Source organism: Mesorhizobium sp. LNJC391B00 (genome assembly GCF_000502535.1).
In the GTDB taxonomy this organism is placed as follows: Bacteria; Pseudomonadota; Alphaproteobacteria; order Rhizobiales; family Rhizobiaceae; genus Mesorhizobium.
This window is the reverse complement of record NZ_AYWI01000005.1, coordinates 110,943-226,285: the sequence shown is the minus strand read 5'-3', so window position 1 is coordinate 226,285 and position 115,343 is coordinate 110,943. Positions and strand designations below refer to the sequence as shown.

94 protein-coding genes, 1 tRNA gene and 1 pseudogene (2 of these 96 cut by a window edge) are annotated in these 115,343 nt (G+C 62.0%); 51 read left to right on the top strand and 45 right to left on the bottom strand.

What is annotated here, in order from left to right:
- Window positions 1-869: the 5' portion of an acyltransferase gene (locus X750_RS150325; protein ID WP_023705507.1), read on the bottom strand. Its footprint begins 280 nt before the window's first position; the window shows 869 of its 1,149 coding nt (coding positions 1-869); it begins with the start codon at window positions 867-869; its stop codon lies beyond the left edge, outside the window.
- Window positions 870-1,457: 588 nt separating this feature from the next.
- Between X750_RS150325 and rfbA the strand changes: the two genes are divergently transcribed.
- Genes rfbA through X750_RS0132735 form a run of 5 tightly spaced genes read left to right on the top strand, consistent with a single transcriptional unit; the run spans window position 1,458 to window position 10,202 of the window.
- Window positions 1,458-2,339: a glucose-1-phosphate thymidylyltransferase RfbA gene (gene rfbA, locus X750_RS150330; protein ID WP_023747529.1), complete on the top strand. Its 882-nt coding sequence runs from the start codon at window positions 1,458-1,460 to the stop codon at window positions 2,337-2,339.
- Window position 2,340: 1 nt separating this feature from the next.
- The gene (gene rfbC, locus X750_RS150335) at window positions 2,341-2,892 is read left to right on the top strand and encodes a dTDP-4-dehydrorhamnose 3,5-epimerase (protein ID WP_023705505.1); all 552 of its coding nucleotides are present in this window, start codon (window positions 2,341-2,343) and stop codon (window positions 2,890-2,892) included.
- Between the two features lie 25 nt (window positions 2,893-2,917).
- Window positions 2,918-3,994: a dTDP-glucose 4,6-dehydratase gene (gene rfbB / locus X750_RS150340; RefSeq protein ID WP_023705504.1), complete on the top strand. Its 1,077-nt coding sequence runs from the start codon at window positions 2,918-2,920 to the stop codon at window positions 3,992-3,994.
- Window positions 3,991-4,968 carry a dTDP-4-dehydrorhamnose reductase gene (gene rfbD / locus X750_RS150345; protein WP_023705503.1) on the top strand — a complete coding sequence of 326 codons (978 nt, stop codon included), beginning with the start codon at window positions 3,991-3,993 and terminating at the stop codon, window positions 4,966-4,968. The genes rfbB and rfbD overlap by 4 nt, the downstream gene beginning before the upstream one ends.
- Window positions 4,965-10,202 (top strand): glycoside hydrolase family 99-like domain-containing protein, encoded by a 5,238-nt coding sequence (locus X750_RS0132735; protein WP_023708417.1) that lies wholly within the window; start codon window positions 4,965-4,967, stop codon window positions 10,200-10,202. Before rfbD ends, X750_RS0132735 begins: the two co-directional genes overlap by 4 nt.
- 86 nt (window positions 10,203-10,288) lie before the next feature.
- Here the strand turns inward: X750_RS0132735 and X750_RS0132730 are convergent, their stop codons facing one another.
- From X750_RS0132730 to X750_RS150395, 10 genes are all read right to left on the bottom strand, one after another.
- On the bottom strand, window positions 10,289-11,023 hold the full coding sequence (locus tag X750_RS0132730) for a methyltransferase domain-containing protein (protein WP_050588767.1): 735 nt from the start codon (window positions 11,021-11,023) through the stop codon (window positions 10,289-10,291).
- A gap of 263 nt (window positions 11,024-11,286) precedes the next feature.
- The gene (locus X750_RS150350; RefSeq protein ID WP_156932393.1) at window positions 11,287-12,075 is read right to left on the bottom strand and encodes a sulfotransferase; all 789 of its coding nucleotides are present in this window, start codon (window positions 12,073-12,075) and stop codon (window positions 11,287-11,289) included.
- Between the two features lie 68 nt (window positions 12,076-12,143).
- Window positions 12,144-13,001 (bottom strand): class I SAM-dependent methyltransferase, encoded by an 858-nt coding sequence (locus X750_RS150355; protein ID WP_084567142.1) that lies wholly within the window; start codon window positions 12,999-13,001, stop codon window positions 12,144-12,146.
- A gap of 249 nt (window positions 13,002-13,250) precedes the next feature.
- The gene (locus tag X750_RS150360; protein ID WP_084013504.1) at window positions 13,251-14,780 is read right to left on the bottom strand and encodes a glucosyltransferase domain-containing protein; all 1,530 of its coding nucleotides are present in this window, start codon (window positions 14,778-14,780) and stop codon (window positions 13,251-13,253) included.
- A gap of 345 nt (window positions 14,781-15,125) precedes the next feature.
- Window positions 15,126-16,076 (bottom strand): WxcM-like domain-containing protein, encoded by a 951-nt coding sequence (locus X750_RS1000000167375; RefSeq protein WP_023705494.1) that lies wholly within the window; start codon window positions 16,074-16,076, stop codon window positions 15,126-15,128.
- Window positions 16,073-17,011, bottom strand: a complete 939-nt coding sequence (locus X750_RS150375; protein ID WP_198020342.1) for a glycosyltransferase family 2 protein — start codon at window positions 17,009-17,011, stop codon at window positions 16,073-16,075. The genes X750_RS1000000167375 and X750_RS150375 overlap by 4 nt, the downstream gene beginning before the upstream one ends.
- Entirely contained in the window at window positions 17,008-18,114 is a 1,107-nt protein-coding gene (locus tag X750_RS150380) for a DegT/DnrJ/EryC1/StrS family aminotransferase (protein ID WP_023705492.1), read from the bottom strand. Before X750_RS150380 ends, X750_RS150375 begins: the two co-directional genes overlap by 4 nt.
- A 296-nt stretch (window positions 18,115-18,410) precedes the next feature.
- A complete protein-coding gene (locus tag X750_RS150385; RefSeq protein WP_023705491.1) occupies window positions 18,411-19,151 on the bottom strand; it encodes an ABC transporter ATP-binding protein in 741 nt (246 codons plus the stop codon).
- A gap of 7 nt (window positions 19,152-19,158) precedes the next feature.
- Window positions 19,159-19,950, bottom strand: coding sequence for an ABC transporter permease (locus X750_RS150390; RefSeq protein ID WP_023705490.1), 792 nt, complete (start codon window positions 19,948-19,950; stop codon window positions 19,159-19,161).
- An 838-nt stretch (window positions 19,951-20,788) separates the two neighbouring features.
- Window positions 20,789-21,712 (bottom strand): class I SAM-dependent methyltransferase, encoded by a 924-nt coding sequence (locus X750_RS150395; protein WP_023747527.1) that lies wholly within the window; start codon window positions 21,710-21,712, stop codon window positions 20,789-20,791.
- 150 nt (window positions 21,713-21,862) lie between these two features.
- Here X750_RS150395 and X750_RS150400 point away from each other — a divergent pair, with 150 nt between their 5' ends.
- Window positions 21,863-22,621 carry a TylF/MycF/NovP-related O-methyltransferase gene (locus X750_RS150400; RefSeq protein WP_023708419.1) on the top strand — a complete coding sequence of 253 codons (759 nt, stop codon included), beginning with the start codon at window positions 21,863-21,865 and terminating at the stop codon, window positions 22,619-22,621.
- A gap of 14 nt (window positions 22,622-22,635) precedes the next feature.
- The gene (locus tag X750_RS1000000164460; RefSeq protein WP_084013503.1) at window positions 22,636-25,314 is read left to right on the top strand and encodes a class I SAM-dependent methyltransferase; all 2,679 of its coding nucleotides are present in this window, start codon (window positions 22,636-22,638) and stop codon (window positions 25,312-25,314) included.
- Window positions 25,315-25,576: 262 nt separating this feature from the next.
- Here X750_RS1000000164460 and X750_RS1000000166885 read toward each other — a convergent pair whose 3' ends face one another.
- On the bottom strand, window positions 25,577-25,825 hold the full coding sequence (locus X750_RS1000000166885) for a hypothetical protein (RefSeq protein ID WP_245271840.1): 249 nt from the start codon (window positions 25,823-25,825) through the stop codon (window positions 25,577-25,579).
- A 40-nt stretch (window positions 25,826-25,865) separates the two neighbouring features.
- Complete coding sequence (locus tag X750_RS1000000166880) at window positions 25,866-26,366, bottom strand: hypothetical protein (protein ID WP_245271839.1); 501 nt, start codon at window positions 26,364-26,366, stop codon at window positions 25,866-25,868.
- Window positions 26,367-26,627: 261 nt separating this feature from the next.
- Between X750_RS1000000166880 and X750_RS1000000166875 the strand changes: the two genes are divergently transcribed.
- The 5 genes from X750_RS1000000166875 (at window position 26,628) to X750_RS150415 (ending at window position 31,530) form a co-directional block, all read left to right on the top strand.
- Window positions 26,628-26,792: a hypothetical protein gene (locus X750_RS1000000166875; RefSeq protein WP_023705484.1), complete on the top strand. Its 165-nt coding sequence runs from the start codon at window positions 26,628-26,630 to the stop codon at window positions 26,790-26,792.
- 170 nt (window positions 26,793-26,962) lie between these two features.
- Entirely contained in the window at window positions 26,963-27,718 is a 756-nt protein-coding gene (locus X750_RS0132710; protein WP_023709659.1) for a hypothetical protein, read from the top strand.
- Window positions 27,719-27,911: 193 nt separating this feature from the next.
- A complete protein-coding gene (locus X750_RS150405; RefSeq protein WP_031196486.1) occupies window positions 27,912-29,900 on the top strand; it encodes a nucleoside-diphosphate sugar epimerase/dehydratase in 1,989 nt (662 codons plus the stop codon).
- 140 nt (window positions 29,901-30,040) lie between these two features.
- The gene (locus X750_RS150410; RefSeq protein ID WP_023705481.1) at window positions 30,041-30,973 is read left to right on the top strand and encodes a glycosyltransferase family 2 protein; all 933 of its coding nucleotides are present in this window, start codon (window positions 30,041-30,043) and stop codon (window positions 30,971-30,973) included.
- 17 nt (window positions 30,974-30,990) lie between these two features.
- Window positions 30,991-31,530, top strand: coding sequence for a sugar transferase (locus X750_RS150415; protein ID WP_023705480.1), 540 nt, complete (start codon window positions 30,991-30,993; stop codon window positions 31,528-31,530).
- On the opposite strand, the gene X750_RS150420 is transcribed toward X750_RS150415, so the two are convergent.
- On the bottom strand, window positions 31,521-32,471 hold the full coding sequence (locus tag X750_RS150420) for an NAD-dependent epimerase/dehydratase family protein (protein WP_023705479.1): 951 nt from the start codon (window positions 32,469-32,471) through the stop codon (window positions 31,521-31,523). The genes X750_RS150415 and X750_RS150420 overlap by 10 nt on opposite strands.
- Window positions 32,468-33,559, bottom strand: a complete 1,092-nt coding sequence (locus tag X750_RS150425; RefSeq protein ID WP_245271838.1) for an O-antigen ligase family protein — start codon at window positions 33,557-33,559, stop codon at window positions 32,468-32,470. The genes X750_RS150420 and X750_RS150425 overlap by 4 nt, the downstream gene beginning before the upstream one ends.
- Between X750_RS150425 and X750_RS150430 the strand changes: the two genes are divergently transcribed.
- From X750_RS150430 to cysQ, 4 genes are all read left to right on the top strand, one after another.
- A complete protein-coding gene (locus tag X750_RS150430; protein ID WP_245261131.1) occupies window positions 33,546-34,094 on the top strand; it encodes a hypothetical protein in 549 nt (182 codons plus the stop codon). The two genes, X750_RS150425 and X750_RS150430, sit on opposite strands and share 14 nt — an antisense overlap.
- A gap of 73 nt (window positions 34,095-34,167) precedes the next feature.
- Complete coding sequence (gene cysD, locus X750_RS150435; RefSeq protein WP_023670717.1) at window positions 34,168-35,073, top strand: sulfate adenylyltransferase subunit CysD; 906 nt, start codon at window positions 34,168-34,170, stop codon at window positions 35,071-35,073.
- 2 nt (window positions 35,074-35,075) lie between these two features.
- Entirely contained in the window at window positions 35,076-37,013 is a 1,938-nt protein-coding gene (cysN, locus tag X750_RS150440) for a sulfate adenylyltransferase subunit CysN (protein WP_023747524.1), read from the top strand.
- Window positions 36,964-37,812 (top strand): 3'(2'),5'-bisphosphate nucleotidase CysQ, encoded by an 849-nt coding sequence (cysQ, locus tag X750_RS150445; RefSeq protein WP_198020976.1) that lies wholly within the window; start codon window positions 36,964-36,966, stop codon window positions 37,810-37,812. Before cysN ends, cysQ begins: the two co-directional genes overlap by 50 nt.
- Before the next feature lies 1 nt (window position 37,813).
- Here cysQ and X750_RS150450 read toward each other — a convergent pair whose 3' ends face one another.
- From X750_RS150450 to X750_RS150465, 4 genes are all read right to left on the bottom strand, one after another.
- Window positions 37,814-38,956: a DegT/DnrJ/EryC1/StrS aminotransferase family protein gene (locus X750_RS150450; protein ID WP_023742689.1), complete on the bottom strand. Its 1,143-nt coding sequence runs from the start codon at window positions 38,954-38,956 to the stop codon at window positions 37,814-37,816.
- Between the two features lie 298 nt (window positions 38,957-39,254).
- Window positions 39,255-40,178, bottom strand: a complete 924-nt coding sequence (locus X750_RS150455) for a carbohydrate kinase (protein WP_023684582.1) — start codon at window positions 40,176-40,178, stop codon at window positions 39,255-39,257.
- Window positions 40,175-40,621 (bottom strand): RbsD/FucU domain-containing protein, encoded by a 447-nt coding sequence (locus X750_RS150460; protein WP_023684581.1) that lies wholly within the window; start codon window positions 40,619-40,621, stop codon window positions 40,175-40,177. Before X750_RS150460 ends, X750_RS150455 begins: the two co-directional genes overlap by 4 nt.
- Window positions 40,622-41,848, bottom strand: a complete 1,227-nt coding sequence (locus X750_RS150465; RefSeq protein WP_023742688.1) for an ROK family transcriptional regulator — start codon at window positions 41,846-41,848, stop codon at window positions 40,622-40,624. It abuts the gene before it with no gap.
- A 225-nt stretch (window positions 41,849-42,073) separates the two neighbouring features.
- On the opposite strand from X750_RS150465, the gene X750_RS150470 reads away from it, so the two are divergent.
- The 14 genes from X750_RS150470 (at window position 42,074) to X750_RS150535 (ending at window position 64,151) form a co-directional block, all read left to right on the top strand.
- Window positions 42,074-43,090 (top strand): sugar ABC transporter substrate-binding protein, encoded by a 1,017-nt coding sequence (locus X750_RS150470; RefSeq protein WP_023670724.1) that lies wholly within the window; start codon window positions 42,074-42,076, stop codon window positions 43,088-43,090.
- Between the two features lie 150 nt (window positions 43,091-43,240).
- On the top strand, window positions 43,241-44,302 hold the full coding sequence (locus X750_RS150475) for an ABC transporter permease (RefSeq protein WP_023670725.1): 1,062 nt from the start codon (window positions 43,241-43,243) through the stop codon (window positions 44,300-44,302).
- Window positions 44,299-45,081 (top strand): ATP-binding cassette domain-containing protein, encoded by a 783-nt coding sequence (locus X750_RS150480; protein WP_023670726.1) that lies wholly within the window; start codon window positions 44,299-44,301, stop codon window positions 45,079-45,081. The genes X750_RS150475 and X750_RS150480 overlap by 4 nt, the downstream gene beginning before the upstream one ends.
- Before the next feature lie 140 nt (window positions 45,082-45,221).
- Window positions 45,222-47,684, top strand: a complete 2,463-nt coding sequence (locus tag X750_RS150485) for a glycogen/starch/alpha-glucan phosphorylase (RefSeq protein ID WP_023742687.1) — start codon at window positions 45,222-45,224, stop codon at window positions 47,682-47,684.
- A 71-nt stretch (window positions 47,685-47,755) separates the two neighbouring features.
- The gene (gene glgB, locus X750_RS150490) at window positions 47,756-49,969 is read left to right on the top strand and encodes a 1,4-alpha-glucan branching protein GlgB (RefSeq protein ID WP_023738523.1); all 2,214 of its coding nucleotides are present in this window, start codon (window positions 47,756-47,758) and stop codon (window positions 49,967-49,969) included.
- 83 nt (window positions 49,970-50,052) lie between these two features.
- Complete coding sequence (gene glgC, locus X750_RS150495; protein ID WP_023747523.1) at window positions 50,053-51,318, top strand: glucose-1-phosphate adenylyltransferase; 1,266 nt, start codon at window positions 50,053-50,055, stop codon at window positions 51,316-51,318.
- Between the two features lie 19 nt (window positions 51,319-51,337).
- Entirely contained in the window at window positions 51,338-52,783 is a 1,446-nt protein-coding gene (glgA, locus tag X750_RS150500) for a glycogen synthase GlgA (protein ID WP_023747522.1), read from the top strand.
- 3 nt (window positions 52,784-52,786) lie between these two features.
- Window positions 52,787-54,415 (top strand): alpha-D-glucose phosphate-specific phosphoglucomutase, encoded by a 1,629-nt coding sequence (locus tag X750_RS150505; protein ID WP_023747521.1) that lies wholly within the window; start codon window positions 52,787-52,789, stop codon window positions 54,413-54,415.
- 157 nt (window positions 54,416-54,572) lie between these two features.
- The gene (gene glgX, locus X750_RS150510; protein WP_023747520.1) at window positions 54,573-56,573 is read left to right on the top strand and encodes a glycogen debranching protein GlgX; all 2,001 of its coding nucleotides are present in this window, start codon (window positions 54,573-54,575) and stop codon (window positions 56,571-56,573) included.
- Entirely contained in the window at window positions 56,573-58,222 is a 1,650-nt protein-coding gene (locus X750_RS150515) for an alpha-glucosidase family protein (RefSeq protein WP_023747519.1), read from the top strand. The genes glgX and X750_RS150515 overlap by 1 nt, the downstream gene beginning before the upstream one ends.
- Before the next feature lie 449 nt (window positions 58,223-58,671).
- Window positions 58,672-60,264 carry a peptide ABC transporter substrate-binding protein gene (locus tag X750_RS150520; RefSeq protein ID WP_023747518.1) on the top strand — a complete coding sequence of 531 codons (1,593 nt, stop codon included), beginning with the start codon at window positions 58,672-58,674 and terminating at the stop codon, window positions 60,262-60,264.
- Between the two features lie 174 nt (window positions 60,265-60,438).
- Window positions 60,439-61,362, top strand: coding sequence for an ABC transporter permease subunit (locus X750_RS150525; RefSeq protein WP_023684574.1), 924 nt, complete (start codon window positions 60,439-60,441; stop codon window positions 61,360-61,362).
- A 9-nt stretch (window positions 61,363-61,371) separates the two neighbouring features.
- On the top strand, window positions 61,372-62,499 hold the full coding sequence (locus tag X750_RS150530; RefSeq protein WP_023670736.1) for an ABC transporter permease subunit: 1,128 nt from the start codon (window positions 61,372-61,374) through the stop codon (window positions 62,497-62,499).
- A 32-nt stretch (window positions 62,500-62,531) separates the two neighbouring features.
- Window positions 62,532-64,151, top strand: a complete 1,620-nt coding sequence (locus tag X750_RS150535; RefSeq protein WP_023747517.1) for an ABC transporter ATP-binding protein — start codon at window positions 62,532-62,534, stop codon at window positions 64,149-64,151.
- Between the two features lie 10 nt (window positions 64,152-64,161).
- Here the strand turns inward: X750_RS150535 and X750_RS150540 are convergent, their stop codons facing one another.
- Both X750_RS150540 and X750_RS150545 read right to left on the bottom strand, forming a co-directional pair.
- Window positions 64,162-64,524, bottom strand: coding sequence for a hypothetical protein (locus X750_RS150540; RefSeq protein WP_023747516.1), 363 nt, complete (start codon window positions 64,522-64,524; stop codon window positions 64,162-64,164).
- 173 nt (window positions 64,525-64,697) lie between these two features.
- Window positions 64,698-64,774, bottom strand: a tRNA-Pro gene (locus X750_RS150545).
- A 200-nt stretch (window positions 64,775-64,974) separates the two neighbouring features.
- On the opposite strand from X750_RS150545, the gene X750_RS150550 reads away from it, so the two are divergent.
- Together X750_RS150550 and X750_RS150555 are read left to right on the top strand one after the other, a co-directional pair.
- The gene (locus tag X750_RS150550) at window positions 64,975-66,495 is read left to right on the top strand and encodes a phosphomannomutase/phosphoglucomutase (RefSeq protein WP_023747515.1); all 1,521 of its coding nucleotides are present in this window, start codon (window positions 64,975-64,977) and stop codon (window positions 66,493-66,495) included.
- A gap of 11 nt (window positions 66,496-66,506) precedes the next feature.
- Window positions 66,507-68,744: a mannose-1-phosphate guanylyltransferase/mannose-6-phosphate isomerase gene (locus tag X750_RS150555; protein WP_023747514.1), complete on the top strand. Its 2,238-nt coding sequence runs from the start codon at window positions 66,507-66,509 to the stop codon at window positions 68,742-68,744.
- A 128-nt stretch (window positions 68,745-68,872) separates the two neighbouring features.
- On the opposite strand, the gene betB is transcribed toward X750_RS150555, so the two are convergent.
- The 5 genes from betB to betI are packed head-to-tail and all read right to left on the bottom strand — an operon-like array spanning window position 68,873 to window position 75,156.
- Window positions 68,873-70,336, bottom strand: a complete 1,464-nt coding sequence (betB, locus tag X750_RS150560) for a betaine-aldehyde dehydrogenase (RefSeq protein WP_023747513.1) — start codon at window positions 70,334-70,336, stop codon at window positions 68,873-68,875.
- 34 nt (window positions 70,337-70,370) lie between these two features.
- Entirely contained in the window at window positions 70,371-72,023 is a 1,653-nt protein-coding gene (gene betA / locus X750_RS150565; RefSeq protein ID WP_023747512.1) for a choline dehydrogenase, read from the bottom strand.
- Window positions 72,024-72,026: 3 nt separating this feature from the next.
- A complete protein-coding gene (locus X750_RS150570; protein ID WP_023747511.1) occupies window positions 72,027-73,031 on the bottom strand; it encodes a threonine/serine dehydratase in 1,005 nt (334 codons plus the stop codon).
- Entirely contained in the window at window positions 73,028-74,557 is a 1,530-nt protein-coding gene (betC, locus tag X750_RS150575; protein WP_023747510.1) for a choline-sulfatase, read from the bottom strand. Before betC ends, X750_RS150570 begins: the two co-directional genes overlap by 4 nt.
- An 8-nt stretch (window positions 74,558-74,565) precedes the next feature.
- Window positions 74,566-75,156: a transcriptional regulator BetI gene (gene betI / locus X750_RS150580; protein ID WP_023670745.1), complete on the bottom strand. Its 591-nt coding sequence runs from the start codon at window positions 75,154-75,156 to the stop codon at window positions 74,566-74,568.
- Between the two features lie 189 nt (window positions 75,157-75,345).
- On the opposite strand from betI, the gene X750_RS150585 reads away from it, so the two are divergent.
- Both X750_RS150585 and X750_RS150590 read left to right on the top strand, forming a co-directional pair.
- A complete protein-coding gene (locus tag X750_RS150585) occupies window positions 75,346-76,512 on the top strand; it encodes an acetyl-CoA acetyltransferase (protein WP_023684567.1) in 1,167 nt (388 codons plus the stop codon).
- A 28-nt stretch (window positions 76,513-76,540) separates the two neighbouring features.
- Window positions 76,541-77,545: an asparaginase gene (locus X750_RS150590; RefSeq protein ID WP_023747509.1), complete on the top strand. Its 1,005-nt coding sequence runs from the start codon at window positions 76,541-76,543 to the stop codon at window positions 77,543-77,545.
- On the opposite strand, the pseudogene X750_RS01000000162910 reads toward X750_RS150590, so the two are convergent.
- Window positions 77,538-78,810, bottom strand: a pseudogene (locus X750_RS01000000162910) (TIGR03808 family TAT-translocated repetitive protein). The gene X750_RS150590 and the pseudogene X750_RS01000000162910 sit on opposite strands and share 8 nt — an antisense overlap.
- 139 nt (window positions 78,811-78,949) lie before the next feature.
- Here X750_RS01000000162910 and greA point away from each other — a divergent pair.
- Window positions 78,950-79,423 carry a transcription elongation factor GreA gene (greA, locus tag X750_RS150595; protein ID WP_023670749.1) on the top strand — a complete coding sequence of 158 codons (474 nt, stop codon included), beginning with the start codon at window positions 78,950-78,952 and terminating at the stop codon, window positions 79,421-79,423.
- 7 nt (window positions 79,424-79,430) lie between these two features.
- Here greA and X750_RS150600 read toward each other — a convergent pair whose 3' ends face one another.
- From X750_RS150600 to X750_RS150610, 3 genes are all read right to left on the bottom strand, one after another.
- Window positions 79,431-79,667, bottom strand: a complete 237-nt coding sequence (locus X750_RS150600; RefSeq protein ID WP_023670750.1) for an AbrB/MazE/SpoVT family DNA-binding domain-containing protein — start codon at window positions 79,665-79,667, stop codon at window positions 79,431-79,433.
- A 64-nt stretch (window positions 79,668-79,731) separates the two neighbouring features.
- On the bottom strand, window positions 79,732-81,852 hold the full coding sequence (gene scpA / locus X750_RS150605; protein WP_023747508.1) for a methylmalonyl-CoA mutase: 2,121 nt from the start codon (window positions 81,850-81,852) through the stop codon (window positions 79,732-79,734).
- Window positions 81,849-83,291, bottom strand: a complete 1,443-nt coding sequence (locus X750_RS150610; RefSeq protein ID WP_023747507.1) for a methylmalonyl-CoA mutase subunit beta — start codon at window positions 83,289-83,291, stop codon at window positions 81,849-81,851. Before X750_RS150610 ends, scpA begins: the two co-directional genes overlap by 4 nt.
- 349 nt (window positions 83,292-83,640) lie before the next feature.
- Here X750_RS150610 and X750_RS150615 point away from each other — a divergent pair, with 349 nt between their 5' ends.
- The gene (locus X750_RS150615) at window positions 83,641-85,185 is read left to right on the top strand and encodes a helicase HerA-like C-terminal domain-containing protein (RefSeq protein ID WP_023702217.1); all 1,545 of its coding nucleotides are present in this window, start codon (window positions 83,641-83,643) and stop codon (window positions 85,183-85,185) included.
- Between the two features lie 37 nt (window positions 85,186-85,222).
- Here X750_RS150615 and X750_RS150620 read toward each other — a convergent pair whose 3' ends face one another.
- Window positions 85,223-86,122: an SMP-30/gluconolactonase/LRE family protein gene (locus X750_RS150620; RefSeq protein WP_023702216.1), complete on the bottom strand. Its 900-nt coding sequence runs from the start codon at window positions 86,120-86,122 to the stop codon at window positions 85,223-85,225.
- 104 nt (window positions 86,123-86,226) lie between these two features.
- Between X750_RS150620 and X750_RS150625 the strand changes: the two genes are divergently transcribed.
- The 7 genes from X750_RS150625 (at window position 86,227) to X750_RS150655 (ending at window position 92,592) form a co-directional block, all read left to right on the top strand.
- On the top strand, window positions 86,227-86,946 hold the full coding sequence (locus X750_RS150625) for a FadR/GntR family transcriptional regulator (RefSeq protein WP_023747506.1): 720 nt from the start codon (window positions 86,227-86,229) through the stop codon (window positions 86,944-86,946).
- A 1-nt stretch (window position 86,947) separates the two neighbouring features.
- A complete protein-coding gene (locus X750_RS150630; RefSeq protein WP_023747505.1) occupies window positions 86,948-88,150 on the top strand; it encodes a mandelate racemase/muconate lactonizing enzyme family protein in 1,203 nt (400 codons plus the stop codon).
- 23 nt (window positions 88,151-88,173) lie between these two features.
- Complete coding sequence (locus X750_RS150635; RefSeq protein WP_023692778.1) at window positions 88,174-89,151, top strand: sugar ABC transporter substrate-binding protein; 978 nt, start codon at window positions 88,174-88,176, stop codon at window positions 89,149-89,151.
- Between the two features lie 87 nt (window positions 89,152-89,238).
- Window positions 89,239-90,216 carry an ABC transporter permease gene (locus tag X750_RS150640; RefSeq protein WP_023702213.1) on the top strand — a complete coding sequence of 326 codons (978 nt, stop codon included), beginning with the start codon at window positions 89,239-89,241 and terminating at the stop codon, window positions 90,214-90,216.
- 3 nt (window positions 90,217-90,219) lie between these two features.
- On the top strand, window positions 90,220-90,951 hold the full coding sequence (locus tag X750_RS150645; RefSeq protein WP_023702212.1) for an ATP-binding cassette domain-containing protein: 732 nt from the start codon (window positions 90,220-90,222) through the stop codon (window positions 90,949-90,951).
- A gap of 12 nt (window positions 90,952-90,963) precedes the next feature.
- Window positions 90,964-91,719 carry an SDR family oxidoreductase gene (locus X750_RS150650; protein WP_023747504.1) on the top strand — a complete coding sequence of 252 codons (756 nt, stop codon included), beginning with the start codon at window positions 90,964-90,966 and terminating at the stop codon, window positions 91,717-91,719.
- Window positions 91,720-91,722: 3 nt separating this feature from the next.
- Window positions 91,723-92,592 (top strand): aldose 1-epimerase, encoded by an 870-nt coding sequence (locus X750_RS150655; protein ID WP_023742672.1) that lies wholly within the window; start codon window positions 91,723-91,725, stop codon window positions 92,590-92,592.
- Between the two features lie 4 nt (window positions 92,593-92,596).
- Here X750_RS150655 and X750_RS150660 read toward each other — a convergent pair whose 3' ends face one another.
- From X750_RS150660 to X750_RS150695, 9 genes are all read right to left on the bottom strand, one after another.
- Window positions 92,597-93,073, bottom strand: a complete 477-nt coding sequence (locus X750_RS150660) for a DUF4189 domain-containing protein (RefSeq protein WP_023687219.1) — start codon at window positions 93,071-93,073, stop codon at window positions 92,597-92,599.
- A complete protein-coding gene (locus X750_RS150665) occupies window positions 93,070-93,765 on the bottom strand; it encodes a hypothetical protein (protein WP_023727661.1) in 696 nt (231 codons plus the stop codon). The genes X750_RS150660 and X750_RS150665 overlap by 4 nt, the downstream gene beginning before the upstream one ends.
- Window positions 93,766-93,778: 13 nt before the next feature.
- Window positions 93,779-94,354 (bottom strand): invasion associated locus B family protein, encoded by a 576-nt coding sequence (locus X750_RS150670; RefSeq protein WP_023684559.1) that lies wholly within the window; start codon window positions 94,352-94,354, stop codon window positions 93,779-93,781.
- A gap of 9 nt (window positions 94,355-94,363) precedes the next feature.
- A complete protein-coding gene (locus tag X750_RS150675; RefSeq protein WP_023747503.1) occupies window positions 94,364-99,226 on the bottom strand; it encodes a YadA-like family protein in 4,863 nt (1,620 codons plus the stop codon).
- 1 nt (window position 99,227) lies between these two features.
- Window positions 99,228-99,647: a hypothetical protein gene (locus tag X750_RS150680; protein WP_023747502.1), complete on the bottom strand. Its 420-nt coding sequence runs from the start codon at window positions 99,645-99,647 to the stop codon at window positions 99,228-99,230.
- A 233-nt stretch (window positions 99,648-99,880) separates the two neighbouring features.
- Window positions 99,881-100,816, bottom strand: coding sequence for an AraC family transcriptional regulator (locus X750_RS01000000162905; RefSeq protein ID WP_306413643.1), 936 nt, complete (start codon window positions 100,814-100,816; stop codon window positions 99,881-99,883).
- A gap of 807 nt (window positions 100,817-101,623) precedes the next feature.
- Complete coding sequence (locus tag X750_RS150685) at window positions 101,624-101,824, bottom strand: hypothetical protein (protein ID WP_023684556.1); 201 nt, start codon at window positions 101,822-101,824, stop codon at window positions 101,624-101,626.
- A 289-nt stretch (window positions 101,825-102,113) separates the two neighbouring features.
- Window positions 102,114-102,923: a L,D-transpeptidase gene (locus tag X750_RS150690; protein WP_023692792.1), complete on the bottom strand. Its 810-nt coding sequence runs from the start codon at window positions 102,921-102,923 to the stop codon at window positions 102,114-102,116.
- Window positions 102,924-103,097: 174 nt separating this feature from the next.
- Window positions 103,098-103,760: a haloacid dehalogenase type II gene (locus X750_RS150695; protein WP_023702205.1), complete on the bottom strand. Its 663-nt coding sequence runs from the start codon at window positions 103,758-103,760 to the stop codon at window positions 103,098-103,100.
- A gap of 167 nt (window positions 103,761-103,927) precedes the next feature.
- Between X750_RS150695 and X750_RS150700 the strand changes: the two genes are divergently transcribed.
- The 4 genes from X750_RS150700 (at window position 103,928) to X750_RS150715 (ending at window position 107,071) form a co-directional block, all read left to right on the top strand.
- Window positions 103,928-104,806 (top strand): branched-chain amino acid aminotransferase, encoded by an 879-nt coding sequence (locus tag X750_RS150700; RefSeq protein ID WP_023747501.1) that lies wholly within the window; start codon window positions 103,928-103,930, stop codon window positions 104,804-104,806.
- A gap of 105 nt (window positions 104,807-104,911) precedes the next feature.
- Complete coding sequence (locus X750_RS150705) at window positions 104,912-105,514, top strand: superoxide dismutase (protein WP_023673687.1); 603 nt, start codon at window positions 104,912-104,914, stop codon at window positions 105,512-105,514.
- 159 nt (window positions 105,515-105,673) lie between these two features.
- Complete coding sequence (locus X750_RS150710; protein ID WP_023684552.1) at window positions 105,674-106,111, top strand: cytochrome c; 438 nt, start codon at window positions 105,674-105,676, stop codon at window positions 106,109-106,111.
- Window positions 106,112-106,120: 9 nt separating this feature from the next.
- Window positions 106,121-107,071, top strand: a complete 951-nt coding sequence (locus X750_RS150715) for a cytochrome c (protein WP_023747500.1) — start codon at window positions 106,121-106,123, stop codon at window positions 107,069-107,071.
- Between the two features lie 20 nt (window positions 107,072-107,091).
- On the opposite strand, the gene X750_RS150720 is transcribed toward X750_RS150715, so the two are convergent.
- From X750_RS150720 to X750_RS150730, 3 genes are all read right to left on the bottom strand, one after another.
- A complete protein-coding gene (locus X750_RS150720) occupies window positions 107,092-107,481 on the bottom strand; it encodes an SET domain-containing protein-lysine N-methyltransferase (protein ID WP_023673684.1) in 390 nt (129 codons plus the stop codon).
- A 146-nt stretch (window positions 107,482-107,627) separates the two neighbouring features.
- Complete coding sequence (locus X750_RS150725; protein ID WP_023692796.1) at window positions 107,628-108,254, bottom strand: LysE family translocator; 627 nt, start codon at window positions 108,252-108,254, stop codon at window positions 107,628-107,630.
- Window positions 108,251-110,398, bottom strand: a complete 2,148-nt coding sequence (locus X750_RS150730; protein ID WP_023747499.1) for a S9 family peptidase — start codon at window positions 110,396-110,398, stop codon at window positions 108,251-108,253. The genes X750_RS150725 and X750_RS150730 overlap by 4 nt, the downstream gene beginning before the upstream one ends.
- A 114-nt stretch (window positions 110,399-110,512) precedes the next feature.
- On the opposite strand from X750_RS150730, the gene X750_RS150735 reads away from it, so the two are divergent.
- Together X750_RS150735 and X750_RS150740 are read left to right on the top strand one after the other, a co-directional pair.
- Window positions 110,513-110,887 carry a hypothetical protein gene (locus X750_RS150735; RefSeq protein WP_023747498.1) on the top strand — a complete coding sequence of 125 codons (375 nt, stop codon included), beginning with the start codon at window positions 110,513-110,515 and terminating at the stop codon, window positions 110,885-110,887.
- A gap of 412 nt (window positions 110,888-111,299) precedes the next feature.
- Complete coding sequence (locus X750_RS150740) at window positions 111,300-111,725, top strand: MucR family transcriptional regulator (RefSeq protein WP_023673680.1); 426 nt, start codon at window positions 111,300-111,302, stop codon at window positions 111,723-111,725.
- 127 nt (window positions 111,726-111,852) lie between these two features.
- On the opposite strand, the gene X750_RS150745 is transcribed toward X750_RS150740, so the two are convergent.
- Both X750_RS150745 and X750_RS150750 read right to left on the bottom strand, forming a co-directional pair.
- Window positions 111,853-112,281, bottom strand: a complete 429-nt coding sequence (locus tag X750_RS150745) for a SufE family protein (RefSeq protein ID WP_023673679.1) — start codon at window positions 112,279-112,281, stop codon at window positions 111,853-111,855.
- Between the two features lie 116 nt (window positions 112,282-112,397).
- Complete coding sequence (locus tag X750_RS150750) at window positions 112,398-112,766, bottom strand: DUF5330 domain-containing protein (RefSeq protein WP_023747497.1); 369 nt, start codon at window positions 112,764-112,766, stop codon at window positions 112,398-112,400.
- Window positions 112,767-113,298: 532 nt separating this feature from the next.
- On the opposite strand from X750_RS150750, the gene X750_RS150755 reads away from it, so the two are divergent.
- Both X750_RS150755 and X750_RS150760 read left to right on the top strand, forming a co-directional pair.
- Window positions 113,299-115,044 carry a HAMP domain-containing sensor histidine kinase gene (locus X750_RS150755; RefSeq protein ID WP_023747496.1) on the top strand — a complete coding sequence of 582 codons (1,746 nt, stop codon included), beginning with the start codon at window positions 113,299-113,301 and terminating at the stop codon, window positions 115,042-115,044.
- Window positions 115,019-115,343: the 5' portion of a peptidoglycan-binding protein gene (locus X750_RS150760; protein WP_023705444.1), read on the top strand. The gene runs 464 nt beyond the window's last position; 325 of the gene's 789 nt are visible here — the first part of the coding sequence; the start codon lies at window positions 115,019-115,021; its stop codon lies beyond the right edge, outside the window. Before X750_RS150755 ends, X750_RS150760 begins: the two co-directional genes overlap by 26 nt.

Below are 115,343 nucleotides of genomic sequence, written 5' to 3'. Positions count from 1 at the left end.
ACGACAAGATGCGCAAGGTAGATCGCGTAGCTAGCTGCACCCAGCATCTGAAATGGTCGCCCTCGCATGAAGACCCGACCTTCGACCTCTGCGGCGGCAAGCCCAAACACGAGGAAGAAGGCCCCGGCTCCCCACATGGAAAAAATGACGTTTCGCGACTCACCGACGAAGGCTGTCGTCGAAAGGATTAGTATCGCCAGGGCAAAAACGAGATACGCCAGCCATAGCCTCGTCACGGCGCAGTTCTGGATGGTCGATGCGATGATTAAGCCGCCACAGAACTCCAAGATAACCGGAGATCCGGAAAAGCCAAGGACCGCCGCATCGGTCGATAAGTTCACGTAAACCATCAGCACGAAGACAGAGATCAGAATGGCCGCGCCCCTTACCCTGGTGCCAACTATGCCGGAAACCACCACGACCGCGAATGCTATGTAAAAGAACATTTCGTATTCAAGAGTCCAGCCGACCCCCAGCGCAGGTAGCTGGCCTGTGATAGGCCTCTCGAGGAACAGTAGTGAGCGGCCCAATTGCGGCCATGTCCACACTTGGGAGGCCCAACAAACATAGGCGAGGGTCATCACCCAATAGAGCGGGAGGATTCGGGATACCCGTTTGGCCATGAAATCATAGACACCGGCAGCGCCAATCTCGAACCGCTGTAAGCCTATGACAAAGCCGGAAACCACAAAGAATATGGGCACGCCAACGGCGCCAAAGACTCCCACATTTCCGTAGGAGAAAAGCCAGGGGAGATCGCCGCCGACCAGTTTGTGGATTGAACCATAGACGCCGTAGTAGTGATGCACGACGACGAGCAGTGCCGCGATCCCGCGCAGCCCTTGAATAGATAGAAATACTTTCGGCACAACTCCTCCCGAGAGCTTCCGTCTTTTCAGAAGTTTTTCGCATCCTTTGTGGGCAACAGCAATCGAGAGACAACTCCTATGCACTGTTTCGTGCAAGCGCGTCCGCCAGCACGCGCGGCGCGCTTCACTCGCAACTCGCGCTGTTTAGAGGTCCGGTCATCTTTAAACCCCACGTCGGACATTCACGCACGAACATCGTCAGCAGAAACGAGACAGACCAATCCCTTCGACCATTCATGGCAAGGCAAGCGCCCTCGTCAGTTCGACAACACTTGAGCAGAACAGTGCTGTGCTCGCCGCGACCTTCTCTACCGCGCGCTGTGACAGTCGCCAACAAGATGACTACGAGTTCTGGTTCCGGGTTTTCGAGGGTCACGTACTGCGACCGGAATGTGATTGAACGGAAGGCACCTAGCCCGCTATCTTTTGATGAGGGCGTAGCAAATCTGTTTCGCGATTGACCGATTCGGACGAACGGGGATGATCCTAGACGCTGCCCGAGCCGGAAGATTGACAAGCCATTGCTTGAAACCTAAGCACGGGCAACTTGTTGTCAGGGCGGGGGCCTCGGTTTTCAAGGAGAGCTTGTTGAAAGGAATTATCCTTGCAGGAGGCAGCGGCACCCGTCTCTATCCGCTAACATTAGCGGTCTCTAAGCAAATCCTGCCGATATACGACAAGCCTATGATCTATTATCCGCTGAGTGTGCTGATGCTCGGGGGTATCAGACAGATTTTGATCATCTCAACTCCACGTGACTTACCCACTTTCCGGGAATTGCTTGGCGACGGCTCGGAGTTCGGCCTTGAGCTCTCATATGCCGAACAGCCGCGGCCCAACGGGCTTGCCGAGGCCTTCATCATCGGCCGCGACTTCATCGGCAAGGACAATGTGTCGATGATCCTCGGCGACAACATCTATTTCGGCGAGGGCCTGTTGCAGCTCTGCCGCGCTGCCGCGCAGCGCGAAAGCGGCGCGTCGGTGTTCGCCTACCATGTCGAGGATCCGCAGCGCTATGGCGTGGTGTCGTTCGACAAGCTCACCGGCACCGCTTTGACGATCGAGGAAAAGCCGGAGAAGCCGAAGTCCAACTGGGCGGTCACCGGGCTCTATTTCTACGACAACGATGTCGTCGACATCGCTTCGACGATCAAGCCCTCGGCGCGCGGCGAGCTCGAGATCACGGCGGTCAACAACGTCTATCTCGAGCGCGGGAAATTGCACGTGCATCAGCTTGGCCGCGGCTATGCCTGGCTCGACACCGGCACGCATGACAGCCTGCATGAGGCCTCGTCCTTCGTGCGCACCATCGAGCACCGCCAGGGCATCAAGGTTGCCTGTCCTGAAGAAATCGCTTTCGAGCAGGGCTGGCTGACCGCCGACAAGGTGCTTGAGCGCGCCACGCGCCTGGGCAAGAACGAATACGCCGCCTATCTGCGCCGGCGTGTCACCGAGCTGACGGAGAACTAGAGTGGACTTCAGGCAGCTTGGTCTTGATGGCGTGCTCGAGATCGTGCCGAAGCGGCACGGCGATGCGCGCGGCTATTTCATCGAGACCTGGAATGCCGAGCGCTTTTTTGAAGCCGGCATCGACCTGCGTTTCGTCCAGGACAATCACTCCTATTCGGCGGCGGCAGGTGTCGTGCGGGGGCTTCACTATCAACTGCCTCCACGCGCGCAGGACAAGTTGCTGCGTGTGATCCGAGGCAAGATTCTCGACGTGGCGGTCGACATCCGCCGCAGCTCGAAAACCTTCGGAAAATGGGTCGCGCTCGAAATATCGGCCGAGAGAGGCAACCAGATCCTGGTGCCGAAGGGTTTCGCGCACGGTTTCGTCACGCTCGTGCCGGACACCGAGGTTCTGTATAAGGTCACCGACACCTATTCGCCGGCGCATGATCGATCGATCCGTTTCGACGATCCTGATATCGGCATCGATTGGCCGTCGCCGGCCGGCGCCTTCGAGCTCTCGGCCAAGGACCTCAAGGCGTCGGCGCTTGCTGAGGCCGAGGTGTTCGCATGACGCGCGACGATGTGAGGAGAGCGCCATGAATTTTCTGGTGACAGGCGGTGCCGGCTTCATCGGCTCGGCCGTGTGCCGGCATTTGTGCGCCAATCCGGCCTACCATGTGACCAATCTCGACAAGCTCACCTATGCCGGCAATCTGGCCTCGCTGCGCACCATCGAGAATGCGCACAACTACAAATTTGCGCAGGCCGACATCTGTGACGAGCGGGCGGTTCTCGACATCCTCCACCGCGACGAGATCGACGTCGTCATGAACCTCGCCGCCGAAAGCCATGTCGACCGCTCGATCGACGGACCGGGCGCCTTCATCGAGACCAACATCGTCGGCGCCTACCGGGTGCTGAATTCGGCGCTCGAATATTGGCGTGGCCTTGGCGACGACAGGAAAGCCCGCTTCCGCTTCCACCATGTGTCGACCGACGAGGTGTTCGGCGATCTGCCTTTCGACGGCGGCATGTTCGTCGAGGAAACGCCTTACGCGCCGTCCTCGCCCTATTCTGCCTCCAAGGCGGCGTCGGACCATCTGGTGCGGGCCTGGCACGAGACCTACGGCCTGCCAGTCGTGCTCTCCAATTGCTCGAACAATTACGGGCCCTATCACTTCCCCGAAAAGCTGATCCCGCTGGTCATCCTCAACGCGCTCGACGAAAAGCCGCTGCCGGTCTACGGCGCCGGCGCCAATGTGCGCGACTGGCTGTTCGTCGAGGACCATGCGCGCGCGCTGGAGCTTGTCGCGACCAAGGGAATGCCGGGCGAAAGCTACAATGTCGGCGGCAATTCGGAGCGGACGAATTTGAGCGTCGTCGAGACGATCTGCGACCTGCTTGACATCAGGCGGCCTCGAAAAGGCGGCAAAAGCCATCGTGATCTGATCAATTTCGTCACCGACCGCCCCGGCCACGACCGCCGCTACGCGATCGACGCATCTAAAATCAGCCGTGACCTCGGCTGGACGCCTGCCGAGAGTTTCGACAGCGGCCTGGCAAGGACGGTCGACTGGTTCCTCGACAACAAATGGTGGTGGGGCCCGATCCGCGAACAGCGCTATGCCGGCGAGCGGCTGGGCCAGGTCCAAGACAGGAAGGGCGCGGCGTGAGGCTTGTCGTCACCGGACGCGAGGGCCAGGTCGCCACCAGTTTGCTGGAGGCGGGGCAAGGGCTGGCGGGCGTGGAGGTGGTCGCCGTGGGACGGCCGCAGCTCGATCTGGCGCGGCCCGACACGGTGTTCGAGGCGCTTGCGGCGGCGAGGCCCGATGTCATAGTCTCGGCCGCCGCTTACACCGTGGTGGACCAGGCCGAGGACGAGCCCGAACTGGCTTTTGCGGTGAACGCCGCGGGCGCCGGCAAGGTGGCCGAAGCGGCAGCGCGGCTTGGTGTCCCGGTCATTCATCTTTCGACCGACTATGTCTTCGACGGCACCAAGACCGGTGCTTATGATGAGGCGGACGCGACCGCGCCGCTCGGCGTCTACGGCGCGTCCAAGCTTGCGGGCGAACAGGCGGTGGCTGCAGCCAGCCCGCGCCACGTGATACTGCGCACCGGTTGGGTTTACAGCCCGTTCGGCAAGAATTTCGTCAAGACCATGCTCAGGCTGGCTAGCGACCGTGACGAGATCGCGGTGGTGGGCGACCAGTGGGGAAACCCGACTTCCGCGCTCGATATCGCCGACGCTATCCTCCGTGCAGCAGCGATCCTGCGTGGCCACACAGGCTTTGCGTCCTTCGGCATCTACCATCTGGCGGGAACCGGCGAGACTAACTGGAGTGGCTTTGCCCGCCACATCCTGGACACAAGCCGGGCGTTGGGTGGCCCGCGTGCGCAGGTGCGCGACATCGCGACCAGCGACTATCCTACCAAGGCGGGGCGCCCCGCCAATTCGCGGCTTTCGAGCGCGAAATTCGCAGCCACGTTCGGATGGACGGCGCCGGAGTGGCAATTATCCACAAATGCCTTGGTCGGCCGCCTTTTGGCGGGGGAGACAACGAGCGCGATCGAGGGGCATCGCCATGGACCTGTTGCCGGACCGCCTCGAAGCGATTTGGCGCCAATCAAGGACAGCCTCCAACGATGAATGAGCCAGCAACTTCGCGGAAAGGCAGCGATCCGAAAGCGGATACGGAGCCGACGAATATCCGCGGCCGGTCACTTCGCCGACTCTACGACAAACATGACGGCAAGGTGTCTGACAAGTGGTCGATTTACTTGAGTGAGTATGATCGATTTTTTTCGAGATATCGAAACAAACCGGTTCGGATCCTCGAAATTGGAATCCAGAACGGCGGCTCGCTTGAGATATGGGGAAAGTATTTTACAAAAGCGGAAATTATTCTGGGCTGTGATATCAACCAGAACTGCGGACTCCTGCGTTTCGACGACGGGAAAATCGACGTTGTCATAGGTGATGCTAACGCCGAAGACGTTAAGCGCAGTATTGTCGATCGATCCGAGGCTTTCGACATCATCATAGACGACGGTTCGCACAGATCTTCCGACGTCATACGGACATTCACAGGCTATTTTCCTCATCTTTCAGATGGTGGGATATTCGTTGTCGAAGATCTGCATACCAGCTACTGGCAGGACTTCGAAGGTGGCCTCTATGATCCGCTTTCCTCGATGTCGTTCTTCAAGCGATTGCTTGATTTGATCAATCACGAGCACTGGGGACTGGACCATAGTCGAACGGATGCACTCGCGGCATTCGCGAATCGGTACGGGGTCGTATTCGATGATCCTTCGCTTGCGTCGATTCATTCCGTAGAGTTCCTGAACTCTCTTTGTATCGTAACCAAACGGCCGTCCCAGGAGAACGTCCTCGGGCGCCGCTACGTAGCAGGAGAGGTCGCGGCGGTTGAACAGAGCATCCTTCGTCTTGATGGCACGGCGCTGAACGCTGCCAGCCAGGCTGGAAATCCCTGGTCGTTGCGGTCGATGACGATGGAAGAGGAGATCACGAGCAAACGGGAACTGGGCGACCATCGCGAAGCGCAAATGCAGGCGCTCCTCGAGGAGGTCGCCAAGGCGCGCAGAGAGATCGAGAGCCGCTCCGACGAGATCGCAGGCGCAAGAGCCCAGCTCGCTGAAAGGTTAGAAGAGATCAACGCCTTGCAAGCGGAACTGTCGACGGCGCATGCGGCCGCCAGCACGCTCCTTGCCGATCGCGACAATGCTCGCTTCGAGGAAGTCCGGTTGCACGGTGTTCTCGATGCAGTCTACGCCAGCACCTCATGGCGACTGACCAGGCCATTGCGCGGAATTGCGAGCCGCGTCCGCGCGATCGGCAAGGCACCTATGACCGCTCGCCGCGTCTTGGCTCGCGGCGCGTACATTTGCTGGCACAAACTGCCGCTGTCTGTCGACGTTAAACGGAAGTTGAAAAGCGCGGTGTTTTCGACCTTTCCTTCGCTGTTTGGCGTTACGAATGCCTATCGCGCCTGGCGAAGCCTGGAGGCGCCCGACGCACCGATGGGCTACGTCGGGACGGCCTTGTACCGGCCGGCCAGTTCTGGCCCGGCCGTTGCACCCGAACCCGTCTACGTGCCGCGTCTCGAAGCTCCGCCGCTGCACCAAAAGCCGGTGCGCGTCATTGCGTTCTACCTGCCGCAGTTCCACCCGACGCCCGAAAACGATGAATGGTGGGGGCAAGGCTTCACCGAATGGACCAATGTCAGGCCCGCCCAACCGCAATTTTTCGGCCACCACCAGCCGCATGAACCGGATGCCCTCGGCTACTATGATCTGCGCGACACCGCCGTGCAGTACCGCCAGATCAACCTGGCAAAGCTCTATGGCGTGGAAGGCTTCTGCTTCTATTTTTATTGGTTCGGCGGCAAGAGGCTGTTGGAAAAGCCGCTCGAAAACTGGCTCGGGGACAAGAGCCTCGACATGCCGTTCTGCCTTTGCTGGGCCAACGAAAACTGGTCGCGCCGCTGGGACGGGCTGGACCAAGAGATCCTGATCGCCCAGGATCACTCTCCCCAGGATGATCTCGCTTTCATCGCCGAGGTCGCGCCTTATCTTCGCGACCCTCGTTACATCCGGATCGACGGCAAGCCGCTTCTGCTTGTCTATCGCCCAAGCCTGCTTCCGGCGGCAGCCGAGACGGCGCAACGCTGGCGGACATGGTGCCGGGAGAACGGCATAGGCGAGATTTTCCTCGCTTACACCCAGTCCTTCGAAGCCGTGTCTCCTGACCGTTACGGGTTCGATGCCGCTGTGGAATTTCCGCCAAACAATTCGGCGCCGCCAAATGTCACGCACACCGTTGCGCCGCTGCACGACGATTTTGCCACCACTGTCTATGACTGGTCTGTTTTTCCGCAGCGCAGCGAGAACTATCCACCCCGCAAATACAAGCTCTTCCGCTCGGTTTGTCCCGGCTGGGACAACACGGCGCGCCGCAAGCGCGGCGGCACCGTGTTCATCAACAACACCCCCGCGCTCTACCGAGGGTGGCTGGGCAACGCCATCGAGGACACGCTGGCCCATGTCAAGGAGCCATCCGAGCGGCTGGTCTTCGTCAACGCCTGGAACGAATGGGCGGAAGGCGCTCATCTGGAGCCCGATACCGTAAACGGCTACGCCTACCTGCAAGCGACCCGCGACGCTCTGGAGGCGGCGAGCGGGAAATGCAAACCCCGGATCGCAATCGTTTCCCACGACGCCCATCCGCATGGCGCACAATTGCTGGCGCTCAATTTGGCCAAGGGGTTCACACAGCTTGGTTTCGCGCCGGATCTCGTCGTGCTGGGTGATGGGCCGCTGCTCGGCCGTTTCGCCGACACAGCGACAGTGCATAGGATCAATGTGCCAGAGGGAGATGCCGCCGATGTGTTGTGTCGCCTGACCGCCATCAGGAACGCAGGCGCGGAAGTGGCGGTCGTGAACACCACCGTATCCGGCATGCTCGTCCCGCTGCTGAAACAGGCGGGGTTCCGCACGGTGTGCCTCGTCCACGAGCTGCCCGGGATATTAAAGTCCTACGGCCTTGCTGATGCCGCCGAGGCGATTGCCGAGGGCGCCGATACAGTCGTTTTCCCAGCAGAGATCGTGAAAGCCGGATTTGAAGAATTTGTTGGCCGGCCGGTCAGCCAGTCAGTCGTCAGACCGCAAGGCCTCTATTTGCGCATGCCGTACCACGCAGGGGACCGTCAACGGGTCCGCGAGGCGGTCCGCGCCAAATTGCAACTATCGACAAACACCAGCATCATCTTGTGCGCGGGCTACGCCGATCATCGGAAGGGCCTCGATCTTTTCGTTGACGTTTGCCTCACTCTGATGAGGTCCAATCCGGATGTGGTTGCGGTCTGGGTCGGCCACGTCGATCGCGCCTTTCACGCCAAACAGATGCAACGCGTGAGGGAAGCAGGGCTCGAGGATCGCTTCGTCTTTGTGGGCTTGGTAGAGAACCCGCAGGAATATTATTTCGCGGCGGATATTTACGCCCTGACTTCGCGTGAAGATCCGTTCCCGTCGGTGGTACTTGAGGCGCTTGATGCCACGGTCCCGGTCGTTGCCTTCGAAGGCGCAGGCGGCTTCCAGGACTTGCTGAAGCGTGATTGCGGAAGTCTTGTGCCTGCATTCGACACTGACGCCATGGCCAAGGCCATCAACGGTCTACTCGATGATCCGGACAATGCTCGAAATCTGGCAGGCGTGGGCCGTGATATTGTCCGCCAGGAATTCAGCTTCAGCCACTACCTGCACGACTTGCTGATTTACGCAGAAAGGCCATCGCCGCGGGTGTCGGTCATCGTGCCGAACTACAATTACGCCCGATATCTGGGTGCGCGCCTGAGCTCGATCACCGATCAGACGATGCGGCCCTATGAGTTGATCGTGCTTGACGATGCTTCGACGGACGAAAGCGTCGAGGTCATCCAGCAATTTCTGGCCGATTGCGACATTTCGTGCAGGTTGGTCGTGAATGCGCAGAATTCGGGCTCGGTCTTCCGTCAATGGATGCGTGGGGTCGAAATGGCGCGGGGCGATTACGTTTGGATCGCCGAAGCCGACGACCTCGCCGATCCCGGCTTTCTGGCCGAGCTTATGCCAGCCTTCGAGCGCGACGAAGTCGTAATGAGCTACTGCCAGTCGCGCCAGATAGACGGCGCCGGCCGCGTCTTGTCCGAACACTATCTCGACTATGTGGCCGATATTGACCGGTCTCGCTGGACGAAACCCTATGTCGTGGATGGCCGCCAGGAGATCGCCGAGGCACTTTACCTCAAGAACACCATTCCAAACGTCAGCGGCGTTCTGTTTCGAAGGGAGGCGCTGCGCGAGGCTCTCAGCCAGCACCTTGATGAAATCGCTTCCTACAGGAATGCCGGCGACTGGGTCGCGTATCTGCGATTGCTGGAGAAGGGCGATATCGCGTTCCATCCGCACGCGCTCAACGCGCATCGCCGGCATCAATCAAGCGTGACCATCGGGAGTTTCAACGCCAGCCATCTGCAAGAGATCGCGCGCGTGCAATCCGAAACGATTGCCCGCTTCCATCTGGGAGCGGCAGCGCAAGAATCAGCAAGCGCATATGCCCAACGACTCTACGAGCAATTTGGCCTCGCGACAGGCGACAAGCCACGGTTCGAGTGGCATCAGGTTTCTGGGGAAACTCGGGCCAAGGCCGAAGAAACAAACAGCGCCGATATGATCAATTCTGAATCGAAGAGAAAGCTCGGCGAGTCAGTGGCGATCGTCGGCGCCGCTTGGGTCGAAAGCCCATACTATGACGATGCCGAGCCCTGGACCCATCTGTTTTGGGACGAGGACAAGAACTTTCGTCGTCTCTTCAACAAACTGGACCTGACGTCAGTTCTCGAATTGTCGTGCGGACATGGTCGGCACGCCGAACGAGTTGCTCAGATGACGGATCGCCTGACGCTGATGGACATTCACGAGGCCAACCTGGATTTCTGCCGAGACAGGCTGCGGGCGTATCCGTTTGTCCGATATCTCAAGGGGGACGGGGCCACCTTTGAGCCGGTGGAACAAGGAAGTGTGACCGCTATCTATTGTTATGACTCCATGGTGCATTTCAGCCCGGATATCGTTGAGAGCTATCTCAGGGATGCAGCACGAATACTGCGGCCCGGCGGAATGGGGCTTTTTCACCACTCTAACTATCCAGCGCCAATGAACCGGCACTACGGTCGGAATCCACTGGCGCGAAACCACATGACCAGGAAACTGTTCGAGACCTACGCCAAAAGTGCGGGGCTTGTCGTTCGCGAAAGCAATATCATTCACTGGGGCGGCGTGGACGAACTGGATTGCGTTACGCTCGTGGAGCGGCCGGACTAGACACCGTGAATGTCCAAATAGAATTTTTGAAACCTCACTCAGAAGAGCTGAAATTTATCGCCGCTGACGAGGTTCGCACCTCTAGATTAGAACGTGCGTGGCTTTCTCAGTATGTATACCTCCGTCATAGGGCCAAGGACCGCAATGCTATTGGACTGCATTCTCCGCACTTCAACGTCGAATCCGGTGTGTCGCTGGATCAGCAGGGGAAAATCGTAGCCATACCGCCAAGTGACCAATGATCCGCTCGGATCTTGCGGGTTGCCATGGTATTCGGGTTCGCCCACAATCCGGATGCCATCCTTCGATCGGAAGGCTACTTGTTCTGAGGCCGCCCATTCCGGGTATGTCGGTGTTGTGAAAATGCACACGCCACCGAAATCCAGAGTTCGGAAAATCTCCCTGAGGGCGGCAAATGGGTGGAATAGGTGCTCCATTACATCAAGATGGATGACTAGGTCGAAAGTTCGGTCAGGAAAGGTTTGAGCCTCCAGGTCCTCATTCCTGATGTGCTCAACCATCGAACCGAAAGGTTTGCTCGGATAATAGCCTGAAAACACCTTTTGCTTTGAATTGTACCAAAGCCATAGCGAAAGGCCGCGCCCTCCCGGCGCCGATTCGTGCACGCGGAGCGTCTTGAAAGCTTCTCTTGGGAAGAGCGAGAATACGACATCAGCTGCGGCCCGCTCGCGCGTCACGCAATCGTTCAGCGGGCAATTGACGGCGATAAGGGAGTCTCGGCAGCTGTAATAGTCGTCTGGGGATGTGAACGTCTTCCGCTCGGTGCAGATCGGGCAAGTCGCCTGAAACTCTATCGCCATTGATGTCCTCCGCTCAGCCTCAAACTTAGCCGAACTCTGTAGCCGTCACAAACCTACAGCCGCATTTCCTTCACGTGCGTCGGTCGGAAAGGCAAATCCATGCATCGAATTTCGCGCCGGAGCCATAGTGGACCAAGTTTGGAACTGATATGGCCAAACGCGGTCGGTTTACCCACGTATCGACTAGTCTAGATCAATGGGGTAACGCAGCGGGTGCGGTGCAGTCGAGGCCTTGACCGCCGAGGCCGTTGAGAAGGCGTCCCCTAGCTCGAGTGCTTTGTGTCAAAAACGTTCTGCAGGGTGACGCGGTCAAAGTTAACGCCAAGGAAGTCAAATAGTGGCCTAAGGCGATCAGGGTCATAGCGGTAGTCATCATAATGGACGTGAAAAATGTCTCGCGTCGACGATTCTGCTATGTCGCGAAGCAACTGATCGGCTTTAGTCAAATCCTCCTTTGAAACATCATGACCTGCCTTTTTGTTGCTGGCGATAGTGGCCTCCAGACCCCGCGTGTTGATAAGAAAGGCACAGCGAGGAAAGAAGCGCCGCATGAATTCCAGCTCGAACGCCAGTTCACCAGCAGTCAAGTGATAGCGAATTTCCTTGAAGCCTGTGACGCGAATATCTGGCGGCGGCTTCAAGATATTCCGAATGAAACTGGCGGCAAGATCGTGCCCGAATCGATCAAGATCCATGCCGGCGGCGCCAAACCATGGACTGGTGGGCTTTTCGCTATCGGCTGAGAACAGGTCCTGCGCAATCTTCACCGCCTCCCAGGACTTGATAAGACCGTGAAGAGCGCCCGCATTTTCACCTCTGATAAGCACACCCGGGATGGTGTTCACTATCCCCTGAAGCAGAGTTGAGCCTGATCGCCCATAGGTCACGATAAAGAGAAAATCAAAATTCATTAGCACCTCATAAGGAGCCATTAGCGCCGGCACCGGAACCGAGTACCGCTCGCCATTGCCGAAATCGTCCCCACACGGCGAATGGCAGCCGATCAAATCATAGTAGAAGCGATTACCGGAGAATCTCGGTCCGGCAGACAATTAATCCACTATCTCTCTCTCGTGCAGGTGGTTGATAAACCGCGATTTATCGTCACCTTAGCCCGCCGCTAACCGGAAGGCTGCATCAGCACCGACACTTGGAATGGATCGAGTATGGATCGGTCATGTCCTACAAGTGTCCAGCCATTCCCCCTCAAAAAATCGATTTCGCAAGAGATGTCACCATACGTTTCGCCTTCGACACCACCATGAGGAAGATAGGCAAATCCGTTAAGGCGGTGATTCGACTCCATCTCCGCAGCGATGGAGGTCTTTCGAATCCCATCGATGAACGGCCAGAATTCGATGGGCCGAATGGTGGCGACGAGCAGTCCGCCGGGCTTGATGTGGTTTCGAAGCGCCGCAAGGCAGGTTGTGGCGGTTGCCGGCGCGAGATGAGTGAAGACCGAGAAGGCGAAAATCAAATCGAATCGTTGATCATTGACGGGTAGACCAGAAGGCATCCGCTCCGATTGAGCGAACTTGCCATGCATCCTCGCCTCTCGACATAGGTCCAGAGATTTATCCCACGCGTCAACACCCCATATGTGCGACGGGTCGCTATAGTAGTACATCATGCGCAAGATACGCCCGTAGCCACATCCGAAATCGAGGATGTCAGACCCTGCCAGCGGCTTTTTCACATGCCGAGTGTAGTTGTTTTCAAGTTGACGGGCAAAAGATGCTGTCTGCCGATACAGGTCGAGACCAGATGCTCCGGTCCAAGTCTTCTGCACGTCGTCGCTGGCCATTGCTGGCAGGAGACGCGACAAACCAGGATAGTGCTTGTTCGGCAAGGAAATCATAAAGAGGCCGAAGTCGTCCAGGCTCATTCGGCGTAGAAAAACGAGTGCCTCTTCAACCGTGCATCCGTTGGCCGCCGAGCTTTCCGCCGCATTCAAGTGTGGGACGGCAGTGGAAAACATGCGGCCTCGCGCTGTTCGTGAGGTCTCTCCGTTTGCGTGACCGTGTAGCACGCGTCGAATTGCAGTCAGCCAATCAACGACCAAAGGAATCACCGCTGAAAACTGAATCGAAGGGTCCCCGATCCACCGTTTCAAGAGCTGGCGACGTACGGGTCAAACCTGGACTAGTCGGGCGCATGTCAAGTCCGCAGCGATAAGTGCCAAACCACACTACAGGACTTTCGCGAGCAGGACCAATTGCGGCGCCCTTCAACGCTTGGCCATCCTTGTGAGGGCTTGCTGATGTGCGTAGCTAGGCGTCTGGCCGAGCCTTATCAGTGCGATGTCGTCCTTGATTTCTACACTGCCGGGAGCGGGCCACACCGGCATGGTTGAAAGACGGACGATTGTTTGGTCGACTTGATCCAGGGTCGGGCCTGTCAAATTAGAATAGCCCAGAAGTTCCATATAGGAAGCGATACGCCAAGGATTGCCACCGTCCCATTCGAAGAAGGAATAACCGACTGTCGAGCCTGGCGGCCTGGGATAGGTTGTCACAAATGGCTGGGCACCGAACACGCTTAAGGCGTAGCTGCGTTTTGCGTCGAAACCGGGCGTGGCCGACAACCTCTCGTAGAGGGCTCCCGCCAGAAGAGTATCGTGCTTGTCGACCAGATAGCTGGACGCCAGACGATAGTTCTGGATGACCTGGATCTGGAAGAGCGCCACCGCCAGCAAAATAGCCGAGGCGACACGAATCCTGTAATTCCCGCTCGTAACCGCCACATAAGAAAACAGCCACACCGCGATCGGAACCCCAACGAGACTTCTGACAGGCATGCTGCCCGCCGCGAGCAAATGAAGACCGAAGGGAACAAGCAACGAAACGAAGGCGGGTGCCGTCAACATCAGTCTTGTGCGGGGCGATTCCTCGAAAAGTACCCAGCCGCCCAGGATCAGCAAGAGAGGAATTGCCCACAACGCAACGCCATAGGTGCCCCGGTCCAGAGCGTAAGCCCCGCTCATCGCCTCCAATACGCGTCCAATGACCACAATCGGATGTTCAAACAGAAAACCCGGCTGGGAAAGCGAATCGAAATAGGCGTTACTGCCGGAGACGAACAATCTAAAAACGGCGTTGCCGGTGACGTAGAACAATATGGCGCCGGTCAGCAGAACACCGATCCGAAACAGGACTTTAGGCAGCGATTTTCCCGTGCCAGCCCTTGTCTGTAGAATTGAGATCGCGATGCCCAATACCAGAATTGCCGGCGCGAAACTCTGATAGATCGAGATCGCGAAGCCGCCTGCGGCTACTGCACCCAGGAAGGATGGGCTGAGTACAGAAACGTCACTCCTGACGATCAGCCAAAGCGCGAGCGCGGTGGCGAACAGACCAATCCCGACAGCGGCGATGTTCGAATAAAACTCGACGATGAAGAACCAGGTCGGGAAACCGCAGAAGATTGCAAAACATGCATACTCCGCGATGGAAAGCTCGCGCTTGTCGATGGCGTCCATGACGAGGAGATAGGCGGCTACGCAACCGGCACCAAAGACGGCCGGTGTCAGCAGCGGCATCACTGGGTGGGGGATGAGAAATCTCTCGATCAGATACGCGCCCCATCGCCCCTGAATGATCCAGATTGACGCATCAGTTCTGAACGCGGCGAGTTCTTCGTCGACGGAGAGCGAAAAGGAAGCCAGCTCAGAGAAATACATCGCGACAAAAATCGCGAAGAGATTGATTGCCTGCCGGATTGTGTTTGGGCGCGTCAGCATGATCTGCGGAGTATCCATCGAGAAATCAAGAAGTTGAGGATGGTCGTCGTGGCGAGGGTTACGAAGAATGCTACCGCCGTGTTTTGCAAGATTCTTTCGAGGACCTGAAGACTAACCAATCCGACTACGAACACGATTGCGATCGAGGCGCCGATTGCCAGTCTGTCAGCGAAGCCCGTACGGCCTCCGGGAAAGACACGATCTGGATAGAATACCATCGCAAAAACGAGGCCTGCCAGCCAGGCAAGCCCGTAGGAGAAACTTGAAGGGAACACTGTTAGGCCGGCGAAATATATGAGCGTGGTCAGCGCGGTGTTTAGGCCGCCGGCGACAAGAAAGCGGATAGCGTCTGCGCCCACACGATCAGCGGCCATCCTGCCCGACCGCATTGAGGAAATCTGAATAGTCCCGGATGTAATCGTCTGCATCATATTGGTGCGAGGCCATCACCAGCAGGGCCGTTTCTGGCTGAAATTTGTACTGAATCCCCCAAATTCCTGGCGGCAAATAGAGGCCGATCGAAGGTTCGGTCAATGACACCTCTTTCCTGTCACGTCCGTCATCCACGACGACCGAAAGGCGACCATGGGTTGCAATAAGGAACTGATGGCACTCGCGATGCGCATGCTCGCCTCTGACCTTGTCTGACGGCACGCCGTAGACCAGGAATGAGCGGACCGGCTTGAAGGGCAGATTCAAACCGAACTCTAGTGGAGCGAGCTCGCCGCGCAGGTCGCCAAAATGCGGTAGCCGCCAGAGTTCGCACCCGCCAATGCCAAGCGGCATTTTCTCGCCAGCTGTGCCGGGAAAGGTTTGGGTCACGATCGGCTCCACTCGCGGGCCGGTCTGGTAGCCGATGATCGTGGCGGGATTCCCGACGACAACGGCATTGGCAGGGACGTTCTTGGTCACCACGGCGCCGGCGCCGACCATCGCCTGACGACCGATGGTTATGCCTGGGAGAATCGTCGCGTTGGCGCCGATTGATGCGCCATCCTCGACGGTCGTCAGCAGAAACGTTTCGGGATATTCCTTCGAACGAGGGAATCGATCATTGGTGAAAGTCGCATTCGGGCCGACGAATATGCGATTGCCCAGGCGAAGGCCGTCCCACAATTGAACACCGCACTTTATGGTCACCTCATCGCCGATGATCACGTCGTTCTCGATGAAAACATGATCGCAAATGTTGCAATTCGAGCCGATCACGGCGCCGGGAAGGACGTGGGCGAACGCCCAGATCCGTGTTCCATCGCCGACATACGAACTTTCGCAAATGCCGCGCTCATGCACGAAAAATGGCTTGTCGGTCATTTGGCTGTTCCGTCAACGACGCGGCTGATGATTCTGAGAGGGCGTGACTTGGTGTTTTCAACTGCCCGCCAGAGATAGCAGCCAAGAATGCCCTGAACCAGGAGACTGGCCGAACCGAAGCCCGTGATCAGCAACACCAGCGTCGTGTAACCGGCGGGATCGATATTGCCAAGCAAGCGGGCAATCACGGTAACGGTGGCAAATATCAGGCTCAAGACGCAGCCCGCGAAGCCCACCCAGAGTGTGAGCATGATCGGAAAGTCAGAGAACGAAAAGACGCTGTCCATCATGTATCGGAACCGCCGTGCCATGCCCCAGGAGCTTGTTCCGTGCTCTCGTTCGCGCCGGCGATAGGGCACGAATTGCCGCCTGAAGCCCACCCAGAACAGCTGCACGACAAGCGAGCTGTTCGGCTCTTCGATCGACAGGATCGCTTCCAGCACCGGGCGATTGCAAGCGAAGATATCCACCCCGCCGCTCGGCATGCTGGGCAGGACCAGCCTGCGGTAGGCGGCCCAGAAAGCCCTTGAGAGAAATTTAGTCAGAGGCGGATCGCTACGTCCAGCTCGCTGCCCAAACACCACGTCCGCCTCATCCTTCTCCAGTTTCGAAAAGAATTCGAGGATCAGTTCCGGCGGCTCCTGCAGGTCGGCCGCCATGGCCGCAACGTGATTGCCCGATGCGTGTTCGAGGCCGGTGCGGATGGCGGTAAAAGAACCAAAATTCCGGCTATGGAAGATGATCTTGTAATCGTAGCCCGTGCTCTTCATTTCCTTGATCAGCAGAGGGCCGGATTCGTCAGGCGACCCGTCGACAACGAAGACGAACTCGATGTCGCCCTGATATCTGCAATGGAAATCGGCGACCGCCTGCAGAAGGGAAGGGATGTTCGCCTGATTTCGATAGATCGGGAAAACGATCGAGCGCGTTGTCACATTGCCTCCCATTCGCGGAGGGCCAGGCACACCTGCTCTATTTCGTCACTCGTCATGTCGGGATAGCAGGGGACGGAACAGAGGCGGCCGACGCTGTCCCTTGAAATGGCGAGATTTTCCATTCCTTTCATCGGCAGGTCCGCCCAGCCGACCTGGTCGCAATCCAGCACGGGATAGTGAATGTCGGTATCGACGCGGTGTTCTTTCATGTACGCTCTGAATGCATCTCGATCGTCGCAGAGCACGACGGCGAGGTGCGCGACAGCGCCGTCGCCACCCTCCAGGAATTGCAATCGATGCCCGGCGACCGATTTGTATCGGTCGAGAATGGCACGTCGCTGCCTGTTGCGGATATCCACATCGCCCAGCAAAACGTCCAGTATCGCCGCTTGAACCTCATCCATACGAGAGTTGCGGCCGTTGGGCACGCCGACATGATATTTTGAACTCCAGCCATATTGTTGCAGCTGCCGCACGTGTGCGGCGGCTGCCCCGTCGGAGGTGAGAACGGCGCCGCCGTCACCCATGGCCCCGAGATTCTTGGTTGGATAGAAGCTGAAAGTGGAGATATCGCCCAGCGAACCCGCAACGTCGCTTCCGATCCTTGCCCCGTGCGCCTGCGCGCAATCCTCCACGATTGGAATGTGCGAGAGACCAGCCTCGGCAAGTCCCGCCCTGATGGCCCGGACATCGACGACGCCGCCATAAAGGTGGGTAACGACGATTGCAGCAGTGTCTGCGTTGGCTGCTTTCAGCACCGACTGAAGGTGTACGAGCTGGCTGGTCGGTTCGATGTCGACGTAGTGCGGAATGAGGTCGTTGTGCCAGCAGGCACAGCTGGCATAGCCCCCGGCATTGGCCGGAAGGACAACTTCGCGCCCGCGCGCGCCGCCGCGCTTGAGGACCGCGGCCAATGCAAATTCGAGTGCGTCAGTACCGTTGGCCACGAGGACGCATTCCGAAACACCAATAAATCTGGAAAAATTTGCCGCAAATCGTTTGCCGACCGCGCCATCGAGCCACCATCCCGAACGCAACGTGCTCGCTACTTCACGCTCGATTTCGACTTGATAGCGCTGATACAGGCGCTTCAGGTCGTTCATCGGGACGGAGTCTTGTGTTGTCATGGTCAACTCAACTGCTCAAGCATGCTTCATTTAAGAATGTTCGCACGGCGGAACGTTTGGCAAGCTCAGTTGCCGCAGGCATGGTAAATCCAGAAGTCCGCTTGCGAGCGTGAAGGGGCGCCGAAAGAAGAGGCACAACTATTGGGATTCTGACGCCGCTGCAACCGGCTTCGCATCGGTAGCGCAGGATGCGCGCCATGTTCAACAGGGCCCACGAACAGCCCCGTCTTGGCGCAAGAAAGGCAGGCCAGCGTGATGGCCGTCGAGAGTGTCTAACGCTTGGCTGTCGTTGCAGCTCTCTTTACCGGCTCTGTCGTGAGCGATTCTATCCGCCCGCTCCTGAGCGTCAATTTCTTCGTACACACACTTTGGATAAGAGCCTCGCTGTGGCTCGCGAGGACGATGATGCCGGCCTTTTCCGCCAGTTCGTCCATGCGCCTTTTGGCCTTGTCCTGAAAAGCGGCGTCGCCGGCGCCGATCCACTCGTCCATCAACAGAATCTCGGGATCAAGCGCGGTCGCTGCCGAAAAGGCCAGTCGCGCGGCCATGCCCTGGCTGTAGGCCTTGAACGGCAAATCGATGAAGTCCCCCAATTCGCTGAAGGCAATGATGTCCTCCATTTTCTCTTCGATCTCGGCTTCCGTCCATCCGCTGATCAATCCACGCAGGACGATATTTCTGCGCCCGGTTGCCTCGCGGCGAAAGCCTATGTTGATGTTGAAAAGAGCGTCGACTTTGCCTTCTATCGCGACGCTTCCCCCGGATGGCTCGTAGATCCCGTAGAGCACCTTGAGAAGGGTGGTCTTGCCGGCTCCGTTCGGGCCAACCAAGCCTAACCGGTCGCCCGCCTTGAGTTCGAAACTGACGCCGTCGAGCGCCTGCACAAACTGCTTTCTACCCGAGCCTTCGATTCTGCCGCCAGGCCCGTCCACGCGCCGGTCCGGCGCGGAAAGCGTCAGCTTCTCGTGCAGCTTGTAAACAAGGCTAACGTTGTCCAGCTTGATAGAAACCATCGAAAACTCAGATGATGAAGACGACTTGCTTGCGATAACGACCAAGCAGTAGCAATGCAATCATCCATGTAGCCAATGACACGATGATCGTTACCGTGAAAGCATGGGTGGGAAACTCTCCAGTCATGATCGGCAAACGGACGATCTCCAGAAAATAGGTGAACGGATTCCATTCGTAGGCGTATGTTTGGACGGGGTCTTGACCGTTGTACACCCAGAAAACAGGCGTGAAGAACATGCCGACCCGTAGCAAATTACCAACAATGAACTGGCTGTCGGGAAAGAAAGCTCCAAGAAACGCGAAGACGGTGATAAGAGCAGGCGTGGCGAACAAGATCAGGAGCAATCCTGCCAGTGACCACAGCCATGGAGTGCCGATCGGGGAGCCGCTCAAGACGAGAATGAACACGCAACCCGCGATCGCATAGCCTGCTCTGATGACAGACTGCAATGCCAATCGCATCACATACACGAACAAAGGCAGCGTCGTGCCTTCGATGAAGCTCTCTTCGCGTTGAAAGAGCGCCACGCTCGTGGACATTACTTCCATCAGATAGAACCATACCAGAAGGCCTATCGCGACATACGCGGAATAACCGGCGGCATCCTTGCCGACAGGCTGGAACACGAAAACGAACGTGCCCACGAAAGCGACGTAGTTGACCAGAAGCCAAAGCGGGCCGAGCGTCGTGCGCCTGTGCTGATCGCCGATGTCCTCATGGGCAAGGGCGATCCAGACCCTGTGCAACTTCATAGCCTTGCTGATGTCGTCGACGGCGCCGTTAAATACTGCAATCATCGCTGATGGTATCGCATTTTCTGTTTCTGGGCTTCATGGCTTTCCCATGGCTGTAATGGAGCCGCCAAGGATCTCTTCACACTGATTGCGACACACATATGGCAACGCGCTGCGTCGTAGTGAAGCTGCCATCGATTCGCAAAGCGAACATTCGGGATATGCAGTACGATCTCCCGTTCATTGCCAACCAGGCGGAGTTCGCCGCCGATCCAAAGTACATCACGATGTCGGGTCCGCGGTCGCTCATCCGACGAGAGTCGCAGACTGCGGGGGCAAATCGAGGAACTGGTTGATGACACATGCTTGAGGCCCACCGTTGCAGAAAGCCAGGCGCTGGTCAGCGCGCTGCGCGTCCCTATCAGGCATTCGCAATCCGTTTGACCTGCCGGACGGCAGGGGAAAAGTGCCACTCGGTCTGTCCAATGTCGAGGCTGAGGACTGGCAGACCTGCCGGTTTCCGAGGATGACGAAGGGCCCAGGGCCTACACCGAGATCGTTCGCGAATAGGGCTAAGGGTTGTTCGCGTGCAATAATGGATGACAGGCGCGATGCTGTTCGCCTCATGCGGCCGGCGTTTCCTGGTTGCCGCTCCACAAGTGTGCAGGGCTCGACGGCATCCACACCAGCAGCGGCGGTTATACCTGACATGTCGGGCGCACGGGGGGCTGGGGGTACGGGCGGAAAGGTTGCTTGTAACCTGTGCTGACTTTTCCGGCTTGGCGCTCCATCGTACACAGTGGGATGGATCGGAGCGGTACGTGCGGCGTTTCAATAATTTCGTCCATAGACACCCCGGCAAGTTGCTTCATCGTCGGCTCCAACAGCGCTCATCGCGACTTTAACTTGCGAAGCGACGTTTGATGCGATCGACCACCGCTCGTACTGGGGCGGATGCGCGCCAGGTCGTGCTGGACGTCATGGCGGCGACACGGGCTTCCGCGTCGCGGCTCGCCTTTTGCATGCGCTCAATCTCCTTGACCAGCTGCGAATTGTCCGAGCGCAGGCCCTCCAATTCGGCATGGATTTTGGGCGAGTGCACCTTGGCTATGTGAGACCATAGCTGCCGTTGCGATAGGTCCAGGAAAGTCTTGCGGTCCAATGCGTGAGGCTGGAGCCGATCCCGGACTGCAGACGCGAGCCTGCCGAGGCCAAGTACGGCCACGGTGTCAGGAAGGAATACCGTCTCGTGCGTGATGCCGAGATGGTCGAGAAAGCGCTCCGCATTGAGAATCGCGTCCGCGATCAGGTTGGCGTCGTGGAAGGCAACGACACAGTCCTGCTCCATGAGCGGCAAAACGCCGACAAAGTCCGAAAAACAGGCCGTGTCCGTGTGCTCTCCGTCGATCAGAGCGAGCGTAGCCCTGGGATCGACCGCCTCGGGACTTACGTCGGAGACGTCGCTGTCAATCGTGGTAAGTTTGGCCATTGCGGCGGGAGGAATCCAATCCGACAGCACGGCGATCATTCGGGCCGCTGAGTTTTCAGGGTAGTGAAAAACCTGTGAACGTTCGTCAGGCTGCGCCGTGGGCCGCGCATCAACCGATATCGCTGCCTGGCAGGCCGGATCAATCAGGTGCGGGAAGAGGCTTCCGCCGATATGCGAGCCGACCTCAAGGTACACATAGTGGCCGAATACCGATCGAGCGAAGTTCTGGACACGAAGGAAACTCTTGCGGTCACTGAGGGTGCTCTCGGTCTTGACCTGGAAAACGGCAATATCCAGCGTCTCGATCATGCCCATCGCTTGTTCGGCGGTTGGCATTGGGGTGGCTCCTTGGGCAATTGGTTGCGACTTGCTTGCGCGGCACTTTGGAAAGGCCGTCGCGAATTGATGGTCGTTCCGTTGCACTTTGGCCGGATATCCGCAACAGCTTATTTCGATATGGAATCGTGATGTACTGAAAGGTCGATTGTGAACCGCCTCTATACAGATCTCCTGATCAAGATCATTGCCAATACCATCTACGGCTCCGGTTCGCAGGTGATTGATCCGACGAAAGTCGGAGAGGCGACGCCCTTCAATCGCGAGGATCGCCTCCTGGGTCGCGATTGGCCGGCGATTGCTCATTCTATGGCGGGTGTGAAACGTTTGGCGAATGTGCGTGACCTCGTCCAGCGAGCCATTGATGAGAACGTGCCTGGGGATTTCATTGAGACTGGCGTCTGGCGTGGTGGCTGCTGCATCCTCATGAGGGGAGTGCTGGCCGCCAATGAGGTCAAGGACAGGAAGGTTTACGTAGCCGACTCATTCGACGGTTTGCCACCGCCAGACGCCGAGAATTTTCCAGCTGACCGGGGAGGCAGGCTGCACGAATATCGCCAGTTGGCGATTGATCAGGCACAGGTTGAATCCAACTTTGCCGCCTACGACCTTTTGGATGACCAGGTGATCTTCGTCAAAGGCCTGTTCGGTGAGACCTTGCCCAGCCTGAGGGCCGGTCCATTCGCCCTGATCCGGCTGGACGGCGATATGTATGAGTCGACGACGGACAGCCTTGAAGCGCTTTATCCGAGGCTGTCGCCCGGCGGTTTCGCGATCATAGATGACCTTGCGGTTCCGCCATGCCGGCAGGCAGTCGAGGATTACCGCGCTCGTAACCGCATCAAAGCGGAAATCCATGAGATAGACTGGACCGGCGGTTGGTGGCAGAAGCCTATTGCCGGCAACTGACCCACGGAAGCGCTATGAAACAGAACTACGTGTCCGTCGTTGTTGTCGCTTACGACATCGCCCGAGAACTGCCCCGAACCTTGCTTTCGCTCGCATCGCGCTATCAGCAACGCGTGACGACGGACGACTACGAGGTCATTGTCGTCGACAACGGATCATCACCTGCGGTTGGTGGGAGCCTGGTCGCGGAATATGGGCCGAACTTTCGCCTGCTGCGCATCGATGACGCGTCACCCTCGCCTGCGGCTGCCGTCAACCTCGGGATAAAGGAGGCGAGGGGAGACAAGATCGGCGTGATGATCGACGGCGCACGGATGGCGACGCCCGGGTTGGTGCATTTCGCTCGCATCGGGTTGGACATGGCTCCGACAGCAGTCGTGGCCGCGCCTGGCTGGTATCTTGGAAGCGACATCCAGGGGAACGCGTCCGGGAATGGCTATACCCGGGCCATCGAGGATTCGCTTTTGCGATCGATCAGATGGCCAGAAGATGGGTATCGATTGTTCGAGATCGGGACGATGGATGAGTCGTCGGTCGATCCGTGGTTCTCGCCGATAGCCGAAGCGAATGTCCTCTTCATGAGCCGGAAGGGTTGGCAGGCGATCGGCGGCATGGATGAGCGCTTCAGCTGTCCGGGCGGCGGCCTGGTCAACCTCGATACGCTCGAACGTGCGATGACGCTGTCGCAAGCACAGCTCATCCTCACTCTGGGAGAGGCTACATTTCACCAACTGCATGGCGGGGTGTCCACCAACGCAAGCGTCGACCAGCAGCGCAAGAACTGGATCGTCTGGAAGGCTGAAAGGGATGCGTTGAGGGGGGCAGGCGAGTTTACCCTTCACACCCCCTCGGCATTCGTGGGTTCGCTGCCTTCATCGCTTCTGCCGCACCTTGCCCGGGCGACAATTGCAAACCCATTCAGGGTCGCTCCAGCCACCGCCGCAGGCTTCAGGGCGCATTTGAGGCCGCCAGAAGAACGCGTGCCGGCGAACCAGACAGCGGCGACGCTGGTCGAGTTGGCCAAGGGTCAGTTTCAGTCGGGGCACTATCAGACGGCGGCAGACATCCTTCGCATGGCAAGCACGCATGCACCCGCCGAGCTTGCTGCGTCGCGACTTCTTTCTTCTGCCGGCATTCTTGCCCGACACGATCCAGTTCGAAACGCCGCCTATTTTACTGGGATCGGTGATGCGTACTTTGCCATCGGCGACAACGAAAGGGCTGAAGTCCAATACCGCAAAGCATTGGACCTCAACCCGGATACTGTGGGGGCCCATGTCGGCCTGGCCAGCACACGGATGGCCGGGCCTTTCTATTACGACTGGCTGGAGCGTCTTTACTCGGAGCTGGAACCCACTGTCGTGGTAGAGATAGGCGTCTGTGACGGCGTATCGCTCTCCAAGATCAAGCCTCCGGCTCTTGCAATCGGGATCGATCCCAATCCACGCGCCACGATGGCACTCAGCGCAGAAACGCACATTTTTCCAGAGACGAGTGACACCTTTTTTGATCGCGGCGGAGCGGATGCATTGCTAGCCGGCCGCCCGTTGGGTGTAGGGTTCATTGACGGTCTTCACACGTTCGACCAGGCATTGCGCGATTTTGCGAACCTCGAACACTACTGCGACCCTGGCTCGGTTTTGCTCGTGCACGACACTGTTCCCCTGGACGACACGACGCAAAAGGTTCCGCCGACAACGCAATTCCACACCGGCGATGTCTGGAAAATGGTTCCGGCGCTCAAGGCGCTTCGCCCTGATCTCGACGTGTTTACCATTGCAACGCCTTGGACCGGGCTCACCGTGGTATCCGGCTTTGGCAAGCTTAGATACGATCCTTCGTGGATTGTCCAAGCGGGAGAACGCTTTGCAAACATGGAATACACCGAGATCGCGGCAAATCTTGGGGAAGCGCTTTGCCTGGTTGCAAACGAATGGGAGCCGGTGTTTGCGCGGCTCAGGACCAACCTCGTCCATAAAAGGAGGAGACAGCCACAATCAGAGCAACTGGCGGTGGCAAAGTCCGACGCCAAGGAGGCTACGATGGGCGGGTTCTTGCATCAGTACTTTTTGAACAACAGCGGCAAAGAGATCTACAAATGGCTGCACTATTTCGACGTTTACGAACGTCACTTCGAAAGGTTCAGAAATCGAAGGCCGGTCGTCGTTGAAGTCGGCGTCTATAAGGGAGGATCACTCGAGATGTGGCGAGCCTATTTCGGCGAGGGCGCGCGAATTGTTGGAATCGATATCGATCCTGCATGCAAGGCGCACGAGTCCGGAGGCGTGGAGGTCTTCGTTGGAAGCCAGGATGACGCTCAACTCCTCGATCGGATCGTCGAGAAGTATGGTTCCATCGACATCGTCATCGATGACGGCAGTCACATGATGGATCATGTCATCGCGACATTTGAGCATCTCTACCATCATGTGCAGCCGAACGGCGTTTACTTGGTCGAGGACACGCATACGAGCTATTGGGAGGACTATGGTGGCGGGCTCCGCAGGCCCGGGTCGTTCATGGAATTTGCCAAGGGAAAGCTCGACGAAATCAACGCTCATCACGCGCGCGGCGCAATGCCGGCGAACGCCTTCACCCATGCAACAGACTCGATCTGTGTCTATGACAGTATTGTCGTCTTTGAAAAACGGCCGCAGGGCAAACGTCAGTCTCTCATGACAGGACAGGGGTAGGTCGAGTTCCGGCCATGCTGGTGTTCCCTCGGTTCTCACGTCGCCACGCCAATTTATCGATTCTGGCTTCGCGTTTTCGAGGGTCACTTCCCGAGAGCGCAAGGTTAGAACTTCTCATACCACCGCCGAAGCCGCCAGTCCTCTGCTGATCGCCCAGATGAAGCGTTCGCGCGCGACCAAATTCAATCTCTCCTGCGAGCCCAAAGAAGGATTTTTCGGATGAACAGAGGGATCATGCGGTTGTAGAATCGCTTTATCTCGGTCACAAAATTTGCCAGGACTGAAACTTCTTTGCCATTGCGCGCAGCATGGTTTGGCTGGTTTCAGCGATGGCAGCGCGCGAATTGGATTCGCCGAGCATGATCTGGCGACTTTTGGCAATTTCAAGTTCGATCGACCCGACCTGCTCGCCCAGTTTCGTTAAAGAGGCGGCATTACCCTTCAGAATTTCGGTATTTGATTGCAACATCATCAGAAGCGCAGTTGGCTCTGGCGAATCTGGGCCATCCATGCAGCTCCTTTACAATGTGAAACCATCGCCTGCGCTGATGCTAAGATACCAATCTCTTCATCCAAGAGGCGGTCGCGAGGAATCGCGCGTCAAAGTTCGGTGCCTCGTCGGTTTGCATGGCCTGACTATAGATTCGAAGATGTTCCTCTACGAAATGCGCATCTCCCGCCACCCTTCGAAAATACGCAGAAACCGCTGCGGCATGGCCTGCATCGAATCTGGAGATCGCATCCATTAGATTCTCGACTGTCATGGGTTTGGCCAAAACACCGACGCCAAGATTCATTCGGCGCCACGCCTGCATGTTTGCGGTGTTGAGCAACCCCGCAAAGCCGCGTGCGTCGCAGACGACAACGGCACATCCCACTGCCGCCGCCTCGATTGCCATGCGGGCGGTCGCAAACACGATATCATAGCCAAGCAAATCCTGTTCGAGCTGATGCGAAAATCGGCCTGTGGCAGGCCCCAGTCCATCTAGCTCGATGCCATTTTTGGCGCAGGCCTGACGAACCGCCGCTTGGTGATCGAAGTTCTTCGTCAACAACAGCCCTCTTGCGGGCCGCGCAGGCAGTTGCGGGCGTTGTTTGAAGCGATTGAGATCAACCGCATTGTAGACGAGGCTTAGTTGGTCAGCGGGAATCCCCCTCGAAAGGCACTTAAGCCTACACGCTTCGTCTACGGCTATCCAATGGCGTATTTGAGGATGAAGAATAGGTGCTTCGACCTCATAGAAGGTACTTGTGGCATGAAAATACGGCAGGCACGTCCGGAAACCTGTCAGACAGCGTGTCAGGTGTTGGGCATGGACTACATCGGGCTTTTCGACGATTTCGGCAATCCGGTCTACAACATGATGCCCCCGCTGGCGCATTCTAAATGCCATATCGCCAAGAGTTGGGGCCAGCAGCATGGTATGATGCCCGCCACTGCGGAGCCCGTCAGCAAGCAATTCAACAACCGCTTCTGACCCGCTATTGCGGGATAGGGACAGATTGGTGATAAGAACCCGCAACGGCGTTCCTTGCTTGTTTCGCAACGTGCCTGCAAACGAGCGACAGGCACAAGAGCTATTGGAAGCGTCTTAGTTTGAAGCCGTTTTCCAAACAAGCTCTGCAAAATCTCGGAGGGAGCCATTGATTGTCTGAAAAGCTGGAAAATGTCTTGGTTCTCGCCCATCCGGGACATGAACTCAGGGTTTACCATTGGCTCGAGTGCGCACAACCCAGAGTCTACCTTCTGACAGACGGATCGGGCGGTCGCCAAACGGCGCGTACGCAGTACTCGCGCCACCTTGTGAAAGCTGCGGGCGCGACGCCGGGCGCAGTATTCGGCGATATTCCCGATGCCGTCTGGTACGAAGCTCTGCTGGCTGGAGAAACTGACTTCTTTGTTGATGTGCTGACGAAAATCGCCACCGATTTGGCAGGCGCGAAAAACGTTCAATTCGTGTCGGACGCGGTCGATGGCTACAACCCGATACATGACCTAGCCTATGCCTATGGACAGGCTCTCGCCGGAGCGCTGAAAAGGACAGCGAAAGTGGCACAGCACCTTTGCTCCGCAGCGGTTCCAAACGTGGCGGGACCTATTGGACTGGAAATTCAACTCGACCACGCTGCCCGAGCGAGAAAAATGGCCGCCGTCGAGAGCTATTCCCCGCTCGCCGATGAGGCCCATAGAATAGTCGAACGGGACCCCCAATGTTTCGACAGGGAACGTCTCATTTCCCAGCATTTTGATTGGGAGGGCTCATGGGCACCAGAATGGGAAGTGATTGGCAAAGAGCGGGTCGCCGCTGGCATCTACCGCAGATGCATTACTTATAAGGACAATGTACAGCCTATTGCCAAGCGCCTGAAGTTTGAAGGTACTCGCATCTTGCACGCGGGATGATCTAGCCGGAAGCAGCGCCTTAACCACACGCACATCCAAAAAACCGCTGGCGATGCCCTCAACTCCGCGCTATGCGATACAGGGCGGCGGGCGGAGGATTTGGCACATTAAGACACGTGGTCGGTGACGGATGACAGTCAATCTGGCGCCACTTTATGCATAAGTCCTTGCGCCTGGAGTTCAGTACCACCCAATGACATCCTATGTAGAGGTCGTGTCCGGACTTCGGCCGAAGATGCGGCGCGCCATTATAATGATCCAGGACCTGGTCATGGTCCTGGTCGCGGTGGCGCTGAGTCTGGGGCTTTCGCAGTCGAGACTTTCATTCGACGCGCTCTCCACGGCCGGCCTGGCGTGCTGGGCAAGTATTGTTTTTCTCAGCCATATGCTGTTTCGCTATTGCGGCCTCTACAACACCGTGTGGCGTTTCGCCTCCACGCCGGACTTCTTCAACATCCTGAAGAGCTGCGCCATCCTGACCGTCACGCTCTATGTCGTCTCGCTGGCGGTTCGATCGTTTCAGCCGGTGACCGGCCTCAACGAGCGCCAGTTCATCGTCTTTTTCCTCGTCTCCTTCACCATCATATCGGCGCCTCGGCTCTATTACCGGTTCCTGCGCGACGGGGCGAGCTGGCGGATCCTGAGCCGCAACGCAAACAATGTGGCGATCAAGCAGGCGCTGTTCGTCGGCAGGCTCGGCGAAGCAGACGTCATAATCCGGTTCACGCGCACGGCAGAGCCGGCCGAATATTCCATCGCCGGGATCATGGCCATCGAGAACGGCGCGCCTTTGGGCACGCAGATCCACGGCGTTCCGGTGGTGGCCGTGCGCCCCCGCCTGGTCGAGGTCCTCGAAGAATATGCAAGAGGCACCAAAAGCCTCGACATGCTGATTTTCGGCAAAGGCGCCGAGCGCGAGATCGAAGAATTTTCGGAACTGGTTCGCATCGCCCGTCATAGCGGCATCGCCGTCGTCCAGTTCTCCGGCGTCTCGGAGCTCGGGCAGCGCGGAAAGCTGGTTCTCGATGCCGTCGAGATGGAAACCATCCTGCGCCGCTCAACGGTTCCATCCGACATTGAGCGCATTGGCGGCTTCCTCAACGGCAAGCGCGTCCTGGTCACCGGCGGCGCCGGCTCAATCGGTCGCATCCTGGTCAAGCGGTCGCTGGAACTTGGCGCCGAGGCGGTTCTGGTCGCCGATATCTCGGAGTTCGGTATTTTCCAGCTCGACCAGCAGGTTGACGAAAAGGACCATGTCCGGCTCAAGAGCCGCATCGTCGATGTCACAGACCGGCGCCAGATCACCCGCGTCGTCAGCGATTTCAAGCCCGACATCATCTTCCATGCCGCCGCGCTCAAACATGTGCCGCTGCTCGAGGAAAATTGGGAATCGGCGATCCAGACCAACATTTTGGGCACCCTCGTCTGCGCCGAGGTTGCCGCCAAATGCGGGGTGCCGCAGTTCCTGCTGATTTCCAGCGACAAGGCGGTCGATCCGACCTCGGTGCTCGGCATGACGAAACGCGCCGCCGAGCAGATCGTCTCTTCGCTGCACGAAACGCACGCCACCGGGCCTAGCGGCCGTCGCTCCGGCACCAAGTTCATCGCCGTGCGGTTCGGCAATGTCTTCGGCTCCAATGGCTCGGTCGCCACCATCTTCCAGGCGCAGATCGAGGCCGGCGGTCCGGTCACCATCACCGATCGCCGCATGACCCGCTACTTCATGACGGTGGCCGAAGCCGTCGACCTCGTCATCATGTCGGCGGCCGACGCCGAGCGGCGCCAGGGCAAGGACGACTACGCCATCTACATGCTCGACATGGGCAAGCCGGTGCCGATCCTCGAAGTCGCTGAAACCATGATCCGCATGGCCGGCAAAAGCCCCTACACCGACATTCCGATCCGTTTCACCGGGATCAGGCCGGGCGAGAAGCTTCACGAGGTGCTGCATGGCGGCAATGAGGAGATCGTCGCGCTGGATATCCCCAAGATCTTCGGCCTCAGAACCGATGTCGTGGGATGGCCCAAGGTCCAGGCGGCGCTGACATCGCTGCAGGCGGCCATGCGCGATCAGGACAAGGCCTCGGCGCTCGCCGTCATGGCCGCCCTCTATCAGGCGGAAGAGCCTCCAAGTGACGCACGCCGGGAAACCGTTGCGAAAACAGTCGGGCAAGCTGGTTAGAGCAATTCCAGGAAAAAGTGTGGAGCGGTTTTCCCGTCCGGGATTGCGTCAAAACAAAGAGCCTGTCCTGATCGACCGGGATTGGCTATTGAAACCGATCCGATGGCCGTTCCCAGGCGTTTGCAGATGATTTTGAACCAGTGAGCAGACAAGATCAGCGCGTGGCCGTGCTGCTGGGCACGAAAGATGGCGCGGCTTTCCTTGACGAGCAGCTCGCGTCGCTGGCTGCGCAATCGCATCCTGTTGTCGACCTCTGGGTTTCCGACGACGGTTCGACAGACGGCACTTCGGCCATTATCGGCGCCTGGCAGAGCCGCTGGTCCAAGGGCCGGTTGACCCTGTCGAATGGTCCTCGCCAGGGCTTTGCCGCCAATTTCCGCGCGATGATCATCGATCCGCGCATCGAGGCCGACTACTACGCCTTCTGCGACCAGGATGACATCTGGGAGCCGGATAGGTTGGAGAGCGCTATTGCCTGGATGCAAGGGCACGATGCCGCAACGCCGCTGCTGTTTTGCTCCAGGACCGCGACCATGTCCGAAACCGGAGCGGCGCAAGGGTATTCGCCGCTGTTCCAGCATCCACCCGCATTTCGCAATGCGCTTGTGCAAAGCATTGCCGGCGGCAACACGATGATGATCAACCGCGCCGCGCGAAAGTTGCTGGCAAAGGCATCGGCAAGGACCGAGTTCGTCAGCCATGACTGGTGGACCTATCTGATCGTCACGGCTGCCGGCGGCATTGTTCGCTATGACCCGCGACCGCTGGTGCGCTACCGCCAGCATGAGGCAAACCTGGTCGGCGCCAACGTGTCGTGGAAGGCGAGGCTGTCGCGGCTGGGGCGCCTCTTCAGGGGCGAGTTCGCCGTCTGGACCGATCACAATCTGAGTGGCCTGGCGGTCAATCGCGACATCCTCTCGAGGGATGCCGCCGCCTGTCTCGGCCTGTTCATCAGGGCACGAAAGGGCGGTATCTTGCGACGCCTGCGCCTTCTCAGAAAAAGCGGCGTCTACCGGCAGACGCTGGCTGGGACGCTTGGGCTCTATCTGGCCTTCATCTGGCGGCGGATCTAGAGCATGCAGACACGGCCATGAGGGAACCCAAGCGAGCTTTCGACCTGGCGGTGGCGGCGCTGCTGCTGCCACTGGCCTCGCCTTTCATCCTGCTTGCCATGCTGGCAATCAGGACGACGTCGCCTGGACCGGCACTCTTCTCTCAAACCCGTGTCGGCCAGCACGGGGTGCCGTTTGCCTGCCACAAGCTGCGCACGATGGTTGTGGGAACGCCGTCTCTGCCCTCGCATCAGGCGCCGGCAATTTCCGTCACTGCCGTCGGCAAGGTGCTGCGGAAATTCAAGATCGACGAGCTGCCGCAGCTCTGGAACGTGCTCAAGGGCGAGATGAGCCTGGTCGGACCGCGGCCGTGCCTGCCCACGCAGACGGAATTGGTCGAACGCCGCAGGCAATTGGGTGTGCTTGCGGCGCTTCCGGGCATTACCGGGCTCGCGCAGATGAAAGGCATCGACATGTCCGACCCAAAGCTCTGCGCCGAAACCGATGCCGAGTATTTAAAGTCGGCATCGGTGGGCCTCGATGTCCGCATTCTCATAGGCACGATTTTCTACCGCTGAACGGCACCCGATTTGTAGCGGCGTGCGAGCTCGGTCAGCTGTTCGAGCGAATCGGTCTGTGGCGCCCAGCCTTCGGATACCAGCACGGACGGATCGCAAATTTGGGTCGCGGTCATCGCCTCCCATGCCGTGCGTTTGCCGATCAAGGTCAGTGCTGTCCGCACCAGGCCGCCGGGCACTCTGGACAGCTTCAACGAGTAGCCATAACCGTCCCGGAAGGCCATGATGATGGATGAGACCGGGAGGGGCGGGAGGTCGCAGGCGACGTAGGCCCGGCGAACCGACTGCGGACGGCTGAACAGATAAACAGCGGTTCGCGCCGCACTCTCGCATGACATCAATGATCGGAGGCCGCTGAAGGTCGCCGCCGGCAGCGACAAGGCTATAGGCATGCCGCTCAGCCGCATCAGGTACGCCAGGTTTCCCTTCATGCCTTCGCCATAGACCGGCGGCAGGCGCAACGTCGTGGCGTCGGAGGGCCTGGAGGCATAGGCTTCGAGCATCCTGATCTCGCCTTCGCGTTTCGAGCGCCCATAGGCGCATTGCGGGGCTGCTGGCGTCGCTTCACTGATGGTTCCGCTGAAACCGGGACCGGCCACCGCCCGGATCGATGACAGATAGACGAAGCGCCCGCTTGTCCGCCAGGCGGCCGCGCGCGCCAGCTGGGCGGTCAGTGTCGCGTTGGCGGCCATGAAGTCGGCTTCGCTCGCCTTGCGGTCATTGTTGAGCGCCGCACAGTGGACGACATGGGTGACATCTCGCATCAGCGCCTGGAATGCCTGGGCCGGCGCGTCGAAGTCCGGCAACAAAACCGCATCGCTCACGGGATCGAGCCGTTCCGGGTGGCGCGATGCCATGCGCACCCCGAACCCGGCTTCGCGAAGCTGGTTGACCACCTGCCTGCCGATGAAACCCGTCGCGCCTGTGACCAGCACTTTCACGGCCGGCTTGCCTGGGGCGCCGGGGCCGGTTGTTCCGGCAGCATTTGTTGCCGGCCCGATGCAAGATAGGTCCCGGACACCAGAAACACCATCAGTGTGGCATCGAGGATGTCGTGGCCGACCAGGATGCCGGTCAGGCCGCCGATGAGATAGGTGATCGCAGTGACGACAATCATCGTGGCGCCGAACCGCTCGATCGCGTCCGCGCTGGTGCGCAGCACGATGGCCGCGTTTCTCGCGGCAACGACGAACACAGCCGCGAGCGTTACGGCTCCAAGCAGGCCGGCCTCCACCAATGCGGTCAGGAAGCCATTGTGGAAATGGCTGAAGCCCGTCGACGGCATGTTGAACTGATTGTGGAACCCATCCTTTATCAGCTCGCGGCTTGCGGCAATGCCGTGGCCGAAAATCGGCATGTCGTGGAAGGCGCTCAGGCCAATCTGCCAAAGTGCGGCGCGCAAGCCGAGCGCGGTCGTGTGGTCGCCCTTCGTGGCGAGCGCATCCCAGTCGCTGAACAGGAAGGCCGCGCGCTCGGAAATGATGGGGAGACCGATGACAGCGATGACGATGCCGGTCGCCCCCGCAATCAGCAAAAGCCGAATGGCGTTTCTGTTGTTGAGCTTGCGACGGTTGATCAGCAGGACCGCGATGCCGGCCACCAGCATCGCCAGCCAGATTATCCGAGATCCCGAATAGACAATGGCGACCGCGCCGGCCAGTGTCGCGCAGGCCAGCAACGTCCTGTTCTTTTCTACACCCGATAAAGCGCCTGCCAGGCACATCATCATGCTGAGGCAGGCGACGGTCGCGAACACGATCGGATTGCCGGCGCCGCCTTCGGCCCGTATGCCCAGCCCGTGATATTGCACGACCGCCAGCAGCACGGCGCCAAAACAGGCGGCGGCGCTCGCCAGCACGACGATGCGCGTCAGCGTGGTTTTCTCGGTAATGCTCCAGGTCGCGTATGAGACAGGGAAAAACAGGAAGGTGATCAGCCCTGCCAGATGCGGCGCATCCCTGGCGATCGAATTGTTGACGATGGAGGCGAGCACGCTGGCTGCGCAATAGGCATAGATGGCCACCGTCATCACGGTCATCGGCCGGTCAATGTTGAAACGCCGTCTTTTCAACGCAAGCAGAAGCACCGACCACAGGCCGCCGCCATTGAACAAAAAGCTGACCGCCGATCCCAGCACCGGCGGGAAAAAGAAGCACAGAATGGAGAAGGTGATGTTGATCCGTGACGGCGAAACGTGCTGCTTGATGGCGGAGATCGGGGTCAATGCTCTGGTTCACAATGCGCTGGGTCGCGTGGCGACGGACAATGTTTGGCGCGGCATTTGCGGCATGCCGCCCGGCGCAGGTTCAGGAGCCGGTATAGCGGCTGGGTGCGGTTTTCGAAAGTGCGACGAGGTCGGGCCGGCGTTTCTTTCGGTCCAGGCAAGATTTTTCCCGGCCTTTGAAGGCTATCGCTCCGTCGGGCAGGAATTTCCCGATTCTGGGCTTTTCATGGAAAATTCGTTGCCGATCGGTGTGGCCGCCGGCCTTTCCAGCGTTGTTATATCAGGTGGCGATCTGCTAGAACGCCGGCACGAACCGATAGTGTCCAGCAGTGAAGCTTGAACCGGGCGGCTGAAAAGGACGCCCGATCCATCTGATGCAAGGTCTGGATTGCACGAGAGAACGCTCACAGTCCATGAACATCGCGCTTACGCATCTGCAGCGGCTCGAGGCCGAGTCCATCCACATCTTCCGTGAGGTTGCGGCCTCCTTCTCCAAGCCGGTGATGCTCTATTCCGTCGGCAAGGATTCCTCCGTGCTGATGCATCTGGCGATGAAGGCCTTCTATCCGGCCAAGCCGCCTTTCCCCTTCCTGCATGTCGACACCACCTGGAAGTTCCGCGAGATGATCGCCTTTCGCGACCAGATGGCGCAGAAGCTCGGCTTCGACCTGCTGGTCCACGTCAATGAAGACGGCGTGCGCGACGGTATCAACCCCTTTGACCATGGCTCGAACACCCACACCCATGTCATGAAGACGGTGGCGTTGCGCCAGGCGCTCGACAAATACGGCTTTGACGCTGCCTTCGGCGGGGCTCGGCGCGACGAGGAGAAGTCGCGCGCCAAGGAGCGCATCTTTTCCTTCCGCAACGCCCAGCATGTCTGGGACCCGAAGAACCAGCGGCCGGAGATGTGGAAGATCTTCAACACCCGCATCGCGCCGGGCGAATCGATCCGCGTGTTTCCGCTGTCGAACTGGACCGAGCTCGATATCTGGCAGTACATTCTGCAGGAAAACATCCCGATCGTGCCGCTCTATTTCGCCAAGGAGCGGCCGGTGGTCGAACGCGACGGCATGCTGATCATGAAGGATGACGATCGCATGCAATTGCGCCCCGGTGAGACGATGGAGAACCGTCTGGTGCGTTTCCGCACGCTCGGCTGTTATCCGCTGACCGGCGCCATCGAATCCGACGCCGACACGCTCGAAGCCATCGTCGGCGAGATGCTGACGGCGCGCACCTCCGAGCGCCAGGGCCGCCTCATCGACCGCGATGAAGCCGGCTCGATGGAAAAGAAGAAGCGCGAGGGATATTTCTGAGCATGCGCCATATCCTGGCCAAGAGCCTCGCTCCCACCGACGGCGTGCGCGAATACATGGCGGCGCAGGAGAAGAAGTCGCTGCTGCGCTTCCTCACCTGCGGCTCGGTCGACGACGGCAAGTCGACGCTGATCGGCCGTCTTCTGTCCGACACAAAGCAGATCTTCGAGGACCAGCTCGCCGCACTCGAGCGCGATTCCCGCAAGCACGGCACCACTGGCGACGACATCGACTTCGCGCTTCTGGTCGACGGCCTCGAGGCCGAGCGCGAGCAAGGCATCACCATCGACGTCGCCTACCGCTTCTTCGCCACGCCCAAGCGCAAGTTCATCGTCGCCGACACCCCCGGCCATGAACAGTACACCCGCAACATGGCGACCGGCGCATCGACTGCCGATCTCGCCATCGTGCTGATCGATGCGCGCCAGGGTGTGCTGCGCCAGACCCGGCGCCACTCGATCATCGCTTCGCTGCTCGGCATCCGCCATATCGTGCTTGCCGTCAACAAGATCGACCTCGTCGATTTCGACCAGGCGGTGTTCGACCGTATCGTCGAGGATTACCGGCAGTTCTCGCACGAGCTCGGCTTCCAGACGATCGTGCCGATCCCGATGTCGGCCCGCTATGGCGACAATGTCACCAGCCGCTCCGGCAAGACGGCGTGGTATTCCGGCCCGTCGCTGATCGAGCATCTCGAAACCATATCGGTCGACGAGGCCGCGGTCGAACTGCCGTTCCGGTTTCCGGTGCAGTATGTCAACCGGCCCAATCTCGACTTCCGCGGCTTTGCCGGCACCATCGCGTCCGGCTCCGTCGCGCAGGGCGACGAGGTGGTGGTCGCCAAATCCGGCAAGGCCTCGCGGGTCAAGCGCATCGTCGCGCAAGGCCGCGATCTTGCCCAGGCGGTGGCCGGCCAGGCCATCACCCTTGTGCTCGATGACGAGGTCGAGGTCTCCAGAGGCAACATGCTGGTGTCGCCGGCGGCACGGCCGCAGGTCGCCGACCAGTTCGCCGCCAACATCGTCTGGTTCGACGAGGCAGCGCTGCTGCCGGGACGCTCCTATATACTGCGCACCGAGACCGACCAGACCAGCGCCACCGTCACCGACCTGAAATACCGCGTCAACGTCAACGACTTCGCTCGCGAGGCGGCGAAGTCGCTCGAGATGAACGAAGTCGGCATCTGCAACATCTCGACCCGGGCGCCGATCGCCTTCGACACCTTCGCCGACAATCGCGATACCGGCGCCTTCATCCTGATCGACCGCATCACCAATGCCACGGTCGGCGCCGGCATGATCCTGCATACCTTGCGCCGCGCCGAAAACATCCACTGGCAGTCGCTCGATGTCGGCAAGCGCGGTCGTTCCGACTTGAAGAGCCAGCGTCCCGCCGTGTTCTGGTTCACCGGCCTTTCCGGTTCGGGCAAGTCGACCATCGCCAACCTGCTTGAGAAGAAGCTGTTCGCTTCCGGGCGCCACACCTACATTCTCGACGGCGACAATGTCCGCCACGGCCTCAACCGCGATCTCGGCTTCACCGACGCCGATCGGGTCGAAAACATCCGCCGTGTCGCCGAAGTGGCAAAGCTGATGGCCGATGCCGGGCTGATCGTCATCGTCTCCTTCATTTCGCCCTTCAGCGCCGAGCGGCGCATGGCCAGGGAGTTGATGGCCGACGGCGAGTTCGTCGAAGTGTTCGTCGATACGCCGTTCGAGGAATGCGCCCGACGCGACCCGAAAGGCCTTTACGCACGGGCGCTGAATGGCGAGATCAAGAACTTCACCGGCGTCGATTCCCCGTATGAAGCTCCCGAAAATCCCGAAATCCATCTCAAGACACTCGGCAAGACGGCCGAGGAGATGGTAGAGGCTCTGGAACACTGGCTGAATGAGCGCGACATTGCCGAAGACCAATATGACAGCGGCGGCGGCATCTGACGACGAAGTGGTGCTCGACGTGTTCGAGCGCCTGGCGCTCGAAGCCGGACGCGAGGTGATGCGGGTCTTCAAGGCCGGCTGCGCGGTCGACAGCAAGTCGGACTCCTCGCCGGTCACGGAAGCCGACCGCGAGAGCGAGACGATCATCCTCGCCGGCCTGCGTGCGGCCTATCCCGATATTCCCTGCGTGGCCGAGGAAGAGGTCGCCGAAGGCATTGTGCCGCCCGATCTGGATGGCGCCTTCTTCCTGATCGATCCGCTCGATGGAACGAAGGAATTCGTCAACCGCCGGACCGATTTCACCGTCAACATCGCGCTTGTCCGGCACGGCGTGCCGGAGATCGGCGTCGTCTTCGCACCGTGCAGCGGGCGGTTCTTCTCTGGACGGCCGGGCTGGGCCGAAGCAATCGAGGTCGATGGCGACTTCCGTATCGTCGGCCGCCGGCGGATTTCGGTTAGGAGGGCGGTCACGCCGCTGGCGGTCGTTGCCAGCCGCTCGCACAACACCCCGGAGACCGAAGCCTTCATCAAGGATCTCGGCGCCGCCGAGATCGTCTCGGTCGGCTCATCGCTGAAATTCTGCCTGCTCGCCGCAGCCGAAGCCGACATCTATCCGCGCTTCGGCCGCACCATGGAATGGGACACGGCGGCCGGCGACGCCGTACTGCGCGCCGCCGGCGGCATGACGCGCACGCTGGACGGCGAGCCGCTCACCTATGGCAAGCGCAAACAGAGCGACGACGAGGATTTCGCCAACCCGCATTTTATTGCGAGCGGGAAGGCGGCGGACGCGGCGTAACTTACGCCGCCGCTACATGCGCCGAGTTCGAGCCAATGTAGTTGCGGATCGTCTCGATGATGCGGTCCTGGTCGGCTTCGCTGAGATAGGGATGCATCGGCAGGCACAGGATGCGCTTCGGCAGTTCCTCCGAAACCGCAAGCCCGGTCGGCGTGCGCGGATAGTCGCGATAGGCGACCTGCTCGTGCAGCGGCTTCACATAATAGATCACCGAAGGGATGCCCTTTTCGCCGAGATGCGCCCTCAACCCGTCGCGCTTCGGCGTCTCGATGGCGTATTGCGCCCAGGCCGAGCGGCCACCGCCCAGATTGCGTGACGCCTTGACGATGTCGCCGAGACCTTCGGCGTAGCGCTTGGCCACCACCTGGCGGGCGACCATCTCGTCTTCGAGGATGGCGAGTTTCTCGATCAGGATCGCCGCCTGGATCGTGTCGAGGCGTGAATTGATGCCGACGCGGACATTGTCATACTGCGTCTCGCCCTTACCGTGGAACGCAAACGAGCGCAGCTGGTCGGCCAGCGCGTCGTCATTGGTGAACATCGCGCCGCCATCGCCGTAGCAGCCCAGCGGCTTGGCCGGATAAAAGCTGGTCGAGCCGACATGGCCGAAGGCGCCGCACATTGTGCCGTCGGCCGAACCGCCGATCGACTGCGCGGCATCCTCGATCACCAGCAGCCCTTCGCGCTTGGCAATCGCCATGATCGCCTCGTAGGCGGCGGCAAGCCCGAACAGGTCGACGGGAATAATCGCCTTCGGCTTCAGCCGGCCTTCCTTCTTGATCATGGCGATCGCCGCCTCGAGGCTGGCGATGTCGATGTTGTAGGTCTCGGCGTCCACATCGACGAAAACCGGTTCGGCCTTGGCAAGCGCCACCACTTCCGCCGTCGCGGCAAAGGTGAAGCTCGGCACGAACACCGCGTCGCCGGGGCCGATACCGGCGGCAAACAGCGGCAACAGCAGCGCGTCGGTGCCGTTGGCGCAGGCCACGACATGCTTGGTGCCGATATAGGCTGCGAGCTTGTTTTCGAATTCGGTGACTTGCGGTCCGAGGATATAGCGGCCTTCCTCGACGACATTGTCGATCGCGGCCTTCAGCCGGTCGCGGATACGTTCGCGCTGCGCGCCAAGATCGATGAACTGCATGTCGGCCTCAAAAACGGTGTGGTGCGGGCTGCCCCGGGGACAATGACACGCACAGAAACAACAACTTAACCGGGCCGCTGGTACCAGAGTTGGGCCGGTCTAGAAAGCCGGACCGGCCGCGGGACGGGTTGTCTAGGTGTCGCAGCCTGTTACTTCAGGCTTTCCCTGCATTGCCGCAAGATGCCGGAAATCCGGGCTTCGCCGCCTATTAATCCGGCTAATTCAGTGCGTCTTTCCGGCTCGCGGAAACATAAAGTGATCGGCTGCTTGCAGCGGCTGGCGGCGGACTAAGCGTGGATCAGGCGATTTCGTGCCGCCAGGGCGGGTTGGCGCCGGCCCGCGACACGGTCACCGCCGCCGCTTTTGCGCCGAGCGCCAGCGCCTGACGGATGGCGTCCTCCGAAAGGCCGCCGATCCCGGCCTTGGTGAGCAGGCCTTGCTCGTGCAGCGAGGCCAGAATGCCGGCATTGAAAGTGTCGCCGGCGCCGACCGTGTCGACCACCTCCACCTTATGCGGCATCACCGTGACCTTGTGTTCCCTGCTGTAGCCGACGGCACCTTCGCTGCCGTGGGTAACGACGATCAGCTTCGGGCCGCGATCCAGCCAGTTGCGGATGACGTCCTCATGCGAGCCGGCCTCGCCGAACCAGTGCAGATCCTCATCCGATAGCTTCACGATGTCGGCCATCGCCATCATCGAGCGGATGCGCCGGAGGTGCTTGGCTTTGTCGGGGATGAAGTTCGGCCGGATGTTGGGGTCGAGCATCATGACGCGGCGTTCGTGCTCGCGTTTCATGAATTCTTCGTAGGCAGCACCCGCCGGGTCCGAAATCAGGCTGATGGCGCCAAACAGCATGGCTTCGATCTCGGCGCCCAGTTTCGGCAGATCCTCTGTCGTCAGCATGCGCCCGGCGGTGTTTTCGTCGTAGAAAGTGTAGGTCGCCTGGCCGTTGGTGAGCCGCACGAAGGCGAGCGTGGTCGGGCGAGGGGAGGTGTGCGCATAGGTGGAGCTGACCTTGCTTGCGCCGAGCGCCTCGCGGAACTGGCCGCCGAACAGATCCGACGACAGGCCGGAAAAGAAGCCGGCGGGCGCGCCGAGGCGGCCAAGCGCGATCGCCGTGTTGAACACCGCGCCGCCGACATAGGGCGCAAAGGCCGGCTCGCCCTGTGTCGTGGTGCGCGGCAGCATGTCGATCAGGGCTTCGCCGCAGCAGAGGATCATGATTTCTTGTTCTCCGGCGGATAGATCACGCCCTTGCGGATGATGATGTTGGCGTAGAGCCGGGGTTCGCTGGTCCCGACGATCGCATATGCCGACCGGACGCGTGCATAGAAGTCGGCGCCCGCCAGCGCAACCACCTTCCGGCCCGGCGCGCGCCTGGTGCAGATCGTTTCGATTTCATGGTGGACCGGATCGGCGACCGAGGGATCGCCTTTTACCGAGGCACGAAACAGCGCTTCCGGCACGAAGTCGTCCACCGGCAGCACGCTCAAAATGGCGTCAAGCACCGGTATGAGGTGAAGACCGTCGGCGCGGATCAGCCGGTTCGCCTGTTCTTCCGCCGGATAGTTGCCGTCGACAAGCGCGATCTCGTCGCCATGGCCCATGGCGCGCAATGTCGCCAGAAGCTCCGGACCGAGCAGCGACGGAATACCAATCAGCATTCAGGTGCTCCGGGAAATGGTGTTCGAACCGATGAGGAAGCGTTCGGACAACGGCAGGCTGGCGCCGCCCAGCGCCCGGGCATGGATGCCGACGGTGCCTTCGCGTACCACCGGAAGCTTCAGGCCTTCGCCGTCAATCGTGCCGATCGCCTGCCCGACGGCATCGACGAGCCGGCGGCGTACGGCGAGCGGCATCCAGCCATCGATCACCGCGGCCTCGAAGTCGATCACCGAGGACGCCGCGACAATGGCGTAGGCAAGCGCCTGCGAGGCGCTGGCGATCCAGTCGTCCAGATCGGCGCCGATCTCGCCCCATTCCTGCGGCGAGGTCCAGAGATAGGAGCCGTCAATGCCGCGTGCGTTAAGCGCCTTTTCCAGCATGGCGATCGAGGCGACGTCGATGAGCTGCGTCGGCTTGCCGTCTGGTCCCGGCACCGGCATCGAACCCAGCGCCCCGGCATTTCCGGTTGGCCCGCCGAACAGCCGGCCGTTGAGCACGATGCCGCCGCCGGCAAAGGCGCCGATATAGAAATAGACGAAGTCGCGCGCCCCGCCGGTCTGGCCGAACACCAGTTCGGCGCCGCAGGCGGAGGTGGCGTCATTCTGCAGATAGACCGGGAATTCGCACTGCGCCTGGATGTCGGCACGGATGTCGCGATGGCGCCATTCGTCCATGATGTCGCGCGGCGCGCCGGCGGTGTCGGCCCAGTTCCACAGTTCGAACGGCATGGCGATGCCGAGCCCGGCAATGCGCTTGTCCTGCGCCGGTGTCAGTTCGGCGCGCATCGTCTTCATGCCTTCGGTGACGAACTCAACCGTCTCGCGCGGCGCCGGATAGCGGTAGGAGTGCTGCAGCATGGAACGCACAGTTCCGAGGAAATCGATCAGCACCAGTTCGGCGCTGCGGCGGCCGATCTTGAGGCCGATGAAGAAGGCGCCTTCGGGGTTCAGCGCCATCGGGATGGAGGGCTGGCCGATCTTGCCGCGCAACGGCGCCTGGCGCAGCAGCAGGCTGTCTTCCTCCAGTTCGCGCATGATGACCGAGACGGTCTGCGCTGAAAGCCCGGTCATGCGCGCAATGTCTGATTTGGCCAAGCTGCCGTGCTGGCGAACCAACGACAGCACCAGCCGCTCATTGTGGTCGCGCATGCCGCTCTGGTTGGTGCCACGGTGGAGACGGCTGGCGGCCGCCTCGGGCGAACCGTGCCTCGCAATGCCGGTCTCCACCCTTGTTCCTTCCCTTGGTTTATTCTTACTGCTTTTGCGGCAGAATGAGTGAACCGCGCAAAGCTGTCAATAATAAATAAGAGTGATTTAATTATTGACAGGCGGCTCCCGCTGGTGTCATTTGAGGGCGCGTCCACACTGGGAGAACTTCAGTGGATGCGCTCGAGATGCCGGTTGGCGGCATCCGCATGGTTCCATGGGAGGAAGATCGTGACCAAAGCTTTATTGAAGTCCACCGTGTTCGCCGCGGCGGGCCTCGGCCTGATGGCGTTTGCTTCGACAGCATCGGCCGCCGGCGTCGGCGCCTGCCTGATCACCAAGACCGACACCAACCCCTTCTTCGTCAAGATGAAGGAGGGCGCGACCGCCAAGGCCAAGGAACTTGGCGTCGACCTCAAGACCTATGCCGGCAAGATCGACGGCGATAGCGAGAGCCAGGTGGCGGCGATCGAAAGCTGCATCGCCGACGGCGCCAAGGGCATCCTGATCACCGCGTCCGACACCAAGGGCATCGTGCCGACGGTGAAGAAGGCGCGTGACGCCGGCCTGCTGGTGATCGCGCTCGATACCCCGCTGGACCCGATCGATGCCGCCGACGCGACCTTCGCGACGGACAATCTGGAAGCCGGCAAGCTGATCGGCGCCTGGGCAGCCGCGACCCTCGGCGACAAGGCCAAGGACGCCAAGATCGGCTTCCTCGACCTGACCCCCTCACAGCCGACCGTGGATGTGCTGCGCGACCAGGGCTTCATGATGGGCTTCGGCATCGACGTGAAGGATCCCAACAAGATCGGCGATGAGGACGATGCCCGCATCGTCGGCCACGACGTCACCAACGGCAATGAAGAAGGCGGCCGCAAGGCGATGGAAAACCTTCTGCAGAAGGACAACTCCATCACCGTCATCCACACCATCAACGAGCCCGCCGCTGTCGGCGCCTACCAGGCGCTCAAGGCGGTCGGGCTCGAAAGCCAGGTGCTGATCGTCTCGGTCGATGGCGGCTGTCCCGGTGTGAAGTCGGTGACCGAAGGCGTCATTGGCGCCACCTCGCAGCAATACCCGCTGCAGATGGCGGCACTCGGCATCGAGGCGATCGCCGCCTTCGCCAAGGACGGCGCCAAGCCTAAGCCGACCGAAGGCAAGAACTTCTTCGACACCGGCGTCAACCTCGTCACCGACAAGCCGGCCAATGGCGTGAAGTCGATCGACACCAAGGAAGGCCTCGCCAAGTGCTGGGGCTGATGGCTGTCTGACAGCCAGCGACAAGCTGACGGCCGGGGGCTTGATCCCCGGCCGCTTCGGGTGGACGATGCGTCACGCGAATAATCCCGGCAGCAGACCGGACAGGCGCGAGCGGGTATCGGCATGGAGCTGAAGCCCAGGGGAGGAAACATGGCTCAAGCACAGGAATTCGAGAAGGTTCTCTCGAGCAGCGACACAAGCGTTGCCGCCTTTGACGAGCACAAATCGGCCGTCAAGCGCATCCAGCATTTCCTGCACTCCACGCCGGCGGCGGTGCCGCTGATTGTGCTGGTCCTGTCGATCGTAATTTTCGGCATCGCCATTGGCGGGCGTTTCTTCTCATCCTATACGCTGACGCTGATCCTGCAGCAGATCGCCATCGTCGGCATCCTCGGTGCCGCGCAGACACTGGTCATCCTGACCGCCGGCATCGACCTGTCGATCGGCGTGATCATGGTGATTTCGGCCGTGATCATGGGCAATTGCGCGGTCAGCTACGGCATGCCGGCCGTGCTCGCAGTGCCCATCGGGCTTGCCGCCGGCGCAGCCTGCGGCCTGCTCAACGGTTTGCTGGTCGCCTACATGAAGCTGCCGCCGTTCATCGTCACGCTCGGCACCTGGAACATCGTCATGGCGACGAACTTCATCTATTCGGCCAATGAGACGATCCGCGATACCGACGTCGACGCCCAGGCGCCGCTACTGCATCTCTTTGCCCTGAGTTTCAAGATCGGCACAGCGGTGCTGACACTGGGCGTCATCGCCACGGTCGTGCTCGTTTTGATCCTCTGGTACGTGCTCAATCACACCGCCTGGGGCCGCCATGTCTACGCCGTTGGCGATGATCAGGAGGCGGCGAAGCTGTCTGGCATCCAGACCAAGAAGGTGTTGATGACGGTCTACACCCTTGCCGGGTTGATCGCCGCTTTTGCTGCCTGGGTTTCCATTGGCCGCAACGGCTCGATCTCGCCGTCAGCCGCCGTCACCGACTACAACCTGCAGGCGATAACCGCGACGGTGATCGGCGGCATTTCACTGTTCGGCGGGCGCGGCTCAATTCTGGGCACGCTTTTCGGCGCGATGATCGTCGGCGTCGTCTCGATGGGCCTCAACATGCTGGGCGCCGATCCGCAATGGAAGGTGCTCCTCACCGGTGTGCTGATCATCGGCGCCGTGGCGATCGACCAATGGATCAGAAAGGTTTCGGCATGACCGTGGAACCCATCCTCACCGCGCGCGGCCTGATCAAGCGCTATGGCCGTGTCACCGCCCTCGACAATGCCGACTTCGACCTCTACCCCGGCGAAATCCTGGCCGTCATCGGAGACAATGGCGCCGGCAAATCATCGCTGATCAAGGCGATTTCCGGCGCCGCCGTGCCCGACGAAGGCGAGATCCGTCTTGAAGGCAAGGCTGTCGCTTTTAAATCGCCCATGGAGGCGCGCGAGGCGGGCATCGAGACGGTCTACCAAAACCTGGCTTTGTCGCCGGCCCTGTCGATCGCCGACAACATGTTCCTCGGCCGCGAGATCCGCAAACCCGGCTTCCTCGGCGACTGGCTTCGGATGCTGGACCGGCCGGCAATGGAAAAGCGCGCCCGCGACAAGCTGACCGAGCTTGGCCTGATGACCATCCAGAACATCAGCCAGGCGGTGGAAACGCTGTCGGGCGGCCAGCGTCAGGGCGTGGCGGTGGCGCGCGCCGCCGCTTTCGGCAGCCGCGTGGTGATCATGGACGAGCCGACCGCGGCACTCGGCGTCAAGGAGAGCCGCCGCGTGCTGGAACTGATCCTCGATGTCAAGAAAAGAGGCCTGCCGATCGTGCTGATCTCGCACAACATGCCGCATGTCTTCGAAGTGGCCGACCGTATCCATATCCATCGGCTGGGACGTCGCCTCTGCGTCATCGATCCCAAGCAATATACCATGTCCGACGCCGTCGCCTTCATGACGGGAGCGAAGGTTCCGCCGGAGGCTGCACTCGCTGCCTGATCCGCTCGACGGATAAATTGCCGCAGGGGAACTGGGGGCATGCTGGTCTAAATCGATTGAACGTATGTTGCGATGCACTAGGATAGGCTGGGACTGAGAGCGAAAGCCGGTATGATCGCAGCACGATCACGAGAGGCAGTATGACGCGAACAATGACAGCCAAAGCCCCCGATCTCGAAATACCCGATCCCAAGACGCTGGCCGACGAAGTCTTGCTGGCTCTCAAATACCGGGTCGGCAAAGGCACGTCCGTTGCTACGCAATATGATTGGCTGACCGCCTCGATCAAGGTCGTGCGCGACCGCATCGTCGATCACTGGATGCAGGCGACGCAGGAGGCCTACGCCCAGCAGGAAAAGCGCGTCTATTACCTGTCGCTCGAATTCCTCATCGGCCGGCTTATGCGCGATGCCTTCTCCAATCTCGGCCTGATGGACAATATGCGAGAAGCGCTCAAGTCGCTGGGCGTCGACCTGGACCTCATCGCCGGGCTCGAACCGGATGCGGCGCTCGGCAATGGCGGTCTTGGCCGGCTCGCCGCCTGCTTCATGGAAAGCATGGCGACCGTCGACATTCCGGCCCACGGCTACGGCATTCGCTACGCCAACGGCATGTTCCGCCAGGAGATCCATGACGGCTGGCAGGTCGAACTGCCCGAAACCTGGCTCGACCACGGCAACCCCTGGGAGTTCGAGCGGCGGGAGCGTGCCTTCGAGGTCGGCTTCGGCGGCTCGGTGGAATCGATCACCTCCAAGGATGGCCGGCTCGAGCGTCACGTCTGGAAGCCGACCGAGCATGTCCAGGCCGTCGCCTACGACACGCCGGTGGTCGGCTGGCGCGCCAACCGCGTCAACACGCTGCGGCTTTGGTCCGGCATGCCGGTCGATCCGATCCTGCTCGACAAGTTCAACGCCGGCGACCACATCGGCGCGCTGGCCGAAAGCAACAAGGCCGATGCCTTGTCGCGCGTGCTTTACCCCGCCGATTCCCACAAGGCCGGCCAGGAACTGCGGCTGCGGCAGGAATATTTCTTCTCCACCGCGTCGCTGCAGGACATCGTCCAGCGCCATCTCAGCCAGTATGGCGATCTGGCCTCGCTGCCCGACAAGGCGGCGATCCACCTCAATGACACCCATCCGGCGATCGCCGTGCCAGAGCTGATGCGCCTGCTGATGGACGTCCATGGCCTGGATTTCGACCAGGCCTGGGACATCACCAAGCGCACCTTCGGCTACACCAACCACACGCTGCTGCCCGAAGCGCTGGAAAGCTGGCCGGTGCCGCTGTTCGAACGGCTTTTGCCGCGCCACATGCAGATCGTCTACGCCATCAATGCGCAGGTGCTGCTTGAGGCGCGCGCCACCAACCAGTTCTCAAACGAGCAGATCAGCCGCATCTCGCTGATCCAGGAAAATGGCGACCGCCGCGTGCGCATGGGTAACCTGGCCTTTGTCGGCTCGCACTCGATCAATGGCGTGTCGGCGTTGCACACCGAGCTGATGAAGGAGACGGTGTTTGCCGATCTCCACAAGCTCTATCCCGACCGCATCAACAACAAGACCAACGGCATCACGCCACGGCGCTGGCTGATCCAGTGCAATCCAGGCCTCACCGCGCTCGCCCGCGCGGCGATCGGGGACCGTTTCCTCGACGACATCGACGCCATCAAGGGGCTCGAAGCCTTTGCCGGCGACGCCGCCTTCCGCGACAAGTTCGCCGCCGTCAAGCGCTCCAACAAGGTCAAGCTCGCCAATCTGGTCGCAGACCGGCTCGGCATCAAGCTCGACCCGTCGGCGCTGTTCGACATCCAGGTCAAGCGCATCCACGAATACAAGCGCCAGCTGCTCAACATCCTGGAAGCGATCGCGCTCTACGACCAGATCCGCTCGCATCCCGAGCAGGACTGGATGCCGCGCGTCAAATTCTTCGGCGGCAAAGCGGCGCCCAGCTACCACAATGCCAAGCTGATCATCAAACTGGCCAACGACGTCGCCAAGGTCATCAACAGCGACCCGTCGGTGCGCGGGCTGCTGAAAGTGGTGTTCGTGCCGAACTACAATGTCAGCCTGGCCGAGGTGATGATGCCGGCCGCCGACCTGTCCGAGCAGATTTCGACTGCCGGCATGGAGGCGTCGGGCACCGGCAACATGAAGTTCGCGCTGAACGGCGCCTTGACCATCGGCACGCTCGACGGCGCCAATGTCGAGATCAAGGAATGCGTCGGCGACGACAACATCTTCATCTTCGGCCTGAGCACGGCGGAAGTCGCCGAGCGGCGCAGCAATGGCTACAACCCGCGCGCCGTGATCGAGGGCTCCCCTGAATTGGCGCAGGCTGTTGCCGCAGTATCGTCGGGCGTGTTCTCGCCCGACCAGCCGGATCGCTACCGCGAGCTGGTCGACGGTCTCTACAACAGCGATTGGTTCATGGTGGCGGCGGATTTCGACGCCTATGCCGCCGCCCAGCGCGATGTCGACGCCGTCTGGCGCAACAGCCCCGATTGGTACGCGCGCGCTATCCGCAACGTTGCCCGCGTCGGCTGGTTCTCTTCCGATCGCACGATCCGCCAATATGCGAAAGAAATCTGGAACGTGCCCGCCTGATATGATTGCATGAGGCCACGAGCAACGGGTCTTGTGCACAAGAACTGGTTCCCAGGGAGGGACACCGCCTGATGAAGAAACCGCGCGCGACCGCGACGACGAGCGGGTCGGACGGGCTGGCGTCAGCCGGCGATGTCGCCGCAATTGTTGCAGGCACGCATGGCGATCCTTTTGCAATCCTGGGCGTGCATGATGCCGGCAAGAGCCTGGTTGCCCGCTGCTTCGTCCCCAATGCCGAGTTCGTCACCGCATACACGCTGGCCGGCAAGAACGCCGGCGAACTCACGCGGCGCGACGACGCCGGTTTCTTCGAAGGCAGACTGTCGATCAAGAAGCGCCAGCCGCTGCGGTATCACGCCAAAAATGCCGGCGGCGACTGGTGGCTGACCGATCCCTATTCCTTCGGCCCGGTACTCGGCCCGATGGATGATTATTACATCGCCCAAGGGTCGCATCTCAGGCTGTTCGACAAGCTCGGCGCCCATCTCCTCGACCATGAAGGCGCGTCGGGCGTCCATTTCGCGGTCTGGGCGCCCAATGCAAGGCGCGTCTCCGTGGTCGGCGACTTCAACGAATGGGACGGCCGCCGCCATACGATGCGCGACCGCCGCGACACCGGCATCTGGGAGCTGTTCATTCCCGATATCGGCGCCGGCCACCCCTATAAATACGAGATCATTGCCCCGGACGGCGTGCGCCTGCCGCTCAAGGCCGATCCGTTCGCCTTCAAGTCGGAATTGCGCCCGGCCACAGCCTCAGTGACGGCGGTGCCGCCGGCGCATGAATGGGGCGACGAGGCGCATCGCGCTTACTGGCGAAAGGCCGATCCCCGGCGCGAAGCCATATCGATCTACGAGGTCCATGCCGGTTCGTGGCAGCAGCACGATGATGGCAGCTTCCTGTCATGGGACGAACTCGCCAACCAGCTGATCCCCTATGCTGTCGAGACCGGCTTCACCCACATCGAGTTCCTGCCGATCTCCGAACATCCCTATGACCCGTCATGGGGTTATCAGACAACCGGACTTTATGCCCCCTCGGCGCGCTTCGGCGACCCCGACGGCTTCGCCCGTTTCGTCGACGGTGCGCACCGCGCCGGCGTCGGCGTCATCCTCGACTGGGTGCCGGCGCATTTCCCGGTCGACGCGCATGGCCTGGCCAATTTCGACGGCACAGCACTTTATGAGCATGCCGACCCGCGCAAGGGTTTTCATCCCGACTGGAACACCGCGATCTACAATTTCGGCCGCCGCGAGGTGGTGTCGTTCCTGGTCAACAATGCGCTGTTCTGGGCCGAGAAATACCATGTCGACGGTTTGCGCGTGGATGCAGTGGCCTCGATGCTCTACCTCGATTATTCGCGCAAGGCCGGCGAGTGGATCCCCAACGAGAAGGGCGGCCGCGAAAACCTCGAAGCGGTGTCCTTCCTGCAGAAGATGAACAAGGAGGTCTACGGCCACCATCCCGGCGTGATGACCATCGCCGAGGAATCGACCTCATGGCCGAAGGTCTCGGCGCCGGTGCATGAAGGCGGGCTGGGCTTCGGCTTCAAATGGAACATGGGCTTTATGCACGACACGCTGGAGTATTTCGCCAAGGAGCCGATCTTCCGCAAACATCACCACAACGACCTGACCTTCGGCCTGACCTACGCCTTCTCCGAGAATTTCGTGCTGCCGCTGTCCCATGACGAGGTCGTGCACGGCAAGGGCACGCTGCTCGGCAAGATGGCCGGCGACGACTGGCAGAAGTTCGCGACTTTGCGCGCCTTCTATGCCTTCATGTGGGGGTATCCCGGCAAGAAGCTGTTGTTCATGGGCCAGGAATTCGCCCAGCGCCGCGAGTGGAGCGAGGCGCGTGCGCTCGACTGGAACCTGCTCGACTTCCACCCGCATCGCGGCGTCTGGCAGACGGTGCGCGATCTGAACTATCTGTATCGCTCGCGCCCGGCGCTACATGCGCGCGACTGCGAGCCGGACGGCTTCTCCTGGCTGATCGTCGACGACAAGGAAAACTCGGTCTTCGCCTGGCTGCGCAACGCGCCCGGCGGCAACCCGATCGCCGTCATTTCCAACTTCACGCCAGTGCCGCGCGACAATTATCGCGTGCCATTGCCCAAGGTCGGCAAATGGCGCGAAATCATCAACACCGACGCTTCGGACTACGGTGGTTCGGGCAAGGGCAATGGCGGTGTGGTCGAAGCCAGGGCGGAAGGAGGAGGCATTTCGGCAACGATGCTTTTGCCGCCGCTGTCGACGATCATGCTTGAACTCGTTGCGGACTAGGTCCGTCAACTCGTTACGGATTAGGTCCGTCGACTCGTTGCGGACCGGGCGATGCTCCAGACTGGTAATTTGGGAGGGTAAAAATGGCAGACTTGAAGAGAACCCAGCCGCTGGCGCGCGATGCCATGGCCTATGTGCTGGCCGGCGGCCGCGGCAGCCGGCTCAAGGAATTGACCGACCGCAGGGCCAAGCCGGCTGTCTATTTCGGCGGCAAGACGCGCATCATCGATTTCGCGCTGTCCAATGCGCTGAATTCCGGCATCCGCCGCCTCGGTGTCGCCACCCAGTACAAGGCGCATTCGCTGATCCGCCACCTGCAGCGCGGCTGGAACTTCCTGCGGCCGGAGCGAAACGAAAGCTTCGACATCCTGCCGGCCAGCCAGCGTGTCTCGGAAACGCAGTGGTATGAAGGCACCGCCGACGCCGTCTACCAGAACATCGATATTATCGAAGCCTATGGCCCCGAATACATGGTCATCCTCGCCGGCGACCACATCTACAAGATGGACTACGAGCTGATGCTGCGTCAGCACGTCGACGCCAATGCCGACGTCACCGTCGGTTGCCTCGAAGTGCCGCGCATGGAAGCGACCGGCTTCGGTGTCATGCATGTTGACGGCAAGGACAACATCATCGCCTTCGTCGAAAAGCCCGCCGACCCGCCCGGCATTCCCGACAAGCCGGAATTCGCGCTGGCCTCGATGGGCATCTATGTCTTCAAGACCAAGTTCCTGATGGAGCAGCTGCGCCGCGATGCGGCCGATCCGGGTTCGAGCCGCGACTTCGGCAAGGACATCATCCCCTACATCGTACAGCACGGTAAGGCGATCGCGCACCGTTTCGCCAAGTCCTGCGTGCGCTCGACGGCCGAGAACGAGGCCTATTGGCGCGATGTCGGCACGGTCGACGCCTACTGGGAAGCCAATATCGACCTGACCGACATTACCCCCGAACTCGACCTCTACGACCGTGACTGGCCGATCTGGACCTATGCCGAATTGAAGCCGCCGGCAAAGTTCGTGCATGACGAGGATGGCCGGCGCGGTTCGGCCGTGTCCTCGCTGGTCTCAGGCGATTGCATCGTCTCGGGTGCTTCGCTGAAGCGCAGCCTGATCTTCACCGGCGCGCGCATCAACTCCTATTCGACGCTGGAAGAGGTCGTCATGCTGCCCGACGTTCATGTCGGCCGGAACGCAAAGTTGAAGCGCGTCGTCATCGACCACGGTGTAAGGATACCGGAAGGGCTGGTGGTTGGCGAAGACCCTGTTCTCGACGCCAAGCGTTTCCGGGTTTCGGAAAAGGGCATCTGCCTGGTCACGCAGGACATGATCGACAAGCTGAAGCTGTAAGACGGGGTACCATAAACGCATGCAGGTTCTGTCGGTCACGCCCGAGATATTCCCGCTGATCAAGACCGGCGGACTTGCCGATGTGACCGGTGCATTGCCGATCGCGCTGGCCGCCAAGGGCGTGACCATGCGCACGCTCATCCCCGGCTTTCCCCAGGTGATGGACGCCTTCAAGAAAAAGAAGGCTGTCTACCAATACCCGCTGCTGCAGGGCGGCAAGGCTTCGGTCCATGCCGTCAAGATCGCCGGGCTCGACCTGTTCGTGCTCGACGCGCCGCATCTCTACGACCGTCCCGGCGGCCCTTACGGCAATGCGGCCGGCGCCGATTGGCCCGACAATTGGCGGCGCTTCGCAGCGTTGAGCCAGGTCGGCGGCGATATCGCCGGCGGCGCCATCTCCGGCTACCAGCCCGACCTGGTGCACGCCCATGACTGGCAGTCGGCGATGACGCTGGCTTACATGCGCTACGGCAAGGCGGTCGGCGTACCGTCGCTGATCACCGTTCACAACCTTGCCTTCCAGGGTCAGTTCGGCGCCGGCATTTTTGGCGAGCTCGGCTTGCCGGCCGCAGCGATGGCGCTTGAGGGCGTCGAATATTATGGCGGCGTCGGCTTCCTCAAGGCCGGCCTGCAGGCGGCCTGGGCGATCACCACGGTGAGCCCCACCTATGCCCAGGAAATCCGCTCGCCGGAATTCGGCATGGGCCTCGACGGCCTCATCAACATGCGCTCTTCCGACCTCTACGGCATCGTCAACGGCATCGACACCGACATCTGGAACCCGGAGACCGACAAGCATCTGGTGTCGGCCTACTCCGCCGCGACGCTGAAGGCTCGCCTTCCCAACCGGGCGGTTGTCGAGGACCGCTTCAGCCTCGAGCGCGACGACAGTCCGATCGTCTGCGTCGTCAGCCGGCTGACCTGGCAGAAGGGCATGGACATACTGGCGGCTGTGGTCGACGGCGTCGTCGCCACCGGCGCGCGGCTGGCGATCCTTGGCTCAGGCGACGCCGGCCTGGAAGGCGCGCTGCTGGCTGCCACTGCCCGCCATCGCGGCCGTGTCGGCGTCGTCGTCGGCTATGACGAGGGGCTTTCCCACACCATGCAGGGCGGCTGCGACGCCATCGTCATCCCGTCGCGCTTCGAGCCTTGCGGGCTGACCCAGCTTTACGGCCTGCGCTATGGCTGCGTGCCGGTCGTCGCCCGCACCGGCGGCCTTGCCGACACCATCATCGACGCCAATGAAGCAGCGATCTCGGCCGGTGTCGCCACCGGCTTCCAGTTCGCGCCCAACAATGGCGGCGCCATGCTGCACGCCATCCGCCGGCTGGTCGATGCGCATTCGAGCCCGGCCGTCTGGGAACAGATCCAGCGCCAGGGCATGAAGGCCGATGTCTCCTGGGACAAGAGCGCCGACAAATACGTTGAACTCTACCGCCTGCTGCTTTCGAAAAGGGTTGCCTGAAGCATGATCCGGACCGTCGCCACCAAACCCTATCTCGACCAGAAACCCGGCACGTCCGGCCTGCGCAAGAAGGTGCCTGTCTTTCAGCAGGAGCACTATGCCGAGAACTTCATCCAGTCGATCTTCGACGCGCTGGAGGGCTTTGAGGGCAAGACGCTGGTGATCGGCGGCGACGGCCGCTTCTACAACCGCGAGGTCATCCAGAAGGCCATCGCCATGGCGGCGGCCAACGGCTTCGGCAAGGTGATGGTCGGGCAGGGCGGCATACTGTCGACGCCGGCGGCGTCGCATGTCATCCGCAAATACAAGACCTTCGGCGGCATCATCCTGTCGGCCAGTCACAATCCGGGCGGCCCGCACGAGGATTTCGGCATCAAGTACAATGCCGGCAATGGCGGCCCGGCGCCGGAAAAGCTGACCGACGCGATCTTCGAAAAGACCAGGACGATTTCGAGCTTCAAGACCGCCGACATCGACCAGATCGACATCGACAAGATCGGCACGGTGACCGCCGGCGGCATGGCGGTCGAGATTATCGACCCGGTCACCGACTATGCCGAATTGATGGAGAGCCTGTTCGACTTCGACGCCATCCGCGCCAATTTCAAATACGGCTTCCGCATGCGCTTCGACGCCATGCATGCGGTCACCGGGCCGTATGCCAAGGAAATCCTCGAGCGCCGGCTCGGCGCGGAGAATGGCACCTGCCGCAACTACAAGCCGCTGCCGGATTTTGGCGGCCATCACCCGGATCCGAACCTGGTCCACGCCAAGCATCTCTATGACGAGATGATGGGACCGGATGCGCCCGATTTCGGCGCCGCTTCCGACGGCGACGGCGACCGCAACTTGATCATCGGCAAGGGCATTTTCGTCACCCCGTCGGATTCGGTGGCCATGCTTGCCGCCAATGCGCAGTTGGCGCCGGGCTACAAGGACGGCCTCAAAGGCATCGCCCGCTCGATGCCGACCAGCGGCGCGGCAGACCGCGTCGCCGAAAAGCTCGGCATCGGCATCTACGAAACGCCGACCGGTTGGAAGTTCTTCGGCAATCTGCTCGATGCCGGCATGGCAACGATCTGCGGCGAGGAAAGCGCCGGCACCGGCTCGAACCATGTCCGCGAAAAGGACGGGCTGTGGGCGGTGCTGTTGTGGCTGAACATCCTGGCCGTGCGCGGCGAAAGCTGCAAGGACGTCGTCACCGAACATTGGGCGACCTACGGCCGCAATTACTATTCACGTCATGACTATGAGGAGGTCGAAACCGAGCGCGCCAACGCCCTGGTCGACGAGTTGCGCGCCAAGCTGACCTCGCTGCCCGGCACCAGCGTGCGCGGCCTGAAGATCGCCAATGCCGACGACTTCGCCTATCACGATCCCGTCGACGGTTCGGTGAGCAAGAACCAGGGCATCCGCATCCTGTTCGAAGGCGGCTCGCGTGTCGTGTTTCGTTTGTCCGGCACCGGCACGTCGGGTGCTACGCTGCGCGTCTACATCGAGCGCTACGAGCCGGACAGAGCGCGGCATGATCTCGACACGCAAGAGGCGCTCGCTGACCTGATCGCGGCTGCCGATGATATCGCCGGGATCAAGAGCCACACCGGGCGCAACAAGCCGAGCGTGATTACTTGAGGGTGGTGACGTCTTTACCCTCCCCCTTGTGGGGAGGGTCGATCCGCGCAGCGGATCGGGTTGGGGGTGCTCGTAAAGCGCTTTCCCCGCGCCGACCCCCACCCCGCTCACTTCGTTCGCGACCCTCCCCACAAGGGGGAGAGTGGAGGATGCGCCGATGACCCAGCTCGGCGCAACCGTCACTCCCGAAGGCATCCGCTTCGCCGCCTGGTCGTCATCCGCGCGGCGCCTGTGGGTGTCGATCTTCGACGACACCGGCGCCCGTGAAATCGACCGGCTCGAACTTCAGCCGGAAGGCGAGAGCGTCCATGCGCTGTTCGTCGCCGGCCTTGCCGCGGGTACGCGCTACGGCTTTCGCGCCGACGGCGAATATGCGCCGGAGCGCGGGCTGTGGTTCGATCCCGACAAGCTGCTCACTGATCCCTACGCCGTCGAGATAGACCGGCCCTACCAGCATCATTGGCGGCTTGCCGCCCGGCGCAACGAAGACGCCGACACCGCGCCACTGATGCCGAAGACCATCGCGCGGGCTCAACCGAAGCCGCTGCCGGCCAAGCCGCCTTTGTTCCAGCCAGGCGGCCTGATCTACGAACTGAACGTCCGCTCCTTCACCAGGCTGCATCCGGACGTGCCCGAAGCGCAGCGCGGCACCATTGCAGCCCTTGCCCATCCGGCTATCGTCGAACATCTCAAGAAGATCGGCGTCTCCGCCGTTGAGCTGATGCCCGTGACGGCATGGGTCGATGAGCGCCATTTGCCGCCGCTGGGCCTCAGCAATGCCTGGGGCTACAACCCAGTCACCTTCATGGCGCTCGACCCGCGCCTGGCGCCCGGCGGCCTCGCCGAGTTGCGCGATACTGTGGGGGTGCTGCGCAGGGTTGGCATTGGCACCATCCTCGATCTCGTCTTCAATCATACCGGCGAAAGTGACCGGCTCGGGCCGACGCTGTCGCTGCGCGGCCTCGACAATCAAGCCTACTACCGCAGCGAGCCGGACGGCAGGTTGGCCAACGATACCGGCACCGGCAATACCATCGCCTGCGACCATCCGGTCGTTCGTGACATGGTACTCGACACGCTGCGCCATTTCGTCCGCCAAGCCGGCGTCGACGGTTTCCGCTTCGACCTGGCGCCGGTCCTCGGTCGCGTCGATGGCGCATTCGATCCGGCAGCCCCGTTGCTCGAAACCATCGCAACCGATCCCATCCTTGCCGACAGGGTGCTGATCGCCGAGCCCTGGGACATCGGCCCGAATGGCTATCAGCTCGGCAATTTCCGGCCGCCTTACCTCGAATGGAACGACCGCTACCGCGACGACGTCAGGCGCTTCTGGCGCGGCGATGCCGGCACGGTCGGTGCGCTGGCGACAAGGCTCGCCGGCTCCTCCGATGTGTTCGGCAGGGAGGGCCAATCCGCCAGCCGCACGGTCAACTTCATCGCCGCGCACGATGGCATGACGCTGGCCGATATCGTCGCTTATGAAGCCAAGCACAACCAAGCCAATGGCGAGAAGAACCGCGACGGCCACAATGAGAACCTGTCCTGGAACAACGGCGTCGAGGGCGAAACCTCGGACAAGGCGATTGCCGAGGCCCGTTCCCATGATCGCTTCGCGCTGCTCGCCACTCTGTTTGCCTCGCGCGGCACCATCATGCTGACGGCGGGCGATGAATTCGGCCGCACGCAAGGGGGCAACAACAACGCCTATGCGCAGGACAACGCCATCACCTGGCTCGACTGGGCCGGGCGCGACGTCGGGCTGGAAGCCCATGTGTCCGCGCTCGCAGCTCTGCGCGGCGCGGTGCCGGCGCTTTCCGATACGCGCTTCCTGACCGGAGAGCCGCCGCCCGGTTCTGAAACGCCCGACATCGCCTGGCTGACCGAGACCGGCGCGCCGCTCGGCGAAGCCGACTGGAACGATGGCTCGCGCCATCGCCTCGTCATGCTGCTCGGCGATGGCGGGGAAGGCCGCCTGGCTGTGATCGTCAATGGCGATCGCCGCCAATGCGTCTTCACGCTGCCCGCGCGGCAAGGGTTTGAATGGCAGCCGGCTGTTGAAGCGCAAGCGGTCGACCTCGCGTGGCCGCTGCCCGGCCGCAGTGTCAGTTTCATGATCGAGCGCCGGACCGCAAAGGCCCGCGCCAGGAAGGGTCCGTGATGGCCGACGACAATGCCCAGCCGGGACCCGAACAGAGCGCCGACTGGTGGCGCGGCTGCGTCATCTACCAGATCTATCCTCGCTCCTTCCAGGACACCACCGGCGACGGCAGCGGCGACCTCTCAGGCATCACCTCACGGCTGGCGCACGTCGCCTCGCTCGGCGTCGACGCCGTCTGGCTGTCGCCCTTCTTCAAATCGCCAATGGCCGATATGGGCTACGACGTCTCCGACTATCAGGCGGTCGATCCGATGTTCGGCACGCTCGACGACTTTGACGCGCTGGTTGCCGAGGCGCACAGGCTCGGCCTGAAGGTGATCATCGATCAGGTGTTGTCGCACTCCTCCGACAAGCACGAATGGTTTGTAGAGAGCCGTGCCAGCAAGGATAATCCCAAGGCTGACTGGTATGTCTGGGCCGACACCAGGCCGGACGGCAACGCGCCCAACAACTGGCTGTCGGTCTTCGGCGGCCCGGCCTGGGAGTGGGACGCGACCCGCCGGCAATACTACATGCACAATTTCCTCGCCTCGCAGCCGGACCTCAACTTCCACAATCCTGAGGTTCAAGACGCGTTGTTGCAGACGGTGCGGTTCTGGCTCGAGCGCGGCGTCGACGGCTTCCGCCTGGATACGGTCAACTACTATCTCCACGACCGCTGGCTGCGCAGCAATCCGCCGCTGGCGTCGAGCGTCGCCGGCACCAACGGCGAAACCAACACCTATCTCTTCCAGGAGCATCTGTTCGACAAGACGCAACCGGAAAACCTCGGTTTCCTCAGGCGCTTCCGCGCTTTGCTCGACGAATATGACGGCCGCGCCAGTGTCGGCGAGGTCGGCGACGAAGGCCGTTCGCTGCAGACGCTGGCCGCCTACACATCCGGCGGCGACAAGCTCAACATGTGCTACACCTTCGACCTGCTCGGTCAGCAATTCTCAGCCGCCCATGTGCGCGGCTGCGTCGAGGCCTTCGAGGCAGCTGTCGCCGACGGCTGGGTCTGCTGGGCATTCTCCAACCACGATGTCGTGCGCCATGTCAGCCGCTGGACGCGGCCGGGCGGCGATCCAGATGCGGTGGCGACATTCGCTATCGCTTTGCTCTCCTGCCTACGGGGCTCGATCTGTCTCTACCAAGGCGAAGAGCTTGGGCTGGAGGAGGCGGAACTGACCTTCGAGGATCTGCGCGATCCCGTCGGCATCCGTTTCTGGCCGGGGGTCAAAGGCAGGGACGGCTGCCGCACACCGATGGTCTGGGAGGCGGGCGCCGACAATGCCGGTTTTTCCTCGGGAAAACCCTGGCTGCCGGTGCCGGAAAGCCACCGCGCTCGGGCGGTCGATATCCAGAACGCCGACGACAAGTCCGTGCTCGCCGGCTACCGGACGATGCTCGCCTTGCGCAAGGCGCACCTGGCGCTGGTCAAGGGCCCGATCCGCTTTCTCGATACCGAGGGCGATGTCCTTGCCTTCATCCGGCAGGGCGAGGACGAGACATTGCTCTGCGTCTTCAATTTCGCCGACAAGCCGGCCGACTGGCCACTGCCGCCGGATCTCCAGCCTGTCGAGGCGATCGCTCTGGGTGGCGGTGCCGTCCTGCAGGAGGAGGGGCTGTCGCTGCAGGCCCTGGGCTGGTTTGTCGGCAAGGTAGGCTGATCTTTCAGGGACGCCGTCCGGCGTCAACAAAGATCGTGTCCGCATGCAACCATGCCGAGTGATCCGTGCAACGCCACCGGCGCCACGTTTTTCATTTTCGGGCTTCTTCGGTACTTTCGTCGAGCTTGGCCACGAACGGCATTCCTGAAATGTTTCCAGATGGTTGCGCTAATGACAACTGCTGAGGGCAAAACCCAAAGTTACAGGACAACCGCAAGTTGCATCCAATTGGACCTTGTAATATAGATTAGCTATGGCTGGTTTAGGGTGAGGATGCTCACTTAGCGTCAAGCAAGACTCGGTTGAAATAATATTTCCGTCTGTCTAGTCTCCTGCCACCAGCTGCCGGAACGGGAACCGGCGGCGCGCTCGAAGGGGCCAGAAATCGGTTCCGGGGCGTCAACACTCGTAAGGCGCAGCCGATGGGCAGCGCCACAGGGAGAGACTTCATGCTGAAAAATATGCTGAAGGCGACGCTTGTCGCCGCGACCATGACCTTTGCCGCAGGCACGTTCCTGACGCCGGTCCTTGCCGAGACCGTCTATAACAGAGGCAGCGCCGCCGAAGCGGAGACGGTCGATCCGCACAAGACCTCGACCGTCTACGAAGCCGATATCATACGCGACCTGTTCCAGGGACTGGTCATGCACGATCAGAAGACGAACCTCATCCCGGGCGCCGCCGAAAGCTGGACGGTATCGGATGACGGCACCGTCTACACCTTCAAGCTGCGCAAGGACGGCTTGTGGTCGGATGGCAGCCCGGTGACGGCGGACGACTTCGTCTATTCCTTCCGTAGGCTGGAGGATCCGGCGACCGCCGCCGAATACGCTTCCATGCTCTATCCCGTGAAGAACGCCGAGGAAGTCAACACCAAGAAAGGCAAGCCCGAGGACATGGGCGTCAAGGCGATCGACGCCAACACCCTGGAAGTGACGCTGAAGGCGCCGACGCCATACTTCCTGGAGATGCTGACCCACCAGGCTACCTACCCGGTCAACAAGGCCTCGATCGACAAGCTCGGCGCCGACTGGATCAAGGCGGGCAATCTCGTTTCGAACGGCGCCTATACATTGGCCGAGTGGATTCCCAACGACCACATGAAGCTGGTCAAGAATCCGAAATTCTGGGATGCCGCGACCGTCAAGATGGACGTCGTCAACTACATCCCGACCGAAGACCGCTCTTCGGCGATGAAGCGCTTCGAGGCCGGCGAACTCGACAGCTACGGCGACCTGCCGACCGAACAGCTCGCTGACCTCAAGACCAAGTTCGGCGATCAGGTCCGCGTCGGACCGTATCTCGGCACCTATTATTACGCGATCAAGACCGACAAGGCGCCCTGGGACAATGTCGAGCTGCGCAACGCCATCTCGATGGCTATCGACCGCGACTTCCTGGCCGAAAAGGTCTGGCAGAATTCCATGCTGCCTGGCTATTCGATGGTGCCTCCGGGCATCGCCGGCTACACGCCGGCAATGGCCAAATACGCCGACATGCCGCAGATCGACCGCGAGGACGCCGCCAAGAAGATCCTTGAGAAACTCGGCTATACGCCCGAGCATCCGCTGAAGATGGAGATCCGCTACAACACCTCGGAAAACCACAAGAACACCGCGGTTGCCATCCAGGAACAGTTGAAGCCGCTTGGCGTCGAGATCACGCTGCTCAACACCGATACCAAGACCCACTATTCCTTCCTCGAGCAGAAGGGCAACTACGACGTGGCGCGTGCCGCCTGGATCGCCGACTACAAGGATCCCGAGACCTTCCTCGGCATCACCCGCAAGGCCAGCGGCAACAACTATTCGAACTACGTCAGCCCGGCATATGAGGCGGCCATGGACAAGGCCGCGGCTGCCGGCGGCAAGCCGGAAGAGCGCATGAAGGACCTCACTGAGGCCGAGCGCATCCTTGTCGATGACGTCGGCAACATTCCGCTTCTCTACTACAGCTTCCACGATATCGTCTCCTCGAAGCTGCATGGCTTCGATGACAATGTGATGGACATCCATCCGTCCCGCTTCGTCTCCAAGGACTGATAATCATCCTTGACTGGACCGCCGCGCCCCATTTGGGCGCGGCGGACTGGTCGGTCATCGCACCGGTCCGAAAGTCGTGGTCGATTTTCGGCAAGCCCGGTGCGAAGATTTGGCGCCGGAGCGTGGCAATGCGTCCGCATGGACGTATGTCGCTCTGGCCGAAGCGGGGCGCCGATGCTGCGATACATCTTACGGCGGCTTCTGACCGCCATTCCGACGCTGTTCGTCATCGTGACCATGGCGTTCTTCCTGATACGCGTCGCACCGGGCGGCCCCTTCAATCAGGAGCGGGGCCTCAGTCCCGAGATCAGGGCCAATCTGGAAGCACAGTTCGGCCTCGACGATCCGCTCTGGCTGCAATATGCCCACTATCTCGGCAATCTTCTGCGCGGCAATTTCGGGCCGAGCTACAATTTGCCTGACTTCACCGTCACCGAACTGTTTGCCAAGGGGCTGCCGATATCGGTCCAGCTCGGCACCTCGGCGCTGATCCTGGCGCTGCTGCTTGGTTCGGTGCTCGGCACCATCGCCGCGCTCAACCAGAACAAGCTTGGCGACTATACGGTGATTGCGCTGGCGACCGCCGGCAGCACTATCCCCACCTTCGTCATCGCTCCTGTGATTCAGCTGGTGTTCGGATTGACCTGGAAGCTGTTGCCGATCGGCGGCTGGGGTGATGGCGCATTAATCAACAAGATCGGCCCGGTGCTGACGCTGGCCTTGCCGCAGATCGCCATCGTTGCCCGCCTGATGCGCGGGTCGATGATCGAGAGCTTGCGTTCGCATCATATCCGAACGGCGCGTGCGCTCGGCCTCTCCGACTGGTCGGTGGTGGTCAAGCACGCGCTGCGCGGCGCCATCCTGCCGATCGTTTCCTTCACCGGCCCCGCAGCCGCGGCGCTGCTCACCGGTTCGGTCATCGTCGAGACCATCTTCTCCATTCCCGGTGTCGGCCGCTATTTCGTCGATGCCGCGCTCAACCGCGACTACACGCTGGTGATGGGGACCGTGGTGGTGATCGCGCTCTTCACCATCGTCTTCAACCTGATCGTCGACGTCATGTACGCGGTCGTCGACCCGAGGGTACGCTATGACTGAGGGTGCGCTATGACTGACATCACAGCCGCCGCCGCTCCGCCGGCCGTCGTCGGCCGCTCGCTCTGGGGCGACGCATGGGCGCGCCTCAAAGCCAACCGCGCCGCCATGTTCAGCCTCTATTACCTGGCCTTCATTGGCGTCATCAGCATCTTCGGCCCCTGGTTCGTGCCGCATCAGTACACCACCATCTATGCCGACTATGTGCGCACGCCGCCAAGCTTTTCAGCCTATCCGAAGCCCGACATGATCGAGACGGCGCTCAAGGATGCCATCAAGCGCATGCGCGTCGACATCAAGGAGTGGAAACTGGACGGCAGTCGCGTCACCGTCACCGTCACCTCGACCAAACCGATCGACGACCGCAACATCCGCTATCTTGACCGCTCCGATGCCTTCGACGATACCAAGATAGAGAGCAAATCGGCCGACGGGCTCGAATTGACTATGACTGCGTCGGTCAAACAGCAGTACTTCCTGTTCGGCACCGACAACACCGGTCGCGATCTTCTCTCGCGAACGCTGATGGCAGGGCGCATCTCGCTGGCCATCGGCCTGCTTGCCGGCATTGTCGCGGTGGTCATCGGCGTCCTCTACGGGGCGGCGGCCGGCTTTTCCGGCGGCAAGATCGACGAGGTGATGATGCGCATCGTCGACGTGCTCTATTCTTTGCCCTTCATTTTCTTTGTCATCATGCTGGTGGTGTTCTTCGGCCGCAACTTCGTGCTGATGTTCCTGGCGGTGGGAGCGGTGCTGTGGCTCGACATGGCGCGCATCGTGCGCGGCCAGGCGCTGTCGATCCGGCGGCAGGAGTATGTCCAGGCGGCCGAAGCCATGGGCGTCGGCCAGCGCGGCATCCTGCTGCGCCATGTCATCCCCAATCTGCTCGGACCAGTGGTGATCTACATGACGCTGCTGGTGCCGCAGGTCATCATCCTGGAAAGCTTTCTGTCCTTCCTCGGCCTTGGCGTGCAGGAACCGATGACCAGCTGGGGCGTGCTCATCTCCGTCGGCGCCAAGAACATCGGCACCGCCAACTGGCTGCTTTTGTTCCCCGCCTTCTTCCTCGTGTCGACGCTGTTTGCGCTGAACTTCGTCGGCGACGGCCTGCGCGATGCGCTCGATCCGAGAGACCGATAATATGGGGACCAAATAAAATGGGGACCGTTGCGATGGAAACGCCCGAAACGATCCTCAGCGTCAAGGACCTTCGCGTCCGCTTCCGCACGCTCGACGGCGCGGTCGAAGCGGTCAAGGGCATCAACATCCACGTCAAGGCAGGGGAAACCGTAGCCGTGGTCGGCGAATCCGGCTCCGGCAAGAGCCAGACCATGATGGCGGCGATGAGCCTGCTGGCGTCCAACGGCGAGGCGACGGGGCACGTCGATTATCGCGGCCGCAACCTTTTGACCATGAGCAAGCCCGACCTCAACAAGGTGCGCGGCGCCAAGATCAGCATGATCTTCCAGGAGCCGATGACCTCGCTCGATCCGCTCTATTCGATCGGCAACCAGCTGATCGAACCAATCCGCAAGCACCGCGGGCTGAACACAGCCGAGGCACGGAACGAGGCGCTCAAGCTGCTGCGGCTTGTGCATATTCCCGATCCCGAGCGGCGGATGAAATCCTATCCGCACGAAATGTCGGGCGGCCAGCGCCAGCGCGTCATGATTGCCATGGCGCTCGCCAACGACCCCGACATCCTGATCGCCGACGAGCCGACGACGGCGCTCGACGTCACCATCCAGGCGCAGATCCTGGTGCTGCTCGCCGCATTGCAGCGCAAGCTCGGCATGGCCATCGTCTTTATCACCCACGATCTCGGCATCGTCCGGCGCTTTGCCGACCGCGTCTATGTCATGCGCTATGGCGAGGTGGTCGAGGAAGGCGAGGCGGAAGCACTTTTCGCCAACCCGCAGCATGCCTATACCAAAATGCTGCTGGCCGCCGAACCGACCGGCACCAAGGCGGCGCCGCCGCCCAGCGCTCCTGTGCTGCTGGAGGGCCGCAATGTCGAAGTGACCTTCAAGATCGGCGGCGGCTTCCTTGCCGGCGAACCGCTGCTGCTACGCGCCGTCGATCACATTTCGATCCGGCTGAAGCGCAACCAGACCATCGGTATCGTCGGCGAGTCCGGTTCGGGAAAATCGACGCTCGGCCGCGCACTTCTGCGCCTGTTGCCCAGCGACGGTGTCATCCGCTTCGGCGACCGCGACATCTCCACCGCCGACCGCCATGCGATGCGGCCGCTGCGACGTGAGATGCAACTCGTCTTCCAGGATCCGTTCGGCTCGCTGTCGCCGCGCATGACCGTCGGCCAGATCATCACCGAAGGGCTTCTGGTGCATGAGCCGAACCTGTCAGGCAAGCAACGCGATCAGCGCGCCGTCGAGGCCTTGCTCGAGGTCGGCCTCGACCCCAACGCACGCAACCGCTACCCGCACGAATTCTCCGGCGGCCAGCGCCAGCGCATCGCCATCGCGCGTGCCGTGATCCTGAAGCCCAACCTGGTGGTGCTGGACGAGCCGACTTCGGCGCTCGACCGCTCGGTGCAGAAGCAGATCGTCGAATTGCTGCGCAAGCTGCAGGCCGACCACGAACTGTCCTACCTCTTCATCAGCCACGATCTCTCCGTGGTGCGCGCCATGGCCGACTACATCATCGTCATGAGGCAGGGCAAGATCGTCGAGGAAGGCCCGACGGAAGAGATCTTCAGCAACCCGCAGGCCGCCTACACCCAGACGCTGATGGCTGCGGCGATCGATGTCACGCGCTTCAGGCTGAGTGCTTAAGGCGTGACGTTCAGCAGATAGGTAGGGCCAGTTCGCTAGCCCGCTGACCTGGGCATCTGTTGGCCCTTGTCGCGACAATGGCCTCTTGCCGCTGCTTCAGCAGTTCGATTCTGGCCGTCTCACGCTTGGCCACTGCGCTCTTCACGCGCGTGCCGCCGAGCAGCCAGTTCGGCACGCTGGTGTTGGCGACCTTGCCGCGGGTGATGGCGGTTTGCGAGATGTCGCGCGCGGTATCGCCTACGGCGGTGTTGAGCTCGGCGCATGTCATGCTGTCGTATTTCGCCGGGTTCACCGCGCTGCCCAGCGATGAGCAGCCTGCCGCCAGGGACAAAGCGAGCAGCGCTGACAGCCGGCTTGAAATCAACAAATTCATCTTCCGCAAACCTCGTTCCGGCCGCTGTCTCGGCGGCATTCCTATTATCGAGGTAGCGCGGAAGGTTGTCGCGTCAAAACACCACGCTGACAGCGAACGCCGACGCGGCCGGTTTGCACCAAGCTATCTTGTGGGGAGTCGGGAGAAACAAACACCTAAGTGTCTGTTTTTTCTGGTCGGAGTGGCAGGATTTGAACCTGCGACCCCCTCGTCCCGAACGAGGTGCGCTACCAGGCTGCGCTACACTCCGTGACCAGACCGCGGGCTTATAGCTGCCACATACCGTTCCTGCAAGCGGCAATGGCAGCGCTTCTGTCGCATTTCGTTGGCTTTCGTTGGGCATTGCCGCAAAGCTTGGCTTTCCCTCCCGGGATAAACCCGGCTTAAAGCCTTGTGTGCTAAGTCGCAGCCTCGATAAATTGTGCTTTCGCCATCTGGAGCTCTGCTGCCTTGCCCCTGAAAATCGTAGGCGACGCCCGGCCCAACAGCTTCGAATTCGAAACGGAAGCGCTGATCAAGGCGTCGGGATTTCGCGAGTACGATGCGCGCTGGTGGTTCGGTTGCGCCGGCTCTGCGCAGCCGCCGGAGCTCAACCTGATCGGCGTCCAGGCGCTCGGCATGGGGCTTGGCACCTTGATCCGCCGCCTTGGCGCCGGTCCCGACATCGTCACCGGGCATGATTTCCGTTCCTATTCGCTTGCCATCAAGCTGGCGCTGGTTTCCGGCCTGATGGCTGCGGGCGCAAAGGTGAAAGACATTGGCCTGGCGCTGTCGCCCATGGCCTATTTCGCCCAATTCGCACTCGACGTGCCATCCGTCGCCATGGTCACGGCGTCGCACAACGAGAATGGCTGGACCGGAGTCAAGATGGGTGCGGCGAGGCCGCTCACCTTCGGACCAGAGGAGATGAGCGCACTGAAACAGATCGTGCTGTCGAGCGACTTCGATCTCGCCGGCGGCGGCTCCTACGAATTCGTCTCCGGTTTTCGCGAGACCTATCTCGACGATCTGGTGAGCGACAAGCGCATCGCGCGAAAGCTGAAAGTCGTGGCCGCTTGCGGCAACGGTACTGCCGGCGCCTTCGCGCCACAGGCGCTGGAGCGCATCGGTTGCGAGGTGATCCCGCTCGATGTCGAGCTCGACCACAGTTTTCCGCGCTATAACCCCAACCCGGAAGACATGCAGATGCTGCACGCCATCCGCGACAAGGTGCTGGAGACCGGCGCCGATGTCGGGCTGGGCTTCGATGGCGACGGCGACCGTTGCGGCGTGGTCGACAATGAGGGCAACGAGATTTTTGCCGACAAGGTCGGCGTCATGCTCGCGCGGGACATATCAACCCAATACCCCGGCTCGGCTTTCGTCGTCGATGTCAAGTCGACCGGCCTGTTCAACACCGACAGCGTCCTGCGCGCCAACGGCGCGAAGACAGATTACTGGAAGACCGGCCATTCCTACATCAAGCGCCGGGTCGCCGAACTGGGCGCCGTTGCCGGCTTCGAGAAGTCGGGCCATTTCTTCTTCAATCCGCCGATCGGCCGCGGCTATGATGACGGTCTCATCACGGCAATAGCCATTTGTGAGATGCTCGTCCGCAACCCCACAAGTTCGATGGCCGATCTCTATCGCGCGCTGCCGCTGACCTTCGGCACGCCGACCATGTCGCCGCATTGCGCCGATGACGTGAAATACGGCGTGGTCGATCGGGTGGTGGCGGACTTCCAGGCGATGCAGCGCGCCGGCAAGGCTTTTGCCGGCCAGAAGATCGCTGACCTGATCACCGTCAACGGCGTGCGCATCGTGGCCGAAGATGGCACCTGGGGCCTGGTACGGGCGTCGTCGAACAAGCCGGAGCTTGTCGTGGTTGTCGAAAGCCCGGTATCGTCCGAGCGCCGCCGGCAGATGTTCGACGCCGTCGACGCCGTGCTGCGCCGCAGCCCCGAAGTCGGCGCTTACAACCAGACGTTCTGATTGGACCTTTCATGAGCGAGCGCATCGTCAGTTTTGTCATGAGCGGCGGTGTCGGCTCGCGGCTGTGGCCGCTGTCACGCGAGGACAACCCGAAACAGTTCCACGATCTCTCCGGCGACGGCTCGATGCTGGCCAAGACCTTGCGCCGGCTGACGGCGCGGCCGGAAGGTGAGACGCCGATCTTCCTGATCGCCGCCGAGCGCCATGCCGAGCGTGTCCATGCCGATCTTGCCGGACTCGACCTCGCCGGCGGTGGCCCGCTGTTCGAGCCGACCGGGCGCAACACGGCTGCCGCCGTGGCGCTGGCCGCGCTGCGCACATTGTCGGAGTTCGGCGACAGCCTAGTGCTGGTGGTGCCGTCAGACCACGAAATCGCCACGCCCAATCAGTTCTGGCAGAGCGTCGAGGCGGGCAGCCAGGCAGCGCTTGCCGGCCGTCTGGTGGTGTTCGGCATCAAGCCGGCGCAGCCCGAGACCGGCTATGGGTATATCGAAGTCGCAGCCGAAAGCGGCGGCGTCTTCGACGTGTCGCGCTTCGTCGAAAAGCCCGACCTCGCCACTGCGCAGAGCTATCTCAGTGCGGGCACCTTCTACTGGAACACCGGCATTTTCCTGTTTCGCGCCGGCGCCATGCGCGACGCATTTGCGGCCTTCCAGCCCGACATCTGGCAGGCCACCGAAGCGGCCTACAAGGCAGCGACTTCGGACCTGTCCGGCCTCTATATGCCGCTCGACCTCTACGCCGCCATCCCGTCGAACTCGATCGACTACGCCGTCATGGAGCGGGCCAAGGACATCGCCATGGTGCCGGCCGGCTTTCGCTGGAACGACCTCGGCTCCTGGCAGTCGCTGCTCGATGTCGGCCCTGCTGATGCCAATGGCAATGTCGTCGTCGGCGATGTTGTCGCCATCGATTGCGAGAACTCCTACATCAGAAGCGACGGCCGGCTTTTGTCGGCTATCGGCATGAAGGACGTCGCCATCGTCTCGACGGCGGACGCCACCTTCGTCGCCCCGGTCAGCCACAGCCAGCACGTCAAGAAGATCGTCGAGCAGCTGGAAAAGTCGGGCCGGCTGGAAACCAGGTTCACGCCGGCACACGACCGCGTCATCGAAAGCGGCGCCTGGCGCCGGCGCGTGCATCACTGGCTGTTCGAGGAGACCTTGCCGCTGTGGTCGACTTCAGGCGTCGATGAGCGTCATGGCGGCTTCCACGAGGCGCTCGGCTTCGACGGCGAGGCGCTGTTGAAGCCCAAGCGCATGCGCACGACGGCGAGGCAAGTCTACGCCTTCGCCGTTGCCAAGGCCCGCGGCTGGGACGGTCCAGCCGATCGCCTGATCGCCCATGGCATCGCCTTCATGGCCGGCAAGGGCCGCACGGACCGGGGCGGCTGGGTGCGCACGCTCAATGTCGACGGCTCCGTCGCCGACCCAACCGAGGATGCCTACGACCATTCCTGCGTGCTGCTGGCGCTGGCGCACGCGCATATGTGCGGCGATCCGGATGCGCTGCGGCTGGGCCAGGAGACCTTCGTGTTTCTCGACGCGCATCTCGAGGACAGCCGCATGACCGGCTTTCTGGAGACATCCGACGGCGAGGGCGAGCGGCGCTCCAACCCGCATATGCATCTGCTCGAGGCCTTCCTCGCCTGGTATGAGGCGACCGGCGACCGCACCTATCTGCGCCGCGCCGCGCGCATCATCGACCTTTTCCGCAGTCATTTCTTCGATGCCGAGAGCTGGACGCTGGGCGAATATTTCGACGCCGGGTGGAAGCCGGCCGCCGGCGAGAAGGGCACATGGACCGAGCCCGGCCATCATTTCGAATGGGCCTCGCTGCTCACCGATTTCGTCGCCCGCAGCGGTCAGGGCGAGTTGAGCAATTTTGCCCGCAAGCTCTACGCCTCGGCCGTCGCCAACGGCCTCAACCGCGCCACCGGCCTTGCCTACGGTGCGGTCTCCCGGCAGGGCCTGCCGCTCGACCTCGTATCGCGCAGCTGGCCGCAGGCGGAAGCGATCAAGGCGGCGATTGCGCTTGACGGTTCAGGTGGCCCCGACCTCAAACCGGAGATCGAAGCGCGCGTCGGCCGCCTGTTCCGCTGGCACATCGACCCGGCGCCGCTCGGCCTGTGGATCGACCGCATCGACGAACGCGGCCGCTCGCTGGCGAGCGATGTGCCGGCCAGCATCTTTTATCATCTGGTCTGCGCGCTGACGCAGTATCTGGACGGCACGGCGCAGAAGGGGTGAAGCGTTGGAGCTGCCAATCTCCCCCCTTGCGGGGGAGATGCCTGGCAAGGCAGAGGGGGGNCCCCCTCTGGCCTGCCGGCCATCTCCCCCGCAAGGGGGGAGATCAGCTGTCACTTCGCTTTCAACCCTCAATACGGGCTCGCCACGTCCCCGGTCTCGACATACACCGCCTTCAGCTGCGAATAGAGCGCTAAAGCCGCCAGCGAGTTCTCGCGCCCGATGCCGGATTGCTTCACCCCGCCAAACGGAATTTCCACCGGCGTCAGATTGTAGGCGTTGATCCAGCAGGTGCCGGCCTGCAGTTCGGCGATCACCTTATGAGCGCGCTGCAGGTCGCGGGTGAAGACGCCGGCGGCGAGGCCGAATTCGGTGTCGTTGGCGCGGTCGATCACCTCGTCCTCGCCGTCGAACTTCAGCACGCTCATCACCGGCCCGAAAATCTCCTCGCGCGCAATGCGCATCTTATCGGTGACACCGGTGAACACGGTTGGCTCTACAAAGAAGCCGCCATCGAACCCTTGCAGTGACGGCACGTTGCCACCGCAGGCGAGCGTTGCTCCATCCTGCCTGCCGGCCGCGATGTAGGAAACGACCTTCTCCTGCTGCGCCTTGTTGACCAGCGGCCCCATCTGCGTCTCAGGATCGAGCGGATCGCCGATGCGGATCTTTTTCGTCCGCTCGACCAGCCGGTCGACGAAGCGGTCATGGATGCCGCTTTGTACGAAAACACGCGTGCCGTTGGAGCAGATCTGCCCGGTCGAATAGAAATTGCCGAGCATGGCGCCGCCGATGGCGTTTTCGAGATCGGCATCGTCGAACACGATCAGCGGCGACTTGCCGCCGAGTTCCATCGTCGCATGCTTCATCTTCGAACCGGCGAGCGACAGCACCTTGCGGCCGGTCGGCACCGAGCCGGTCACCGAAACCTTGGCAACGACATCATGGCCGACGAGGCCGGCGCCGACTTCGCCATAGCCTTGCACGACGTTGAACAGCCCGTCGGGCAGGCCCGCCTCTGAGTAGATCTCGGCCAGCGCCAGCGCCGACAGCGGCGTGTTCTCCGAAGGCTTGAATACCATGGCGTTGCCCATGGCGAGCGCCGGGGCGGATTTCCAGCCGGCGATCTGGATCGGATAGTTCCAGGCGCCGATGCCGACGCACACACCGAGCGCCTCGCGGCGCGTATAGGCAAAAGGTCCACCAAGATCGATCGCCTCGCCGTTGAAGGCGGCAACCGCGCCGCCGAAATATTCGAGGCAGTCGGCGGCCGATAGTGCATCCGCCACCAGCGTTTCCTGGATCGCCTTGCCGGTGTCGAGCGTCTCGATCCGCGCCAGATCGGCGTTGCGCGCGCGCAAAATGTCGGCGGCGCGGCGCAGGATGCGGCCACGCTCGACCGGCTTCATCCGCGCCCAGGCCGGTTGTGCGGCCCGCGCGGCTTCGATGGCGAGCTCCAGCACGTTCGGAGTCGCCGAATGCAAAGTGGCGATGACCTCACCGGTCGCCGGATAGATCACCGGCAGCGGCGCGCCGCCTTCGTCCTCGATGTAGCGGCCGTTGACATAGTGCGATGCCGTTGGCTGGGCGCGCATATGAATTCTCCAATGGTCTTCGCCGGACAATGCCCTATCGATCCGCCACCTGCCAGCGCGGATTGATCCAGGGTTCCTGGTTGGAGGGCGCCAGCGGCGTGCGGCCGAGAATGTGGTCGGAGGCCTTTTCGCCGGTCATGATCGAGGGCGCGTTGAGATTGCCATTGGTGACGCGCGGAAAGATCGAGGAGTCGGCGACCCGCAACCCGTCGATGCCGATGACGCGGCACTCCGGATCGACGACGCTCGTGATGTCATCGGCCCGACCCATCTTGCAGGTGCCGCACGGGTGATAGGCGCTCTCGGCATGATCCCGGATGAAGGCGTCGAGATCCTCGTCCGACTGGACATGCGAACCTGGCGAGATTTCCTTGCCGCGGAAGCCGTCAAAAGCCTTCTGGCCGAAGATCTCGCGAGTCAGCCTGATGCAGTGGCGGAACTCGGCCCAGTCGTCTGGATGCGACATGTAATTGAAGCGGATCACCGGCGCCGCTTTCGGGTCGGGAGAGCGCAGCGTCACCGAGCCGCGCGACTTCGACCGCATCGGCCCGACATGGGCCTGGAAGCCATGGGCCCTCGCCGCCGCCTTGCCGTCATAGCGCACCGCAGCCGGGATGAAGTGATACTGGATGTCGGGGTAGTCGACGCCGGCCTGCGAGCGCACGAAGGCCGCGGCCTCGAAATGGTTGGTGGCACCGAGGCCGGTCTTGAAGAACAGCCACTGCGCCCCGATCAGAGCCTTGGAGAATGGGTTGAGAACCGAATTCAGCGTGATCGGCTGGGTCGATTCCTGCTGGATGTAGAGCTCCATATGATCCTGCAGATTGCGGCCGACACCGGGCCGGTCGGCCACGACCTGGATGCCGTTCTCCTTGAGATGCGCGGCCGGGCCGATACCGGATAGCATCAGGATCTTGGGCGAATTGATCGATGATGCGGCAACGATCACCTCACGTCGCGCCTTAACGACCTGAATCTGTTTGTGAGCTTCGATCTCGACGCCGACAGCGCGCTGATTCTCGATGATCACACGACGGGCGAAGCCTTTGATCACGCTGACATTTTGCCGCTTGAGCGCCGGCTTCAGATAGGCTGATGCGGCCGACCAGCGGCGGCCGCCGCGTATGGTCTGCTCCATCGGCCCGAAGCCTTCCTGCTTCGAACCATTGTAGTCGTCGGTCAGTTCGAACCCGGCTTGGCGGCCGGCCTCGACAAAGGCGCCGTAGAGCGGATTCTTGCGCGGGCCACGCTGGACGTGCAGCGGGCCGCCGTGGCCGCGCCAGCCGTCCTCGCCGCCGTCACTGTCCTCCATGCGCTTGAAATAGGGCAGCACGTCGGCGAAGCCCCAGCCGGCCGCCCCCTGTTCGGCCCAGTGGTCGAAGTCGCGTGCGTGGCCCCTGACATATACCATGCCGTTGATCGAGGATGAGCCGCCGATCACCTTGCCGCGTGGCGTCGCCAGCACGCGGCCGCCGAGATGCGGCTCTGGTTCGCTGGCAAAGCCCCAGTCGTAAAGGCTCATGTTGAGCGGGATCGACAGCGCCGACGGCATCTGGATCAGCGGCCCGATATCGGTGCCGCCGAACTCGATGACGATCACCGAATGCTTGCCGTCTTCCGACAGCCGGTAGGCCATGGCCGAGCCGGCCGAGCCGGAGCCGATGATGACGAAGTCTGCTTCAAGCATGGTTCACATGCGCCCATCGTTCATATGCGAAATAAAATCGGCGAGCGAGACATTGCCGCCGGTAGCCATGACCAGGACCGTTTTACCCGCCACATCCACCTTGCCGCCGAGCAGCGCCGCCAGAGAGGCGGCGCCTGACGGCTCGAGCACCAGCTTCATCCGCTCGAAGGCGATCTTCATCGCTCGCCTAACCGATTGGTCGTCGACGGTGATGCCGCGCACGCCAGCGGTCTTGACCGCCGCGAACGGCGCGTCGCCCGGCCGCCGCGACATCAGCCCGTCGCAAATCGATTTCGGCGCGATCGGCATGGTCTCGATGGCGCCATGCGCTAGCGATGCACCCATGCCGTTGAAGCCTTCCGGCTCGACGCCGATGATCTCGGTTGCCGGCGACAGATAGTGGAAGGCGAGCGACATGCCGCCGATCAGTCCGCCGCCGCCGACCGAGCAGAACAGAAGGTCGGCACTGGCGTCCTTTGCCTCGAATTGTTCGAGCGCTTCGAGCCCGGCGCCGGCCTGGCCGGCAACGATCTCCGGATCGTCGAATGGATGCAGCAACGCCAGCCCTTCGGTCTCGGCAATCTCGCAGGCCTTGGCGGCTGCGACCTCTTCACGGGCGCGCTCGCCATGATCTGTCAGCACGACGCGCGCGCCATAGCCTGCGGTCGCATCGCGCTTGGCGGCCGGCGCGTCGATCGGCATGACGATGGTGACGGGAATGCCGAGCGCCTGGCCGGCAGCCGCCAACCCTTGCGCGAAATTGCCGGAGGAGTAGGCGACGACGCCTTTTCTGGCCTCATCCGGCGACAGCCGCTTCAACCGCCAATAGGCCCCGCGCACCTTGAACGATCCCGCCCATTGCAGCGATTCCGGCTTGATAAAGACGCGGGCCGCACCCGTCTCGTTGGCCAAGGCTGTCGATTCCAGCAAAGGCGTGATCTGCGTCGCCTTCGACGTCACGGCATAGGCCTGTCTGAGGTGCTCGAGGGAGGGGACAATTGTCATCATTCGCCTCGCGGAAAGCGTTTCTGTTCCTCGAGATTGTCGAGGTTCATGTGGTTGCGCATGTAGCGTTCCGACGCCTTCTGCAGTGGCTGGAATTCCCAGGGGTAATGCGTGCCGTTGCGCAGCGCGGGATAAACCACCCAGCGCCGCGCCTGGCTGACGCGCACCGCGGCATCGAATGCCGTCATGTCCCAGCGCGCTCGCACGGCTCCCGTGAAGGCCGCCACCAGATCGGCATGCGCCGGATCGGTGGCAAGATTGGTGCGTTCTTGCGGATCGGCTTCGAGATCGAACAGAAGCGGCGGGTCGATCTCGCAATGGATGAATTTGTAGCGGCCGTCGCGGATCGCCACCAACGGCGCGTTGGAGCCCTCGGCGGCATATTCCATCAGCACCGGCGCGGTGCGCGGCTCGCCATCAAGCAGCGGCAGCAGCGACTGCCCGTCGGTCCACGGTGCGATGGCGGAGATGTCGATGCCGGCGAGGTCGCAGAGTGTCGGCGTCACGTCGAGGTTGGAGACCGGCGCCTCGACCAGCCCTGCAGGAATGCCTTTGCCGGCGATCATCAAAGGTACTCGCGCCGAGCCCTCGAAAAAATTCATCTTGAACCACAGGCCGCGCTCGCCAAGCATGTCGCCATGGTCGGAGCAGAACAGGATGATGGTGTCGTCCAGCATGCGCGTTCGCTCCAGCACTGACATCAACTCGCCGACCTTGTCGTCGAGATAGGAGATGTTGGCGTAGTAGCCGCGCCGCGAGCGGCGGATCTGCTCCGGCGTGATGTTGAAACTGTCGTAGTCGCTGGCCCGGTAAAGCCGTTGCGAATGCGGGTCCTGATGGGCATAGGGGATGAATCCCACCTCCGGCTCAAGCGCCGGACAGTCTTCATAGAATCCCCAATATTGCCGCCGTGCGACATAGGGGTCGTGCGGGTGGGTGAAGGAAACCGTCAGGCACCAGGGCCGGCTGGCCTCGTCCTCGGAGGTGCGGGCAAGATCGTAGAGTTTTTGCACCGCGTGGAAGGCGACCTCGTCGTCATACTCCATCTGGTTGGTGATCTCGGCGATGCCGGCGCCTGTCACCGAACCCAGATTGTGATACCACCAGTCGATGCGCTCGCCAGGCTTGCGGTAATCCGGCGTCCAGCCGAAATCGGCGGGATAGATGTCGGTGGTCAGCCGCTCCTCGAAACCGTGCAACTGGTCCGGCCCGACGAAATGCATCTTGCCCGACAGGCAGGTGTAGTAGCCGGCGCTGCGCAGATGATGCGCATAGGTCGGGATCGAGGAAGCGAACTCGGCGGCGTTGTCATAGACCTGGGTGCGCGACGGCAATTGCCCGCTCATGAAAGCGGCGCGGCCCGGCGCGCAAAGCGGCGAGGCCGTGTAGTTGTTGCCGAAGCGCGCCGAGCGTGCGGCCAGCGCCTTGAGATGCGGCACATGCAGGAAGTCCGCCGGCCCGTCCGCAAACAGCGTGCCGTTGAGCTGATCGACCATGACGATCAGGATGTTGGGTCGCCTTGATATCACTGAGGCTGTCACTGTGTCTGTCGCCCGCCGAGTTTGATTTCGAGATAATCTTCGACCAGCGCGATCGCGGTTTGAGCATCCGGCACGCCGTCCTTCAGCGCGCGCCTGATGTACAGCCCGTCGATCATCGCCGCGACCGCTTCCGCCGCGCGGTCGGCTTCGTTGCGCGGCAGTATGCCGATCAGCCCGCTCATCAGGTTGGAATGCAGCCGCCGCGCATAGACCCTGAGCAGCCGGCGCAGGGCCGATGATTTCTGTGCCTCGACATAAAAGGCGAGCCAGGCCGCGATGGTTTCCGGCCGGAACTGGATGTCGGAGAAGTTGACGGCGACCACCGCCGAAACGCGTTCGCGCGGCGAGCCGGCGGATTGCAGGGCGCGCCGCATGTCGATGGTCAGCTCGGCCAGTATGTGCCGCATCGTCGCCAGAAGGAGCTCGTCCTTGGCGCCGAAATAGTGGTGGGCAAGGGCCGACGACACGCCCGCCCGTCCGGCGATCTCCGACATGGTCACATCAAGCGAGCCGCGCTCGCCGATCGCCGAGATCGTCGCGTCGATGAGCGCCTTGCGGCGCAACGGTTCCATTCCGACTTTCGGCATTGGGGAGATCCAGATTAAAACCGAGATTATTTTTTATTGACGGATCAATCAATAAAAAACTCGCGCTCGGATCAATCGATCATGTCGCTCTGGCCCATCCTTTGGACTGGAAAACAGTTCACTGTTGAACAATATTAGAGGCTGATGCCGCGCTATGACATGTTAGGCTTGCGGCAAACGGAGGTTGCCATGACCGCATGCATCGTCGGATGGGCGCATTCGCGCTTCGGCAAGCTGGAAGGCGAGACGCTGGAAGGCCTGATCACCAAGGTCGCGGTCGACGCGCTCGACCATGCCGGCATCGGTCCGGACGAGGTCGACGAGATTGTGCTCGGCCATTTCAACGCCGGCTTCTCCCCTCAGGATTTTACCGCCAGCCTGGTGCTGCAGGCCGATGACCGGCTGCGCTTCAAGCCGGCGACGCGGGTCGAGAACGCCTGCGCCACGGGTTCGGCAGCGGTCCGCCAAGGGATCCGCGCCATCGACGCCAATGCCGCCCGCATCGTGCTGGTGGTCGGTGCCGAGCAGATGACGACGACCCCCGGCCCCGAGATCGGCAAGAACCTGCTCAAGGCTTCCTATCTGCCGGAGGAGGGCGACACGCCGGCCGGTTTCGCTGGCGTCTTCGGCAAGATCGCGCAGGCCTATTTCCAGCGTTATGGCGACCAGTCCGACGCGCTGGCGATGATCGCCGCCAAGAACCACAAGAACGGCGTCAACAATCCGTATGCGCAGATGCGCAAGGATTTCGGCTACGAGTTCTGCCGCCAGGAAAGCGAGAAAAACCCGTTCGTGGCCGGTCCGCTGAAGCGCACGGACTGTTCGCTGGTCTCCGACGGTGCTGCCGCCCTTGTGCTGACCGACACCTCGACGGCGTTGATGATGCGCCGCGCCGTCGCCTTCCGCGCCAACGAGCATGTCCAGGATTTCCTGCCGATGTCGAAGCGCGACATCCTGTCTTTCGAAGGCTGCGAGCAGGCCTGGAACCAGGCTTTGAAGAAGGCCGGCGTGACGCTCGACGACCTCTCCTTCGTCGAGACGCATGACTGCTTCACCATTGCCGAACTGATCGAATATGAGGCGATGGGCCTGGCCAAGCCGGGCGAGGGCGCCAGGCTGGCGCTAGACGGCACGACGGCAAAGGACGGCAGGCTGCCGGTCAATCCTTCGGGCGGGCTGAAGGCCAAGGGCCATCCGATCGGCGCCACCGGTGTGTCGATGCATGTGCTGACCGCCATGCAGTTAACCGGCGAGGCAGGCGGCATCCAGGTGCCGGGGGCAACGCTCGGCGGCATCTTCAACATGGGTGGCGCTGCCGTTGCCAACTACGTTTCAATCCTCGACCGGATCAGGTAGAAGCGGCCCGTATTTTTGGGGCGTGGTGATGACAAATCCGGTTCTGGTCGAGGTCTTGCGCGGCGCGATCGTCGAGAGCGCCCATCGCGGCGCTGTCGCAATCTTCGACGGTGACGGCAAGCCTGTCCTGGAGATCGGCCATACGGCGCGGCCGGTGTTTCCGCGCTCGGCGGTCAAGGCGATCCAGGCGCTGCCGCTGGTTGAAACGGGTGCTGCCGATGCGTACGGCTTCGGCGACCGCGAACTGGCGCTGGCCTGCGCTTCGCATTCGGGCGAACCCGCGCATGTCGAACTGGCGCAGGCGATGCTGGCCAAGGCCGGGCTCGACAAGTCGGCGCTGGAATGCGGCGCGCATTGGCCGTCGAGCCACGACGCGACGATCGCACTGGCCCGCACAGGCGTCTCGCCGAACGCACTGCACAACAATTGCTCGGGCAAGCATTCCGGATTTCTCTGCACCTGCGTGCACTCAGGGATTGCCCACCAAGGCTACGTCAAGGCAGGCCATGGTTTGCAGGAGATGGTGCGCGACGCCATGCAGGCGGTGACCGGCGCTGCCCACGATGCGGATCACCGGGCAACCGATGGCTGCTCGATCCCCACCTATGCCGTGCCGCTGAAAAGTTTTGCCCTTGGCTTTGCCCGCATGGCGACGGGCAGGAGCTTTGGCCCTGAGCGTGCCAAGGCGGCCAAACGCCTGCTGTCTGCCTGCATGGCCGAGCCTTTCCTGGTCGCCGGCACCGGCAAGGCCGATGTGGCGCTGATGCAGGCCGCGCCCGGCCGCATATTCGTCAAGACGGGCGCCGAGGGTGTCTATTGCGCCGCCGTTCCGGAGCTTGGCCTCGGCATCGCGCTAAAATGTGATGACGGCGCCGGCCGCGCCGCCGAGGTGATGATTGCCGCTGTGCTGGCAAAACTTCTCAGCGCCGACGGCGCACTGGAGGCGAACCTTCTGGAGCGGGCCAATCCGCCGATCGAAAGCCGCATCGGCGCCAAGGTCGGCTCGCTGCGGCCGACGACGGCGCTCAGCTGACCCTGTTTCGCTCAACCGTCAGATGCGCATAGCCGCTTACGCTTGACCGCGCGAGGTCGCCGGTCGCCGGTTCGGCCCAGCGCTGGCCGATGATGGCGCCGTTCTTGGCGCCGTCGATGACGTTGTCGGAAATGATGGCGTTTCCAGCGCCTTCTACCACAGTGACGGCGATGCTGGTTCCGGCCTGACGGATGATGTTTCCCGTCGCCACAACATTGCGCATATAAGCGCCCCAGCCGATCTGCATGCCGTAGAGCGGCGCGTTCTCGATGACATTGCCCGAGACGGTGGTGTCGGCCTCGACGCTGATACCGACGCCGAAGCCCGGCGCGTCGGCGGGGTAGGGGCCGGTGGCCGAGAGGTTGCGCACGATGTTGTTCGAGCAGACACCCATACGGCCGCCGTCGTTGAAATTGACGATCGAGATGCCGTTAGCGGCACCATCGACGATGTTGTTGCCGATGATGGCGCCTTCGAAGGAGAATTCGGAATAGAGCGCCGTTTCGCCCGACCGCGAGCAGGTGTTGCCCGTCATCTGCAGATTGCTGGAACTGTTGGCGCGGATCGCCGAGAAGGCGCAGTCAGAGACGATGTTGCCGGTGACGGAGACATTGCCGGCACGGAATGCGTTGATGCCATTGCCGTTCTGCCCGGTGCCGCCGCTGCGCGCGCCGATCCGCTGCACGCGGTTGCCGCTGACGATCGTGCCGTCCTCGGCCTGCTGCCAGCGATGCACAAGAATGCCGCCATTGCCACAGTCAGATACGGTGTTGTCGGATATCGCCAGGCCAGCGGCCTCGACGGAGTAGATGCCGGCGTCCGCAGCCCCCGAAATCTCGGAGCGCTCGACGCGGCCCGACGCATGCTCCAGCGCCAGCCCATGCTTGCCGCTGCCGGTGATCGTGCAATTGTCGATGACGAGATGGGCGACGCGGCGCAGGTCGAGCAGGCCTTGCGCATCGTCGGCCANCATAGAGGATGCGCGAGGCGCCCGGCACGCCCGAAAGCCTGACGCGGGCGGGCAGGGTCAGGTTGGACACGACATAGGTGCCCGGCGGCAGGAACACCGGCGCATTGCGCTGGCTTGCCTCGGCTAGCATCCTGGCAAAGGCCTTGCTCTGGTCGTCCGGTGCGTCCGGCTCCACGCCGACCTCGGCGGCGTTGATCGAGCCAAGCGCTGCCGTCTTCGCCAAGGCGTTGTCCAGCGAAACGCCGAGCACCGCAAAGCCGACAGTCCCCTTGAGAAGCGTTCGTCTGTTCAACATCGGCACAGATCCCTGCGATGAAATGGTTCTTCGCAGGAATTGGGCCAGCCGCATAGGTCTCCGCTCGGCGATAGTCCGGCCAATGACCGGGTCCGGCAAGTGGCTTGTACAGTCGCCGAAGCGGGCCTAAGTTTATCCGATGAGCAGGGCTTTTACCCGCGAGGAAGACAGCGAAAACGCCATTGCCGGCATCGGCGAGCGGCCGATCAGCCAACACCGCAATCTGGTGACGGAGCGCGGCCTGGCGATGATCGAGGACAATCTGGCCGATCTGCGCGACATCTTGGCGAAAGCCGAGCGAAAAGCCGATCGCGAGCGCATTGCCGTCGTCTCGCGCGACCTGCGCTACTGGACAGCGCGCCGCGAAAGCGCCGAGCTTTCCGTGCCGGAACCGGGCAGCGACCAGGTGCGCTTCGGCATGGGTGTCACGCTGGAAAGCGATGACGGCAAGAAAGTGCACTGGAAGATCGTCGGCGAGGACGAGGCCGACCCCTCAAAGGGCAGCATCTCACACGTCTCGCCAATGGCCGTGGCGCTGTTCGGCAAGAAGGTCGGCGACGTCGCAAGCGTCAACGGCAAGGAATGGGAAATCGTCAAGCTGTCGGACGCCTGACGCCAGCTCACCCTATTTGCACAGCCAGCTTTCGCAACGCGGGCTCATACTTGTCCATGACATCGCGAGCAGCACGCATTTGCCGTTCGACGTCGTCACACGGCACCGGCCTTAGGATGATGCCGTCGTCGGTTTCGATGATCTGGAGTTCATCGCCCACCTGCAGGCCCAAGCTGTCGAGCGTTTCCCGCGGCAGGATTACAACGCCCGATCCGTCCTCAAGTCCGTGAATGATGGTGTTCATAGCTATACCATAGGTTGCGCCCGATATTGCAACGCAACTTTGATAAGCAGTGCAACTGTTTCAATCAGCCCGCCAGCAGCCGGTCCAGCAACCGATCCGCAGCCTCCGGGATAACCGTCCCTGGCGGGAAGATTTCCGCGGCACCCGCTTCCAGCACTGCGCCGTAATCCTGCGGCGGGATGACGCCGCCGGCGACGATCAGCATGTCGCTGCGGCCGAGCTTCTTCAGCGCGTCGCGTAGTTCGGGGATCAGCGTCAGGTGCCCCGCCGCCAGCGATGAGGCGCCGATGACATGGACGTCCTGCGCCACCGCCAGCCTGGCGATCTCGTCGGGTGTCTGGAACATCGCGCCGACCGTCACGTCGAAGCCGAGATCGGCGAAGGCCGTGGCGATCACCTTCTGGCCACGGTCGTGGCCGTCCTGTCCCATCTTTGCGACCAGGATGCGCGGCTTGCCGCCGGACTTCTTCTCGAAAGCTTCGAGCTTCTCCAGCAATCGGTCGACCGTCAGATTGTCGCCAAGCGCATTGCGATAAACGCCGGAGATCGTTTGCACCGAGGCGACGTGACGGCCAAAGACCTTTTCGAGCGCCAGCGAGATCTCGCCGACCGTGGCATTGGCGCGCGCGGCGCGGATGGCAAATTCCAGCAGGTTTTCGTTACCCTGCGCAGCGCGGGTCAGCGCATCGAGCGCGCTCTCGACCGCGCCGACATTGCGCGTGCCTTTCAGGTTCTGCAGCTTCGACAATTGCCGGGCCTTGACCTCGGCATTGTCGATCTTCAGCACGTCGACGTCGATTTCGTTCTCGGGGCGATGCGCGTTTACGCCAACCAGTATCTGCTCGCCGGAATCGATACGCGCCTGCGTGCGCGCCGCCGCTTCCTCGATGCGAAGTTTTGGAATGCCCTGTTCGGTTGCTGCCGCCATGCCGCCAAGCGCCTCGACCTCTTCGATATGGGCGAGCGCACGCGCCGCCAGATCGTGCGTCAGCCGTTCGATATAGGCCGAGCCGCCCCACGGATCGATGATGCAGGTGGTGCCGGATTCCTTCTGCAGGATCAACTGCGTGTTGCGGGCGATGCGCGCCGAGTGGTCGGTCGGCAGCGCCATCGCCTCGTCGAAGGAGTTGGTGTGCAGCGACTGGGTATGTCCCTGCGTCGCCGCCATCGCCTCGATCATGGTGCGGGTGATGTTGTTGTAGGGGTCCTGCGCCGTCAGCGACCAGCCGGAGGTCTGGCAATGGGTGCGCAGCGACAGCGAGCGTTCGTCGTTCGGTGCAAAATTCTTCTGCATCAGGGTCGCCCACAACAGGCGCGCCGCGCGGAGCTTGGCGATCTCCATGAAGAAGTTCATGCCGATCGCCCAGAAGAAGGAAAGCCGCGGGGCGAAACGGTCGATGTCGAGCCCGGCGGCGACGCCGGCGCGGGCATATTCGATGCCGTCGGCGATGGTGTAGGCGAGCTCCAGGTCCGCGGTCGCGCCGGCCTCCTGCATGTGATAGCCGGAGATCGAGATCGAATTGAACTTCGGCATGTGCTGGGAGGTATAGGAGAAGATGTCAGACACGATCCGCATCGAGGGCTTCGGCGGATAGATGTAGGTGTTGCGGACCATGAACTCCTTCAGAATGTCGTTCTGAATGGTGCCGGCGAGATCCTTCTGAGCAACGCCCTGTTCTTCGGCCGCGACGATATAGAGCGCCATGATCGGCAGCACCGCGCCGTTCATGGTCATCGACACCGTCATCTCGCCCAGCGGAATGCCGTCGAACAATTGCCGCATGTCGAGGATGGAATCGATGGCCACGCCCGCCATGCCGACATCGCCGGCAACGCGCGGATGGTCGCTGTCATAGCCGCGATGGGTGGGCAGATCGAAAGCGACCGAAAGGCCCTTTTGGCCGGCGGCGAGATTGCGCCGGTAGAAGGCGTTGGATTCCTCGGCCGTCGAGAAGCCGGCATATTGCCGGATCGTCCACGGCTGCTGGACATACATGGTCGGGTAGGGACCGCGCACGAAGGGCGGCATTCCCGGATAGGTGTCGAGATGCGGCAGCCCCTTGAGATCGCCCTGGCCGTAGAGATGCTTGACGGCGATGCCTTCCGGCGTCAGCCGCTGGCCCTTGACCTCGACCGGCGCGCGCCGTGGCGCCGACCAGCCAATGTGGCTGAAATCCGGGATCACTGTGCGGCTCCGATTGCCTGGTCGATGCGGACGGGAAACAGCGCCTCGCACACCGCCACGCCCTCTGTGAAAGGCGGCCGCCGCTCAGCCGCCAGCGTCTCGACCGGGGCATCGTTTTTCAGCGGGTAAAGCGTGGTGCCGATGATTGCCCGTTCACCCGACCGGTAGGCCTCGGCGCGGCGCTCGGATGCTGCCTTCACGCGCTTCTGGATATGCCCTTGCTGCAGGCTTGCCAGAACGCCGCCTTCCGCTTCGATCCGCTGGAACTCTTCCCACGCCGCTTCGCACAGGCCCAGGGTCAGCGCCTCGACTGCGCCCGACCCAAATGCTGGGTCGGCGACATGGTCGATATGGCTTTCATTGGCCATGATCAACTGCGCATTGCGGGCGATGCGGCGGGCAAAGCCGGCCGGCAGCCCGAGGGCGATGGTGTGTGCCAGGATGGAGATCGAGTCCGCGCCGCCTGCTGCCGCTGCAAAGCTGGCGATGGTGGTGCGCAGGATGTTGGTTTCGGGATCCGCCGCCGTCATCATGCGGAACGACGTCTCGGCATGGATGTTGGCTGTCGATGCCGGGATGGAACAGGTTTCCTGGATGCGCGCCCACAGCCTGCGCAAGGCCCGGACCTTGGCCATGGACAGGAACTGGTTCTGGTCGACGCTCAGCGCAAAGCCGATATGGGGAGCGGCATAGACAAGCGGCTGGCGCGCATCCTCGAACATCCTGAGGTAGGACACGGCGGAAGCGAGCATGGTGCCGAGTTCCTGCGCCTCCGTGGCGCCGGCATTGTGGAACACCCGCCCGTCGGCCTCCAGCAGCACACCCGGCACGCCCAGCGAGAAGAAATGCGCCAGCGATTGCGGCATCGATGCCTGCAACGCCTCGATCGACATGCGCAGCCGGCCGGTTCCGGCAAAGATTGCCGCCGGGTCGATGCCGAAGGAGAGGTTCAGCTTTGCCGGGTCGGAGCGGCGCTTGCTCAGGAACGCCACCAGCCAGTCGGCGACGGCACGGCTCCAGGGATGGGCGTCGATGCGGATCTGCGTGCGGTTGAGCGGTACGCCATCCAGCACCGTTTCCAGCGCCTGCGCCGTCCTCGGCAGGCCATAGCCGAACGCATTCGGAGCACCTTCGAAGACAAGCGACAATCCCGTCGCGCCTTGTGCCACATCGTCCAGGGCCTGCGCCTTGGCGCGGCCGATATCGGGATCGTCAATGCGCTGGCTGACGATCCAGGGCAATTTGGGGTTGGCGCGCACAAGCGGCTCGGCGCCGGCGGCGCGATCGTAGAGCGGTTCGATGCGAATCTGATCGTCGGTATGCGAGACCAGTTTTTCCTCGAAGGAGGCGCCGGCGAGCGCCTTTTCGGCCAAGGCCAGCCAACGCTGGCGCTCGACGTCAGCGGGTTCGATGCTCCTGGTCAAGGATCCGGCGCCCATCCATGTTCCTCGTTTTTATGCGGCCGCACCAGCGTCAGCCGTCCAGTCTACGGTTCCCTGCCAGATATCGCAATGCAATGCGCTTGCGCGGTTGGGATTCGCTTCCCTGACATAGGGCAGCCTGCGTGGACGAACCATGGAACGATTGCCAAACAGCGGCAAAATCCGCAAGTTCCAAAAACCGATTTGGAGGATTGGTTCAATTTAGACGATTGGCCCAATCTGGATGAATAGCCAACTGGATGGATAGCCCAATTGGAGAATAGCATTGTCGCTGCGCAATGGCCTGACTATACCCTGCGGCACGGCCACAGGCTTTTAACACATCAGTTTGCGGAGACATGGTCATATGGCTGACGACACCAGCATTTTCCTCGGCGCCAGCCGCAAGCCCGACGACAGCTATCAGCGCGCCGAACAGCTCTTGCTGCAATATGGGAACCGCCATGGCCTGATCACCGGCGCCACCGGCACCGGCAAGACAGTCAGCCTGCAGATCCTGGCCGAGGGGTTTTCCAATGCCGGCGTGCCTGTGTTCTGCGCCGATATCAAGGGCGACCTGTCCGGCATTGCCATGATGGGCAAGGCGCAGGATTTCCTGGTCAAGCGGGCCGAGCAGGTCAAGCTCGACCCTTACGACTTCCAGGAATTCCCGGTCATCTTCTGGGACCTGTTCGGCGAGCAGGGCCATCCGATCCGCGCCACCGTCTCGGAAATGGGGCCGCTGCTTCTGTCGCGGCTGATGAACCTCTCCGAAGCGCAGGAAGGCATCATGAACATCGCCTTCCGCATCGCCGATGAGGATGGCCTGCTGCTGCTCGACATGAAGGATCTGCAAGCACTGCTGGCCAACATCGCAGCGCGCGCCGACGAGATCAGCTCGCGCTACGGCAATGTCACCAAGCCGTCGGTCGGCGCAATCCAGCGCACGCTTCTGGTGCTGGAACAGCAGGGCGCGGCGCATTTCTTCGGCGAACCGGCTTTGCGCATCGCCGACATCATGCGCACCACCCGCGACGGCCGCGGCGCCATCAGCGTGCTCGCTGCCGACAGATTGATGATGAACCCCAGGCTCTACGCCACCTTCCTGCTCTGGCTGATGTCGGAGCTGTTCGAGGAATTGCCCGAGGTCGGCGATCCCGAAAGGCCGAAGCTGGTGTTCTTCTTCGACGAGGCGCATCTGCTTTTCGACGATGCGCCGAAGGTGCTGATCGACCGCGTCGAGCAGGTGGTTCGCTTGATCCGTTCGAAAGGCGTCGGTGTCTATTTCGTCACGCAGAACCCTTTGGACATCCCTGAAAAGGTTCTCGCCCAGCTCGGCAACCGTGTGCAGCACGCGCTGCGCGCCTATACGCCGCGTGAGCAGCAGGCGGTCAAGACCGCCGCCGACACCTTCCGGCCCAATCCCGATTTCGACTGCGCCACCGCCATCACCCAGCTCGGCACCGGCGAGGCGCTGGTCTCGACGCTGGAGGTCAAGGGCGTGCCGTCCATGGTGCAGCGGACATTGATCCGGCCGCCATCGTCCAGGCTTGGCCCGATCACAGCGGACGAGCGCCGCAAGCTGATCGACCAGAGCCCGGTCGCCGGCCAGTACGACCAGACCATCGACCGCGAATCGGCCTTCGAGATGCTGCAGAAGAAAGCCAGGGATGCGCAGGACGAGCAGGCGCAGCAGGCCGACAGCGGGCGCTCGCGCTGGACCATTCCGGGCTTCGGCAATGACGATCCGCCGCCGCAGCAATCAGGCGGTCGCCGCGCCCCTGCACCACGGCCGTCCAACCGCCAGACGGTGGCCGAAGCCGCGATCAAAGCGGTGGTGCGCTCGGTCGGCTCGTCGGTCGGCCGCGCGATCGTGCGCGGGATTCTGGGCAGCCTGTCCAGGGGGCGGTAAAAGGCATCAGCCCGCAAGAATGCCGCATGGCGGGCACCTAACCAAAACGGTTGCTCGGTCGGCCTCGTTCTCCCGGCCGGAGCGCAAAAACGCCGCCCTCGTTCGGATGCGCGTCAAGGTGCTCCGCCGTCATCGTGAAGCGCGCCGAGGTGACGAACAGCGTATCGAGTTTGGCGCCGCCAAAGGCGCAGCTTGTCGGCCAGGAGCAGGGTAGTTCGACGATCCGATCCAGTCGGCCGTCCTGCGCGATGCGAGCAAGGCAGCTGCCGCCGACGACCCGGCAGTTCCAGATGTAGCCTTCGGCGTCCATGCAGGAGCCGTCGGGCAGGCCCCGCTCGAAGGCCCCGAAAAACCGGCGCCGGTGTTCAAGCCGTGATGCGGTCCTGTCCCAAGCATAGCTGTAGAGTTCGTTCTTCATTGTGTCGGCGGTGATGAAGCGACCGTCCGGTGTCCATGCCATGGTGTTGGTGATGCCAAAGCGGTCGTCGGACAGGCGCGTCACGCGGCCGTCGGGAGCAACCCGAAACAGCTGCCCGGCCTCCTGCGTGATGGCGACGGGCGCATCATCCGGTCCGATGTTGTTGGCCATCGTGCCGACCCAGAATGACCCATCGGGCGCGATGACGCCTTCATTCAGCCGGATGTCGGGTCTGTCCGGCTCGATCGTCGCAATCGTTCGGAACTTCCCGCCGAAGTCCCACAAGGCAATCTCGTTCCTGAGGCCGACAATGGCGCCGCCATCGGTGCGCAGGCCGATCGAGGTGACCAGATCGGGTGTCTCCCAGGACTCGTGAACTGAGGTCAGCGGATCCAGTCTGTGGATCCTGCGGCCGATAATGTCGATCCAGACCAGCCGGTCGCAGCGGTCGTCCCAGATCAGGCTCTCGCCGACGACATCACGCGCATCGAAGAGCAGGCCAGCGTTCATATCGTCCATGCGGTTCCTCCAGACCAGCGCATCCAGAACACGCTTGACATATATCTTTCGGATGAATTATCAGCAACTGAATAACAACCTGTCATACAGGTTTAGGGAGAGACATGCAGGATCCGACGGAGACAGCGGCTGAGCCGAATCCCGGCCTTGTGAGCACGGCGATCCAGGCGATCACCCAGCACATTCGCTCGGAGGGCCTTGCGGCCGGCGATCCGCTGCCCAGCGAAGCGGCCATGACGCGCCAGCTCAATGTCTCGCGAACCGTCGTGCGCGAAGCGTTCCGGTCGCTTTCTGCAATGCGCCTGATCGACATGAGCGCCGGGCGCCGCGCCACCGTCGCCAAGCTCGACACCGGCGCCATGTCGATGGTGATCGAGCACGGCATCACCACGCAGCAGATCAGCGTGCATCAGGTCTATGATGTCAGACGCACGATCGAGATGCGCACCGTGGCGCTGGCGGCGCTCCGCCGCACCGAGGCGGAAGCCGCGGCAATCGCGCAATCCGCCAGGCTGATGCGTGAGAATTTCCAGCACCCTGAGATCGTCATGGAGCACGACATCGCCTTTCACGAGGCGATCGCGGCGGCCTCGCACAACCCGGTCTTCTCGCTGATCGTCACCGCCTTCAGCGGGGTCACGCGCCGCACCTGGGTGATCGGCTGGCGGACACGCCCCTCCAGCGAAGACCAGCTCAAGATGATCAAGGGGCACGAGGACATAGCCGAGGCGATCCTCAAGGGCGATCCGCGGCTCGCCGTCGAGCACATGGCGCAACATTTCGACAAGAGCGTCAAGGCGCTCCTCGACGCGGGAATCGCCTGACATGAAGATCACCGCGATCGAGACCATTCGCATCGAGGAGCGGCCCAACCTTCTCTGGGTCGAGGTCCATACCGACGAGGGCATCACCGGGCTCGGCGAGACCTTCTTCCTGTCGCGCACCGTCGAAGCGTATCTGCACGAATATGTCGCGCCACGCGTGATCGGCCGCGATCCGCTCGAGATCGACCTTTTATCCGCCGACCTTGTCGGCTATCTCGGCTTCCGCTCCAGCGGCGCGGAGGTGCGCGGAAATTCGGCCTTCGACATCGCGCTGTGGGACATTTTCGGCAAGGTCACAGGCCAGCCGATCGCTCAGCTTCTGGGTGGCTTCAGCCGTCGCTCCATCCGCACCTACAACACCTGCGCCGGCACCGAATACATCAAGGACGCCAAGGGCCAGACGACGGCCAATTACGGCATCGGCGCCGGGCGCGACTACGACGATCTCAACGGCTTCCTCAACCGCGCCGGCGAGTTGGCCGAGGAACTGCTCGAGGACGGCATCACTGCCATGAAGATCTGGCCGTTCGATCACGCCGCCGAAAAGACGCGTGGCAATGACATCTCGGCGGCCGACCTGAAATCGGCGCTGCAGCCGTTCGAGAAGATCCGCCGCGCCGTCGGCGAGAAGATCGACATCATGGTCGAGTTCCATTCGATGTGGCAGCTTTTGCCGGCCATGAAGATCGCCGGCGCGCTGAAACCTTATGCCACTTATTGGCACGAGGACCCGATCCGCATGGACAGCCTCGGTGACTTGAAACGCTACGAGGCGGTGAGCCCGGCGCCGATCTCGGCCTCCGAGACACTGGGCAGCCGCTGGGCCTTCCGCGACCTGCTCGAAACCGGGGCTGCCGGCATCGTCATGCTCGACATCTCCTGGTGCGGCGGCCTGTCGGAGGCGCGCAAGATCGCCGCGATGGCGGAGGCCTGGCGACTGCCGGTCGCGCCACATGACTGCACCGGTCCGGTCGTGCTCGCCGCCTCGACGCATCTGTCGCTCAATGCGCCCAATGCGCTGGTGCAGGAGAGCGTGCGCGCCTTCTACCGCACCTGGTACCGGGACCTGGTGACGGCGCTGCCGGAAGTGAAGAACGGCATGATCACCGTGCCGCCTGGACCGGGCCTGGGGCTGGCGCTCAACCCCGACCTCGGCAAGGCCTACACCGTCCAGCGCCGCGTCTCCGACAAGACCGACATCTAGGAAATCCAAAGGGAGGAATTGAAATGAGAAAACTGACTGCAACACTTCTGCTTGGCGTCGCTATCTTCGGCGCCCAGACCGCCGCGCGTGCCAACGGGTTGAACATCGTCTTCACCCACCATTCGTCGGCATCGAACACCTTCTGGCAGGCGGTGAAGAAGGGTTTTGACGACGGCTGCGCCAAGGTCGAGGCCAGCTGCAACATGGTCTTCACCCAGACCGAGGGTTCGATCGAACAGCAGGTCGCCAACATGCGCGCGGCCCTTGCCGCCAAGCCCGACGCGCTGCTGACCTCGATCGTCGACGACCATGCTTTCGATGACGTCATCAAGGAGGCGCGCGATGCCGGCGTGCTCGTGATTGCCGTCAATGTCGACGACACCGAAGGCGCCAAGGGCAATGCGCGCCAGGCCTTCGTCGGGCAGGGCTTCAAGCCGGCGGGCTATTCGCTCGCCAAGGCTATATCCGAAAGCTTCCCGAAGGATGGCCCGATCAAGGTGCTGGTTGGCATCTCGGCGCCCGGCCAGAACTGGTCCGAGAGCCGTGGCGCCGGCGTGATGCAGTTCCTTGAGGAATACAAGGCCGCGCATGCCGACCGCGATGTGTCGTGGGAGCGCATCGACAGCGGCACCGACCTTGCCGTCACCTCCGACCGCGTCGGCGCCTATCTCAACGCCCATGCGGACACCACCGCCTATTTCGACACCGGATTCTGGTGCGCCGGTGTCGCCCGCGTGCTGCAGGATCGCGGCGTAGCGCCGGGCAAGGTCCTGCTCGGCGGTTTCGACCTGGTGCCCGAAGTGCTGCAGCAGATGCAGAAGGGCTACGTGCAGGCGCTGGTCGACCAGCAGCCCTACATGCAGGGCTTCATGCCGGTGATGGAGGCCTATCTCAACAAGAAGATCGGCCTGGCGCCTTCCGACATCGACACCGGCCAGGGCATCGTGCGGCCGAACGAAGCCGATGCGATCATGGCGCTTTCCGCCCAGGGAATGCGCTGACAGCGCAGCGCCGATGAGCGGTTTTGCATCGGCGGCGCCCGCGCGCCGCCGATGCCTCAACAGAAGTTCGAATTCCTGGAGCCTGACGTGAAGCGTCTGTTCAAGACCTATCTCGAAAAGCCGGAGCTGGCCGGTCTGATCCTGCTCTTGCTGCTGATCATCGTGTTCCAGATCCGCTCGCATGGCGTGTTCCTCAACCAGGACAATCTTCGCGGCATTCTCGGCATCCTGCCGGAGGCCGGCCTTGTTGCCATCGGCGTCACCATCCTGATGATCAGTGGCGAGTTCGACCTCTCCGTCGGCTCGGTGTTCGCGCTGATGCCGATGACGATGGCGGTGCTGATGGTGCACGACGCCCCGTTCCCGCTGGCGCTGCTCGCCGGACTGCTTGTCGCAGCCGCCATCGGCTTCATCAACGGCTACATCACCATCCGCTTCGCCATACCGAGCTTCATCACCACGCTCGGCATGCTGTTCATGGCGCGCTCGCTCACCGTCGTCGTTTCGGGCGGCTTCCCGCCGCTGCTGCCTGCCGACCTGCCGAACTGGCTGTTCACATCCTTCGTGGGCCCCGGCAACATGTTCCGCATGTCCTTCCTCTGGTTTGCCGGCATTGCGGTGCTGACCTCGCTGATGCTTTCGCGCACCAATTTCGGCAACTGGATCAAGGCCACCGGCGGCTTCCCGCCGGCCGCCGCCGCGATGGGGATCCCGACCACCAGGGTCAAGATCATCTGTTTCATGCTCTGTTCGATGCTCTCCGGCTTCGCCGGCATGCTGCAAGTGCTGCGGCTGGGCTCGCCCTTGCCTTCGATCGGCGAGGGCATGGAACTGCAGGCGGTGGCGTCCGCCGTCATTGGCGGCGCTTCGCTCGCCGGCGGTATCGGCACCGTGATGGGCGGCATCATCGGCACGACGCTTATCCGCGTCATCGACAACGGCCTCGTGCTCAGCCATGTCGACGCCAATTGGTTCAAGTTTGCCATCGGCTTCCTGACCATATTCGCCGTCGTCGCCAATGCTTGGATGCGCAAGCGCGCCAAGGCCATCAAGATGGAGGATTGAGCGATGGCCGACGCGATCATCTCCGTGCACAACCTTCACAAATGGTATTCCGGCGTCCATGCGCTGAAAGGGGTGACGCTCGACTTCACCCGGGGCGAGGCGCTTGGCCTGGTCGGGGACAATGGCGCCGGCAAATCGACCCTCATCAACATCCTCTCCGGCGTCCACACGGCGGACCAGGGCGAGATCAAGGTCGAGGGCAGGACTGTCCGCATCGCCAAGCCGCGCGATGCGATGGATCTCGGCATCGAGACGATCTACCAGTACAATTCCATGGTACCGACCATGTCGATCGCCAGGAACCTGTTCATCGGCCGCGAGCCGACCCGGTTTTCGGTCTTCGGCGTCGGCTTGCTCGATCAGAAGAAGATGGCCAGCGAAAGCATCCGCGCGATTGCCAATGTCGATCTGCACCTGCGCTCGCCGGATGCCCTTGTCGGCGAGCTTTCCGGCGGCCAGCGGCAGGGCGTCGCCATCGCCCGGGCCATGCATTTCAAGTCGAAGGTGATGATCCTCGACGAGCCGACCAACCATCTCTCCGTCAAGGAGACGAGGAAGGTGATCGGCTTCGTGCGTGGCCTGAAAGAGCAAGGCATCACCGGCGTCTTCATCAGCCACAACATGCATCATGTCTTCGAATGCTGCGACCGCGTCGTGGCGATGGCGCGCGGCGAAATCGTGCTGGACAAGCGGGTCGCGGAGACCTCGATCGGTGAAGTCCACGGCGTTCTGTAAGAGGTGGCGGCAATGAAAGCCCTTGCCGATCGCGTCGTGCTTCTGACCGGCGGCCTTGGCTCGCTCGGCCGTGCCCAGGCGGTGACGCTGGCGCGGGCCGGCGCGCGCGTGCTGGTGCTCGATCGCCCCGATAGCGAAGACGGGCCAGGGATTGCCTCGGAAATGGCCGTGCAGACAGGCGGCAACGTCGCCTTTGTCGGCTGCGACCTCAACCGGCTTGCGGAGGCGGAGGCTACGGTGGCGGCGCTGGCGGCGAGGGAAGGGGGCATCGACGTCTTGATCAACAACGCTGCCCTGATCATCAACCGGCCGTTCGAAGAATTCTCGCTGACCGAGTATGAGGATCAGATCCGTGTCAACTCTTCGGCCGCCTTCGCCTTGGCGCGGGCCTGCGCGCCGGCGATGAAGGCGAAGGCCTATGGCAAGATCGTCAATTTCTGCTCCATCACGCTCAACGGCCGCTGGGACGGCTACGTGCCCTATGTCGCGTCCAAGGGCGCGATGCTGGGTCTGACCAAATCGCTGGCGCGGGAGCTTGGGCCGCACGGCGTCCGGGTCAACGCCGTGTCCCCGGGCGCGGTTGTTTCGGAGGCCGAGGCGCGGGTGTTCGGCGACCGGCTGGCGCAATACAACGAGTGGATCCTGGAGAACCAGGGGCTCAAGATGCGCATCGAGCCGCATCACGTTGCCGATCTCGTACTGTTCCTCGCATCGCCCGCCTCGGACATGATCAGCGGCCAAAATATCGCCATCGACGGCGGTTGGTAAGGGATGGCCGGCCTCCTGGAACTGCGCGACGACAGCGCCCGTCTGGTCCTGGCGCCGCAAAAGGGCGCGGCGATCGCCCGCTTCGACGCACTGGTCTGCGGCGCAACGGTGCCGCTGCTCCGCCCCGACGATGGCACCGGCGCCTCCGGCTGCCAGCTTCTGGTTCCCTGGTCGAACCGCATCTCAGGCGGCGGTTTCGCCTTCGACGGCCGCTTCCATGCGATCGAGCCGAACGTGCCGGGGGAGGCCTTTCCAATCCATGGCGACGGCTTCCAGAGGGAGTGGCGGATTGCCAGCCACAGCGCCACCGAGGCAGAACTGGTCCTCGACGCCGGTGAAATCGGCCCCTACCGATATACGGCGCGGGTCGCCTATGCGCTGCATGACGGGGCCTTGGATGCCACGCTCACGGTGGAGAATCGCACCGGCATTCGCCTGCCTTACGGGCTCGGCTTTCATCCGTGGTTCCCGCGCAGCGCCGGAACGACGCTCGAGGCGAAGGCGGCGCGGGTCTGGCTGGAGGACAAGCATCATCTGCCGGTCGGCGTGGCGCCGGTGGCCGATTACCCCGCGTGGAATTTCTCGAACGCCTCCCTGTTGCCGCGGAGCTGGGTCAACAACGCCTTCGACGGCTGGGACCGCCGCGCCAGGATCACCCGGCCCGAGGACAGGATCGCTATCTCGCTCACCGCCTCGCCATTGCTCGACGTCTTCATCCTCTATTCGCCGTCGCAGGATGCCGATTTCTTCTGCTTCGAGCCGGTGTCGCATACCGTCGATGCGCATCACGGCAAAGGGCTGACCCCGCTTGAGCACGGCGCTACGCTGAGTGCAAACATGCGCCTCGATTGGCGTTCCGCTGCTTCGCTCTGATACGTCATGTGCACACCCACTCGCGGATCTTGCATTTTTGTCCGTTCCGCTCGCACGCCTGCAGTGTCAGGTCTTCGGCATCCCGGCGTGTTTGCGCCGTCTCGGCGCCCCAACTGGTCAGCCGCCCTTCCGGCTTCTCGCCTACGGCGAGGGCGCCGCAATGCTTGTAGGGAAAGCCGGTATTGTCGTCATCGTCCCAATGGCGATGATTGCGGAATACGCTGACCACGGCGCAGCTGCCGCCGCCGGCGTTCTGGCAATGCTTCAGCGCGATGTCCATCGCCTCCTGCCGCTTGTCGGCGCCCCAAAAGAAGCCGTGCTTCTCGTCGGGGCTCGAATAGGCGATCGCCGCCCAGATGCCTCTCTCCTCCTGGGCCGGCGGCTCGGGCACGTCCGCCGCCGGGGCGAGGTCCGCCGCGCCCAGCCGTCCGGCGCAAAGCAACAGCATGCCGATCGCCGCAATGGCGGAATTCACCCTCATTGTACGCCTCCTTGTTTACCTGCTGCCGAGGCCACGGAAATGACGACGCAGCTGTTGCCGGTTGGCAGCAGCATCGCGTTGCCCCCTCCATTGGCCAGTTCATAGACGCTGATTTGTCCAAGATTGTTGGCGAGCTTGCTGTCTTTCGGAAGCAGGGCCGGAACATCGGCGCAATTGGCCGCGAATGGCGCCACCCTGACCATCGTACCTTCGCAAACGGATGCGGTGGGTGCCGCGAACACCAGGCCTGCCGCCGGGCCGCTGTAGCCCTGTGTGGCGTAGTTCATGCCGACCAGGGCTTCCACGAGGTGTTTGTCGGGGGCCTCGTTGTTCCAGATCGACTGGACGCTGTACGTCGTGCCGGTTGTCAGCATCTGCCCAAGGGCTGGGAAAATGTTGGAACAAGACTGCAAGCCTGCCTCTTTGGCGTGTTGCAGAAATGGCGTCTCGGCCAGGGCCGGATTGGGCTGGTTGGTCTCCGCGACCGCCGGCTGCGGCAATAAATTGTGGAGCAGGTCGTAGCGCATGGCCGCGAAGCCGGCCGTGGCGACGACGGCAATGGCGAGCAACGAGAAGACAGCGGTCCTCGCGCGGTTTCGTTGCGGTCTGCTCCGGTCTTCGATGCCGACCCGGACAGCATCCTTTCCCTGGTTGCGGGACATTATCCGGTCATGGATCGATTGCTGGTTCATCGCGATTGCCTCGTCAATTGATCGCCGCAACGGCCGCGGCCAAGCCCTTGAGGGTCGCGGTTACGTTGATCGTCCTGCCATCCGTGGTCGGGAAGGAGATGACGGATGCCGCGGCCTTCGAAATCTGTTCGCGCATGATCGGACCAACCGGCAGCATGCCGACGCAGACGGCCTGATTGCATCCGTCGAGTTGAATTTTTATCGGCTCCTTGCGCCCCTCGAATGTCAGCGAGACAGGAGCGTCGCTCTTGGCGATCGGCGGGGCGCGCAAGATCATGTAGGGGTTGCCTTCCTTGGTGGCGGCAAGCGACCAGCTGAACGCAACCTGTCCTGCCTGGTCCTCGATGATCTGGGTGACATTGCAGACCTTTTGGCGCGCCTTCAGGTTCTCGTCGCAGATCAGCGTCCAGTTCTCGAACGGACGGGTGGTCCGTTGATATTCGCCAAGCTTCGCATCCGCAGGGATCGCTACGTCGGAAGGTTTTACCCTGTAGTCGGAAGGGATCGCTTCCTGCCCGGCCGCTAACGAGCCGGACAGGAGCATTGACGTCATGGATATCGCGACAGCAAGGACTGCCTGCCTGATCATGGCCGGGCTCTAGTTCAGCGTAAGGCTGACGCCCGCGCCGACGCCCCAGTGCCCGCCTGCCGTTGTGCCGGACAGGTTCGCTCGAACACGTCCCTCCTCGCTCGTGTAGCCGGCGCCGAAGGCCAGGGCGCCTTCACCGCGCCAATAGCCTCCGCCGGCGGCCACGCTCAGCTTGCCGGGACGATCGTCGTAGCGCAGCGAGCCGGCCGCCAAGCCGATTGCCGCAGCCTGGCGCGCCTCGCCCCTGACCTCTCCCATGTCCATGTTGAGCTGGCTGAGTTTGGAGTCCGCATACGCATTGGCTTGCTGCAGCGTGGTGGCCGCCACCTGGTTGGTGTAGTTCTTCGAATTGTCCAGGTTGAGTGCTAACCCGCTGTTGAACTGCTGAACATTTACCGCATCGGTGTTGGCAACGCCCGGCCCGACATTGTGGATGACCACCGGCGTGTTCGGGTCGCCGCCGGCAAGGGTAATCGAGTTGGACTTGTTGCCGTTCCCGTCCTTGTCGTACTGGACGGCGAACTGGTTGAGGTCGCCGACGCTACCCTGCATGGCTTCGACCGCCTGGTTGGTGGCGAAGAGCTGGCTGCCGTTGATGGCGTCGGTGGAGGTGCCGCTGATCCGGCCCGCCGCGACATTGGTGACGGTGCGCTCGTTGCCGACGGTGCCGACGCTGACCGTGCTCGTCGGAGCTGTTCCGGCGAAGGTATAGGCAACGCCGTTGATCGTTGTGCCGGTGGTGGCGACCGCCGCCGCCGTCGTCGAGCCCGCGCCGAGCGCGACGCTGCCCGGCTCGTTGGCCTTTGCGCCGGCGCCGAGCGCCACCGCCTGCGCTCCGTTGGTGGTCGCGTTGGGGCCGAGGGCGATGCTGTCGGCCTGGTTGACGGTCGAGTTCTGGCCGATCGCAATGCCTCCCGGCGCCGTCTGCTGCACGATGGCGCCATTGCCGATGCCGATGCCGTTGTCGCCATTGACGGTGGTGCGCGGACCGACCGCAACCGAATCGACGCCGACCGCAAGCGAATCCGCGGCCGTCGAATTGGCGTGGAAGTACAGGCTCCCCGTCACCGCGAACGAGCTCAGCGCGCCCTTCAACTGGCGAAGCGTGACCGCGTCCTGGTCCTGCGTGCCGTCGGCCACGTTGATGATCTGGCGATAGGAGGTGGAGGTGCCGACCGAGACGGCGCCGAGCAGGCTCATGTCCGCGGTGTTGTAGGGAATGAGGCCGGTGCCGGAGAGGATCGATCCCGATACGGGTGCGACCGCCCGATCCGAAACCGAGCCGGCGCCGAGCGCCACGCCGCCGATGACGCTGGCCTGGGTGTCGCGGCCGAGCGCCAGCGCATTGTCGGCGCTCGCGGTCGCCTGGTAGCCCAGGGCGGAAGAGCCGATCCCTTGCGCGAAGGAGTCCGCGACGGCAAGCGTCCTGTCGTTGGTGCGCACATAGCGGATGCCGTCGCCATTGGCGTCGGTGTAGGCCAGCGAGGTGTCGCCGGTAATATTGCTGATCGAATTGCCGAGATTGGTGATGTCAGCAGTATTGGCGGCGATATCGGTGGTGTTCTGCGTCACCTGCTGGTTGGTCGCAAACAGCTGCGAGCCGTTGACCGCATCGGTCGAGGAGTTGCTGAGCCGGCCCGCCGCGACATTGGTGATGGTCCGCTCCGCGCCGACCGCGCCGATGCTGACGGTGCTCGTCGGCGTCGTGCCGGCGAAGTTGTAGGCGACGCCGCCGATCGTCGTGCCGGCGGTGCCGACCGCCGCGGTGGTTACCGAGCCCGAGCCCAGCGCCACGGCGCCTGCGTTGCCGGCGGTGGCGTTAGCGCCCAGCGCGAGCGCATCCGCTGCGCTGGCATTCGCTTGCTTGCCGAGGGCGGTCGCTTGAGCGTCGGTTGCGAACGCGTTCTGGCCGATGGCGGTGCTGGACAAACCTGTGGCGTTGGCATTGGCGCCGATGGCGGTGCTGTACTGGCCCGAGGCCTTGGATATGTATCCCATCGCCGTTGCGTCGAGGGCCGATGCGACGGCGCCGCTGCCGATGGCCGAGGCGTTTGCGTCGGAGGCGCTCGAATTGACACCGGCCGCGATGGCGTTCGTCCCCGTCGCGATCGCGACTGGTCCGATGGCGACGGAGTCTGTGCCGGTCGCCGACGAATCCGCCGCCGTCGAGTTGGCGTGGAAATACTTGATGCCGCCGCCGGTGCTGATGCTGTTGATCGTGTTGCCGAGAGTGGTGATGTCGGCGGTGTTGGCGGCGATGGCCGTCGTGTTCTGCGTCACCTGCTGGTTGGTGGCAAAGAGCTGCGAGCCATTGACCGCATCGGTCGAGGAATTGCTGAGCCGGCCCGCTGCGACATTGGTGATGGTCCGCTCCGCGCCGACCGCGCCGATGCTGACGGTGCTCGCCGGCGTCGTGCCGGCGAAGTTGTAGGCGACGCCGCCGATCGTCGTGCCGGCGGTGCCGACCGCCGCGGCGGTTACCGAGCCCGAGCCGAGCGCCACGTCACCTGCGTTGCTGGCGGCGGAGAGGGCGCCCAGCGCGATCGCATTCTGGGCGCCCGCATTCGCTCCTACGCCGAGAGCGGTCGCCTGAAAGCCGGTCGCAAACGCGTTCTGTCCGATCGCCGTGCTGGACGTGGCTGTGGCGTTGGCATTGGCGCCGATGGCGGTGCTGTATTGGCCCGAGGCCTTGGAGATGTATCCCATCGCCGTTGCGTCAAGCGCCGATGCGACGGCGCCGCTGCCGAAGGCCGAGGCGTTGGCGTCGGAGGCGCTCGAATTGGTGCCCGCCGCGATGGCGTTCGTCCCTGTCGCGGTCGCGACTGGTCCGATGGCGACGGAGTCCGTCCCCGTTGCCGACGAATCCGCCGCCGTCGAGTTGGCATGGAAATACTTGATGCCGCCACCGGTGCTGATGCTGTTGATCGTGTTGCCGAGATTGGTGATGTCGGCGGTGTTGGCGGCGATCGCCGTCGTGTTCTGCGTCACCTGCTGGTTGGTCGCAAACAGCTGCGAGCCATTGATGGCGTCGGTCGACGAATTGCTGAGCCGGCCCGCCGCGACATTGGTGATTGTCCGCTCCGCGCCGAGCGCGCCGACGCTGACAGTGCTCGTCGGCGTCGTGCCGGCGAAGCTGTAGGCCGTGCCGCCGATCGTCGCGCCGCTGGTGCCGACCGCCGTCGCGGTCACCGAGCCCGAACCGAGCGCTACGTCGCCGGAGCTTGCCGTCGCCGTCGCGCCGTTGCCCAGCGCGACATTGCCGGCAAGGCCGGCTGCACCCGCCGTCGAGCCATTGCCCAGCGCCACGGAGCCTTGCCCGACGGCCTTGTTGTTGTTGCCGATGGCAACCGCGCCTGCGGCTTGGTTTGCGGCGGTGGCGGTTGCCGTGCCGTCGCTGTTGGCGATGTTGTTGGCGCCGCCGGTGAAGGCGCCGGTGCCGCTGGCATAGCTGGGATCGCCGATGGAGACCGCGCCGTTGCCAAAGGCTGTGTTGCCGGCGCCGATGGCGACAGCCTTGCCGCCCGTCGCCGTTGCATTCGTGCCCACTGCAACAGCGTCGGCGGAATTGGCGACCGCCGCATTACCGATCGCCACGGCGTTGGTGGCGCTGGCCTTGGAGCCGATGCCGAGCGCGGTGCTGGCAATCCCGCTGGCGGCGGCGCTGACACCGGCGGCAAGAGAATTGTCTCCCGTCGCATTCGCGCCGGAACCGAACGAGGAGGCGTTTGCGCCGCTGGCAACGGCGGTGTTGCCAATAGCAGTGCTGGCGGAGCCACTCGCAACCGAGGTAGCGCCCATCGCGGTGGCGAAAGCGCCCGAAGACAGCGAATTGGTGCCGATGGCGATGCTGTTGGGCAGGGCAGTGTTGGCCTGAACGCCTGCCTGCGCGCCGACGCCGAATGCGATGGATTGGTTGCCCCATGCACTGGCGGTGTTGCCCATCGCCGTTGCGCCCGTTCCGGTCGCTTTGGTCAGGACGCCTATGGCAACGGTGTTTTGCTGATTTGCCGTGACATCCGTACCAAGGGCGATGGCGCCCTGCGAGAGCGCGCCTGATCCCGCGAGGGTGCGCCCGCCAATGTTGATGGAGTTGATGCTGGTCGCGGTCGCCTGGAATCCAATGGCGACGGCATTCTGGTTGCTTGCGACGGCGCTGTTACCTTGGGCAATCGAATCCACGCCGGATGCCGTTGCCCCGAACCCGAGCGCGGTGGCGCGCAATCCGGTCGCCCGGGTAACAGGGCCGATCGCGGTCGAGTTGACTCCGTCGGCACGCGCATTATTGCCAAAAGCGGCCGCGCTTGTGGTTGCAACCGAATTGACGCCAATAGCGCTTGCTGCGTCCCCGTTGGCCTTGGCGTTCCCGCCCACGGCGAGGGCATTGACGCCGGTTGCGCCTGCGAAGACACCTATGCCTATGGAATTGAGGCCATTGACACCCATCGCATAGCCGATGGCGATCGTGCCGTCGCCCGTTGCACTGTTGGAACTGCCCAACGCCACGCTGTTATTGCCATTCGTCGCGGCGCCGTTACCGATGGCGACGGCGTTGCCGCCGGTCGCCGAACCGCCGCCAGCCTGATATTGTGCCTGGGCCGGTGTGGCGAGGCCGAGCGCGGCGATCGCGGCCAGGCCGCCGAGCACGCTGGCCGGGCTCACGCCACAGGCCAGAGCCGAACGCACGCTGGTGCCGCTTCCCAATGTTCCCAGACCCATATTCTTGCGACCGAATCCAAGAACCCGGTGAGCCATGCGCAGCACCGCCATCAGGCGGCGCCGCACCGAGCGGCTGTCGGCCGCGCCCGCGATCCAGTTTCCGACAAAGCTTGAAGAAAGTTCGATCCTTCTCCGCCCCTCGACGCGTTTGGTCATGCTAGTTTTTCCTCGCAATTGCCGAGGCGCTCTGATGTGCCGCACCATTCGCCTCGGTGGCCAAAAAATCTTCGAAATTGCGCGTCTTCTCCCGCAACGAGAGACCGACCTTCGCGCCTTGTTTTTCAATCAGCTGATAGGCGCTCGCGACCCATGGCTGCGTCGGTTCTGGAACCGTATGCAGTGCAGCCTCCGTCCGTTCCGGCGGCAGGTTTACCGCCACCAGCGCGCGGCAGAGATCGAAATGAAATCCCGGATCGCCTTCACCACAAGCCGGAGAGGTCAGTCCAAGCACGAAACAGGCCAGGAGATGGTCGAGTTCCGCAGCGCTGATCCGGCTGGCGTATTGGCGTTGCAGTGCAGCCCAGGCCGCTTCGGCGTTAGGCGCGAAGACCTCGATTTCCGCGAATTGAATGTCCATGGGACAATCCGACATGCTGTATCATCTGGTTGCTCCCCCGCCCCAAATGACTTCAATCGCGACCATGAGCACATTCGCGGTGCAGGTATTTTGGAATAATCCGGAATCTTTGTAGGAAAATCCGGTATTTGGTCCCTGCGCGACAACTGTGACTGCTCTGCCACACAACCTTCGACTATACTGAAGATCAATCGAGGTATCGCCGCGGACAATCATGCGCGCCGCAACAGTCGTTAACGTTGCAGCTTCACCTGCCTGGGGGTTCTGTTCCGGTATCTGGACATGGTGACCGTCAGGTGGCTCTGGTCCGAGAATCCACTGAGATGAGCGACTTCCGCAATGGACAGGTCGCTCTCGATGAGAAGTTTTTCGGCGAAATCGAGACGCAGCCGCAGCAGGTATTTGTGCGGCGGCTCGCCAAAGGTCTTGGTGAATGCCAGGATGAAATGGCTCGGCGAAAGGCCACAGAGTGCGGCCAGCTCGGCCACCGCGATTTTGCTGGAAAAATTTACCTCCAGGAATTCGCGCACCCGCCGGGCGCTGCGGTTCGACAGACCGCCCTTTGGGGCTTGTGGCAACTTTCGCGCTCCTGCGTAGTTCCGAAGCAAATGGACGCCGAACATGGTGACCAACGAATCGATATAGAACTCGTTTGGAGTTTCCCGATCCGTCAGTTCCGCCTTCAGCAACTGCGCGAGTTGCAGCGCTTGGAAGTCGACGGTCCCGTACGGCGGCGGCTGAAGCTCGGCATGGCCGGTGTCGAATTCACGCGTTGCCAGCTCGAAGAGACTCTCGGGGGTGAGCGCCACGATTACGCTTTCCGTGGTGGATGACCGGGTCACCTTGCCGCCGAGGTCGGCTGGGACGATCATGATCATGCCGACGTCGCCGTCGTATTCGTGGACTTTGTCGCTGCCCAGCGATGCCGCAATCCCTGGTGAGGGTGTAAGCAGAACCGAAGCGAAATGTTCCGCCGCTTTGAATGTGTGTGATCCCGGCCCATGAACGACATGAGCCGCGCCGCCTCGAAACGTGACCAGGTAGCGCCCCGCGCTTTCCGGTATTCCGTCGAAGATGCGACGATCCGCGCGCCGCCGCTCTGTCCCGGCGCTTTCCTGGACGTTGCCTCTATGTTGCATCTTCGTCTCTGCCACTGCTGCGCCGATCAATCCAATCCTGTGCTGTATCGAGGCGCCCAGAATTCACGTTTGCTCCTGGGCGTTCCTTCGAATCCTACAGATGCTGCTATATATTGCAAAGAAGAATTTGAGCTCATATGAAAATTTTACCAGGATTTTGACTATAAATTTACAGGTTTGAATTTTAGCCAAGGCTACCTGACTATTTTCCGACCTTATCTTACCATTTTTGCCTAGTTATTGTGCATAGTGTGCCGTCACAATCCAGAGTTGTATTCCGAATATAGATCGCGCGGCCATTGACAGAGCTGGTCGACTATCTGTCATTGCCACGGACGATCCAGCAGCAGTTATCGCCCGAATCATGGCTTCTTTCCCTTGTGCTTCTTCATGGCGGTGGCCAAATGGCCTTGATCCGAAAATCCCGCGAGGTAAGCGACTTCGGCGATGGCGACCCTCCGGGAGCGATCCAGGGCTGCGGACAGAGCATATCCCGCTCCCCCGCATGGTTGCTCTTCTGGGATTGGCATTTTCGGGGATTGTGCCGAGGGCGTGCCGATCGACCCGATCGGCGCCTGCGCTGCGTTCCTGAACCTCGCCCGCATTTTTCATTCAGCCTTGCCTCAGCCGCTTTGCCAGCCCATCGAAATTCCGTGCCGTGCAAACAGCCAACCCGGAAATCCGGACGGTAATTTGTATCCCCCATAGTCCTGCCCAAAGGCAGCGTAGCGCATCCCGCGGATAGAAAAACATTGTAAGTGAAGAAAAAAGTTCGCGCGAGAAAAACATGGCCTGGCTTGGCCGGCGCTACCGAATTATCCAGCTCACGCAGGCCTGCTAAAGATCGCCTCGGCGTTTCTCGTACAGATCCCAGGACAGCTCGACCATGGCCAGAAGAACGTCTTCCTGGCTCCACCCGGCGGCAACCGCCGCCTCGACAATTCCGCGGACGAGCGGCAGCAATTGGCGCTCGCATTCGGCCGACAGGTTGGCCTCGGCGCCGTCGGCAGGCGGACTATCGAAATCAAATCCCACCATCGGCGTTCCCCCGCCATCAATGATCTAATGAAATGTATGTCTCTGCAATCATACTCCCGTCTAATATACATCAATCGGTAACGAAACACAGCAGCGTCGAGATTGACAGGGCATGGCCGCCCCGATTGCAGCGGCTCCGTGGTTTGTCTGGACGTCTTTTTTGGCCTCCTGTTGCCGGCATTGCATATCTTGGATGCGAACCCCAGGCATTCGCGTGAAGCTATCGGGATCCTGACGAGCTTTGCCGCATGGAGCGGAACCTGCCGCTTCATGGCATAGATGAAGTCGATCAGGTCACCGGGCCGAGCAGGACCGAGCCATCCGGCACCCCGCCATCGATCGGGATGGCTCTGCGGTTTGCGCTCGCCGCCATCGGCTGGCCGATGTCGGACGTCACGATGACCGGGCTCTTCGACGGCACGCGGTCGTAGAGGTCGATGATGTCCTGATTTATCAGGCGCACGCAGCCTGACGAGACGGATTTGCCGATCGAGTTCCATTCCGGCGAGCCATGCAGGCGGTAGAGCGTGTCGACGTTGTCGTGGAACAGGTAGAGCGCGCGGGCGCCGAGCGGGTTCTTGAGGCCGCCGGGCATGCCGCCGTTCTTGGCGCTGTATTCTTCCAGTTCAGGCTGGCGGGCGACCATCTCATCGGGCGGCGTCCATTTCGGCCATTTCTGCTTCCACTGGACGACGGCGTCTCCCGACCATTCGAAGCCGGCGCGACCGAGGCCGACGCCGTAACGGATCGCTTGGCCGCCTTCGCGCACCAGATAGAGGAAATGGTTGGTCGTATCGACGATGATGGTGCCTGGCCGCTGGCCGGTCGGATCGGGAACAATCTGGCGTAGGAACTGCGGGTCCATCTTCTTGATCGGGATCGCTGGGAGCTCGAACCCGCTGTCGGAAATCGGGCCGTACATCGTCGCATAGTCGCCGAGCGGCGGCTCGTCATAGGTCGGCGGTGGCGGTTCGACCGGCGCCGGTGCCGGTCCGGTGGTGGTGCAGGCGGAGACCGCAATCGAGGCGGCACCAAGGGCTGCGGCATTCAGAAAGCCGCGACGGCTCAGGCGATAGGGGTCGATTTCGGTCTTCAACATGGTTGCCTTTTTTAAGTCTCGAATCGCAAGAAAGCGTGAATGCCTTCAAGCGCGCAGTGGTCGGCCTCTCCCAATGCCTGACGCGATAGGCGGTTCCGATTCTGGCCTGAGGGTGGACAAACAAAGGCGAAGCTGTGACCGCTCTGCCACTGTTGCTCGAAGGCAACAGAGTGATCAGCCGCCGGTCAGCAGGCCGTCAAGCGACGGCAGGATCAGCGCCGGCGGGAAATCCCGGTATTCCTCGGGCTGGTTGGCGCGGTTGATCCACACGGTGCGAAAGCCGAATTTGGTGGCGCCGGCGATGTCCCAGCGGTTGGACGACTGGAACGAGACGGCGCCCGGATAGAGCCGCCAGCCCGTCGCCACCATGTCGTAGGTCGACGGGTCGGTCTTGAAGCGCCTGACGGCGTCGACCGAAAAGATATCGTCCAGCACCTGGTCGAGGGCGGCCGACTTGACCGCCGCTTCCAGCATCTCGGGCGAGCCGTTGGACAGGATTGCGAGCTTGGCGCCGGATGCTTTCAGCGCCTTGAGCACGGCCGGCACTTCCGGATAGCAGTCGAGCCGCCAATAGGCTTCGAGCAGCTTGGCCTTCAGTCCCTTGTCGGCGGAGGGAACCTTGAGCAGGGCGAAATCGAGCGCCTGTTCGGTGAGCTGCCAGAAATCGGCATAGCCGCCCATCAGCGTGCGCACCCAGGAATATTCCAGCTGCTTGGCGCGCCAGATTTCCGAAAGCAGCGGGCCGTCGGGGCCGATCTCGCCGTCATGACGGCGCACGGCTGCGTGCACGTCGAACAACGTGCCATAGGCGTCGAAAACGTAAGCCGCGTAATGCATGGCGACAGTTTTGAGGGCAGGCGGCGCAAGGTGCAAGCATCGATTGTAGTCTTGATCGCTTTGTTGGGCGCTCTGGCCTCAACAAAAACCGCTCCATGCCGGTTGACGGCGCCGGTCAAAGCATCTTCCAATGCTTGGCACAGGCAGCTTTGAAGCGGAACCGAACAATGACACTGGCGACTGCGGCGCTATCGGCGACATGGACCTTCGTCGACGGCGACTGGTACGAAGGCAACGTCGCCATTCTGGGTCCGCGCAGCCACGCCATGTGGCTCGGCACCAGCGTCTTCGACGGCGCCCGCTGGTTCGAAGGCGTCGCCCCCGATCTCGAACTGCATGCCGCCAGAGTGAACGCCTCGGCGATCGCGCTCGGCCTCGCGCCATCGATGAACGTCGACCAGATCGTCGGCCTGACCTGGGACGGGCTGAAGAAGTTCGACGGCAAGACAGCGGTCTACATCAGGCCGATGTACTGGGCCGAGCATGGCGGCTATATGGGCGTGCCGGCCGATCCGGCCTCGACCCGTTTCTGCCTCTGCCTTTACGAATCGCCGATGATCTCGCCGACCGGCTTTTCGATCACCGTGTCGCCGTTCCGGCGGCCGACCATCGAGACCATGCCGACCAATGCCAAGGCCGGCTGCCTCTATCCCAACAATGGCCGCGCCATTCTCGAAGCCAAGGGACGCGGCTTCGACAATGCGCTGGTGCTGGACATGCTGGGCAATGTCGCCGAGACCGGAACCTCGAACATCTTCCTGGTCAAGGACAGCCACGTGTTGACGCCGGCGCCCAACGGCACCTTCCTGTCCGGCATCACCCGCTCGCGCACCATGACGCTGCTTGGCGATTACGGCTTCAACACCACGGAGAAGATGCTGTCGGTGCGCGACTTTCTTGAAGCCGACGAGATATTTTCGACCGGAAATCATTCCAAGGTCGTGCCGATCACCCGCATCGAGGACCGCGATCTGCAGCCCGGGCCGGTGGCCAAGAAAGCGCGCGACCTTTATTGGGAATGGGCGCATTCGACTTCCGCCGGTTGAGCCGCTAAAAGGCAATTGGCGCTTCATTCCGGAGTTGTTCCAGATCAATGCAGCCCTATCTTAATCCGGTATCCGCACCGGATTTTTCCATGAGGAGTATGACCGATGGCTTTTGAATTGCCCGCCTTGCCCTACGACTACGAGGCCTTGCAGCCTTACATGTCGAAGGAGACGCTGGAGTATCACCACGACAAGCACCACAAGGCTTATGTCGACAACGGCAACAAGCTGGCCGCCGAAGCGGGCCTTGGCGATCTGTCGGTCGAAGAGGTGGTCAAACAGTCGTTCGGCAAGAATGCCGGCCTCTTCAACAACGCAGCCCAGCACTACAACCACATCCATTTCTGGAAGTGGATGAAGAAGGGCGGCGGCGGCAACAAGCTTCCGGGCGCCCTGCAGAAGGCTTTCGACGCCGACCTCGGCGGCTACGACAAGTTCAAGGCCGACTTCATCGCCGCCGGCACCACGCAGTTCGGTTCGGGCTGGGCCTGGGTCTCGGTCAAGGACGGCAAGCTGGCGATCTCCAAGACGCCGAACGGCGAGAACCCGCTCGTCCATGGCGCATCGCCGATCCTCGGCGTCGATGTCTGGGAACATTCCTATTACATCGACTACCGCAACGCGCGGCCGAAATATCTCGAGGCCTTCGTCGACAGCCTCATCAACTGGGACCATGTCCTTGAAATGTACGAAGAGGCGAAAGCCTGATCGACCCAGAGAAGCCCCGGTACTCCGGGGCTTTTCTTTCTCAGCTGAAGCAGCAGGCACACAAAATTCGGCAGAATCTGGCCGGCGGACAGGGAATAATCCCGGCCCGCCCTCCGTTAACGTTAGGTCGCGACCCCTCATCATCCTGGAGCCAATTGAATGAGAAAGCTTGTTATCGCCATCTCTATGCTCAGCCTCGCCGCCTCGGCGGCTTTTGCCGACCCGATCCTCGACCGACAGGGACTGATGAAGGAACGAGGCAAGATCGTCGGCGGCCTGTCAAAAATCGCCAAGGGCGAGGCAGACTTCGATGCCGCCGCCGTGCTGACGGCGCTGCAGGCGCTGCAAGTCAATGCCGAGAAGTTCGATGTCGACACGCTGTTCCCGGCCGGCAGCGACAGCGGTGATACCACCGCCTCGCCCAAAATCTGGAAAGACATGGCGGGCTTCAAATCGACCGAAGACAAGTACCTCGCCGACGTCAAGGCCGCAGTCGCCGCCGCACCCGCCGATGTCGATGCGCTGAAGGCGCAGATCGATACGCTCGGCAGTGATTGCGGCACCTGCCACAAGACCTATCGGGTGAAGAAGAGCTGATCCCGGGCAATGCCCTTGTGGAAAAAATTTGTCGGCGCCGCCCTTGTCCTGGGCGTCGTCGGTGCCGGCGCCGGCTGGCTGTTGTCGGCGCCGGTCAAGCTCGACACTGACACCCTGGCGCAGCTCGGCCCCGGCGACGCCGCCAGGGGCAAGCGCATTTTCAATGCCGGCGGCTGCACCTCCTGTCACGCCAAGCCGGGCTCGCAAGGCGACGGCCGTTTGCAACTGGTCGGCGGCCTCGAGCTCAAGACGCCGTTCGGCACCTTCGTGCCGCCCAACATCTCACAGGATCCCAAGGACGGCATCGGCGCCTGGACGGTCGAGGACCTTGCCAACGCCATGCTGAAGGGCGTGTCGCCGTCGGGCGAGCATTTCTATCCGGCCTTTCCCTACGCGTCCTACGCCCGGATGAAGCCGGCTGATATTGCCGATCTCTATGCGTTCCTGAAGACGCTGCCGGCGGTCGCCGGCAAGGCGCCCGACAATTCCCTGACTTTCCCCTTCAACATCCGCCGCGGCCTCGGCCTGTGGAAGCGGCTCCATCTCAGCAAAGAGCCGGTGATTGCCTTTGCCGATGGCACGCCTGATCTGGTACTCGCCGGCCGCTATCTGGTCGAGGGGCCCGGCCATTGCGGCGAATGCCACACGCCGCGCGACATCACCGGCGGCACCAGGAGGAGCCAGTGGCTGGCTGGCGCGGCGGCCGCCGAAGGCAGCGGCATCGTGCCGAACATCACATCGGGCGAAGGCGGGCTCGGTGACTGGTCGGAAGCCGACATCGCCAACTATCTCGAAACCGGTTTTACCCCTGATTTCGATTCGGTCGGCGGCGCCATGGTCGACGTGCAGCGCAACATGGCCGAACTGCCGCCGGAAGATCGCGCGGCAATAGCCGCCTATCTCAAGGCGGTGCCGCCGCATCCCAACGGCTACCCGGTGCGCAGCAAGCCGGCCAAGTGATCCCGGCCACAGGTGGCGATCTACAGGTGGCGATCGCCGAGGAAGTCGAAGCCCGTCTCGAAGAAATGGCTGTAATTGCAGGTCAGTTCCTCGCCGGGTGCGATGTCGCGCAAGGCATAGGTTTCCTCGGGCGAGGAGACGTCGCAATTCGGTTCGTCGTCATGGTTCATGTAGCGGGCGTCGTCGGCTTCGAAGACGATGTAGTTCGGATCCCGGCGGTCTGGATAGGAATAACGGTCGAGATAGTTCTTCACCGGGCCGCTCTCGCCTTCATAGGTCTCGACGTCGATGATCCGGTCGAATCTGGGGTCGAGCTTCCAGACCAGCGTGCCCTTGGCAATGTGGTTCCTGGCGAAAACCCCGATGCCCTGGATCGGTGATTTCTCGAGATAGGTGTCGACGAGCAACATAGTGGCCCCTTTGCGTATGTCATGGTCTGGAAGGTGGCGCGCATTGGGTAGCGCGCAGCCATTGCAAATGCGAGTGAAAATGAGCAGCCTGGAATTCAAAAAGTGACGATCGGCGCGCCTCGACGGGCGCGCCTTTCGCATCGACATCAGCGCTGCTGCAAGGCCAGACGGACGCCTAACGCGCAGTAGATGCCGCCAACCACCTTGCCTTGCCATTTCACCACCGACGGATTGCGGCGCAGGAACGTGCCGAGCCGGCCCGCACTCACGGCAAAGACGACTGTGCTGAAAAGGCCGAGCAGAACAAAGATTATGCCCAGCGTCATCAGCTGGAGCATCACCGATCCGTTTTCAGGCCGCACGAACTGGGGCAGGAAGGCGAGGAAGAAAAGCGCCGTCTTTGGATTAAGCACTTCGGTCAGGACAGCTTGACGAAACGCCTTGCTGGCGGAGATCGCGAGTGCGCCGGCAGTAGGGTCGGCCGGTATTCTCTCGATGATTGCGCGGATGCCGAGGTAAACGAGATACGCCGCGCCGATGTATTTTACGACGCTGAACAGCGTTGCCGAAGTGGCGATGATCGCCGAAATGCCGACCATCGCCATGATGGTATGGAACACATCGCCAGCCGCGACGCCCGCGCCCGTCGCGACGCCAACCCTGGTTCCGGAACTCGTCGCTCGCGCGACCGTCAAAAGCGTGGCTGGGCCTGGAATAAACACAAAGCCAAGCACAACCGCTATGTAAGCCGTCAAGGTGGATAGATCGATCATTGCGACGCCTCCGTTGCATTCTCAGCCTTGCCCGTAACCTCGGGTTCGGGCTTGGCCGTAACCTTGAGCGCGAAGGAGTAGGTATAGGCGATCTCCTCCAGCCTTGAAAAGCGGCCGGAGGCGCCGGCATGGCCGGAATCCATGTTGATCTTGAACAGCACCGGATTGTCGCCGCTCTTGCGCTCGCGCAGCCGCGCCACCCATTTGGCCGGCTCCCAATAGGTGACGCGCGGATCGGTGAGGCCGGCCAGCGCCAGTATCGGCGGGTAGTCGTGATCGGCGACATTGTCATAGGGTGAGTAGGCGGCGATCGTTTGGTAATCTTCCGCCGACGCGATCGGGTTGCCCCATTCCGGCCACTCCGGCGGCGTCAGCGGCAAGCTTGCGTCGAGCATCGTGGTCAGCACGTCGACAAAGGGGACCTCGGCAACGATGGCGCCGAAATTTTGCGGCGCCATGTTGGCGATCGCACCCATCAGCATGCCGCCGGCCGAGCCGCCTTGCGCGACGATGCGGTCGTGTTGGGTGTAACGCTCGGCGACGAGATGCTGCGCGACGGCGATGAAATCGGTGAACGTGTTCATCTTGTGCGCCCGCTTGCCGTCGTCATACCAGCCATAGCCCTTGTCCTTGCCGCCGCGGACATGGGCGATGGCAAAGACAAAGCCACGGTCGACCAGCGAGAACCAGTTGGTGTTGAACGCCGCCGGGATGGCAATGCCGTAAGAGCCGTAGCCGTAAAGCAGGCACGGCGCGGAGCCATCGAGCGGCGTGTCGCGGTGATGCAGGAGCGAGACCGGCACCAGTTCGCCATCGGCGGCCGGCGCCATCAGCCGGCGCGTGACATAATGATCCGGATTGTGACCGGACGGCACTTCCTGGGTCTTCAGCAGCACACGCTCGCGGCTGCGCATATTGTAGTCGAAGACCTGCGCCGGGGTCGTCATCGACGAATAGGTGAAGCGCATGATCTCGGTGTCGTATTCATAGGACCCCGACAGGCCGAGCGAGAACGCCTCTTCGTCGAACGAGATCAGATGCTCCTCGCCGCTGCGGCGATCGCGCACGACGATGCGCGGCAGCCCTTCCTTGCGTTCGAGCCTGACCATATGATCCCTGAAGCCGACCACCGACAGGATCAGCCGGCCTGGCTCGTGCGCCACCAGCTCTTCCCAGTTGGCGCGAACCGGGTCATCAGCCGGCGCCGTCATGATCTTGAAGTCCTTGGCGCCGTCGGCATTGGTGAGGATGAAGAAGATGTCGCCGCCTTCTTCCAGATCATATTGCAGGCCGGTCTCGCGCTTTGCCACCAGCTTTGGCTCGGCGAAAGGCTCATCGGCGCGCATCAGGTGATATTCCGAGGTTTCGTGATCGTTGATCCCGATCATGATCCATTCGTTGGAGCGCGTGCCGCCGACATCCATGAAGAAGCCGGGATCGGTTTCCTCATAGATCAGCCGGTCATTAAGGGGGCTGCCGCCGAGCGCGTGGAACAGCACCTTGGACGGACGATGATTGTCGTCGAGCCTTGTGTAGAAGAAACCGTCATCGGCGGCATTCCAGACGCCGCCACCACTGGTGGCCTCGATCTGGTCGCTCAGTTCCTTGCCGCTGGTGAGATCGCGCACGCGAAGTGTGAAGAATTCAGAGCCCTTGTCGTCGAACGCCCACAACAGCTTGCGGTGATCGGCCGAATGGTCGACGCCGCCGAGGCGGAAATAGGGCTTGCCCTCGGCTTCCGCGTCGCCATCGAGCAGGATCTGCTCATCGCCGCCATCGCGCGGCATGCGGAAATAGCGGGGCTGTTCGCCGCCAAGCTTGAAGGATGAGCCGTAAGCATAGGGGCCATCCTTCATCGGCACCGTCGAATCATCTTCCTTGATGCGCCCCTTCATCTCGCCGAACAGCTGCTTCCGAAGCTCTAGCGTATCGGCCATAAGCACTGCTTGATGGGCGTTTTCGGCTTCGAGATGGGCGCGGATGCGGCCCTCAAGCAGGGAAGGGTCCCTGAACATCGCCTGCCAGTTCTCGGCCCTCAGCCAGGCATAGTCATCTGTGCGGGTAATGCCGTGATGCGTGTCGAAGACGGGGTGTTTCTCGGGGCTCGGCGGGCTCGCGGTCGGAAAAGCTGAGGTTTTGGTCATTGCGTCTCACTGAAGAAATTACTTGAATGGCAAATGAACACGCCGATCAGCGCGGGTTCAAGGGCCGGGATGTATTGGTTGCGGCGGGCTCGGGAGATGAGCCAAAAGGAGAGGATGATGAATTTCCATATCAACATCGCTGCGGCTCTCGCCGTCGTCGCTTCGACCGTTCTGGCTTTCACCGGCCAGTCTCATGCAACCGCGTTCGCCGCTTGGCAAGTGGCTGGCGTGCCGTTCGGCGACACGCTCAACGTTCGCAAATATCCGTCCGGCACCTCGCAGAAGCAGGCCGCCTATCCCAACGGGACGATCCTGCAGATGACCGGCAAGTGCACCAGCGGCTTGAATCTTCTGGAGATCGCCGGCCAGCCGCACTGGAAACAGAAACAGGCAATTCGCTATCAATGGTGTCAAGTTTGGCACGACCCGGCGCAAAATGGTGCTTTTGTTAGTGGCTGGGTCTATGGAAAATACCTCACGCCGTATTGAATCCGGTCAGACCGAAGATCTTCTTCGGCGGGTTTCGCCAACGCTTTGCAACTTGCGGTTTGGTACGAATCCGACAATCAGCTGCCCAAACCTTGAAGCATAGACCAAGCATCGCTGCCCATTTTATGAGTCCCTGATGATTTAGCGATGGCGTGACCTTACGTCATGCTAGTCCTGGTCCGACCAGAAAATATCGCGAAGTTACAGAGTGCACGAAAGATTGAAGCTGAAGAGCGACTATTCGATGAATATCGTTGAATATAGCGCAAGATGCGAATTGACTTACTTTGTCTGTGGGCTCATTAAGATGCCCGGACGCGAATCCATGAAGCTCTTCCCGCGTGAAATTCGCGCCATGCCCGATCTTCCAAAAAGGGCGCAAACAGAAACATCCTTCGTTGGGGCCTAAACCATGGATATCGTCGAAACACCTTCCAGAAATAGCGATGCGCTGATCGAGCTGACCGCCGATGTGGTGGCAGCCTATGTCAGCAACAATCCCGTGCCGGTCGGCGAATTGCCGAACCTTATCGCTGATGTCCATGCCGCTCTCGGGCGCGTGGGCGGAGCAAGCGAACAGCCTCCGGCCGACAAGCAGAAGCCTGCGGTAAACCCGAAGCGCTCTGTTCATGACGATTACATCGTCTGCCTTGAAGATGGCAAGAAGTTCAAGTCGCTGAAGCGCCACCTGATGACCCATTACGGTCTGACGCCCGATGAATACCGCGAGAAGTGGAATCTCGACGCCAGCTATCCGATGGTTGCCCCCAACTATGCCGCTGCCCGTTCGCAGCTGGCCAAGAAGATGGGCCTCGGCCGCAAGCGCAAGGGACGGTAACACCGGCTCCAATGGACAAGATCAACGGCGCCCCTTACGGCGCCGTTTTTGTTTCTAGAACAATTCCAGGAAAACTGCCGAGCGCTTTCTCTTGGGAATTGCGTCGAAAGAAGAGAAGATAGAGCAATCAAGCAGTCTGCTTGAGAGCCATCTCGGCGTCGCGCTTGACGCGCTTGACCATCGAGCGCAGGCCATTGGCCCGCTGCGGCGACAGATGTTCGTCGAGGCCAAGCGACCTCAGCGTCGCCTCTGCGTCCGTTTCAAGGATCTGGCTGGCAGTCCGTCCCGAAAACAGCGCCAGCATGATGGCGACCAGACCGCGCACGATATGAGCGTCTGAATCGCCTGTGAAGGTGATGACCGGATCGGCGCCCGGCGCTCGGCTCGTGGTCAGCCAGACCTGGCTGACGCAGCCCGGCACCTTGTTGGCGGCGTTGCGTTCGGCGTCGGGAAATGGCGGCAGCGCTTCGCCGAGCTCGATGACATAGCGATAGCGGTCTTCCCACTCGTCGAGCAGGGAGAAGTCGTCGCGGATCGTCTGGATCGTCGTGGCCATTGCTCGGGATATAGTCATCCGCGGCTGCGGCGTCACGGAAAAATAAGAAAAGCACCGCAGGCATCGAGAGGTCCGACCGGCCTGCGGTGTCGCTGTAGATACAGCTGAAACGGTGTTTAGTTCTTCGCCACCAGCTTGGCAGGTATGTTGACTGTCGCCGGCAGCACGATGTCCTTGGCGACGCTGCCGGTGGCCAGCGATGTATCGGGCGAGGTCTCGGCGCTCTCGTCGTCCAGCATGGCGGCGGCGATCTTGGCGGTTTCCTTGGCCCGGGCGCTGATCGTATGCATCGCCGACTTGCCGGTTTCGCAGACGTCCGGCTTACGCTCGCAAATGCCGGCGATGTCGCCGACCGCTTCGCGCGCCGCAAAAAGCGCCTGGAACGGCCCGACGCTCTCGCGGCCATCCTCGTCGGGGCCGACGGTCAGCGGCAGCGCCAGCAACACCAGCGAAAACCAGAACGCCATTCTTATCAAAAAGCCCATCGATCTGCCCTCTCGTCCAATGACCGGATCATGCGTCCATGCGCAATGACCTCTTTATATCAGCGACAATGGCACATGAGGCGCAAAGGACGGCTTTCCTGCTCAGTGAAAATTTTCCTCAAATTTTAGGCAAATTCGAAGCGAGGCGTTTTGCAGTGCATTAGCCTCAAATGCCGACAATTTTCTTAACCTTGCAGTAACCATCTAAGCGATTGTTGCGCATGGATATCTTCAGAAGAGCAGGCATGCCGGCTCAGGGTTTCGCAGCCACGGGCACGCCCTTTGCACATAACGCTCCGTTTACTATGGCTACAAATGGCGGTGCATTCCGGTGCCGGCGCTCCAATTTTTGCCGCAGCGCGCTCGTTGTTCCGGTCAGCCTTATTCATTCCTTAAACGCTGGATGCGAGTTTCAAACAAGCAAAAGCGACCTGCAAAGCAGGGGCAGTCACGACCGGGTGCGAGTGCGTTGAGTTTGACAACTGCCAGATATATTGAACTGCCTGGCGCGCTGGCGGCCGGTTGCGAACGCATGGTCCATCCGGCCATCATCGGCCAGGGCGATCGCCTGCGCCAGCGCCGGTTCATCGGCATCATGCTTGCCGCTCCGTTCTTCGCCGCCGGTGCGGCGGTGACACTGGTCACCTCGGGCATGGGCGCCGCCGTCACCGTCGCAACCATTTTCGCCGCCTTCGGTCTTTGCTGGTTCGCCGCCTTGCTGGTGGCGGCGTCGGGCAAGATGACGCTGGCAGCCCAGGTTGCCCTTGCCGCCGGCGGTCTTGCCCTTGCCGGCGCCGTCGCGGCAGCAGGCGGCCTGGCGTCGCCGGTTGCGCTGCTGGCCCTGGCACTGCCATTCGAGGCCTGGTGGATCGGCGGTTCAAAGCGCGCGGCACTTTGGGGCGGCCTCTCAACCTTGGCCGCAATGCTGCTGCAGCCCTTTGTCGGCTCTGTCGTCCCGCTCGGAGGGGCGCAAGTCGCGGCGTGGCACTGGCTGCTGCCGCTCGCCTGGGGCCTGACGCTGGTTCCCCGGCTCGCGGCCCTCGGCGATGCCGCACGCGCGCAGCCCGCGCTCCTTCCAAACGACCGCCTTGAAGACATGATCGACGCCGTTGTCCTGCATGTCGCCCGGCATGGCGAGGTCCTGGATGCCTCGGCCAAGGCGCGCACCATCCTGAAGCTGCCGCCGGAACTGCTTTTCGGCGCCGGGCTGTTCGACCGCATCCACCTGTCCGATCGCGTCGCTTATCTCAGCGCGCTTGCCGACATGCGCGATGGCGCCCTGGCGCGCCGGCTCGATCTTCGGGTAAGGCTGCCGCAGGACGGCAGCGCCTCGACGGCCGACAATTACCGGCCATTTCAGCTCGAACTGATGCGCGCCGAAGAGCAGCAGGAGACCTTCACTCTGCTGCTGCGCGAGAACGACGAAACTGCCGAATTGCGCGACGAGCTTGCTGCCGCCAATGAGGCCGCAGCGTCGGCCGAGGTGGCAAAGGGCCGCTTCCTGGCGGTCGTCAGCCATGAGCTTCGGACGCCGCTCAACGCCATCATCGGTTTTTCCGACATGCTGCTGCATGAGATGTTCGGCGGCTTCAAGGACCCGCGCCAGAAGGAGTATGTCAGCCTGGTGAAGGAGTCGGGCCAGCATCTGCTTGCCGTCGTCACCTCCATCCTTGATGTCTCGAGGATCGAGGCCGGCGCCTACGCGACCGAGCCCGAACCGTTCCGATTCATCGAAGCGGTCGAGATGTGCCAGTCGATGATGCAGCTGCAGGCCAATGCCAAGAACATCGGTCTCCAGGCGCAGATTGCGCCGGACGCCGGCGAGATCAATGCCGACCGTCGTGCCGTGCAGCAGATCCTGATCAACCTCGTCTCCAATGCGGTCAAGTTCACGCCCGATGGCGGCAATGTCGTCGTCGGCGGCAAGCGGATCGGCTCGCGGCTGCATTTCTGGGTCAGGGACACCGGCATCGGCATCGCCGAGGAAGATTTTGTCAATCTCGGCAAGCCGTTCATGCAGATCCAGAACGACTATACGCGCCGCTTCGAGGGCACCGGGCTCGGCCTGTCGCTGGTCAAGGGCCTGGTGGCGCTGCACGACGGCACGATGTCCATCGAAAGCATGCCGGGCGAGGGGACGACGGTCACGATCAGCCTGCCGGTGAACGGGCCGAAGAGGAGCGCGACCGACAGGAACGGCGTGCTGCCGATGCCCGCGACCAGGACGAAAGGCGACGCGAAAGGGGACAGGAATGGCTCGCTCCGCAAAACAGCCTAAGGCGGTCAAGCGCCGCAGCGGCGCGTTCGAGGCCGGCGCGATTGCGCTCGGCGGCGCGATCTCGCGCAATCCGGTCCTGGTCGGCGGGTCGACCGCCTTCCTGGTGACGCTTTTCTACGTTTCCGCCAACGCGCTGTGGTACCAGCCGTTTCCGCATGCCGGCGCCTTCTTCGCCACCCGCAGCATCGAGGGTTTTCCGCACCCCGGCGCGGACGAACCCGAGACCACCATCAACATCCTGCGGCCCGGCCCGGCACCGGTCAAAAGCGACCCGACCGTCGAGCAGGTCCAGGGCATCC

Bases quoted from the DNA above. Each gene is read 5' to 3' on its own strand.
- rfbB (WP_023705504.1), top strand. From the start codon at position 2,918: ATGAATTTTCTGGTGACAGGCGGTGCCGGCTTCATCGGCTCGGCCGTG.
- X750_RS0132735 (WP_023708417.1), top strand. From the start codon at position 4,965: ATGAATGAGCCAGCAACTTCGCGGAAAGGCAGCGATCCGAAAGCGGAT.
- X750_RS0132730 (WP_050588767.1), bottom strand. From the start codon at position 11,023: ATGGCGATAGAGTTTCAGGCGACTTGCCCGATCTGCACCGAGCGGAAG.
- X750_RS150355 (WP_084567142.1), bottom strand. From the start codon at position 13,001: ATGTTTTCCACTGCCGTCCCACACTTGAATGCGGCGGAAAGCTCGGCG.
- X750_RS150360 (WP_084013504.1), bottom strand. From the start codon at position 14,780: ATGGATACTCCGCAGATCATGCTGACGCGCCCAAACACAATCCGGCAG.
- X750_RS1000000167375 (WP_023705494.1), bottom strand. From the start codon at position 16,076: ATGACCGACAAGCCATTTTTCGTGCATGAGCGCGGCATTTGCGAAAGT.
- X750_RS150380 (WP_023705492.1), bottom strand. From the start codon at position 18,114: ATGAACGACCTGAAGCGCCTGTATCAGCGCTATCAAGTCGAAATCGAG.
- X750_RS150385 (WP_023705491.1), bottom strand. From the start codon at position 19,151: ATGGTTTCTATCAAGCTGGACAACGTTAGCCTTGTTTACAAGCTGCAC.
- X750_RS150390 (WP_023705490.1), bottom strand. From the start codon at position 19,950: ATGATTGCAGTATTTAACGGCGCCGTCGACGACATCAGCAAGGCTATG.
- X750_RS150395 (WP_023747527.1), bottom strand. From the start codon at position 21,712: ATGCCAACCGCCGAACAAGCGATGGGCATGATCGAGACGCTGGATATT.
- X750_RS1000000164460 (WP_084013503.1), top strand. From the start codon at position 22,636: ATGAAACAGAACTACGTGTCCGTCGTTGTTGTCGCTTACGACATCGCC.
- X750_RS1000000166885 (WP_245271840.1), bottom strand. From the start codon at position 25,825: ATGGATGGCCCAGATTCGCCAGAGCCAACTGCGCTTCTGATGATGTTG.
- X750_RS1000000166875 (WP_023705484.1), top strand. From the start codon at position 26,628: ATGGACTACATCGGGCTTTTCGACGATTTCGGCAATCCGGTCTACAAC.
- X750_RS150405 (WP_031196486.1), top strand. From the start codon at position 27,912: ATGACATCCTATGTAGAGGTCGTGTCCGGACTTCGGCCGAAGATGCGG.
- X750_RS150415 (WP_023705480.1), top strand. From the start codon at position 30,991: ATGAGGGAACCCAAGCGAGCTTTCGACCTGGCGGTGGCGGCGCTGCTG.
- X750_RS150430 (WP_245261131.1), top strand. From the start codon at position 33,546: ATGGCCACCGTCATCACGGTCATCGGCCGGTCAATGTTGAAACGCCGT.
- X750_RS150425 (WP_245271838.1), bottom strand. From the start codon at position 33,559: ATGACGGTGGCCATCTATGCCTATTGCGCAGCCAGCGTGCTCGCCTCC.
- cysD (WP_023670717.1), top strand. From the start codon at position 34,168: ATGAACATCGCGCTTACGCATCTGCAGCGGCTCGAGGCCGAGTCCATC.
- cysN (WP_023747524.1), top strand. From the start codon at position 35,076: ATGCGCCATATCCTGGCCAAGAGCCTCGCTCCCACCGACGGCGTGCGC.
- cysQ (WP_198020976.1), top strand. From the start codon at position 36,964: ATGAGCGCGACATTGCCGAAGACCAATATGACAGCGGCGGCGGCATCT.
- X750_RS150450 (WP_023742689.1), bottom strand. From the start codon at position 38,956: ATGCAGTTCATCGATCTTGGCGCGCAGCGCGAACGTATCCGCGACCGG.
- X750_RS150455 (WP_023684582.1), bottom strand. From the start codon at position 40,178: ATGATCCTCTGCTGCGGCGAAGCCCTGATCGACATGCTGCCGCGCACC.
- X750_RS150460 (WP_023684581.1), bottom strand. From the start codon at position 40,621: ATGCTGATTGGTATTCCGTCGCTGCTCGGTCCGGAGCTTCTGGCGACA.
- X750_RS150475 (WP_023670725.1), top strand. From the start codon at position 43,241: ATGGCTCAAGCACAGGAATTCGAGAAGGTTCTCTCGAGCAGCGACACA.
- X750_RS150480 (WP_023670726.1), top strand. From the start codon at position 44,299: ATGACCGTGGAACCCATCCTCACCGCGCGCGGCCTGATCAAGCGCTAT.
- X750_RS150485 (WP_023742687.1), top strand. From the start codon at position 45,222: ATGACGCGAACAATGACAGCCAAAGCCCCCGATCTCGAAATACCCGAT.
- glgB (WP_023738523.1), top strand. From the start codon at position 47,756: ATGAAGAAACCGCGCGCGACCGCGACGACGAGCGGGTCGGACGGGCTG.
- glgC (WP_023747523.1), top strand. From the start codon at position 50,053: ATGGCAGACTTGAAGAGAACCCAGCCGCTGGCGCGCGATGCCATGGCC.
- glgA (WP_023747522.1), top strand. From the start codon at position 51,338: ATGCAGGTTCTGTCGGTCACGCCCGAGATATTCCCGCTGATCAAGACC.
- X750_RS150505 (WP_023747521.1), top strand. From the start codon at position 52,787: ATGATCCGGACCGTCGCCACCAAACCCTATCTCGACCAGAAACCCGGC.
- glgX (WP_023747520.1), top strand. From the start codon at position 54,573: ATGACCCAGCTCGGCGCAACCGTCACTCCCGAAGGCATCCGCTTCGCC.
- X750_RS150515 (WP_023747519.1), top strand. From the start codon at position 56,573: ATGGCCGACGACAATGCCCAGCCGGGACCCGAACAGAGCGCCGACTGG.
- X750_RS150520 (WP_023747518.1), top strand. From the start codon at position 58,672: ATGCTGAAAAATATGCTGAAGGCGACGCTTGTCGCCGCGACCATGACC.
- X750_RS150525 (WP_023684574.1), top strand. From the start codon at position 60,439: ATGCTGCGATACATCTTACGGCGGCTTCTGACCGCCATTCCGACGCTG.
- X750_RS150530 (WP_023670736.1), top strand. From the start codon at position 61,372: ATGACTGACATCACAGCCGCCGCCGCTCCGCCGGCCGTCGTCGGCCGC.
- X750_RS150535 (WP_023747517.1), top strand. From the start codon at position 62,532: ATGGAAACGCCCGAAACGATCCTCAGCGTCAAGGACCTTCGCGTCCGC.
- X750_RS150540 (WP_023747516.1), bottom strand. From the start codon at position 64,524: ATGAATTTGTTGATTTCAAGCCGGCTGTCAGCGCTGCTCGCTTTGTCC.
- X750_RS150555 (WP_023747514.1), top strand. From the start codon at position 66,507: ATGAGCGAGCGCATCGTCAGTTTTGTCATGAGCGGCGGTGTCGGCTCG.
- betB (WP_023747513.1), bottom strand. From the start codon at position 70,336: ATGCGCGCCCAGCCAACGGCATCGCACTATGTCAACGGCCGCTACATC.
- betA (WP_023747512.1), bottom strand. From the start codon at position 72,023: ATGCTTGAAGCAGACTTCGTCATCATCGGCTCCGGCTCGGCCGGCTCG.
- X750_RS150570 (WP_023747511.1), bottom strand. From the start codon at position 73,031: ATGATGACAATTGTCCCCTCCCTCGAGCACCTCAGACAGGCCTATGCC.
- betI (WP_023670745.1), bottom strand. From the start codon at position 75,156: ATGCCGAAAGTCGGAATGGAACCGTTGCGCCGCAAGGCGCTCATCGAC.
- X750_RS150585 (WP_023684567.1), top strand. From the start codon at position 75,346: ATGACCGCATGCATCGTCGGATGGGCGCATTCGCGCTTCGGCAAGCTG.
- X750_RS150590 (WP_023747509.1), top strand. From the start codon at position 76,541: ATGACAAATCCGGTTCTGGTCGAGGTCTTGCGCGGCGCGATCGTCGAG.
- greA (WP_023670749.1), top strand. From the start codon at position 78,950: ATGAGCAGGGCTTTTACCCGCGAGGAAGACAGCGAAAACGCCATTGCC.
- X750_RS150600 (WP_023670750.1), bottom strand. From the start codon at position 79,667: ATGAACACCATCATTCACGGACTTGAGGACGGATCGGGCGTTGTAATC.
- X750_RS150610 (WP_023747507.1), bottom strand. From the start codon at position 83,291: ATGGGCGCCGGATCCTTGACCAGGAGCATCGAACCCGCTGACGTCGAG.
- X750_RS150615 (WP_023702217.1), top strand. From the start codon at position 83,641: ATGGCTGACGACACCAGCATTTTCCTCGGCGCCAGCCGCAAGCCCGAC.
- X750_RS150620 (WP_023702216.1), bottom strand. From the start codon at position 86,122: ATGGACGATATGAACGCTGGCCTGCTCTTCGATGCGCGTGATGTCGTC.
- X750_RS150625 (WP_023747506.1), top strand. From the start codon at position 86,227: ATGCAGGATCCGACGGAGACAGCGGCTGAGCCGAATCCCGGCCTTGTG.
- X750_RS150630 (WP_023747505.1), top strand. From the start codon at position 86,948: ATGAAGATCACCGCGATCGAGACCATTCGCATCGAGGAGCGGCCCAAC.
- X750_RS150635 (WP_023692778.1), top strand. From the start codon at position 88,174: ATGAGAAAACTGACTGCAACACTTCTGCTTGGCGTCGCTATCTTCGGC.
- X750_RS150645 (WP_023702212.1), top strand. From the start codon at position 90,220: ATGGCCGACGCGATCATCTCCGTGCACAACCTTCACAAATGGTATTCC.
- X750_RS150650 (WP_023747504.1), top strand. From the start codon at position 90,964: ATGAAAGCCCTTGCCGATCGCGTCGTGCTTCTGACCGGCGGCCTTGGC.
- X750_RS150655 (WP_023742672.1), top strand. From the start codon at position 91,723: ATGGCCGGCCTCCTGGAACTGCGCGACGACAGCGCCCGTCTGGTCCTG.
- X750_RS150660 (WP_023687219.1), bottom strand. From the start codon at position 93,073: ATGAGGGTGAATTCCGCCATTGCGGCGATCGGCATGCTGTTGCTTTGC.
- X750_RS150665 (WP_023727661.1), bottom strand. From the start codon at position 93,765: ATGAACCAGCAATCGATCCATGACCGGATAATGTCCCGCAACCAGGGA.
- X750_RS150670 (WP_023684559.1), bottom strand. From the start codon at position 94,354: ATGATCAGGCAGGCAGTCCTTGCTGTCGCGATATCCATGACGTCAATG.
- X750_RS150675 (WP_023747503.1), bottom strand. From the start codon at position 99,226: ATGACCAAACGCGTCGAGGGGCGGAGAAGGATCGAACTTTCTTCAAGC.
- X750_RS150680 (WP_023747502.1), bottom strand. From the start codon at position 99,647: ATGGACATTCAATTCGCGGAAATCGAGGTCTTCGCGCCTAACGCCGAA.
- X750_RS150685 (WP_023684556.1), bottom strand. From the start codon at position 101,824: ATGGTGGGATTTGATTTCGATAGTCCGCCTGCCGACGGCGCCGAGGCC.
- X750_RS150690 (WP_023692792.1), bottom strand. From the start codon at position 102,923: ATGTTGAAGACCGAAATCGACCCCTATCGCCTGAGCCGTCGCGGCTTT.
- X750_RS150695 (WP_023702205.1), bottom strand. From the start codon at position 103,760: ATGCATTACGCGGCTTACGTTTTCGACGCCTATGGCACGTTGTTCGAC.
- X750_RS150700 (WP_023747501.1), top strand. From the start codon at position 103,928: ATGACACTGGCGACTGCGGCGCTATCGGCGACATGGACCTTCGTCGAC.
- X750_RS150705 (WP_023673687.1), top strand. From the start codon at position 104,912: ATGGCTTTTGAATTGCCCGCCTTGCCCTACGACTACGAGGCCTTGCAG.
- X750_RS150710 (WP_023684552.1), top strand. From the start codon at position 105,674: ATGAGAAAGCTTGTTATCGCCATCTCTATGCTCAGCCTCGCCGCCTCG.
- X750_RS150715 (WP_023747500.1), top strand. From the start codon at position 106,121: ATGCCCTTGTGGAAAAAATTTGTCGGCGCCGCCCTTGTCCTGGGCGTC.
- X750_RS150720 (WP_023673684.1), bottom strand. From the start codon at position 107,481: ATGTTGCTCGTCGACACCTATCTCGAGAAATCACCGATCCAGGGCATC.
- X750_RS150725 (WP_023692796.1), bottom strand. From the start codon at position 108,254: ATGATCGATCTATCCACCTTGACGGCTTACATAGCGGTTGTGCTTGGC.
- X750_RS150730 (WP_023747499.1), bottom strand. From the start codon at position 110,398: ATGACCAAAACCTCAGCTTTTCCGACCGCGAGCCCGCCGAGCCCCGAG.
- X750_RS150735 (WP_023747498.1), top strand. From the start codon at position 110,513: ATGATGAATTTCCATATCAACATCGCTGCGGCTCTCGCCGTCGTCGCT.
- X750_RS150740 (WP_023673680.1), top strand. From the start codon at position 111,300: ATGGATATCGTCGAAACACCTTCCAGAAATAGCGATGCGCTGATCGAG.
- X750_RS150745 (WP_023673679.1), bottom strand. From the start codon at position 112,281: ATGGCCACGACGATCCAGACGATCCGCGACGACTTCTCCCTGCTCGAC.
- X750_RS150750 (WP_023747497.1), bottom strand. From the start codon at position 112,766: ATGGGCTTTTTGATAAGAATGGCGTTCTGGTTTTCGCTGGTGTTGCTG.
- X750_RS150755 (WP_023747496.1), top strand. From the start codon at position 113,299: ATGGTCCATCCGGCCATCATCGGCCAGGGCGATCGCCTGCGCCAGCGC.